The following is a 115,343-nucleotide window of genomic DNA, read 5'->3' on the forward strand; positions in this document are numbered from 1 at the left end:
GGCAGTACAGCGCTGGCGGTATCGTGGTGCTGATCTCTGCCCTGCTGGTGCTGGTGCTTGGTATCTGGCCGCAGCCGCTGATTAGCATCGTGCAGCTGGCGACGCCGCTGATGTAATCTGCGCTATAAATAAAAAAACCGCCGGGATGGCGGTTTTTTTATGCCCGGATTTTACGCCATCTTGTAGACCATAAAGTCTTCCGCCAATAGCGTATTGGCGAAAATCTCCCGGCATTCCGCCAGCATCTTCAGACAGCCTTCGGCATCGTAGCGCGAGCTAAAGTGGGTAGCGATTAGCGTGCCGACCCCCGCTTCTTTGGCAAGCGCCGCGGTCTGCTGGCTTGAGGAGTGGCCGCGGCTATTGGCTTTCTCCGCCATCGCCTGCTCAAGGGTGGTTTCGTGGACCATCACATCCGCCCCGCGAGCCATCTCCAGCGCCTGCGGGCAGGGGGCGGTATCGCCAAAGATGGCCAGCGTTTTACCCGGCGTCGCTGGCCCCAGATAGCGGCTGCCGTCGATGACCCGGCCATCTTCCAGCTCAACGCGCTGGCCGAGCTTGAGTTGATGAAACAGCGGCCCGGGAGGCACGCCATCGGCAATCAGCTGGGCGGCGTCGAGGGTGCCGGGCTTGTCATGCTGCTCAATGCGATACCCGTAGCACTCCACCGGATGGCTGAGCGGGTACGCGGTGACCCGATAGCCCTCTTCGTCGAACACCAGACCAGGGCCGACTTCGATGATGGTGAGCGGATAGTCGGTCCACGAACCGCTCAGACGCAGCGCGGTCTCAACAAACTCTTTGAGCCCTTTTGGCCCGTAGAGGGTGAGGGGCAGAGAGTTCCCCTGCATCGAGCGGCTGCACAGCAGGCCGGGCAGGCCGAACAGGTGGTCGCCGTGCAGGTGAGTGATGAAAATTTTATTCAGTTTGCCGGGGTGATAGGGCGTGCGAAGAAACTGATGCTGGGTCCCTTCACCGCAGTCAAACAACCACATTTCGGCGCGGGTCGGCTGTTGCAAATTGAGTATTATCGACGTCATATTACGCGTGCGGGTCGGCACCCCGGCGGATGTCCCCAAAAAAGTTAATTCCATCGTCCAGTGTCCTCAGGGCGAGTCGCAAAGTATCAGTATATCAATAAGGAGCTACAGATGATGACCTGGCAGGATCTCCACCATAGTGAACTCACCGTTCCCCAGCTATATGCGCTGCTGAAATTGCGCAGTGAAGTCTTTGTCGTGGAGCAGCAGTGCGTCTATCAGGATGTCGACGGCGATGATTTGGTCGGTGAAAATCGCCATCTGCTCGGCTGGCGCGATGGCGAACTGCTGGCCTACGCGCGGATCCTCAAAAGCGAAGAGACGTACGATCCGGTGGTGATTGGCCGGGTCATCGTTAGCCCCGCCGCCCGCGGTGAGAAGCTCGGCTATCAGCTGATGGAGCAGGCGCTGGCCAGTTGTCAGCAGTACTGGCCGCAAAAGGCAATTTACCTCGGGGCGCAGGCGCACCTGCAATCCTTTTACGCCCACTTCGGGTTTACGCCGGTGACCGAGGTCTATGATGAGGATGGCATCCCCCACATTGGCATGGCGCGAGAAAAGCGCGCTATCTGACCCCTCTGCACCCTCGTCCACACGCTGCTTTGGCCCGGCGAGCGGGTAAGATAAAACCCGCTCCCTCGTCATGGGTACTGCTATTCCGCCGTCGAACCCCTTATAATGTGGGGTTTTACTACCGTGGAGGTTTGCGTGCTGTCTGTTTCCACTGCGCTGGCCCGTTTGCAAGACGGCCTGGGTGAGTCTTTTCCAGACTCGCCCGGCACGCGAATTATCGATATTGCCTTTCCGCTGAATGATACGTTCGATCCGCTGCTATGGTGCGGCCAGCAGGCGCAATGGCCGCAGTTTTACTGGCAGCAGCGCAATGGCGATGAGGAACTGGCGACGCTGGGGGCGGTAAAAACCTTTTCCTCGCTCGACGCGGCGAACCGCTTTTTATGCCAGACCGGGCGGCAGGATCTGCGTATCTGCGGCCTGAACGCGTTTGAACCGCAGCAGGGCAGCCTGGTGCTGCCGCGTCTGGAGTGGCGCCGGTGCGGCGGCAGGGCCGTGCTGCGGCTGGTGCTGCATAGTGATATCTCCCTGCGTGAGGATGCCGCGACGGCCCGCGCGTTTCTCGCCAGTCTGACCACCACTCAGGCGACCCCTGGCGCTATCCCGCGGCTACTGAGCGAGCGCCACTCATCCGACTATCCTCAATGGCAGGCAATGATTGCGCGGGCGACTAAGGCGATTAGCGCCGGTGAAATGGATAAAGTGGTACTGGCGCGGGCAACCGACCTGCAGTTTGCCGCGCCGCTGGACGCCGTGAGCATCATGGCGGCCAGCCGCCGCAGCAATCTTAACTGTTTTCATTTCCTGATGGCGTTTAATGCCCGGCAGGCATTTTTCGGCTCCACGCCGGAACGGCTGTGGCGCCGGCGCGGCGCGCTGCTGCGCACCGAAGCGCTGGCAGGGACCGTCGCGAACCATCAGGAAGACGCGAAGGCGCAGCAACTGGCCGACTGGTTGATGAAAGATGACAAAAACCAGCGGGAAAACATGCTGGTGGTAGAGGATATCTGCCAGCGCCTGCAGAGTGAGGCCTCGACGCTGGACGTCCTGCCGCCGCAGGTGGTGAGACTGCGTAAGGTGCAGCATCTCAGGCGCTGCATCTGGACCGAGCTGGCGGCGCCTGACGACAGCCGCTGTCTGCTGCAGCTGCAGCCCACCGCCGCAGTGGCCGGCCTGCCGCGTCGGGCGGCGCTGGCATTCATTCAGCGCCATGAACCCTTTGCCCGCGAATGGTATGCCGGGTCCGCCGGCTATCTGTCGCTGGCGCAAAGCGAGTTTTGCGTGGCGCTGCGTTCGGCGAAAGTGGACCACGACACCCTGCGGTTGTATGCCGGAGCGGGGATCGTCAGCGGCTCCGATGCGCAGCAGGAGTGGCAGGAGATTGACAACAAAGCGGCCGGGCTGCGCTCGCTGCTGTGTCCATAAGGCGGGAATGACGATGCATATCAAAACGTCGTCACTTTGCCTTATCTATACTTAGCATCAATATTTGATACCGGACAATTTCATGTCAGTAAGCGCATTTAACCGACGCTGGGCGGCGGTGATCCTGGAAGCTTTAACGCGCCATGGCGTGCAGCATATCTGCATCGCGCCGGGCTCGCGCTCGACACCCTTAACCCTGGCGGCGGCGGAAAACCGCGCCTTTATCCATCATACCCATTTCGACGAACGCGGCCTCGGCCACCTGGCGCTCGGCCTGGCGAAGGCCAGCCGGCAGCCGGTGGCGGTGATAGTCACCTCCGGGACCGCCACCGCAAACCTCTATCCGGCGCTGATTGAGGCGGGCCTCACCGGCGAAAAGCTGATCCTGTTGACCGCCGACCGTCCACCGGAGCTGATCGACTGCGGCGCGAACCAGGCGATCCGCCAGCCCGGAATGTTTGCCTCCCATCCGTCGCAGACGATTTCTCTGCCGCGTCCCTCGCAGGATATTCCTGCCCGCTGGCTGGTCTCAACCATCGACCAGGCGCTGGGGGCGCTGCACGCCGGCGGGGTGCATATCAACTGTCCGTTCGCCGAACCGCTGTATGGCGATATGGATGAGACCGGCGTGGAGTGGCAGCAGCAGCTCGGCAACTGGTGGCAGAGCGATAAACCCTGGCTGCGTCAGGCGCTGCAGTTAGAGAGCGAGAAGCAGCGCGACTGGTTCTTCTGGCGGCAAAAACGCGGCGTCGTCGTGGCGGGGAGAATGAGCGCCGCGGAAGGGAAAAAAGTGGCTGAGTGGGCGCAAACTCTCGGCTGGCCGCTGATCGGCGATGTCCTGTCGCAGACCGGGCAGCCGTTGCCGTGCGCCGACCTGTGGCTGGGCAACGGTAAAGCGGTCAGCGAACTGGCGCAGGCGCAGATCGTGGTGCAGCTCGGCAGCAGCCTGACCGGCAAACGCGTCCTCCAGTGGCAGGCGACCTGCGAGCCGGATGAATACTGGCTGGTGGATAATCTGCCAGGCCGCCTCGACCCGGCGCAGCACCGCGGCCGCCGTCTGCTCGCCAGCGTTGAGCGCTGGCTTGAGCTGCATCCGGCGGAAAAACGTCAGCCGTGGGCGACGGTGATCCCACAGCTTGCCGGGCAGGCGTGGCAGGCGGCGGTTGCCAGCAATGAGCCTTTTGGCGAAGCGCAGCTGGCGCAGCGTATTCGGCGCTATCTGCCGGAGCAGGGGCAACTGTTTGTCGGTAACAGTCTGGTGGTGCGCCTGATCGACGCCCTGGCGCAGCTACCGGCCGGGTATCCGGTTTACAGCAACCGCGGCGCCAGCGGGATTGATGGTTTAATCGCCACCGCCGCCGGCGTGCAGCGCGCCAGTGCGCGGCCGACGCTGGCGATCGTCGGCGATCTGTCGGCCTTATACGATCTCAACTCGCTGGCCCTGCTGCGCCAGGCGTCGGCGCCGCTGGTGCTGATCGTGGTGAATAACAACGGCGGACAGATTTTCTCTATGCTGCCGACGCCGCAGGACGAGCGCCGCCAGTTCTATTTAATGCCGCAGGACGTGGATTTCAGCCACGCGGCGGCGATGTTCGGCCTGGCCTATCATCGTCCTGATGACTGGCAGTCGCTGGATGAGGCGCTGGCGGGCGCCTGGCGCAGGGCGGGGGCGACGGTGATTGAGCTGGCGGTCAACGAGACTGACGGCACGCAGACTCTCCAGCAGCTGCTGGCGCAGGTAAGCCGCCTGTGACCCTCAGCGCCGCGGTCGACAACGGCCAGTCAGGTTATCCCTGGCTGGTGTTTCTGCACGGGTTTTCCGGCGACCGCGACGAGTGGCGTGAAGTGGGCGACGCTTTTCCCGCCTGGCCGCGTCTGTATCTCGATCTGCCGGGCCACGGTGGCTCGGCGGATATCGCCGTCGATGGCTTTGCCGGGGTCAGCGAATTACTGCAGGCTACGCTAAATAGTTACAACATCCTTAACTACTGGCTGGTTGGCTACTCACTGGGCGGCCGGGTGGCGATGAACTTCGCCTGTCAGCCGCGTGCGGGCCTGCGCGGCCTGATCGTTGAAGGCGGCCATCCGGGCCTGCAGGATGCAGAAGCGCTGCAGGCGCGGCGCAGCAATGACCGCGCCTGGGCAGAACGTTTTCGCCGCGAGCCGTTGGCGCAGGTCTTTGCCGACTGGTATCAGCAGCCGGTCTTTGCTTCGCTGAATGCGGCGCAGCGCGAGTCATTGGTCGCCTTACGCAGCCGCAATAACGGCGCCACGTTGGCGGCGATGCTGCAGGCAACCTCCCTTGCCACGCAGGCCGATCTGCGCGCGTCTCTGCAGGCGCGCGATTTTCCTTTTCACTACCTGTGTGGCGAACGCGACGCGAAGTTTCGCGCCATCGCGCAAGCGCTCGCTGCCGATACCCATATCATTCACCATGCCGGACACAACGCGCACCGGGACAACCCCGCCGCGGTGATTGCTTGTCTGGCGCAGATTCTGGCAAGTTAACTGAAGGACATTCTATGATCTCTCTTGATGAAGCAATGCTCTATGCCCCTGTGGAATGGCACGATTGCTCAGAAGGCTATACCGATATTCGTTATCAAAAATCGACTGACGGGATTGCCAAAATCACCATCAACCGCCCACAGGTGCGCAACGCCTTCCGCCCGCTGACCGTCAAAGAGATGATTCAGGCGCTGGCGGATGCCCGCTATGACGACAATATCGGGGTGATTGTCCTGACCGGTGAAGGTGAGAAAGCCTTCTGCGCCGGCGGCGACCAGAAAGTTCGCGGCGACTACGGCGGCTATCAGGACGACTCCGGCGTTCACCACCTTAACGTGCTCGACTTCCAGCGCCAGATCCGCACCTGCCCGAAACCGGTGGTGGCGATGGTAGCCGGCTACTCTATCGGCGGCGGCCACGTGCTGCATATGATGTGCGATCTGACCATCGCGGCGGACAATGCCATCTTCGGCCAGACCGGGCCTAAAGTCGGTTCGTTTGACGGCGGCTGGGGCGCCTCCTATATGGCGCGTATCGTCGGGCAGAAAAAGGCGCGCGAAATCTGGTTCCTGTGCCGTCAGTATGATGCTCAGCAGGCGCTGGACATGGGGCTGGTAAACACTGTAGTCCCGCTGGCTGATCTGGAAAAAGAGACCGTGCGCTGGTGCCGTGAAATGCTGCAAAACAGCCCGATGGCGCTGCGTTGCCTGAAAGCGGCGCTGAACGCCGACTGCGATGGCCAGGCCGGTCTGCAGGAGCTGGCGGGTAACGCCACCATGCTGTTCTACATGACGGAAGAAGGGCAGGAAGGCCGCAACGCCTTCAACCAGAAACGTCAGCCGGACTTCAGCAAATTTAAACGGAATCCATAATGCGCGTTTCGCAGGTTTACCGCTGGCAGATCCCGATGGACGCGGGCGTGGTTCTGCGCGAACGGCGGTTAAAAACCCGCGACGGGCTGTTCATCCGCCTGCAGGAGGATGAACGCGAAGGCTGGGGGGAAATTTCTCCCCTGCCGGGATTCAGTGACGAGACGCTGGAAGAGGCGCAAACGGCGCTGCTGGCGTGGGCGCAGGCCTGGCGCGACGGCGCGGAACCGCCGCTTCCCACACTGCCTTCTGTCGCTTTTGGTATTAGCTGCGCGCAGGCGGAGCTTTACGGCGAACTACCGCAGGCCGCGGATTATCGCGCAGCGCCGCTCTGTTCCGGCGATCCGGATGAGCTGTTCGCCAAACTGGCGGCGATGCCCGGCGAGAAAGTCGCTAAGGTGAAAGTGGGTCTGTGGGAGGCGGTCCGCGACGGCATGGTGGTTAATCTGCTACTGGAAGCCATCCCCGATCTCCAGCTGCGGCTGGATGCCAACCGGGCGTGGACGCCGCTTAAAGCGCAGCAGTTCGCCAAATACGTCAATCCCGCATATCGCCAGCGCATTGCGTTTCTTGAGGAACCCTGCAAAACGCGGGAGGACTCGCGGGCCTTTAGCCGCGAGACGGGGATCGCTATCGCCTGGGATGAAAGCCTGCGCGAGGCGGATTTCCGCTTTGTCGCGGAGCCCGGCGTGCGCGCGGTGGTGATCAAACCGACGCTGACCGGCAGTGTGCAAAAGGTTCAGCAACAGGTCGCCGCGGCACACGCCCTGGGGCTTAGCGCGGTGATTAGCTCGTCAATCGAGTCCAGCCTCGGGTTAACCCAGCTGGCGCGGGTTGCCGCCTGGCTGACGCCGCAGACCATCCCCGGACTCGATACGCTGGCGCTGATGAGCGCCCAACTGGTACGGCCGTGGCCGGAAAGTACGCTGCCGATGATCAACATTGATGCGCTGGAGCCGCTGCTGTGATGTTTTCCGACTGGCCCTGGCGCCACTGGCGCCAGTTACGCGGTGAGGCGCAGGCGTTACGCCTGAACGATCGGCTGCTGACCTGGCGTGAGCTATGCGCTCGGGTTGACGCGCTGGCGGCCGGCTTTGCCGCGCAGGGCGTTATGGAAGGTCAGGGCGTGGCGCTCCGGGCCTACAACCAGCCGGAGACGCTACTCGCCTGGCTGGCATTGCTGCAGTGCGGGGCGCGGGTGCTGCCGCTGAATCCGCAACTGCCAGAGGTGTTGCTGCAGGAACTGCTGCCTGCGTTAACCGTCCAGCATCAACTGGTGCTGAATGGTGCTGCGCAGCCGGGGGATTTACCGGCGTTAACTCTGCAGGCGGCCGAAGGCGTCCATGCCGTTTGCTGGCATGGCGAACGGCTGGTGTCGATGACGTTAACCTCCGGCTCAACCGGCCTGCCGAAAGCGGCGGTACATAGCGCCAGCGCCCATCTGGCCAGCGCCGCTGGCGTGCTGGCGCTGATGCCGTTTGCCGCAGAAGACGACTGGCTGCTGTCGCTGCCGTTGTTTCATGTCTCCGGGCAGGGGATCGTCTGGCGCTGGCTGCTGGCCGGCGCGCGAATGACGGTGCGCGACAAGCAACCGCTGGCGCAGATGCTGCAGGGCTGTACCCATGCTTCGCTGGTGCCGACTCAGCTGTGGCGCCTGCTGAATGATAATGCTGCGCTTTCCCTCAAGGCGGTGCTGCTCGGCGGCGCAGCGATCCCGGTCGAATTGACTGAGCGTGCACTCGCGCAGGGAATACGCAGTTTCTGCGGCTACGGCCTCACCGAGTTCGCTTCCACGGTCTGTGCCAAAGCGGCCGACGGCGCGGCGGATGTGGGCGAACCGCTGCCGGGGCGGGAGGTGAAAATTGTCGCCGGCGAGATCTGGCTGCGGGCGTCGAGTATGGCGGCGGGTTACTGGCGCGACGGTCAGTTATTGCCATTAACCAATGATGAAGGCTGGTTTGCGACACGCGATCGCGGGGAGTTACACAATGGTCGGCTGACGGTTGTTGGACGACTGGATAATCTCTTTTTTAGCGGCGGCGAAGGCATTCAACCGGAGGAGGTTGAGCGCGTGATACTCGCCCATCCGCAGGTACAACAGGTATTTATTGTACCGCTGGATGATGTCGAATATGGTCAACGCCCGGTCGCGGTGGTGGAATGCGATGACGGCTGCGAGTTGAGCGCGCTGGCGACATGGAGCGCTGAGCGGTTAGCGCGCTTTCAGCAGCCAGTGCGTTGGCTACGGCTGCCGGACACGTTAAAGAACGGTGGGATTAAGATTTCCCGTCAGGCGCTGCGCGAATGGGCCAGACAGCAGACGTATGCGACCGTATCGTAGCCACCCGCCATATCCCGCGACATAACGCCGGGTGGGTTGAACGCGGTATGCTGGACTAAAGTAGCCCTTTCTGGCTGAGCGTCACGCGGGTGGCGGCATTGAGATCGTAGTTTTTGAGATCGTCGGCTTTGACCCAGGCGTAATCGTCAAACTCCTCGTTGATCGTCACGTCGCGATTGGCGCTGACGCAGTCGAAGATCAGGTAGATCATATAGATCGTTTCCTGCCGACCATCCGGGTAAGTTTTGACGCGGGTATCATCGCGAAAGCTCCACGGCGCGATATGGGTAAGAATGAGTTTTTCGCCAAGCTCTTCGCGTATCTCCCGCCGCAGCGCCTCTTCAATACGCTCCCCTGGCTCCACGCCGCCGCCGGATAAGGCCCATTGCCCGGGAAAAACCCCGCGGTCGGCGGCCATTTTGCAGAGCAGATAATGGCCTTCATTCTGGATAAGCGGGCAAACAATCGTCCTTTGACGCACGGTTTTTCTCCTTCAGAGGGATGGGGCGGTATGCCGATGAAATAGTTTGCGAGCCGCCTCGGTAAACCGCAAGCGAAATGCGGCCCTGGCCCTGTTGGGTGTTAAGTTAGGTGAAAATAATCGCATGGAGTTTCGCCATGGACAGGGCGCCCCATTCCCCGCATGACGCCGTATTTAAACACCTGTTGTCGCACCGGGCGACGGCAAAGGACTTCCTTGACATTCATCTCCCCGGACCGCTGCGCGCGTTATGCAACCTGAATACGCTGCAACTGGAATCCGGGAGCTTTATTGACGATGAGCTACGAGCGAGTCATTCCGATATCCTTTACTCGCTGCAAACGCAGGCGGGGGAGGGCTATATCTATCTGTTGATTGAGCACCAAAGCTCGGCGGACCGCCATATGGCCTTTCGCCTGATGCGCTATGCCATCGCCGCGATGCAACGTCATCTGGATAAGGGGCATACGCAGCTGCCGCTGGTTATCCCCCTGCTGTTTTATCATGGCCGCGTTTCGCCCTGGCCGTACCCGATGTGCTGGCTGGCAGGCTTTGCCGATCCGGACGTTGCGCGGCGGATCTATGGTGATGATTTTCCCTTAATCGATATCACCACCACCCCGGATGATGAAATCATGCGCCACCGGCGCGTGGCGATGCTGGAGCTGCTGCAGAAGCATATCCGCCAGCGCGACATGATGGACCTGCACGAGCAGCTGGTCAGCCTGTTAGCACTGGGATACACTAGCCGCAGGCAGCTAAAGACGCTGTTGCACTATTTATTACAGGCAGGAAACGCCGCCGATCCGGTCGCTTTTTTGCGCCATCTTGCGCAAAGCGTTCCCCGGCGGTCGCACAAGGAGACGCTCATGAATATTGCCCAGTTTCTGGAACAACGCGGCCATCAGCAAGGGTTAAAGCAAGGTCTGCAACAAGGTCTGCAACAAGGTCTGGAGCAAGGTGAGCAGCAGACCGCGGAGCGTATTGCCCGGGCGATGCTCGCTAGCGGACTCGACCTGTCGCTGGTGGCGAAACTGACCGGCCTCGCCCCGGAATGTCTGGCCCGGCTGCAGCATTAATTATTCCCTTATCCACCCGCGCCGCGCCGATCGTGCGGCGTCAGTTCTCTGTTTTCGTCAATGTGTCAGCGTTAATCATAATAAACATGAATATTCATGGCGCTGAACGGGCGGTTCGTTATTCCGACAACGCCCGATGCCATAAAAAAACGCAACTGGTTACACTCTTGTGAAAATTCATTTCGCCAGGTCATTGATTCCTGACGGGTGCGCAGTAGAATTTTCAGGTTTTTTCGGGACTTCTTTGATTTTAATTTTCTGGATAGAGTAAATAATGAAAAAAAGCATTTTTATGGCGCTGGCTGGCGTCATGCTGGTTTCTTCCGCGGCCCATGCGATCAGCGTTACCGGTGAAGCAGGCGAGCATTACACCAATCTTGGCGTCGGGTTTGGCACGGAGTCTACCGGCCTGGCCGTTTCCGGTAACTGGCTGCATAGCGATAACGACGGCGACGCCGCGGGTTTAGGCCTGGGGCTCAATATTCCGCTGGGGCCGTTCCTCGCGACTGTGGGCGGTAAAGGCGTATACACCAACCCGAAACAGGGCGATGAAGGTTATGCAGCAGCGGTCGGCGGCGGCCTGCAGTGGAAAATTGGCGACAGCTTCCGCCTGTACGGCGACTACTACTACTCGCCGGATTCCCTCTCCAGCGGCATTGACAGCTATCAGGAAGCTAATGTCGGCGCCAGCTGGACCATCATGCGTCCGCTCAGCATCCAGGCAGGCTATCGCTATCTGAACCTGGCGGGTAAAGATGGCAACCGCGATAACACCATCGCCGACGGTCCGTACATCGGCGCCAGCGCCAGCTTCTAATCTCCTCCGGCGCGGTATCTTCTTGCCGCGCCAGATTTTCCTCCTCGTCAGCATCCCGCTTTGCGTTATAGTATTTGCCACCTGGCAGGCAAGGAGTGAGCAATGTTGAATGTGGAAATGCTGTCCACTGGCGATGAAGTGTTGCATGGTCAAATCGTTGATACCAATGCGGCATGGCTGGCGGATTTCTTTTTTAATCAGGGGTTACCGTTAACGCGCCGCCATACCGTTGGCGACGATCTTGATGCGCTGGTGGCGATTCTGCGCGAACGCAGCGAACAGGCGGATGTGCTGATCGTTAACGGCGGCCTTGGGCCGACCAGCGACGATCTGAGCGCGCTGGCCGCCGCCACCGCGAAAGGCGAAGGGCTTATTTTGCATCCGGAGTGGCTGGAAACCATGACCCGTTTCTTTGCCGAGCGCGGCCGGCCGATGGCGGAAAGTAACCGCAAGCAGGCGGAAATCCCCGCCAGCGCCGAGATGATCAATAACCCGGTCGGCACGGCCTGTGGCTTTGCCGTTCAGCTCAACCGCTGCCTGATGTTTTTCACCCCCGGTGTACCTTCTGAATTTAAGGTGATGGTCGAGCAGGAGATTTTACCGCGTCTGCGTCAGCGCTTTACGCTGCCGGAACCGCCGGTATGCCTGCGTTTGACCACCTTTGGCCGCTCGGAGAGCGAGCTGGCGCAAAGCCTCAATCCGCTGACGTTACCGCCTGGCGTGGTGATGGGTTACCGTTCGTCGATGCCGATTATCGAACTCAAGCTAACCGGACCGGCTGACCAGCGCGACGCCATGCTGGCCCTGTGGCCGGAAGTCCGCAAGGTGGCTGGCGACAGTCTGATTTTCGAAGGCACGGAAGGGTTACCGGCGCAGATTGCGCGCTGCCTGCAGGAGCGGCAGCTGAGCCTGACGCTCAGCGAGCAGTTTACCGGCGGCCTGCTGGCGCTGCAGCTGTCCCGCGCCGGCGCGCCGCTGCTGGCCAGCGAAGTGGTTCCGGCGCAGGAGGAGACGCTGGCGCAGGCGGCTCGCTGGGCGGCCGAGCGGCGAATAAACCATTTTGCCGGCCTGGCCCTGGCGGTGAGCGGCCAGGAGAACGATCATCTTAACGTGGCCCTGGCCACCCCGGACGGCACCTTCGCGCTGCGCGTGAAGTTTAGCGTCACCCGCCACAGCCTGGCGGTACGCCAGGAAGTCTGCGCCATGATGGCATTAAATATGCTGCGTCGCTGGCTGAATGGTCAACCGCTGGCCAGCGAACATGGCTGGATTAACGTGGTGGATTCCCTCTCGCTGTAAGTCGTTTCCTCCGGCGCGCGGGCTTCTCCCGGGCGCCGGTTGTCCAGCCTGTTGTACTCTCCTGAAAAAATTCTGTGCGTTAAGTCGCAATAATCTGCAGCGGATGGTCCAGCATACGGGAAAACGATTGCCCCGCGATATCGCTCACACTTTACCGCCCGCACAATCGCAACACTGATTCCAGTATTCAGGATTGGAGTCCAGTATGTTGGAATCAACAAAAGTCCCGGCGCTGACCCGCGCGATTGAGATCCTCAATTTAATCAGCCGGATTGGTCCCTGCAGCGCAGCCACCATCATTGCCGAACTGGGGATCCCGAAAAGCACGGTTTATCTGCTGCTGGGCGAGCTAAAAAAGCAGCGCTTCATCAGTATGGATAATCAGGATAACTACTGCCTGTGGACCAAGCTGGTGGAGCTGGCCGGGCAGGCGCTGAGCAAAATGGATCTGCGCGAGCTGGCGCGTCCGCGCCTCACCCGACTGATGGATGAGTGCGGCCTGCTTTGTCATCTGGGCATCATCGATCAGGGTAACGCCTACTACATTCTTAAAATTGAGTCTCCCGCCACCATTAGCGTGCGTTCGCACGAAGGCAAGAGCCTGTCGCTTTATCGCTCCGGGATCGGCAAATGTTTGCTGGCCTGGCAGCCCGCCAGCGTTCAGGCGTCGATTATCGACGACCTGCAGTGGGAGCGGGCCACGCCAACGACCATCACCGATGCTCAACAGCTGCGGGAGGAGCTGGGGCGCATTCGCGCTCGGGGCTGGAGCTTTGATAATGGCGAGGACTATCCGGATGTGCGCTGCGTGGCCGCCCCGGTATTTAACGCCAATAACGACCTGACCGCCGCCATCTCGGTGGTGGGCACCCGTCTGCAAATCAATGAAGACAATCGCGATTATCTGGCCGGTAAGGCGATTGCCTGCGCGAAAGATATTTCCCGTCTGCTGGGGTGGAAAAGCCCCTTCGAACAACTCGCCTCATCATAAGGAGAACATCATGACCCTACCGAAAATTAAACACGTCCGCGCCTGGTTTACCGGCGGCGCCACAGCAGAGCAGGGCGCCGGCGGCGGTGATTACCACGACCAGGGGGCTAACCACTGGATTGACGATCATATCGCCACCCCGATGAGCAAATATAAAGAGTATGAGCAGTCCCGCCAGTCTTTTGGCATCAACGTGCTGGGCACGCTGATTGTGGAAGTGGAAGCCGACAACGGACAGACCGGCTTTGCGGTGTCGACGGCCGGGGAGATGGGCTGCTTTATCGTGGAAAAACATCTCAACCGCTTTATCGAAGGCAAATGCGTCAGCGATATCAAACTGATCCATGACCAGATGCTTAACGCCACCCTTTACTACGCGGGATCCGGCGGCCTGGTAATGAATACCCTCTCCTGTGTCGACCTGGCGCTGTGGGATCTGTTCGGGAAAGTGGTTGGCCTGCCGGTCTACAAACTGTTGGGCGGGGCGGTGCGCGACGAAATCCAGTTCTATGCCACCGGCGCGCGTCCGGACCTGGCGCAGGAGATGGGCTTTATCGGCGGCAAAATGCCCACCCACTGGGGGCCGCACGATGGCGACGCCGGGATCCGCAAAGACGTCGCCATGGTGGCGGATATGCGTGAAAAGTGCGGCCCGGATTTCTGGTTAATGTTGGACTGCTGGATGAGCCAGGACGTTAACTATGCCACCAAACTTGCCCATGCCTGCGCCCCTTATAACCTCAAGTGGATCGAAGAGTGCCTGCCGCCGCAGCAGTATGAAGGCTATCGCGAGCTGAAGCGCCAGGCGCCGGCCGGGATGATGGTGACCAGCGGCGAGCACCACGGCACACTGCAGTCCTTCCGCACCCTGTCGGAAACCGGCATCGATATTATGCAGCCCGACGTCGGCTGGTGCGGCGGCTTAACCACCCTGGTGGAGATCGCGGCCATTGCCAAAGCGCGCGGGCAGCTGGTGGTGCCCCACGGCTCGTCGGTTTACTCCCATCATGCGGTGATCACCTTCACCAACACGCCGTTCAGCGAGTTTCTGATGACCAGCCCGGACTGCGCCACGCTGCGTCCGCAGTTCGACCCGATCCTGCTCGGCGAGCCGGTGCCGGAGAGAGGGCGCATTCATAAATCGGTCCTGGATAAACCCGGCTTTGGCGTCGAGCTCAATCGCGACTGCAACCTGAAGCGTCCTTATCAACACTGATTGCGTCGGGCTGCCCGGCGGCCCGCGCCTGAGGATATTATGATGAGCAACACTCTGCTGGAGAGCGTGGTGAAGAAAAACCGCGCCCGCTTAATCCCCTTTATGCTGGCGCTGTACGTGCTGGCGTTTCTTGACCGTTCGAATATCGGTTTCGCCAAAGAGACCTACCAACTGGATACCGGGCTCAGCAATGAGGCCTACGCGCTGGGGGCGGGGATTTTCTTTGTGGTCTATGCCTTCCTCGGGGTGCCGGCCAATCTGCTGATGCGCAAATTTGGCGCCAGAAAATGGATCGGCTGCACCACGCTGCTGTGGGGCGTGCTGTCGGCGGCGATGGCGTGGGCGGATACGGAAGCGAAATTCCTGCTGGTACGTACCCTGCTGGGCGCGGCGGAGGCGGGATTCTTTCCCGGAATGATCTACCTCACTTCACAGTGGTTTCCTCAGCAAAACCGCGCCAGCATTATGGGGCTGTTTTATATGGGGGCGCCGCTGGCCCTGACGCTGGGATCGCCTTTATCCGGTGCGCTGCTGGAGATGCATGGGTTGATGGGCCATCCCGGCTGGTTCTGGATGTTTGTCATTGAAGGCCTGCTCGCCGTTGCCGCGGGAGCGTTCACCTTCTTCTGGCTGGACGATTCGCCGCAGCATGCCCGCTTCCTGAGCATAGAGGAGAAACAGGCGCTGATCGGCGAGCTGGCGCGCGAGGAGGAGAAAAAGATTGCCTCGCGCCTGTCCGATGCGCTGCGTAACGGGCGGGTCTGGCAGCTGGCGCTGATTTATCTGACCATTCAGGTGGCGGTCTATGGTCTGATTTTCTTCCTGCCCACCCAGGTTGCTGCGCTGCTGGGCACCAAAGTTGGCTTCGTTGCCTCGGTGGTGACGGCTATCCCGTGGGTGGCAGCGCTGTTTGGCACCTGGCTTATCCCTCGCTACTCCGATCGCACCGGCGAGCGGCGCAATATTGCCGCCCTGACGCTGCTGGCGGCGGCGGTCGGGATTGCGGTGTCCGGACTGGTGGCGCCGGTGCTGGCTATCATCGCGCTGTGCGTGGCGGCGGTTGGGGTGATTGCCGTGCAGCCGGTCTTCTGGACGATGCCGACGCAGCTGCTGTCCGGCACGGCCCTGGCCGCCGGGATTGGCTTTGTTAACCTGTTTGGCGCCATCGGCGGCTTTCTGGCGCCGATCGTGCGCGTGCAGGCCGAAACTTTGTTCGCCAGCAGCGCCGCCGGACTGTTAACCCTGGCCGGCGTCGCCATTGTCGGGGTGGTCATTATCTTTTCATTGAGCCTTACCCGCGCGGTACCCCAGCGCGGCAGCGTACAGCATTGAATAAAGGAATCGCTATGAACGCACTGTTATCTAACCCCTTCAAACGGGGATTATTACGCGGTGAGACGCAAATCGGCCTGTGGCTGAGCTCCACCTCCTCCTACATGGCCGAGATCGCCGCGACCTCGGGATACGACTGGCTGCTGATCGACGGAGAGCATGCGCCGAACACCATTCAGGACCTTTATCATCAGCTGCAGGCGATTGCCCCCTACGCCAGCCAGCCGGTCATTCGTCCGGTCGAGGGCAACCGCAGCCTGATAAAACAGGTGCTGGATATTGGCGCCAGAACGTTGCTGGTGCCGATGGTCGATACCGCCGAGCAGGCGCGGGAGGTGGTCTCAGCGACCCGTTATCCGCCCATCGGTAGCCGCGGTGTTGGCGCTGGCGTGGCGAGAGCGGCGCGCTGGGGAAGGATAGAGAATTATATGGCGGAGGCGAATGACGAACTCTGTCTGCTGATACAGGTCGAGAGCCGAACCGCGCTGGAGAATCTGGACGCGATTCTTGAGGTGGACGGCATTGACGGGGTGTTTATCGGTCCGGCGGATCTTTCCGCCTCACTGGGTCACCCGGACGATGCCGGCCATCCTGACGTGCTGCGGGTGATCGAGCAGAGCATCCGGCGCATTCGCGCGGCGGGGAAAGCGGCCGGATTTCTGGCGGTCGACCCGGCGATGGCAGAAAAATGTCTTGCCTGGGGGGCCAACTTCGTGGCGGTCGGGGTGGACACCATGCTGTATACCCAGGCGCTGGACCGCCGGCTGGCGATGTTCAAACCCACCTGCGCCCAGCCGCAGGAGAAAGCGAGCTATTAACTATTGATGGCGGAGGCTGGCGCTGGGCTCAGGCGAGCGCTTGCGCCAGTACCGTCAGCGGATGCTCGCAGCGTTTGCGGGTGGACATCTCAATCTGCCACTTGCAGGTCTCGCAGTCGGTCACGACGATGTCGGCGCCGCTCTCCTCAATCTGGCGGAACAGCGGGGCGCCGATAGCCTGGGATACCGCATAATTCTCAGTTTTAAACCCGTAGGTGCCCGCGATGCCGCAGCACTGTGAATCCAGCACCTCCAGCTGCAGGCCGGGGATCAGCCGCAGCAGCTCGAGGGTATACAGCGACCAGCCCATCTTTTCCATATGACACGGGGTGTGATAGACCACCTTCAGCGGCAGCCGGCGCAGCGGTAGCGTCTTGCCGGCATCCAGCTGTTTCCAGATCCAGCGGGTGGCCAGCTCGACCCGATCGCGAAGATCGCTGTTGTCGACATCGAGGAGATGAGGGTATTCATCACGTAGCGTAAAGGTGCAGGTCGAGGAGGTGGCAATGATCGGCAGCGTGTTTTCCCGCATCGCAGCGACGTTACTCTGCGCCTGTTTACGCGCCTTGTCGAAAAAGCCGTTGGCGATCAGCGGCACGCCGCAGCATTTTTCCTTCGATAACAACTGCACGCCGGTACCCAGCGCGTTGACGACGCGGATCAGATCCTTACCCAGCTGCGGATGGTTATAGTTGACGTAGCAGCCATGAAAGAAGACCACCTGCTCAGGATACTCCGCCTGTCTGGCCGCGAGCTGGCGGTAAGCGCGGCGGAAGGTGCCGAAGCCATATTTCGGCAGCGTACGCCGGTGGTCGATTTTAAGCGCCGCGTCGAGGAGGCGGCGCACCGGTTTTAAACCGGTCGTGGCGTTGACCAGGGGGGCAAAGGGAGTGGAAAGGGTGCCCATCAGGTCGGTATGGCTGAGGATGGCGTCGCGCAGGGTCGGCTTTTGCTGGCCGTACTGTGCCCGGGCGCGCTGAATGATATCGCCAATTTTCACATCCGACGGGCAGGCAACCTCGCAGCGCTTGCAGTTAATGCAGTACTTCAGCGCCTCGTCGTACAGCGCGCCATCCTTCAGACGCAGACGTTCGCCGTCCGGCCCCGCCTGTTTCGGGCCGGGATAGCGTGGATTGACCCGACTTACCGGGCAGGTGGTGGTACAGACCGTGCACTTAATGCAGCTTTCAAAACGGGTATCGTTCATGGCCGACCTCCGGCAAGGGCGTGGATCTGTCTGGCGGCGTGCAGCGCGGTGACGGCGCAGACGCCGCCGCCACAGCCGAGCTGAATGGCATCGAACCCGCCGAGCAATGAGCCGATGGCAAACAGATTATGGAACGGCTGCCCGCCCAGCACGGGGCGCAGCAGGGCATCGGTTTTCACGCCGAACCGCTGCCACGGTTGTGAGGCGAAGAAATCGCGCTGGTACCAGCTTTCCCGTGGCAGGGTCTGCTGCAGATCGAGGCCGAGGATCGGCTCGCGCACGCTATCGCGAGTGGCGACAAGACCGTTGCTGAAAAAGCTGCCGCTGGCCAGCACGGTGAAACGCGGACGCAGCGCGACATCGCCGTGATTTCGCGTCCTGACGGCCTCGACGGCGCCCTGCTGATGGCTGATTTTCACCACTTCATCGCCAGCAAGCCAGGTGCCGCCCTCACGAATGAACTGGCGTTGCAGCTGAGAATGTAAACGCATCCCCGGCACCGAAGGCGGCAGCGTCGGCAGCAGACGCAGCGGGCAGGGCAGGCGCGTCTGCAGCCAGCGGTACAGGCGATCGTCAGCGAGGCCAAAACAGGCGGGCATGATCAGCAGGTCATGCTGCTGCGCCAGCGGCAGCAGCGCCGCATGCAGGGCCGGCCATAGATTCTCATCATCCAGTACGCGGGCGATATTGGCGGCGCGAAACTCGGTGGGGTTGTCACGCAGCACATCCAGCAGCGGTAACTCGATTTCCACCGCCGCGGCGGTAACTCCGTGTTGACCGAGCGCGGCGGCGGCGAGATGTGGCTGAAAATCAGCAAAACCGCTAATCCCTACCAGGCATACGTGTTGCTGCGCGAAGGGTGCCAGCGGAACCTCTTCCGGCGACAGCCACGCCGGTCGCAACGTCCCCAGCGGCGTCACCCGCAGATGAGGTTGGCGCGCTTCGCCTTGCATGTTCGCGCCGCAGGCGGCCAGCAGGGCTTCGGTCTGTGTCGCGTATTCGAGTACCGCCCCGGCGCCGAGCCGGGAATAAGGGTGTTCAGGAAGCTGTTCAGCGAGTTGCTGCAGACCTTGTGCGACGTCAGTAACGTTATCGCCGTTGGGCAGCGCCGAGAGCAGGTCTAACGACGCGGAGGAAAAATGCAGCGCGCTCTGCCCGCGGCTGATAATGACGCTGCGCAGGCCGTACTGATTCAGCGCCAGCCCGCACAACAGGCCGGCGAGCCCGCCGCCGACAATTGCGCAATCAAACTTCATCCTGGTGCTCCTGTGGCAGTCCGCACAGGCCGAGGTAGACCCAGCGGGTAAATTCGCTTTCGCGCAGTGCATCGCCCCAGGCGATGGGCTGAACGCCCTTCCAGCGTTCATTGAGAAACGCCGAGAGCTGGGTTAATGACTGCGCGGGGGTGGTGACGTTAAAGCGCTGCAACAGTCCGGCAGCGCGGCAGGCGCAGAGTTCCCCCTGGCAGGTGCCCATGCCAATCCGGGTGCGGCGGCGCAGGTCGAGGAGGGTGTTGACCGCCAGATTTTCCACCGCGTATTTCACTTCGCCAGCGGTAACGGCTTCGCATTCGCAGACCAGGCTACGGTGCTGGCGGCTGTCGCCAAGCCAGGCCGGAGTGCGATCGCCGTGACGGTAGACGGCCGAGCCGCGCAGCGGGGTGGGGAGGGAGATAATTTTTTGCAGGGTACTTTCCGTTGGCTCCTGTGAACCGGGCAGCGGGGTCTCGGCCGTGCTACAGGGGGTGGTGTTTCCCAGCTTACGACAGACGGCGTCGGTGGCCCACTCGGCCATCAGGCGATAGGTCATCAGCTTGCCGCCGGTGATAGTAATGAAGCCTTCCATACCGTCACGCTGGGCATGGTCGAGCAGGACGATGCCGCGGCTGACGCTGCGCCCGCTGGGATCGTTATCGCTGGCCACCAGCGGGCGGACGCCGGAGTAGGCGCGGAGGATCCGGGTGCGGCCCATGATCGGCGCCAGCTTTTCGCCTTCGCGCAGCAGGGTATCGACTTCCGCCGTCGTTACCCGGTTGTCGTCAATGTCGTCATAAGGAATATGCATTGAGGTGGTGCCGATCAGCGAGATGGTATCCCCGGGCACCAGAATATCGGCGTCGGCCGGCTTACGGCAGCGGTTGATCACCAGGTTGTTAATCCGGTGGTCGAGGATCAACAGCGATCCCTTCGCCGGGAACATGGTGATGCGCAGGTCGGCATATTCCGCAATGCGCTGCCCCCAGATCCCGGCGGCGTTAACCACCACCCCGGCGTACAGCGTGCGGGCCTGGTGAAGTTGACGGTCATATACCTGGACGCCGCAGACGCGATCGCCCTGGCGCAGCAGGCCTGTTACTTCGCAGCCGGTAAGGATCTGCGCGCCGTGTTCGCGGGCGTCGAGCATATTGGCTGCGGTGAGGCGAAACGGGTCGATGGTGCCGTCCGGGACCTGCACTGCGCCCAGCAGCGTCGGGTTGACGGCGGGCTCCTGGCGCAGCGCGTCCTGCGGCGAGAGCGGCGTGGCCTCTATGCCAGCCTGCTGACAGGCGTCGATAAAGGTTTGCTGCCAGGCCATGTCATCTTCAGGCAGGGTGATAAACAGCCCATTGGTCGGTTCAATGCAGTGGCGGGCGATGCGGCGCAGGATGCGGTTCTCACTGATGCATTCGCGGGCGGATTCGTTGTCGGTCACCGCATAGCGGGCGCCGCTGTGCAGCAGTCCATGATTACGGCCGGTGGCCCCGGTGGCGATATCATGGCGCTCAATGAGCAGCGTGCGTAATCCGCGCCGGGCGCAGTCGCGGGCGATACCGGCGCCGGTTGCTCCGCCGCCGATGATAATGACCTCGCTATCAAGACGTCCCGTCATCTTCAGCTCCTCTGCTTTCGTTTAACGCCATTTAGCCACAATTCATAAGGTTATTGTTTGATTTCGAGCATATTCGCGCGTTATTTGAGCGTGTTATGTGATTTCGTGCTCACATTAGAACGTTTTGTCATATTTCTGTAACAAATTGTGCGATGTTTCACAGTATCAACTCTACGTATTGCCTACCATCGCGACCATATTTGAAGTTGGTGATTAATCTGGGATTTTGTCGTGACGTCAGTAGAAAACCGCAAGGGCCACGGAGGCTGATATGTTAAGTATTTTTAAACCCGCCGCGCATAAAGCGCGTTTGCCAGCAGCGGAGATCGACCCGCTGTATCGTCGATTACGCTGGCAGATTTTCATTGGCATCTTTTTTGGTTATGCCGCTTACTATCTGGTTCGTAAGAACTTTGCCCTGGCGATGCCTTATCTGATTGAGCAGGGCTTCTCCCGTGGCGACCTCGGTTTCGCCCTTTCCGGCATCTCCATCGCCTACGGATTTTCGAAATTCATCATGGGCTCGGTCTCTGACCGCTCGAATCCGCGCATTTTCCTGCCGGCCGGCTTGATCCTCGCCGCGCTGGTGATGCTGGTGATGGGCTTTGTACCGTGGGCGACTTCCAGCATCATGATCATGTTCGTATTGCTGTTTCTTTGCGGATGGTTCCAGGGGATGGGCTGGCCGCCGTGCGGCCGGACCATGGTGCACTGGTGGTCGCAGAAAGAGCGCGGTGGGATTGTCTCGGTGTGGAACTGCGCGCATAACGTCGGCGGCGGTATTCCGCCGCTGCTGTTCCTGCTGGGGATGGCGTGGTTTAACGACTGGCACGCGGCGCTGTATATGCCGGCTTTCGGCGCGATCCTGCTGGCGATTTTTGCCTTCGCGATGATGCGCGATACCCCGCAGTCCTGCGGTCTGCCGCCGATCGAAGAGTATAAAAACGACTATCCGGATGACTATAGTGAAAAGCACGAAGAAGAGCTGACGGCGAAGCAGATCTTTATGCAGTACATTCTGCCGAACAAGCTGCTGTGGTACATCGCTATCGCTAACGTCTTCGTTTATCTGCTGCGCTACGGCATTCTCGACTGGTCGCCGACCTACCTGAAAGAGGTCAAACACTTCGCGCTCGATAAATCCTCCTGGGCCTACTTCCTCTATGAGTACGCGGGGATCCCGGGCACGCTGCTGTGCGGCTGGATGTCGGACAAAGTGTTTAAAGGCAACCGCGGCGCGACCGGCGTGTTCTTTATGACCCTGGTGACCATCGCCACTGTCGTTTACTGGCTCAATCCGCCGGGCAATCCGGGCGTCGATATGGCCTGTATGATTATTATCGGCTTCCTGATCTACGGCCCGGTGATGCTGATCGGTCTGCATGCCCTCGAGCTGGCGCCGAAAAAAGCCGCCGGTACCGCCGCGGGCTTCACCGGCCTGTTTGGCTATCTTGGCGGTTCCGTGGCGGCGAGCGCCATCGTTGGCTACACCGTCGATTTCTTCGGCTGGGACGGCGGCTTCATGGTGATGATCGGCGGCAGCGTGCTGGCGGTTATCCTGCTGGTTATCGTGATGCTTGGCGAGCGTCGTCATCATCAACAACTGAAACAAGCCTAAGGAGCGACGATGAACATGAAACTCACCGCGCTAATGAGCGGCATGATTTTGGCCAGTTCGGCACTGTGCTTCAGCGCTGTCGCAGCGGAGAAAATGGTCATCGCCCACCGCGGCGCCAGCGGGTATCTGCCGGAACATACCCTGCCGGCGAAAGCGATGGCTTACGCTCAGGGGGCGGATTACCTTGAGCAAGATCTGGTGATGACCAAAGACGACCGGCTGGTGGTGTTACACGACCATTATCTCGATCGGGTGACTGACGTTGCGCAGCGTTTCCCGCAGCGGGCGCGTAAAGATGGCCGTTTCTACGCCATCGACTTTACCCTGGCCGAGATTAAGTCGTTGAAGTTTACCGAAGGTTTTGAGCCGAAAAATGGTAAGAACGTCCAAACCTATCCCGGGCGTTTCCCGATGGGCAAATCCGATTTTCGCATTCATACCTTTGAAGAAGAGATTGAGTTTGTCCAGGGGCTGAACCATTCGACGGGTAAAAATATCGGTATCTACCCGGAAATCAAAGCGCCGTGGTTCCACCATCAGGAAGGCAAAGATATTGCTGCCAGTACCCTGAAAGTGCTGAAGGAATATGGCTACACCAGCAAGCAGGATAAGGTTTATCTGCAGTGCTTTGACGCCAACGAGCTCAAACGTATCAAAAATGAGCTGGAACCGAAGATGGGCATGGATCTCAATCTGGTGCAGCTCATCGCCTATACCGACTGGAATGAAACCCAGCAGAAACAGGCAGATGGCAAATGGGTGAACTACAGCTACGACTGGATGTTCCAGCCGGGTGCGATGGCGCAGATTGCGCAGTACGCCGACGGTATTGGCCCGGATTACCATATGCTGGTGGCGGAAGGCTCGAAGCCGGGCGCGGTGAAGCTGACGGCGATGGTGAAAGAGGCGCATGCCAGCCATCTGCAGGTGCATCCGTACACCGTGCGTGCGGATCAGCTGCCGGAGTACGCCACTAACGTTAATCAGCTCTATGACCTGCTGTATCACCAGGCGGGCGTCGACGGCTTGTTTACCGATTTCCCGGATAAAGCGGTGCAGTTTCTGAACGCTAAACGCTAAAAAAGCCGGGTGGCGGCTACGCCTTACCCGGGCTACGGTCTGTGCGGCCTGCCTTTAATTTATTCACCATGCTGGCTGAAACTGCCGGTGTTGGTGGCCTCAAAATCGCTGAGACGTTCCCGGCAGGCCGGGGCAGCCCGCATGGATGCGGGCTGAGGGCCGTGATTTGCAGGGACGCTGCCTCGGCCCGACCCGAAGCCTGCAGGGATAAGTCGAAGGCACCACGAAGTGGCGATTTTGGCGGCCAGAGCCCGGGAGTACAGAGGGCGGCGGCGACTGGCCGCCCTCTGTGCGCTCCCTGCGCCACGGAAAACATATTGCATAAAAATTAACCGGGAGCGCAATATCCTCTGAAGCGACACGCGATAAACGTTTTTCTCAAGCGAAAAAGTTGCAAACCGATAACAGTATCTACGAACTGCGGTTTTGTAGGTCAGGTAAGCGTAGCGCCACCTGACAAGACTACATCTCGATCTCAATATCGCCTTTCGCCCGGCAGCAGCAGGGCAAAATTTCCCCCGGCTGGATAAAGGCCAGCGGCTCGGTCAGCCAGTCAACCTGGCCGGAAACCAGACGCGTGCGGCAGGAACCGCAATAGCCTTCGCGGCACTGATATTCCACATCGATATTATGCGACTCCAGCGCCGCCAGCAGGGAAGGGTGTTCATCCTGACACTCAAGGCGAGTGTCAGAGATTTTCAGGAAAATCCGCTTCATTACAGCTGGAAGTTGCTCAGGTCGTCGGCATCGACTTCAGAATCGATCTGGCCGACGAGATACGAGCTGACTTCCACTTCCTGCGGCGCCACCTGGACGTTATCGGAGACCAGCCAGGTGTTGATCCATGGGATTGGGTTGGAGCGGGTCTGGAATGGCAGATCAAGGCCCACTGCCTGCATGCGGATATTGGTGATGTACTCGACGTACTGGCAGAGAATATCTTTGTTCAGGCCGATCATCGAGCCGTCGCGGAACAGATAGTCCGCCCACTCTTTCTCCTGCTGCGCCGCCAGCACGAACAGGTCATAGCACTCCTGCTTGCACTCTTCGGCGATTTCCGCCATCTCCGGATCGTCGCTGCCGGAGCGCAGCAGGTTCAACATATGCTGGGTGCCGGTCAGGTGCAGCGCTTCATCGCGAGCGATCAGGCGGATAATTTTGGCGTTACCTTCCATCAGCTTGCGCTCGGCGAAAGCGAAGGAGCAGGCGAAGCTAACGTAGAAGCGGATCGCTTCCAGGGCGTTGACGCTCATCAGGCACAGATAGAGTTTCTTTTTCAGCTCGCGCAGATTCACGGTCACGGTTTTGCCGTTGACGGTGTGGGTGCCTTCGCCCAGCAGGTGCCAGTAGCTGGTCATTTCGATCAGCGAATCGTAATAGTGAGAGATGCCTTCCGCACGTTTCTGGATCTGCTCGTTGGTCACGATATCGTCGAACACGGTCGCCGGATCGTTGACGATGTTGCGGATGATATGGGTGTAGGAGCGCGAGTGGATGGTCTCGGAGAAGGCCCAGGTTTCCACCCAGGTTTCCAGCTCCGGGATGGAGATCAGCGGCAGCAGCGCGACGTTCGGGCTGCGGCCCTGGATGGAGTCGAGCAGCGTCTGGTACTTCAGGTTGCTGATGAAAATATGTTTTTCATGTTCCGGCAGCGCCTGGTAGTCGATGCGATCGCGGGAAACGTCAACCTCTTCCGGGCGCCAGAAGAAGGAGAGCTGCTTTTCAATCAGCTTTTCAAAGATGTCATATTTTTGCTGATCGTAGCGGGCCACGTTAACCGGCTGGCCAAAAAACATCGGTTCCAGCAGCTGATCGTTTTTCGTCTGTGAAAAAGTGGTGTATGCCATTGAAGTGAGTCCTGTTGAAATGTATTGCCCGGCGGTACTGCATTGGCCGGGCCTACACAATCGTAGGCCGGGTAAGCATCGCGCCACCCGGCAAAAATAACTTAGATCTTACAAGCGCCGCTTTCGCAGCCGTCGTCCTGGATGGACGGGGCCAGGTCATCCTGAGCGTCTTCTGCGCCATCACGGGTGTTGTGATAGTACAGCGTTTTGACACCGAATTTATAGGCGTTGAGCAGGTCTTTGAGCAACTGCTGCATCGGCACTTTTCCGGACGGGAAGCGCGTCGGATCGTAGTTGGTGTTGGCAGAGATCGACTGGTCGATAAACTTCTGCATGATACCCACCAGCTGCAGATAACCGTCGTTGTTCGGCATTTCCCACAGCAGCTCATAGGCGTTCTGCAGATTTTCGTAATCCGGCACCACCTGGCGCAGGATACCGTCCTTGGACGCTTTGATACTGACGTGGCCGCGCGGCGGCTCAATGCCGTTGGTGGCGTTGGAGATCTGCGACGAGGTCTCGGACGGCATCAGTGCGGAGAGCGTGGAGTTACGCAGACCGTGGGTTTTAATGGATTCGCGCAATGCTTCCCAGTCGAAGTGCAGAGATTCGCTGACGATGCCGTCCAGGTCTTTCTTATAGGTATCGATCGGCAGGATACCCTGCGCATAGGTGGTTTCATTGAACCACGGGCAGGCGCCCTGCTCGATAGCCAGCTCGTTGGAGGCCTTCAGCAGGTAGTACTGAATCGCTTCGAAGGTTTTGTGCGTCAGGTTGTTGGCGCTGCCGTCGGAGTAGCGTTTGCCATGCTTCGCCAGATAGTAAGCGAAGTTGATCACGCCGATGCCCAGCGTACGACGCCCCATCGCGCCGCGTTTGGCGGCCGGGATCGGGTAATCCTGATAGTCCAGCAGTGCATCCAGGGCACGCACCGCCAGCACCGCCAGCTCTTCCAGCTCGTCGAGGCTGTCAATCGCGCCAAGGTTGAAGGCCGACAGGGTGCACAGCGCGATTTCGCCGTTTTCGTCGTTGACGTCTTCCAGCGGTTTGGTCGGCAGGGCGATCTCCAGGCACAGGTTAGACTGACGCACCGGGGCGACTACCGGATCGAACGGGCTGTGGGTGTTGCAGTGGTCGACGTTCTGGATGTAGATGCGGCCGGTAGAGGCGCGTTCCTGCATCATCAGCGAGAACAGCTCAACGGCTTTAATACGCTGCTTGCGAATGCTGTCGTCCTGCTCGTACTGGGTGTACAGGCGCTCAAACTCGTCCTGATCGGCAAAGAAGGCGTCATACAGGCCCGGGACATCGGAAGGGCTGAACAGGGTAATGTCGCCGCCCTTCAGCAGACGGGTGTACATCAGCTTGTTGATCTGCACCCCGTAGTCCATATGACGAACGCGGTTGGCGTCGGTACCGCGGTTGTTTTTCAGCACCAGCAGGCTTTCCACTTCCAGATGCCACATTGGGTAGAAGAGGGTCGCCGCGCCGCCGCGAACGCCGCCCTGCGAGCAGGATTTCACCGCGGTCTGGAAATGTTTGTAGAACGGAATGCAACCGGTGTGGAAGGCTTCGCCGCCGCGGATCGGGCTGCCCAGCGCGCGAATGCGCCCGGCGTTGATGCCGATCCCGGCGCGCTGGGAAACGTATTTCACAATCGCGCTGGAGGTGGCGTTGATGGAATCCAGGCTGTCGCCGCACTCGATCAGCACGCAGGAGCTGAACTGACGGGTTGGGGTGCGCACGCCGGACATGATTGGCGTCGGCAGCGAGATTTTAAAGGTCGATACCGCGTCGTAGAAACGCTTAATGTAGTCCAGACGGGTTTCGCGCGGGTAGTTCGAGAACAGACACGCGGCGACCAGAATATAGAGGAACTGTGCGCTCTCATAAATTTCGCCGGTAACGCGGTTTTGTACCAGATACTTGCCTTCCAGCTGCTTAACGGCTGCGTAGGAGAAGTTCATGTCGCGCCAGTGGTCGAGGAAACCGTCCATCTGCTGGAACTCTTCTTCCGTGTAGTCTTCCAGCAGATGATGATCGTATTTACCCTTCTCGACCATCTTCACCACGTGATCGTAGAGCGCCGGCGGCTCAAACTGGCCGAAGGCTTTTTTACGCAAATGGAAAATCGCCAGACGCGCGGCGAGGTACTGGTAATCCGGCGCGTCGCGGGAGATCAAATCCGCGGCGGCTTTAATAATGGTTTCGTGGATGTCCGCGGTTTTGATGCCGTCATAGAACTGGATATGGGAGCGCAGCTCTACCTGGGAAATCGAAACGTTATTCAGTCCTTCTGCCGCCCAATCCAGTACGCGATGGATTTTGTCGAGATTGATGCGCTCGGTGGTCCCGTCGCGCTTTGTCACCAGCAGACTCTGATTCATGTGGATTTTACCTGTCCGTGAAAGAAAATATCCCCCGTTTATCCACAGAAGGCCGTTGTGACTAACTCTGTGGATAAATACTATATGTAGGGGGTTGTCGATAAAAGAAACGCTATATGGTGAGTATTTTAGTAAGGAATCTTTTGAGTACAAGGGTTGATTTTGACGTTAAATTGAGGTTGCGGAAGGGTAATAATCCGCAAGTCCACGTCGCATAAGGCCTGGAGAAGAAGTCAATAAAACAGAAAAAAAAATGAAAATTTGATCGAGTGCTGATTTCTTCATCGGAAGAAATAATCACGCGGCTTGATGCCGCGCAATCATCATAAGCGCAGGTGCTGACCTCAGTCCTGTTTGGCGGTCGTATGCAACATATAGTTAACATCAACCCCCGGCGCTAACTTGAAGGTGTTGGTCAGCGGATTGTAATGCAGACCGATGATATGCTGCTCTTTCAGAGTAGTCTGATCTACCCAGCTCAGCAGCTCGGCCGGTTTGATAAACTTCTTCACATCATGAGTGCCCTTAGGCACCATCTTCATGACATATTCCGCACCGACCACCGCCATCAGCCAGGCCTTGCCGTTGCGGTTGATGGTGGAGAAGAAGACCTGGCCGCCGGGCTTCACCAGCCGCGCGCAGGCATGTACCACCGACTGCGGGTCGGGCACGTGCTCCAGCATCTCCATGCAGGTCACGACGTCATACTGCTGCGGATGCTTCGCGGCATGTTCCTCAACCGTTTCCTGAACATAGTCCACCTGAATACCGCTCTCCAGGGCGTGCAGCTTCGCGACCTGCAGCGGTTCGGCACCCATGTCCAGTCCGGTGACCGTCGCACCTTCGCGCGCCATGCTCTCGGCGAGAATGCCGCCGCCGCAGCCGACATCGAGGACTTTTTTACCGAACAGGCCGCCGGAGCGTTCGGCGATATAACCCAGCCGCAGCGGGTTGATGCGGTGGAGCGGTTTGAACTCGCCCTCCAGATCCCACCAGCGCGAGGCGACGGCTTCGAATTTGGCGATTTCAGCATGATCGACGTTAGGGGCTACCGACGTTTTTTCGGCATTCATGGGCGCTTTTACTCCTTTTCTGTTCAGACCTGCGAGTATATCAGCAGCGCGCCATGAATAAACCGTATTGCTTTACCTCTATTAGCGCGGCTGTGTTATAATTTGCGACCTTTGAATCCGGGATACAGTAGAGGGATAGCGGTTAGATGAGCGACCTTGCGAGAGAAATTACACCGGTCAACATTGAGGAAGAGCTTAAGAACTCTTATCTGGATTATGCGATGTCGGTCATTGTTGGCCGTGCGCTGCCGGATGTCCGAGATGGCCTGAAGCCGGTACACCGTCGCGTACTTTACGCCATGAACGTATTGGGCAATGACTGGAACAAAGCCTATAAAAAATCAGCCCGTGTCGTTGGTGACGTAATCGGTAAATACCACCCGCACGGCGACTCCGCGGTATACGACACCATCGTTCGTATGGCGCAGCCGTTCTCGCTGCGTTACATGCTGGTGGACGGCCAGGGTAACTTCGGTTCCATCGACGGCGACTCCGCCGCGGCGATGCGTTATACCGAAATTCGTCTGGCGAAAATCGCTCATGAGCTGATGGCCGATCTTGAAAAAGAGACGGTCGATTTCGTCGACAACTATGACGGTACGGAGCGTATTCCGGACGTCATGCCGACCAAAATTCCTAACCTGCTGGTGAACGGCGCCTCCGGGATCGCGGTAGGGATGGCGACCAATATACCGCCGCATAACCTGACGGAAGTGATCAACGGCTGTCTGGCGTATGTTGACGATGAAGACATCAGCATTGAAGGGTTGATGGCGCATATTCCAGGCCCTGATTTCCCGACCGCCGCCATTATTAATGGCCGTCGTGGTATTGAAGAGGCTTACCGCACCGGTCGCGGTAAAGTGTACATCCGCGCGCGCGCGGAAGTGGAAGTGGACGCGAAATCCGGCCGCGAAACCATCATCGTGCACGAAATTCCGTATCAGGTGAACAAAGCGCGCCTGATTGAGAAAATCGCCGAGCTGGTCAAAGAAAAACGCGTGGAAGGCATCAGCGCGCTGCGTGACGAGTCTGATAAAGACGGGATGCGCATCGTGATTGAAGTGAAGCGCGATGCGGTAGGGGAAGTGGTGCTCAACAACCTCTATTCCCAGACTCAGCTGCAGGTCTCCTTCGGCATCAACATGGTTGCTCTGCACCATGGTCAGCCGAAGATCATGAACCTGAAGGACATCATCGCCGCGTTTGTACGCCACCGCCGCGAAGTGGTGACCCGTCGTACGATTTTCGAACTGCGCAAAGCGCGCGACCGGGCGCATATCCTCGAAGCGCTGGCCGTTGCGCTGGCCAACATCGACCCGATTATCGAACTGATCCGTCGCGCGCCGACCCCGGCAGAAGCGAAAACGGCGCTGGTTGCCCAGGCGTGGGATCTCGGTAACGTTGCGGCGATGCTGGAGCGCGCCGGTGATGACGCCGCGCGTCCGGAATGGCTGGAGCCAGAGTTCGGCGTGCGCGACGGTAAATACTATCTGACCGAGCAGCAGGCTCAGGCGATTCTGGATCTGCGTCTGCAGAAACTGACCGGCCTTGAGCATGAAAAACTGCTCGACGAATATAAAGAGTTGCTGGAGCAGATCGCGGAACTGCTGCACATTCTCGGCAGCGCCGATCGTCTGATGGAAGTGATTCGCGAAGAGCTGGAACTGATCCGTGACCAGTTCGGCGACGAACGTCGTACCGAAATCACTGCCAACAGCGCTGATATTAACATCGAAGATCTGATCAACCAGGAAGACGTGGTGGTCACCCTGTCGCATCAGGGCTATGTGAAGTATCAGCCGCTGACCGACTACGAAGCACAGCGTCGTGGCGGTAAAGGCAAGTCAGCAGCGCGCATTAAAGAAGAAGACTTTATCGACCGCCTGCTGGTGGCTAACACCCATGACACCATCCTCTGCTTCTCGAGCCGTGGCCGTCTGTACTGGATGAAGGTCTATCAGCTGCCGGAAGCCAGTCGCGGCGCGCGCGGTCGTCCGATCGTCAACCTGCTGCCGCTGGAAGCCGATGAGCGTATCACCGCCATCCTGCCGGTCCGCGAGTACGAAGAGGGTGTCAACGTCTTTATGGCGACCGCCAGCGGTACCGTGAAGAAAACCGCGCTGACCGAGTTCAGCCGTCCGCGTTCCGCCGGTATCATCGCGGTCAATCTGAACGAAGGCGATGAGCTGATCGGCGTCGATCTGACCTCTGGTCAGGACGAAGTGATGCTGTTCTCCGCGGCCGGTAAGGTTGTGCGCTTCAAAGAAGACGCCGTTCGCGCCATGGGCCGTACCGCCACCGGCGTACGCGGCATCAAGCTGGCGGAAAACGACAGCGTCGTCTCGCTGATTATTCCGCGCGGCGAAGGCGCGATCCTGACGGTAACGCAAAACGGTTACGGTAAACGTACCGCAGCGGCGGAGTATCCGACCAAATCGCGTGCCACTCAGGGCGTTATCTCGATCAAAGTCACCGAGCGTAACGGCTCCGTGGTGGGCGCCGTGCAGGTGGATGACTGCGATCAGATCATGATGATCACCGACGCCGGGACGCTGGTTCGTACCCGCGTTTCCGAAGTGAGCATCGTGGGCCGTAACACCCAGGGTGTGATCCTCATCCGCACCGCGGAAGATGAAAACGTGGTGGGTCTGCAGCGCGTGGCAGAGCCGGTGGACGACGAAGAACTGGATGCCATCGACGGTAGCGTAGCGGAAGGCGATGACGATATCGCCCCGGAAGCGGATACCGATGACGACATCGCCGAAGACGAAGAGTAATCGTCCCAGGTAAATGTTCTGAAAGGGCCGGGTATTCTCCCGGCCCTTTTTGCATTAAGATTGCGGCAAAGCCGGTTTACCGCTACTTTAACCCCATTCTGTTGAGTCCCTGACGGCCGAGCATCGCCACATTGAAATATCTTGCCTCGTTTCATACAACCCTGAAGGTTTCACGTTATCTGTTCAGAGCGCTGGCGGTATTACTGTGGCTGCTGATTGCGTTTGTCTCTGTGTTCTATATCGTCAATGCCCTGCACGAGCGGGAAGCCGAGATCCATCAGGAGCTCAATCTCAACGCCGACCAGGCCCAGCGCTATATTCAGCGTACGGCGGACGTGATTAAAGAGCTGAAGTACGTCGCCGGTAACCGCTTGTCGGCAGGGGACGCGGTAGCGCAAGGGCAAAACGGCGATATCGCGGTGCCCAACTTTGAACCCCTGTACCCAGATTCCGACTGCAGCGCGATGAGCAGCACCTGGCGTAATTCGCTGCAATCACTGGCGTGGTTTATGCGCTACTGGCGGGATAATTTTACCGCTGCCTACGACCTTAACCGCATCTTTCTCATTGGCAGCGATAACCTCTGCATGGCCAACTTTGGCCTACGGGACGTGCCGATTGAGCGCGATCAGGCGCTGAAAGTCCTGCATCAGCGCATTGAGCAATATCGCAACGCGCCGCAAAACGAGCGCGGCAACAACCTGTTCTGGATAAGCCAGGGCGTGCGCCCCGGCGTGGGCTACTTTTATGCCCTGACCCCGGTCTATATGGCCAACCGTCTGCAGGCGATGCTCGGCGTGGAGCAGACCATCCGTATGGAAAGCTTCTTCACGCCAGGCAGTTTGCCGATGAGCGTGACGATTTTTGACGATAACGGCCAGCCGCTGATCTCGTTGGCCGGCGCGGAAGGCAAAATCCAGAGCGAAGCGAAGTGGATGCAGGAGCGGATGTGGTTTGGCTACAGCGCAGGCTTTCGCGAGCTGGTGCTGAAAAAAAGCCTGGCGCCGTCCTCCTTAAGTATCGTCTATTCCGTTTCGGTGGACCAGGTGCTGGAGCGGATCCGCATGCTCATCATCAACGCCATCATTCTCAATATTCTGACCGGAGCAATGCTGTTTGCGCTGGCGCGAATGTATGAGCGGCGCATTTTTATCCCGGCGGAAAATGATGCGCAGCGACTGGAAGAGCATGAACAGTTCAACCGCAAAATCGTGGCCTCAGCCCCGGTGGGGATCTGTATTCTGCGCACCGTCGACGGGACCAATATTCTCAGTAACGAGCTGGCGCACAACTACCTGAATATGCTGACCCATGAGGATCGCCAGCGGCTGACGCAGATTATCTGCGGCCAGCAGGTCAACTTTGTCGATGTGCTGACCAGCAACCATACCAACCTGCAGATTAGCTTTGTCCATTCGCGTTATCGCAATGAAAACGTCGCCATTTGCGTGCTGGTGGACGTTTCCGCCCGCGTGAAAATGGAGGAGTCGCTGCAGGAGATGGCCCAGGCGGCTGAACAGGCCAGCCAGTCGAAATCGATGTTCCTTGCGACCGTCAGCCATGAGCTGCGTACCCCGCTATACGGCATCATCGGTAACCTCGATCTGCTGCAGACTAAGGCCCTGCCGAAGGGCGTTGATCGCCTGGTGACGGCGATGAACAACTCTTCCAGCCTGCTGCTGAAAATCATCAGCGATATTCTCGATTTCTCGAAAATCGAGTCTGAGCAGTTGAAGATCGAGCCGCGGGAGTTTTCCCCGCGCGAAGTGATGAACCATATCTCTGCTAACTATCTGCCGCTGGTGGTACGCAAGCAGCTGGGTCTGTACTGTTTTATCGAGCCGGATGTCCCGGAGCAGATGTCCGGCGACCCGATGCGCCTGCAGCAGGTGATCTCTAACCTGCTGAGCAATGCGATTAAGTTCACCGACACCGGCTGTATTATCCTGCACGTCCAGTGTGCGGGGGATTATCTGCAGATCAGCGTCCGCGATACCGGGGAGGGGATCCCGGCGAAAGAGGTGTTGCGCCTGTTCGACCCCTTCTTCCAGGTGGGGACCGGCGTGCAGCGAAACTTCCAGGGCACCGGCCTTGGCCTGGCGATCTGTGAAAAGCTGATCAGCATGATGGATGGCGATATCGCCGTGGAAACGGAGCCGGGGATGGGCAGCCGTTTTACCATCCGTATCCCGCTGTATGGCGTGCAGAACACACCGCAGGTGACGGCGGACGGTTTCGCAGGCAAGACCTGCTGGCTGGCAATTCATAATACCTCGCTGGCGATGTTCGTCACGTCGCTGCTCAGCTATCACGGCCTGACGGTACGCCGCCATGCCGGAGAAACGCCGGACGCCGACGATGTCTTGCTGACTGACGATGAAGCGCAGAGGGGCTGGCAGGGGAGTGCGATGGTCATCTTCTGCCGCCGCCATATCGGCATCCCGCAGGAGCGAGCGGCCGGAGAGTGGCTGCACAGCGTGACGACGCCGCATGAACTGCTGCCGCTGCTGGGGCGTATTTTCCACGTCGCCCTCGCCAGCGCGGAGAATAGCCGGGCGCTGATGGCGCCGGACGCGCAGATCGGTAATAACGACGACATGATGATCCTCGTGGTCGACGATCACCCGATTAACCGCCGTCTGCTGGCGGATCAGCTGGGATCGCTCGGCTACCAGTGCGTGACCGCTAACGACGGGGTCGACGCGCTCAACGTACTTAGCAAACAGCATATCGATATCGTGCTCAGCGACGTCAACATGCCCAATATGGATGGTTATCGTCTGACGCAGCGCATTCGTCAGCTTGGCCTGACGCTGCCGGTGATCGGCGTCACCGCCAATGCCCTGGCGGAAGAGAAGCAGCGCTGTCTTGAATCGGGGATGGACAGCTGCCTGTCCAAGCCGGTCACCCTCGACGTGCTGAAGCAAACGCTGACGGTGTATGCGGCGCGGGTACGTAACGGGCGGGAATAACGGGGAGCTCCGTCTCGCCGGGGCGAGACGGAGAAAACACAGGGATTACTCTTTATCCGTTGAACTCAGCGAGACGGAGGAGAGGTAGTTCAGCAGCGCAATGTCGTTTTCCACGCCCAGCTTCATCATTGCCGACTTCTTCTGGCTACTGATGGTTTTGATGCTGCGGTTGAGCTTTTTGGCGATCTCGGTCACCAGGAAGCCTTCAGCGAAGAGACGCAGCACTTCGCTCTCTTTCGGCGACAGGCGTTTATCGCCATAGCCGCTGGCGCTGATTTTTTCCAGCAGACGAGAGACGCTTTCCGGTGTGAATTTCTTCCCTTTCTGCAGCGCGGCCAGCGCTTTTGGCAGGTCGGTCGGCGCTCCTTGCTTGAGAACGATCCCTTCGATATCCAAATCCAGCACCGCGCTGAGGATCGCCGGGTTGTTGTTCATGGTCAGAACAATGATCGACAGATCCGGGAAGTGGCGCTTGATGTATTTAATCAGCGTGATCCCGTCGCCGTATTTATCACCGGGCATGGACAGATCGGTGATCAGCACATGGGCGTCCAGCTTCGGAAGATTGTTGATAAGGGCCGTGGAGTCTTCAAACTCGCCAACGACGTTCACCCACTCAATTTGCTCAAGTGACTTACGAATACCGAACAGTACGATCGGATGGTCATCGGCAATAATTACGTTCATAGTGTTCATGTATAAGGCTACCTTCTACAGCAAGCTCTTGACGTAAGCGTCAATGTCGCTGATATATTTTTCTATGCCTTGCGCATCCTTTTCGCGAATCAGATGCTCAAGCGTTTCACATAACTGCTTGCCGGGTATCAGATTAAGCATAGCAAATGCCCCTTTGAGGCGGTGGGCGGTTTGCGCCAGAGCAGCAAAATCGCCCGCTTCGATTTCAGTATACAATCTCTGAACATCATCCGGTACCGTATCGGCAAACAGTGCGTAATAGCCGCTGGCATGGAGTTCGGCGTTACTCTCGTTTCCTGAGGTGGCGGGCTGAACCGCCTCCTCCGCCAGCTGCTGCTCAATAAGCTGCAGGATAGCCTCCTGCATCGCCGTGCTAATATTAAAGTTGACCCGCAGTTGTCCCGGGCCGATCTTGCGTATCCCGACCTCATCATCGCTTAAAAGCAAGCCCGAAGCAGTAAGATTAGACGGATTATCCGTTAAATACAGATCGAACGCTTGACTTGTCGCCCGATCGTCCGGCGTGATGCAGGACGCCCCCCAGCTCTCCAGCTGGCGTGTGACAATCCGCCGCACTTCACTGGAAGTCACATCCAGCAGGACGATAACGTCATCCAGCAGATGTTCGCCCGCCTCTGGCGCCTCTTCGCTGGCCGGCATTTTCAGGTGCAGGGTATAGCGCGTTCCCAGCGACTCCCGCGCTTTGATGGTCAACTGCCCACCCAGTTTGCGCGTCATGCGGTCGCACAGCCAGAAGGTGAGGGCGTTTGCCTTGCCGTACAGATCGCTCTGGGTCTCGTTGAGATACGGGAAGTGCAAATTGTCGATCTCGTTTGCCGAGACGCCGTTGCCAGTATCCAGAATACGGAAGGTCAAACGATCGCTGGCCGACTCGTCCTGGCAAACGTCGAGGGTGATCTTGCCGATAGGCGTGGTGGTGATGGAATACTGGATTAACAGCACCAGTGTGCGTCGCAGGGCTTCACGGTCACCGTAGCGCTGCTCACCGGCAGGGAGCGCGTTATTGATCAGCAGCTGCAGACCCTTGCGCTTCATCGCCGGCAGAACTTCCGGTACAACGTCATCGATCAGTTCCTGAACCGAGAACAGCGCCTGGCTGGTTTTCCAGGTGTCGCTTTCCAGCAGATTGGCGAGCTGAATGTCATCGATCAGTTTGACCAGCTCATCGGCATGCTGCGCCAGCGTCCGGTTCTCTGTACTGCTGAGCGCCGCCGCCTCTGCCGCCAGGTTCAGCGCGGGCTGCTTCAGGGCGCTGCCAATATGCTGCATAAAGGCCGCCCGCCCCTGCTGGTTTTTCTCATACAAGCGCTGGGCCTGCTTGAGCTTTTTATTGACCAGCACTTCGCGGTCCTGGTCTCGGATAATCAGGATCTGCGTGCGCGGGGCTACCTGGCTGCGATACTGGCGGATTTCATACTGCTCATTATTGACGGTAGCCTGAATCACCCCCTGATGCTGGTCCGCCATATTGGTGATGTTCTGCAGATTCAGGTGCGGAAGCAGATGGTCGGCAATAGGGTTGCTGATAAGGGTTCGGTTGGCTTCCTGATCGTGAACCAGCAGCCCCAGCGGCAGCAAAGAAACAATTTCTTCATTTATAGCGCGTAGCAGACGCAGTTCGCTGTTGGCGGCGGAAGGGAGCCCGGCGCCAGACGGATTGCTGCGTCCTTTAAAGTGACGAAAGGTGGTAAAACCAAACAGCGCTAGCGCCAGCAGGCCAATGTTGAGCAGCAGCGGCAGAAGAATATTCTGCAGGGCGGCCAGCAGCATGCTGCTCAGCGGTACCGTCCAGAGCAACTGCATACCGGTAGTGCTGATATCGGTGGCGATGTCGATCTGCATGCCGTTAAAGGTGATCCCGATATGGTCGGTCGTCTCTTTGTCAGGATTGGTGGCAATGTTTTGCGACGGGTCTGGCTCGATACGGAAGCTGTCCAACGCCATGCCTGGCGGGATCAGATCGTTAATCGGCAGGTCGAAAGCGACCACCGTGGCCAGATGTCCAGGCTGGTTGAAGGTGGTGCGTAACGTAAAGTAGTGCGCGTTCTGCCAGGCGAGATGGCGCAGCGGCGAGAAGGTCTCGCGCTCATCAAGGGTATTGGCCTGCAGCAGCATCTCCGCGCGCCGGGATTCCACGACGCTACTGATCGTTGACTCTTTAAAGCTTGAGGAGAGGTCCTTCAACGGCAGGGTTGAGACCAGAATCAGGCTATTGTCCAGACCATTGAGATAGTACATCGACCATGGGATGGTTTCCGCACCCCACAAAATATCGAGATAATCGGACATTTTCTGCGTCATCTCGAGGGTCGAGCTATCGTGGGAGCCAAAAATCAGCGCTTCGGTTTTACGCCGGGGCTTCTCAAGGTAGTAGACGTCCTGTTTTAAACGCGTCTCCTGCAAGCCACCGCTCGCAGCGTTAGCCGAGGTCGCGGCGATATTGTCGTAGATCTGCCAGGTGGCATAGCGCCAGGTGTCAATGCGCTGGTGCAAGGCGTGGGAGACATCAACCACCTGATAGCTCTTCTCTTTCAGCCAGGCATTGACGGCACTTTGAATCATCACCCCCATCGTCGCCAGCAGGACAATAACCATCAAAATGAAGAAGCGGCTGATGTTGCCGGGGATCAGGGAGAATTTTTTCGGGGTCATCTTGTGGCTGAACGACTCATCATTGTTTGTAAACAGGATGTAGCGCCAGAGTAACTGGCAACAAAGCAGATGCTGCAGGCAGTATAAAGGCTAATGGCGTAAATCCATACTACAGAATGGTGCCAGCGGCGCGATACTCTCCAGGAATTATCTTAGAATCGAAGCGCCAATGAAACCGCGCCAACAACGCTGACCAGTCGCGATATTGACAAAGTACAGGCGGAAGAATCGCACGAAATAACAAGACATTGGCTGAATAAGGGCAATTGACAGGCTAATTGATTGATTAATAGTCGTTAGGGAATTTTTTGCCGTAGCACAGATAAATTAAAGTTGTGTAAAGAAGGGTAAAAAAAACCGGATGCGAGGCATCCGGTTGAAATAGGGGTAAACAGACATTCAGAACTGAATGACGGTAATAAATAAAGTTAATGATGATAGCGACTGTTATTTTAGTCACCAATGATAGTTTTGTTTTACCATTCAGTGCTATAGAGTTATTTGTGTGTATGCGATTGATTGTGAACCAATAAATATTTTTTTTGATTATTAGTGCGTATTTCCCAGACCATTTTGTGGTGCAAAAAGTTCCGCCATTTTTACAAATTGAAACATCTTGTGGGCATTTTGAAACATCTTAGAAGTTTTAGTATCATATTCTTGTTGGATTATTCTGCATTTTGCAGCACAATGAAATAGCCGACTGATTAGAAGGGTAATCAGTAAGCAGTGGCATAATAAAAGGCATATAACAAACAGAGGGTTAATAACATGAAAGTTAAAGTACTGTCCCTCCTGGTACCGGCTCTGCTGGTAGCAGGCGCAGCAAATGCGGCTGAAATTTATAACAAAGATGGCAACAAATTAGACCTGTACGGTAAAATCGATGGTCTGCACTACTTCTCTGACGACAAGAGCGTAGACGGCGACCAGACCTACATGCGTGTAGGCGTTAAAGGCGAAACTCAGATCAACGACCAGCTGACCGGTTACGGCCAGTGGGAATACAACGTTCAGGCGAACAACACTGAAAGCTCCAGCGATCAGGCATGGACTCGTCTGGCATTCGCCGGTCTGAAATTTGGTGACGCGGGTTCTTTCGACTACGGTCGTAACTACGGCGTGGTATACGACGTAACGTCCTGGACCGACGTTCTGCCGGAATTCGGCGGCGACACCTACGGTTCTGACAACTTCCTGCAGTCCCGTGCTAACGGCGTTGCAACCTACCGTAACTCTGACTTCTTCGGTCTGGTTGACGGCCTGAACTTTGCTCTGCAGTACCAGGGTAAAAACGGCAGCGTCAGCGGCGAAGGCGCGACCAACAACGGTCGTGGCGCGCAGAAACAGAACGGCGACGGCTACGGTACTTCTGTAACTTATGACATCTTTGATGGCATCAGCGCTGGTTTCGCGTACTCTCACTCTAAACGTACCGACGATCAGAACAACCTGGTTCTTGGTAACGGCGACAACGCTGAAACCTACACCGGTGGTCTGAAATACGACGCGAACAACATCTACCTGGCCACTCAGTACACCCAGACCTACAACGCGACCCGCGCCGGTTCCCTGGGCTTTGCTAACAAAGCACAGAACTTCGAAGTGGTTGCTCAGTACCAGTTCGACTTCGGTCTGCGTCCGTCCGTGGCTTACCTGCAGTCTAAAGGTAAGGATCTGGAAGGCTACGGCGACCAGGACCTCCTGAAATATGTTGATGTTGGCGCGACCTACTACTTCAACAAAAACATGTCCACCTATGTTGACTACAAAATCAACCTGCTGGACGACAACAGCTTCACCCGTAACGCCGGTGTTTCTACCGACGACGTGGTTGCACTGGGCCTGGTTTACCAGTTCTAAGTCGCAAGCTGCACAAGAAAAAGGCGCCTCTGGCGCCTTTTTTTATGTCTGGTTTAACCTCGCTGGTATACTCTTGTCGCCCTGGTAAGAGGAGCCTCGACTAATGGACATGACTTTCTTTCGCGCCGCACTGCTGGGCGCCTGCGTACTGCTCTCTGGCTGCGATTCAGCCATCACCCCTGCGACCCCTGCTTCGACGGCCACCGTGCTGGATGGCAAAACCATGGGCACCTTCTGGCGGGTCAGCGTTATTGGCGTGGATGAGGCAAAGGCTGAGGCGTTGCGCGCCAAGGTTCAGGCCCAGCTGGACGCCGACGATCGCCTGCTGTCGACCTGGAAAAACGACTCGGCGCTGATGCGTTTCAACCACGCGGCGGATACCCGGCCCTGGCCAGTGAGCGAAGCGATGGCGGACATCGTGACGCTGTCGTTGCGGATTGGCGCCAAAACGCACGGCGCGATGGATATTACCGTGGGGCCGCTGGTCAATCTGTGGGGCTTTGGTCCGGATAAACAGCCGGTCACCACCCCGGATGCCCAGGCGATAGCCGCGGCGAAGGCGCGCACCGGCCTGCAGCATCTGCAGGTTATCAATCAGAGCGGCAGGCAATTCCTGCAAAAAGATATCCCCGATCTGTTTGTCGATCTCTCCACGGTGGGGGAGGGCTATGCTGCCGATCACCTCGCGCGATTGATGGAGCAGGAGGGGATCTCCCGCTATCTGGTGTCGGTAGGCGGGGCGCTGGTGAGCCGCGGGATGAACGGCGAAGGCAAGCCCTGGCGGGTGGCGATCCAGAAACCGACTGACCGGGAAAACGCCGTCCAGGCGATTGTCGACATCAATGGTCACGGCATCAGCACCTCCGGCAGCTATCGCAACTACTATGAACTCGACGGCAAACGTATCTCGCACGTCATCGATCCGCAGACCGGGCAGCCGATAACCCATAAGCTGGTCTCCGTGACCGTCATTGCGCCAACGGCGCTGGAGGCGGATGGCTGGGATACCGGACTGATGGTGCTCGGGCCGGAAAAAGCGCAGCAGGTGGTGCGCGAGCAGGGGCTGGCAGTCTATATGATCGTCAAAGAGGGCGAGGGGTTTAAAACCTGGATGTCGCCACAGTTTCGCACCTTCCTCGTCGGCGAGAAAAATTAAAAAGCAAGATTGCGGGTTTTTTGCTGCGGGCGTCGCCGCAGACTGAGGATACACTTACAGCAGGAGCCTCGTCATGAAACCGATAGTTGCCGATACCGATGACCGCCGCTGGCAGGCGGTCTGCGAACGTGATACCCGGGCCGATGGTCAGTTTGTCTTTGCGGTACTGACCACCGGTATCTGCTGCCGCCCTTCCTGCCGCTCGCGTCGTGCGCGGCGGGAAAACGTGCGCTTTTTTGCCGACGTCGCCGCTGCCGTGGCGGCGGGGTTCCGCCCTTGCAAACGCTGCCAGCCGGATAAAGACGATCCGCAGCAGCAAAGGGTCGACAAAGTGGCGCAGGCCTGCCGGTTGCTGGAGCAGGACGCGCCCCTGACCCTTGAGGCGCTGGCTCGTGAGCTGGCGGTCAGCCCGTTTCATTTCCACCGTTTGTTTAAATCCGTCACCGGTATGACCCCCAAAGCGTGGCAACAGGCGTGGCGCGCCCGACGTCTGCGGGAAGCGCTGGAGCAGGGGAACACGGTGACCCGCGCCGCGCTGGCGGCCGGTTTTCCCGACAGCAGCAGCTATTATCGTCAGGCCGATGCGGCATTAGGTATGACCGCCCGTCAGTTTCGCCGTGGCGGCGCCGCCACCGTGGTGACCTGGACCACGGGCGACTGCGCGCTGGGCCGCTGTCTGGTGGCGCAGAGTGAGCGTGGCGTTTGCGCCGTTCTGCCGGGCGATAACGATACGGCATTGCTCGACGACCTGCGCCAGCGCTTTCCCAACGCCGAGTTGCGCCAGGGCACCCCTGAGTTCCGTCGCCAAATGGCCGAGGTTTTCGCCCACCTCGACGACAGCCGGCGGCCGGTATCGCTGCCGCTGGATCTGCAGGGCACCGCCTTTCAGTTGCAGGTCTGGCAGGCGCTGCGGCAGATCCCGGCGGGCGAGACCCGCAGCTACCGCCAGGTGGCAGAGCATATTGGTCTGCCACGAGCAGCAAGAGCGGTGGCTGGCGCCTGCGCGGCGAATTCGCTGGCGGTGATCGTTCCCTGCCATCGGGTGGTACGGGAGGGCGGCGCGCTGTCCGGTTATCGCTGGGGAACGGCGCGGAAAGCGCAGCTGCTGGCGCGCGAGGCCCAATACGAGGAGGAATAATGCTCGATCTGTTTAGCGATACGCCACCGTGGCAGGAGCCGCTGGCACCCGGTGCGGTGGTGCTCCGACGCTTCTCCCGCGAGCGCGCCCCGGCGCTGCTGCAGGCGATTGCCGATGTCGCCCGCCAGTCGCCATTTCGCCAGATGGTCACGCCGGGCGGATACACCATGTCGGTCGCCATGACCAACTGCGGCGCGCTGGGCTGGACCACCGATCGCCACGGCTACCTGTACGACCCGGTCGACCCGTTAACCGATCAAACCTGGCCGCCGATGCCTGCCGTATTCCGCGAACTGGCGCTGGCGGCAGCCGCGGCCGGCGGCTATCCGAACTTTTCCCCCGACGCCTGTCTGATTAACCGCTATCAGCCGGGCGCAAAACTGTCGTTGCATCAGGATAAAGATGAACAGGATCTGCGGGCGCCGATCGTCTCGGTCTCGCTGGGTCTGCCGGCCATCTTTCAGTTTGGCGGGTTGCAACGCAGCGACCCGCTACAGCGGCTGCTGCTGGAGCATGGCGATGTGGTGGTCTGGGGCGGCGAGTCGCGTCTGTTTTATCATGGTATTCAGCCGCTGAAAGCGGGTCATCACCCTGAAACGGGCGACTGTCGTTACAACCTCACTTTTCGGCAGGCGGGCAGTCGCCAGTATTAAAATAAGAATTATTCTTGATGTCATCGGCGAGCCGTTTAAACTGCTGGCTGTTTTGCTTTTCCGGATAGCCTGTTATGGAACTTCTCTCTCTCGTCTGGCGTCAGTATCGCTGGCCGTTTCTCGGCGTGATTGCCCTCAGTCTGCTCAGCGCCGCGCTGGGTATCGGCTTAATCGCCTTCATTAACCTGCGCCTGATTACCGCTGTCGATACCTCGCTGCGGGTCCTGCCGGAGTTTCTAGGCCTGCTGGGGCTGCTGATGGCGGTGACGCTGGGCTCCCAGCTGGCGCTGACCACCCTCGGCCACCATTTTGTTTATCGCCTGCGCGGCGAATTTGTTAAACGCATCCTCGATACTCAGATTGAACAGGTGGATAAGATCGGCAGCGCGTCGCTGCTTGCCGGGCTGACCAGCGATATCCGTAACATCACCATCGCCTTTGTGCGCCTGCCGGAGCTGGTGCAGGGGATCATTCTGACCTTCGGCTCTGCCGCCTATCTGGCCTGGCTGTCAGGCAAAATGATGCTGGTGACGGCGCTGTGGATGGCGCTCACCATCTGGGGCGGTTTTGTGCTGGTGTCGCGGGTGTACAAACATATGGCCAGCCTGCGCGAAACGGAAGATAAGCTGTATCACGACTACCAGACGGTGCTGGAGGGGCGCAAAGAGCTGACCCTCAATCGCGAACGCGCGGAGTATGTGTTTAATCAGCTCTACCTCCCGGACGCCCGGGAGTATCGGCACCATATCGTTCGCGCCGATACCTTCCATCTCAGCGCGGTTAACTGGTCGAATATTATGATGCTTGGCGCCATCGGGCTGGTGTTCTGGATGGCCAACAGCCTCGGCTGGGCCGATACCGCCGTGGCGGCGACCTATTCCCTGACGCTGCTGTTTCTGCGCACGCCGCTGCTCTCCGCCGTCGGCGCGCTGCCCACCTTGCTCAGCGCCCAGGTGGCGTTTAACAAGCTGCGCCAGTTCTCTCTCGCCCCATATCAAGCCGAATTTCCCCGGCCGCAGGCGCATCCTGACTGGCAGACGCTGGAGTTGCGCGATGTCACTTTCCATTATCCGGACCAGCGCTTTGCGGTAGGGCCGCTTAACCTGACGCTGAAACGCGGCGAGTTGGTGTTTCTGATCGGCGGCAACGGCAGCGGCAAGTCAACCCTGGCGATGCTCCTGACCGGCCTGTATCAGCCGGTTTCCGGTCAGATCCTCGTGGACGGCCAGCCGCTGGCGGCGGATAAACCGGAGGAGTATCGCAAACTGTTCTCCGCGGTGTTTACCGACGTCTGGCTGTTTGACCGCCTGCTCGGGCCGCAGGGAGAGGAGGCCGATCCGGCGCTGGTGGCAACGTGGCTGGAGCGCCTGCAAATGGCCCACAAGCTGCAGCTGGAGAACGGGAAAATCGCCGACCTCCGGCTGTCGAAAGGGCAGAAGAAGCGCGTGGCGCTCCTGCTGGCGCTGGCCGAGTCCCGGGACATCATTCTGCTGGATGAATGGGCGGCGGATCAGGATCCGCATTTCCGCCGCGAGTTCTATCAGGTGCTGCTGCCGCTGATGCAGCAGATGGGGAAAACCGTGTTCGCCATCAGCCATGACGATCACTATTTCCAGCACGCCGATCGCCTGCTGGAGATGCGTGCCGGCCAGCTGTCCGAGCTCACCGGGGAGGAGCGGGCGCAGGCTTCCCGCGATGCGGTGGCCCGTACGGCCTGATGCTCGCCGCGAGCCCGGGGGAAAAGCCGGGTGCCGCGCCGCTGAAATTTTCAGCGACTACATTGCTGGCGGTTATTATTTCCCCCTCCTCGCGCTATGCTTAAGGCTTCCGGCCCGCAGGCCGGCTCACTATTCTCAAAAGGATTGCCCGATCGATGTCCGTTTTGCATAAAAAAAGCGCCCGCTTACGTGACGAAGAGCGCGCCCGTCTGATTTGGCTCTTGAGCACCGATAAAGCAGTGACCTCCGCGCTGCTGGGCAAACTGACGCTGGCCGAACGCTATGATGAAGGCACGCTGGCCGATGACCTGGCGGAAGTCGAGATCCTGGTCTCGCATCTGCCGCCGCCGGATCTCGCCGATGCGCTGGAAGCGCTCCCCTATGACGCCCGCACCGCGCTGTGGTGCCTGGTGCCTGACGATAAACGTGGCGAAGTGCTGCTGGAAGCCTCAGAAAACGTCTGGGGCGACCTGATCGACAAGATGAGCGACCCCGAGCTGCTGCAGGCGATGCAGCCGCTGGATATCGATGAACAGGTTTACCTGCTGCAGCATCTGCCGCGCAACCTGACCGGACGGCTGCTGGCGACCCTGCCGGCCGAGAAGCGTGCCCGTATTCGCCAGATTATGCGCTACGCCGACAACAGCGTCGGGTCGATCATGGAGTTTGAGGTCATTACGGTGCGACCGGAGGCCACGCTGGCAGCGGTGCAGCGCTATCTGCGGCGTCTGGGTAAAATGCCGGAAAACACCGATAAGCTGTTCGTCACCACCCGTAACAAGCTGCTGCTCGGCGAGCTGGAGCTGCAGACCATTCTGCTCAACGATGCGCAGAAGCGGGTAGGGGAGGTGATGGAGGGCGATCCGGTCACCTTTCAGCCGCACGAAGAGGCGGAGAAGGTGGCGCGCACCTTCGAACGTGATGACTTACTCAGCGCCGCCGTCATTGATGCCGATGGTAAGCTGATCGGGCGACTGACCATCGATGAGATCGTTGATGTGGTTTATGAAGAGACCGATAACGATCTGCGCCGGATGGGGGGCCTGAGCGATGAAGAGGATGTCTTCGCCCCGGTCAGCAAGGCGGTGAAAACGCGCTGGGCGTGGCTGGCGGTCAACCTGTGTACGGCGTTTATCGCTTCCAGGGTCATCGACGGCTTCGAACACACCATTTCACAGCTCGTGGCGCTGGCCTCGCTGATGCCGATCGTCGCCGGGATCGGCGGCAATACCGGCAACCAGACGATCACCATGATCGTCCGGGCGATGGCGCTACAGCAGATCCAGCCCGGCAGCTTTACCTTCCTGATCCTGCGTGAAATGGGCGTCGCCCTGATTAACGGCCTGGTATGGGGCGGGATTATGGGGGCCATTACCTGGTGGCTGTATGACGATCCGCAGCTCGGTGGGGTGATGACGCTGGCCATGATGCTCAACCTGCTGATGGCGGCGATGATGGGCGTGATAATCCCGATGGTTATGGTGAAGCTGGGGCGCGACCCGGCGGTCGGCTCCAGCGTGATGATCACCGCTATCACCGACACCGGCGGCTTCTTTATTTTCCTTGGTCTGGCGACGCTGTTTCTGATGTAGCCTGCGCCTTCGTGCGCAGGCGGCGGGGGATGAGCGCCATGGCGACGATCCCCGCCAGCACGCCGATCGCCAGATTGCTGGTTCCCACCGTCGCGGCGACGGTCACCAGCATCACCAGCGTTTCCGGCCACGGATTACGCGCCAGTTCGCCCGGGCGAATACTGTGCCAGCTAAAGGTTTTCACCGCCACAATCACCATCACCCCTGCCAGCACCGCCATCGGGATCTGCGCCATCACCTGGCTGAGCGCTGTCACCAGCAGGAGCAGCACCAGACCGGCGATCACCGTTGAGAGTCGGCTGCGGGCTCTGCCCATCTCCACGTTAACGATGGTCTGGCCGATCATCGCGCAGCCGGCGATACCGCCATAACAGCCGGCAAGGATATTAGCGATACCCAGCCCGGCGCTTTCCCGCGATTTGTTCGACGGGGTATGGGTGAGATCGTCCACCAGCTTAGCCGTCAGCAGGGACTCCATCAGACCGACAAAGGCGATACTGAGGGCGCACGGCCAGATAATCTGCAGTGTCGCCAGGTTCAGGGGGACGGTCAGGGCAGTGAATCCCGGCAGGCCGCCGCTCATCGAGCCTTCATCGCCGACGGTGGGCAACTGCTGGCCAGTGGTGACGGTATAGAGAGTGAGCGCGACAATGGCGATCAGTGGCGCCGGGACGGCCTTAATGAAGCGCGGCGCCCAGAGGACGATAAGCAGCGTCAGGACGAACAGGCCGACGATCAGCGGCTGGCGACTCCAGAAGTGCGGTACCTGAGCAAAGAAAATCAGGATCCCGAGGGCATTGACGAACCCGGTCATCACTGCCGGGGGAATAAAACGCATCAGGCGCGCCATGCCGCACAGACCAAACAAAATTTGAATCATACCCGCCAGAATGACCGCCGGCAGAATGTAGCCCACGCCGTACTGATGCACCATTGGGCCAATGACCAGCGCCACCGACCCGGCAGCAGCCGTCACCATTGCCGGGCGCCCGCCGAGGACCGACATCGCCAGGCAAAGCACCACCGAGGCAACCAGGCTGACCTGCGGGTCAACACCGGCAATGACCGAAAACGAAATAACTTCAGGGATTAACGCCAGGGCGGTAAGCACGCCGGCCAGCACTTCGCGCGTCAGTAACGACGGGGAGCGGAGGATGGGGCGCAGATTGCCGGAAGCGGCGGGGTCAGAAACTGGGGGCATAAAAAAAGTTCGCAGCTTATAAAAAAGAGGGAGCGGTGGCAGGCCCTGCTTCCGTGCGGTCTGTCACAAAACCGAGGATGATAGCGCGGAATCCCCAAGGCTACCAGTACAAAAAGTGATTTGGTGTATACATTTATTAAACATTTTTATAACGGATCTCAAAACAGAACTTAAAATTTAAACAATATTTAAATTTTTGAGCTTCGGTGGTAACGTGAGTGGTGAGAATCGTATCACCTGCGCTAAATAAAAACAGCGAGTAAAGTAAGGCTCAAATCCGATGAATAAAAAGATGGCCGTACCACGCTCACAGGCGGTTGGTCCCAACAGCACTCGGACCAACACCCGCCATGAGCAAGAGACGGATGTATTGTTGATTGGCGGCGGCATTATGAGCGCCACACTGGGAACCTGGCTGCAGGAGCTTGAGCCAGACTGGTCTATTACCATGGTTGAGCAGATGTCCAGCGTGGCGGAAGAGAGCTCAAACGGGTGGAACAATGCGGGTACCGGCCACGCGGCGCTAATGGAGCTGAACTACACGCCGCAGACCGCCAACGGCATCAATATCGACAAAGCGGTCGACATCAACGAAGCCTTCCATATCTCGCGTCAGTTCTGGGCGCATCAGGTGACGCGCGGCGTCCTGAACAAACCAAAATCTTTCATTAACAGCGTGCCGCACATGAGCTTTGTGTGGGGCGAAGATAACGTCAACTTCCTGCGCGCGCGCTATGCGGCGCTGCAGCAGAGCGAACTGTTCCGCGGTATTCGCTATTCTGAAGACCATCAGCAGATCAAAGCCTGGGCGCCGCTGGTAATGGAAGGCCGCGATCCGCAGCAAAAGGTGGCCGCCACCCGTACTGAAGTGGGAACCGACGTCAACTATGGCGAAATTACCCGCCAGCTGATCGCCGGCCTGCAAAAGCATGATAATTTCTCCCTGCAGCTGGGTACCGTGGTACGTCGCTTCAAGCGCAACGCCGACAAGAGCTGGACGGTCACTCTCGCGGATGCCGACAACCGTCGTCAGAAGCGGGTCATTAAAGCGAAATTCATCTTTATCGGCGCCGGCGGCGCGGCGTTGACGCTGCTGCAGGAAACCGGCATTCCACAGGCCAAAGAGTATGCGGGCTTCCCGGTCGGCGGCCAGTTCCTGGTCTGCGAAAATCCGGAGGTGGTGAACCACCATCTGGCGAAGGTTTACGGCCAGGCCGAAGTGGGTGCGCCGCCGATGTCGGTGCCGCACATTGATACCCGTATTATCGACGGTAAACGCGTGGTGCTGTTCGGGCCGTTCGCCACCTTCTCGACCCGCTTCCTGAAGAACGGTTCATTGTGGGATCTGCTGGCCTCGACGAATACCTCGAATATTCTGCCGATGCTCAACGTCGGTCTGGACAACTTCGATCTGGTGAAATACCTGATTAGCCAGGTGATGCAGAAAGATAAAGATCGCCTGGCGGCGCTGTGCGAGTACTATCCGGAAGCGCGGAAAGAGGACTGGCGGTTGTGGCAGGCCGGTCAGCGCGTGCAGATTATCAAGCGCGATGCGAAGAAGGGCGGGGTACTGCGCCTCGGTACTGAAGTGGTGAGCGATGACGAAGGCACTGTCGCGGCGCTGCTCGGCGCATCGCCAGGCGCCTCCACCGCGGCGCCTATCATGCTGCAGCTAATGGAAAAAGTGTTTAAAGACAAAGTCAATTCGCCGGAATGGCAGGCCAGGCTGAAGGCCATCATCCCGACCTACGGTATTCGCCTTGACGGCAACCCGGTGGAGATTGAGAAAGCGCTGGCGTGGACCAGTGAAGTGCTGGAGCTGAAATATGAGCCGGCCGCGGTGGCGGATGAAGCCCCGCAGGCGGAGCTGAAGCCGCTGAGCGGTGGTAAGCCGATGGCGGATATCGCGCTCTGACAAACGCTCTGACAAAAACGGCAGCCTGCGGGCTGCCGTTTTTTTTGTCGGTTTGATGGGTCGACTTAGCGGACGACGGCGTTACCGATGGTTTCGTCGGCGCGCCAGATGCGATATTTCACATCGACATTGGTCGGCGCGTACACGACAATCGGCAGCTTGCTGTTGTAGCGCAGCATGGCATCATCGCCGAGACCGGCAGTGACAAATTTCTTCTCTTTCTTGCCATCCGGGCAGGCCATCATGGTAGAGACCGGGCCGCTCAGCTTATCAAAGACATAGTAGTCATAGCCCCAGCCTTCCAGGGTTTTGCTTTCCAGCTTCCCGCCTAAACGATGGTGGTTGCAGTCAACTTCCAGCGTCTGGCCGATTATCAGCTCAACCTTCAGCGCTGACTCATCCTGCTGCTGCGGCAGCTGAATAACCTGACGCTTCATGCCTTTTTCCGCTTTCGGGAACGGCGCGACTTTTTCCAGCGGCTGTTCTGCGGCCTGGGCGCCAGCGGACATGCAGGCGGCGGTCAGCAGAGAAACGGCTAGCGTAGTGATTTTTTTCACGGTTGATCATCCTTTATTTTCGTTCCTGACTGATACAGCCTATCATTGCTTTGCTGAATGTTAAGTTTTATTTACTAATTTTTTCAAAATGAATGGTGTTATGTACTGGTGTGATGCCGTGTCGCACCTTGCGCCACGGCGGCCCATGAAGCTTATTCGTTGCGGCTATTTTTCGCTTCCTCAATGAACTCTTCATCTATTTCATCGGTATTACCGGCATGCTCTCGTCCCGACAGCAGGTTCCAGCAAGCGATAAACAAGGCGGCAATCAGCGGCCCGATAACGAATCCGTTGATACCGTAGATCTCCATGCCGCCCAGCGTGGCGATAAGGATCAGGTAGTCCGGCATTTTGGTATCCTTGCCCACCAGCAGCGGACGCAGAATGTTATCCACCAGGCCAATCACAATCACAAAGAAGCCGACGATAAAGGCGCCCTGCCACAGCTGCCCGGTGGCGAAGAGGTAAATCGCCGCCGGCACCCAGATAATGGCCGAGCCTACCGCCGGGATAAGCGACAGGAACGCCATCAGCGCACCCCACAGAATGCTGCCGTCCAGACCGGCAACCCAGAAGGCAAAGCCGCCCAGCGCCCCCTGCGCCAGCGCCACGGCCACGGTGCCTTTTACCGTGGCGCGGGCGACCGCGGCGAATTTAGCGAACAGGTGCTGCTTCACATAGCTCGATAACGGCAGAGATTCGAGAGTCAACAGCACCAGGTAAGGCCCATCCTTCAGCAGGAAGAACAGCAGGTACAGCATAATGCCGAAGCTGACGGTAAAGCCAAAGGTGCCTTTACCAATCAGAAACGCGCTGCCGGCCAGATACTGGCCGCTTTTCAGCGCAACATCGGAGAGCTGCTGCTGGATCTGCTGCGCGCTATCGAGGTTGTGCTCGGCAAGGAAACCTCTGGCCCAGCCGGGGAGGTGAGCAAACAGACTGGCGACCACCGTCGGGAACTGAGTGTCGTTATGCTGAAGTTTGCTATACACCACGTTCAGCTCGTAGGCCAGCGACGAGAGGATGATCGCCAGCGGCGTAAAAACGATAAGGCAGATGATGACGATGGTCAGCAGCGCCGCGAGGCCATTGCGCTCGCCGAGGCGGGTACGAATCTTGTTTTTGACCGGATTAAAAATCACCGCAAGGATCGCGGCCCAGAGGATGGCGGAATAATAGGGTGAGAGAACATCAAAAAAGGCCAGGGTTACAATAAAGACGATAAGGATGAAAAATCCTTTGGTAAGTCCATTAACTCTCATGTCATCCGCTCCTGCTTATGAGTTATACAGTCGAATGATAGATGCTACGACGTAATTTACCATCAGGATAGTCGTACTCTTAACGATATGGTGCAGAAAGTGCACAACTCAGCTAGCAGAGGAGAGAAAAGCGACAAGCAGGCATAAAAAGCTGCCTCTAAGGCTGATTTCTGGGGAGATTTTGGGTTGCACGAGAGAGTCTGAATTATGATTTTAATGACTTGTTTTTATGTATAAATACAATATTCAATATTTTCTGTATGCCTAAAATTAAAAGTCATCTTTCATTGGCCGTAGTTGTGAATTTGTGTTCACGATAAGTTATCGGCTGGTCAGTGCAATCCTCGGTGACAAATAATATTGTTCTGAACGCACTCCTGATGGCTATGTGGCGGCGTAATCCCTAAAACGTGTACTGGTACATTTAGGCCAGGACTGTCAATACATATGCAATGAGCGACAGTTATTCCTGAAATCATTCGGTCTGGCAGGTGCATGCGCCGTCGTGGTAACTGTCACGATAATGCTGTTGCGGAATGCTATGGACAGATACTGAAAGGCGAGCGACTAAAGTAAAAGAACTACGGAGCGTGGGAAGAGGTCTGCAGTAATATTTTTGATTACATTGAAGTGCCCTCCATCCTGGTTCGGCGCCATCGTCACTGGATGGCGTCAGTTCGGAGGACTTTGCGCAGTCCTCGTTGTCAGGACAGTAGGCTTCTACGGTTCCGGGATCAGTCCAGCTTAGCTTTATTTTTCCCGCCAGCTTGGGTGCGGACGGAAACGAGCTTGAAGAAATCGAAGGAAGTTTGTCGTCCTGGCAGGTAATCCTTCGCGTTGGTGCGTGAGTGCGACAATATCGGCGTCTGGCAGCTCCCAGCCGGGTAGTAATCGCACGAGAGAGCCATTTGCCAGCGACTCCGCAACATCCCACTCTGAGCGCATGATAATACCGTAACCATCACATGCCCATTTTCGTATCGTACTGCCATCGTTACAACTTAACGCAGGGCGAATTCGGACATTAAGCGTATTCCCTGTACGGCTAAATGACCAACGTGTCACATCCTCGTTGTTTTCACGTAGCGCGATACACGGAAGTGAAATCAAATCCTCCGGATGTTCAGGTGACCCATAACGTTCAATAAAATCGGGTGAGGCGCAAACGTATCTTCGATTGGGCGCAATGATGTGAGCGACCATATTTGATGAGCGCAGTTGGCCAATATGAACGACGACATCAAACCGGTCATTGACCTCAACCATCGGCTGTTCCGACAGACTGAGAGCAATTTCGATCTCCGGATGTAATCGCTGAAATTCCGCGGCCGCTGGCGCTACATGATGTCGCCCAAATCCAAATGGGGCGTTGACTTTCAGCTTGCCAACGAAGCCACGTCGCCGTTCCTGCAGATCCTCCAGAAGCGCATCGAACTGCTCGACAAGACCTGCGCCACGAAGACATAGAAGCTCACCCTCGTCAGTGAAGCGAAGCTGACGAGACGAACGGTCGAGAAGTCGTATCGATAGCCGCCGCTCCATCTGTTGTAGCCGTTGAGTGACCGCAGAAGGCGTCAACCCTAGCTTACGCGAGGCAGCCAGCAAACTGTCGCTTTCACGGATCGTGAGCAGAAAGCGGAGGTCAATAACTTCATTCATTAAAATTCCCTGAATCCTAGAATTAAAATTATTAAATTCCAATCTATGTTGAGAACAATAGAATGGCAATAAGTTCGGAAGTCACATATGCAATTATTCGAACAAATTGAAACCGCTGCCCGACTGTTAGATCGAGATAGGGCCGATACTAATATCCGCAGGATGGGATAAAACTGAAATCTTCTCCACGTTACGTGAGGCTGGAGTGTCCCTGGATAGCGGATTTATCGACATCTTCGATGGGGTGGAATACCTCGTCCGGCTAGAACGATCACGACTTGTGGTCCCCTACATTACGATTCCTTGATAGCGATATCAGGGATAGCAGAACTTAATCAATCTGAATAAGGGCATGGTAAATGAAAACACTTGATATCATCCATAAGCAGCGGCCTGTCAAAATTGTCCTTTTTGACTTGCTTACTGCCCTTCTCGACTCCTGGACACTGTGGAATTCAGTAGCAGGTTCTGAAGAAAAAGGCAGAGTTTGGCGGGCGGCTTATCTAAAAGCAACCTACGGATGCGGTGCTTATCGTCCCTATGAGACATTGGTTGAGGAAGCTGCGGTGAGTGTTGGGCTTGAAGCTAAACTCGCTCATGAATTGGAAGCTCGCTGGCCCGAATTGCAAGCCTGGCCTGAAGTAAAGCGGGTCCTTCAGGCGCTCGAACCACATTACAAATTAGGCGTGGTAACCAACTGCTCGCAGCGCCTCGGCCGCATTGCTGCAGATCTTGTAGGCGTTCCTTTCGATGTCGTCGTGACTTCCGAACAGGCTGGTTTCTACAAACCACACCCTGAGCCATATCTTCTTGCGTTGCGTAATGCAGGTTTTGCGCCTGCCGAGGCTATATTTGTTGCTGGCTCTGCTTACGACATGTTTGGGACGCAAAAGGTGGGGTTACCCACGTACTGGCACAATAGGGTTGGGTTAACTGCACCTGAAGGTGCGCCGAGTCCTTTCGTTGAGCGTTCTACGCTTGATCCGCTGTTGCATGATATTGAGTCCCTGGCTCGGTCCTAGATGCCGACATTACTGATGTGCAAGACGGCCCGGCGCCGTCTCTGCTTTTATTCGCTTGCATGGAAAGCATCAGTTTCTAGGGCAACCGTATTGCTGCTTTTGTATCGATACTACACACAACCTGGTACCGTCATATCCTCTGAAATCGAACACAACTGGCCATTTTATCAACGTTAAATGTTAAGTTCCTCGTTACTGATAGGGACGTTTCTACTGCATATCATCTCGACCAAAAATGGCGGGATAAAAGTAAAAACCTCACTGTCTGGAATGGTGAATTCGAAAAACCCAAATCCTGAATGAGCCGGTTTAAGGTGGATTGATTTACTGCGTTGTGTCGCTTCTGGCATACAGATAGGCAGTAGCCCGCGATATCCCCAGATGCTGGGAAACTGTCTCCATTGCCCTCCTGACCTCGAGCAGGCCACTTGATTTTAATTCAGCAACCAGTTGCTTTCTGTCATGCACACTCAGTGAGCGCGGGGTCGTTGCGAGCCGCGCAGCGTACTGCTCTATCCGTTGCCTGATCATTTCCGTTCCGCCTGATTCCAGATTTTCGCTGACACTGTTACTGGTGAGGTTTGTGAACTGTGCGAGGGCATTTTGCATGCCTCTGAATAGCGTCATATCAACATTAAGGCATATCGCGGCAACATATTCACCTGCTTCATTTTTTATACCAATAGAGGTACTTTTTGCTGGCCTGCCATCGGGAAATTTATTGGCATAATTCGCAAGGATATTCGGAAATTCAGGAGAGCTGATACGGGCAAGGCCAAGCTCTGTTGCCGGATCGCCTGGTTGGCGGCCAGAGAGATTGTTACGGATTGAAATAACGGCATGTTCAGGCGTTTTCAGATCATGAACCACGACTTCGCAGAACGGGGCAAAAGTTTCGCTCAATCCTTCCGCAATCGATTCCAGTTGAGACAATAAGAAACTGTTTTCAGATGCCTTCATACCCTTCTCCCGCAAGTGACTGATTAAAAATAGTTATTAGTATCTCGCTTATTGTCCGACATTACCATCATTGTCAGCATCTCAGGTGCAATACAACCGCATCTGCAGTCTTCCAGATAACCAGCAAGATCCACATCTCACTACTGATCAAATTTTATGGCTACCCGCTGGCAGTTTCATATTAGCAAGATATAAGAAAGAGGGATTATACAAAAAATCTAATTTAATACATAATGTATTATGCGTTGGTCAGGGTACTACTTGTAACAAACTACATGGAGGTGGACGCAGCAGACGATCCGTTCTACAGCGGATCATTGATACCAGAACGCCCAGAACGCCCAGAACGCCCAGAACGCCCTGGGCGCCCATTTCGACGGAGAGTGTATGTCCTCATCCACCTTAGTAAATCCAACCAAAAAACCGTTCTATTATTCCCTTACTTTTCAGCTTGTTGCAGGTCTGGTCATGGGAGGAATAACCGGACTGCTGTGGCCAGACCTTGGCGTTCAGTTAAATCCGCTTGCAAAGGGTTTTGTCAGCTTGATCAAAATGGTGGCCGGACTCATCGTTTGTCTGACAGTTATCAGTGGTTTTGCGCAAATGAAAGAGGGGTCAGGCGTAGGCAGAACGGGTCTGATTGCAGTGGTGTATTTTGAAATTGTCAGCACGATAGCTCTCCTGACCGGACTAGTGCTTGGAAATATATTTGAACCAGGAAAAGGCCTTCACATACATGCCGATGCTTCAGCCGCAGTAAGTACACCTCATGCTCCGTCCGGAACAGCGGATTTCATCCTGAGCATCATTCCGAAAACGGTAGTGGATGCCCTTGCCAGCGGCATCATGCTGCAGGTGCTTCTGGTTTCCCTGTTGTTTGGATATGCACTCTTCGCCATGGGTGAAAAGGCGAAACCGGTGGTGGATTTTGTCAATGTGCTCAGTGACGCCACTTTCAAAGTTGTTGGTGTCATCCTCAAACTGGCTCCAATCGGTGTTTTCGGCGCAGCAGCATTCATGCTGGGTAAATATGGCCTCCATGCCTTAATGCCTCTTCTGAAACTTGTAGGGCTGGCCTATCTCGGGGGACTTTTCATGGTGCTCGTGATTTTCATGATCGTTGCACGTCTGACCCGATTCAACCTTTTCTGGTTCATTAAACACATTCGCGAAGAGCTGATTATTGGCTTTACCACGTGCTCCTCCGAGGCTGTCCTGCCGGGTCTGATGAAAAAACTTGAGCAGGCGGGCTGCCAGCGCACAACGGTTGGGTTTGTTGTACCGGCCGGTTATTCCCTTAACCTTGATGGCGCCTCTATTTATATGACTCTGGCTGCGCTGTTTATTGCCCAGGCGGGTGGGCTTGATCTCAACTTTGGTGAGCAGGCAAGCCTGCTGTTTGTCTTCCTTCTGACGTCAAAAGGCGTTGCTGGCATCACGGGCGGATCCTTTGTGACACTATCAGCAACTTTACTGATGTTTCCTGACATTCCGCTTGAAGGTCTGGCTTTCATCCTTGGCGTTGATCGCCTGATGGACACCATGCGTACGACCGTAAATGTTCTGGGCAACGGCGTAGCCACTATGGCTATATCGTGGTGGCGAAAGGAACGTGCAGATGCCGTATCTGCGCCATTAGCCCTGCGTGATTAACCCCTGGAAGGGTCACGAGGCAATCTGACAAATCATATTACGCATGAGAAAAAATCATGGGCAGAGAAATCGTACTGAATGGGGCTGAAAGCGCACCGCCAGCAGGTCATTACTCGCACAGCTGCTCGGCAGGGGGCTTCGTCTGGATCTCGGGGCAATTACCTGTCACCCCGTATGGCGAGATAATTGCCGGCGCACCGTTTGAAGAACAGGTTCGTCAGGTTCTCCGTAATCTGGATGCCTGCCTTGCCGGTGCTGGCATTACTCGTAGAGAACTGGTTTCTGTACGAGTCTTCGTGACGGATATCGGGCTGTGGCCAGAGTTCAATAAGATTTATGCAGAATGGATTGAGGATTACCGTCCCTCACGTGCAGTCGCCGGCGTTTCTGAGCTGCACTACGGTGCCGCCGTCGAAGTAGAAGCTGTCGCGCTGGGCCCGGCAGGCGTCTGATTGATTTTTATGCATCACCAGATATAGCAGGAGCAGTAAGTGAAGTTTATTTCGGAACATGAGAGCGCTGCCCTCATCAATCATGAAATGGCCTATGACGCGATCAGGGAATCCCTGATCGCTGCCAGCAAGTCGGACACCCTGAATTTTCCGGTAGTTCACGGTAAGGGATCAAATAATGTGAACTCTTTCAGCATCAAAGCATCGTCAACCTCGGAGCTTGCCGGACTGAAAGTCGGTTCATACTGGCCGGGGAACCGTGATATTGGGATACCGCGTCACAACTCTTTAATCCTGTTATTCGACCAGGAAACAGGCAAAATAGATGCTGCAATTGAGGCTGGAAAGGTAAATGCATTCCGGACGGCAGCTGCGAATGCCGTAGCTGCTGACGTGCTTGCCAGACCCGATTCAACCGTACTGGCCGTATTTGGTGCAGGACATCAGGCCCGCTATGAATGTGCCGCACTGCTCAAAATCCGCCCAATCCATACCGTTTTTATTGTGGGTCGCAGTCCTGAAGGTGCTCAGGAAATGGCGGATGAGCTCCGGGCGAAGGGCATTACCGTTCACTGCTGTGATGCTGAAAAAGCCTGCCGGGAAGCTGACATCATTGTCACCGCTACGCCTTCACGCAGCCCTCTTTTCCTGGCAGAGTGGGTTCGTCCGGGTACGCACGTAGTGAGTATGGGATCAGACGCTGCGGGTAAGCAAGAATTGCCAGTCGAATTGCTGACTACGTCGCGCCTGTTCTGCGATCTGCCGTCTCAGTCGCGACGCATTGGCGAGTTTCAACATGCCCCTGGAGATACAGCGGTTATTGCAATTGGTGATGTGCTGACCGGCAGAGCAGAGGGACGCACAGTGAATGATGATATCACCATCTTCGACAGTTCAGGCCTGTCGGTGCAGGATCTGTATATTGCAAAGGCGCTTCTTGAGCGATGGGACCTTCATACGGCTGACAGTTAAGTTTCACAATCCCAGGGACGGGAGGAAAGAAACTCTTTCAGGAAGCGAATAAACTGACGAGTACGTGGAGAACGGCCAGCCGCATCGCTGCCAGTCAGCGCGACGACTGGCGCATCAGGCAGATTAAATTCCTGCAACACACGAACCAGTTTGCCACGGTTAAGATGAGGCATTACATCCCACTCAGAACGTACAATTATCCCTCTTCCCGCCAGAGCCCAGTCGGTCACAACCCGGCCTTCGTTGCTGGCAAGCCTGGGATGTATTCGAATGGGATATTCTTCATTGTCACGGTTGAAACGCCATAACGTGACGTCCTCACTATTCTCTCTTAGCGCTATACAGTCATGCTGTCTCAGAACGGAGGGTGAATCGGGTATGCCTTTTTGTTCCAGATAAGCGGGAGAAGCGCACACATACCTCCGGTTGGTTGCCAGCGGGGTGCAGTGCATAGAGGAATCCCTCAGTTCGCCAATGTAGATCACGACATCCCACTGATGAAATGAAGACCAGCTCGGATCGTCGGAAAGCGTAAGTTCTACTTCCAGATGCGGGTACCGGGCTGAGTACTCACCCAGCAGAGGGGCTACGTAGTCAGTGCCAAATCCCAACGGGGCCAGGACGCTTAGTTTCCCGCTGACCTCATGACGGCGGTTTCTGATGATTTCCTGAAGCTCCGCCAGCTCTTCAATGATTCGTTCAGCTCTGGTTTTTACCAGGCAGCCTTCGTCCGTAAGCGTAATAAATCGGGAGGGGCGTTGTATTAATCTTACACCAAGACGCTGTTCAATTCCCTGAAGGCGCTGCGTCACTGAAGGAGGCGTAACGCCAAGATAACGTGCCGCAGCAGCCAGAGTGGGATGGGTGGCTATCGTATAGAAAAAACGCAAGTCATCACTGTTAAGCATTAATCCTGACCTTAATTATATATTTAGATAAGGTTAATTTTAAAATGAATCATCCAGTGAGAACATAGTTTTTCCGCTAACTGGAGTAAAAACATCATGTCTGACCACCATTGGCTGCAGCAAACCGAAACTCCCTTTCTTCTTATCGATGAAGCAAGATATCAACGCAATGTAGACCGTCTGTTCAAACGTGTGGAAGGGCTTGGCAGTAGCGTTCGCCCACACCTCAAAACACTCCGTTCTCCTGAAGCAGCACGTTATCTACTAAGAACAAATGATTCCCCGGCAACCGTATCCACCCTTGCAGAAGCAGAAGGTTTTGCCAAAGCAGGTTATACGAACCTTCTCTATGCGGTCGGTATTGCCCCGCATAAACTCGCACGCGTTGCCAGCCTGATTAACCAGGGCATAAACATACATATTCTGCTGGACAGCCCGGAACAGGCGCTCGCAGTATCCGAATTTGCCCACCGGCACAACGTCACGTTCTCAGTATTTATTGAGGTTGATTGCGATGGCCATCGTGGTGGCCTTCCGCCACGGAGTAATGCGCTCACTGAACTGGCTACGCTTGTTGAAGGCAACGGTGCCGTGCTGACGGGTCTGATGGCCCACGCCGGGGAGTCATACAGCTGCCGGACTGAAGAACAAATTCGTCAGGCAGCACGTAATGAATGTGAAGCAATCAGGACCGCTGCAGAGCGTGTACGAGCACTGGGCATTGCCTGTCCGATACTCAGCGTAGGTGCGACACCAACGGCACACTTTGCAGAAGAACTGGAAGGTATCGCTGAAGTGCGCGCGGGCGTATTTACATGCTTTGACCTGGTGATGAAAAACGTTGGCGTTTGCAGTACGGACGACATTGCCATTTCGGTCGTGGCCTCAGTCATTGGGCATAACCGTGAAAAAAACTGGGTGTTTATTGATGCTGGCTGGATGGCGCTTTCCCGCGACCGTGGTACAGCTGCAGGCCCGGTAGATTACGGTTACGGTCTGGTCTGTGATATCACCGGTAAACCATTCAACGTTTGTGTTACTACCACAAACCAGGAGCACGGTATCATCGCACTACCCGCTGACGGGGGACTTACTCCGGATGATTTCCCTGTAGGTATGCGCGTGAGGATTTTGCCTAATCATGCTTGTGCTGCAGCATCGATGCATCAGGAATATCAGGTGCTTCAAGCCGGGGAAGACGCCCCTGCGGTCTGGCACCGTATTACTGGATGGTAAAACTAACAGTCGCCAAAGCCGCCCCGCGCAAACTGCGCGGGTATTACTTTTTGCGCGATAAAACAGATAAAAGAGTGGAACTAGAGAAGCCTTCCGGATGCTATCTAACTGCATAAATGCAACGAATTACTCTCCCAAGTTGACTGATGTCATTTGTCTGATCTGACGTAAAGCAAATTTCAGGAAGTGTCGCATATTGTGTTCAAGGGCCTCCAGGCATCGGTGTGGTTCGTCCAGATCCGGGATTACCCAAACGCCCGGCAGGCATGCTTCACGGTGCCTCAGGCCCGAAGGCCTCGCCGCGACAGGTTCAGCTGATAGAAGCGTAGTATATCGATACGGCAAAAGTGGAGGTTATGGCGGATAATCCATGGTCAAACGGGCAGAAAGAAAGCGCGCAGCGGATATTTCCACGCGCGCCTTATGCAGTGTCTTACTGAAGATTGCCTGCGGTCAGGCTCTCTTTATCAAAGGCATGGCTGACATCAATATGATTCTGATGCATCGATGTATCGATATTTGAACCCGCCTCCGGATGCGTCTGGCTCTTCTCTGCGGCCATCACGCCGGACGAAAGTGTAGCGGCCAACAGCAGTGCGGTGACTACGCCGATATTTTTCATATTCTGTTCCTTATTTCATCGTGTTGTCGCTGTCGCCTGTTTCTTCCGGCGGCCCGGCAATGTGGCGATTTTATTTCGTCAGCTCAGCGGTCATATGTACGCGGTTATTGAATTGAGCGCTGGTGATTTTGTAAGACGCGCCTTGCTCTGCGGCCTGCGCGGCAATTTTGGCTTCTGCGCGGTCCAGGGTGGAAGCGCTGGCGCTGATGCTCTGAGCAAAAGTACCGAAAGAGATCATAGAGAGTGCGGCAACTGCAACGAAAGTTTTGATGGATTTCATGGTCGTATTCCTTAAGTGTTTTGTCAGTGTTGGAGCGTTGTTGCCCCGATGTGATAAATGATAGGCTGACGGCCGGATGATTAAAATCGAAACAATTTGCTTTCATTGTTCAGTAAATTTGAATAATCATTGTCAAGTATCGCCATCCAGTTTTGTTAAGAAAGCTAAATTACAATTCAGCCTCATTGTCATAACAAATATATAAAAAGTTATTTTTTAACTTTCGATAGATGATTTTCTTGTTTGCTATCATCTGAACTGCAGCAATATAGTTTTTAGGCAGCAATAAGCGCCGGCGTGCGGCAAATAAAAATTATCCACGAATATTTCATTATGATAACTATTAATAAGATCAGTAAAAGCTTCTCCGGTGAAAGAGTGCTAAAAGAGGTCTCGCTCAGTATTCATTCCGGCGAGATTATTTGCATTATTGGCCCCAGCGGCTCAGGGAAAACCACGCTATTACGTACGCTTAATTTCCTGGAGCCTGCCGATAGCGGGCAAATAAGAATAGATGATGTGGCGCTGGATTGCGCAAAAGCGGGCAAAAAGGAGATTGAAAAGCTACGGGCGAAAACCGCCATGGTTTTTCAATCGTGGAATCTCTTTCATAATCTGACCGCACTGCAGAATATTACCGAAGGCCTGATTTACGCTCAAAAGCGCCCGCGTCAGGAGGCGCAGGATATTGCTGAACGACTCTTAAAGCAGGTGGGGTTATTGCATAAAAAAGACAGCTATCCGCATAGTCTCTCCGGCGGCCAAAAGCAGCGTATCGGGATTGCGCGGGCGCTGGCAATTAACCCCGCCGTTCTGCTGCTGGATGAACCGACTTCCGCGCTGGATCCGGAAAAAGTTGGTGAAGTGCTGGAGCTTATTCAGACGATTGCCGCTGCGGGGCAGACGATGATTATCGTGACCCACGAAATGGCGTTCGCCCGCCAGGTCGCTTCCCGGGTGGTATTTATGGAAAACGGCGAAATCGTTGAGCAGGGCCCGGCGGAACAGATATTTGGCGCAGCACAGCAGGGGCGAACCCGGGCGTTTCTGGCGCAACTGCACTATCATGCCTGAGGCTAATGATGAACAATAACCCGCTCTTTAACTGGCAGGATATCGCCGGAATATTGCCGAAACTGCTGGAAAATTTACCCGTGACCCTCGGGATAACGCTGGCCTCACTGCTGCTTGGTTTGACGATCGCGCTGCTGATTGTGCTGCTGCAGTTTAGTCGCTTTAAGCCGCTTAGCGCGGTGGCAAACGGGTATACCGACATTCTGCGTGGCGCCCCCCTGGCGCTGCTGATCCTGCTGTTTTTCTTCGGCGGAAAATTAATTTTGACTGCGCTGGCGCTGCCGCCGCTATGGATTAGCGATACCACCTTTGCGGTGTTGTCTATTTCGGTCAGCATCAGTCCCTATTTTGCAGAAATGATGCGCTCCGCGTGGCGTGCGGTGGATACCGGCCAGAAAGAAGCCATCATCAGCCTCAATATTCCCTGGCATAAGGGAATGCTGCGGATTATTTTTCCCCAGGGGCTCATTATTGCCATTCCCGTTTTTGGTAATCTTTTAATTAACCTCGTGAAGATGACCTCACTGGTCAATATTATTGGTATTGTAGATATTTTTGGCCGTGCACAAAAGATTTCGCAAAATAGCTATGGGTCTAAACAGGTTGCGGCGTTTATTAGTGTTATTATCGTTTACTGGGTGCTGAATAGTATTATTCTCTATTTTACCACTCGTATTGAAAAGAAGTATCAGTTCCTGCTGGAGTGATAGATTAACATGTTTAGCCTGGCATTCATTCGGGACAATTTTACGTTTATTTTAAGCGCGCTGCCGGTCACCCTGGTGATAACGTTATTGTCCTTACTCTTTTCCACCCTGCTGGGCGCGGCGCTGGCGTGGGTGATTATTCGTCAGGTTCCCGGGGTTCAATGGGGGGCGAAGGTATTTCTCTCCTTTAGCCGTTCGGTCCCGGTACTGGTGATGCTGTATTTCTTTTTTTACGTCTGGCCATGGATAGCCGCTGGGCTGTTTGGCGGCCCGCAGGACAATATGTACCACTATAAACTCTCGCCACTGGTGGCGGCGGTCACCGCGCTATCGCTGATTTTCAGCGCGTATTTCGCCGAAACCTTTCGCGCAGGCTGGAACGCGGTTGATAAGGGGCAGCGCGAGGCCGCATGGTCAATTGGGCTAAGCGGGTTCACGCAGTTCCGACGCATTATTTTTCCGCAGGCGGCAGTATCCGCACTGCCGAACTTCACCAGCGTGCTGATCGATCTGATTAAAGACACCTCGCTGGTTTACACCATCACCGTTATTGATCTGATGGCGAAAGCCAATATCGCCGCCGCGCGCGGGTTTCATTTTGTCGAAGCCTATTGCGTCGTGCTGGTGATTTATATCGCGCTGTGCCTGGCAATTGCCAGAGCATTGCGCAGTGTAGAACGGTTTCTGCGCGCCCGCTGGCAAGGAAACGTACAAAAGAGTGTTCCACGGTTATCATTTTGGGGAAGGTATTTTGAAAAATAAAATTTTACTGGTGAGTGCGCTGACGTTGGCAATGGGAATTAACGCCGCACAGGCGGTTGAAAAAAGTCCGCACGCGAAGACGATTGAGGTTGTCGTTAACGCTAACGGTTTTCCCTTTAGCTTTGTGGACGATAACAACAATATTACCGGCTACGATGGCGATCTGTTAAAGGTGCTGGACCAGCGGTTAACCGACTATACGTTTCATTTTAATGCGGTCTCGCGCGACGCGATGATCGTCGGCCTGTCGACCGGCGCGTATACCCTTGCGGCGGATCACTTTTATCTCACCAAAGAGCGGGCGGAAAAATATGACCACTCCGGCGAGCCGACCGGGATCAGCGATTTACGCCTGATTGTACGTAACGATGAGAACGATATTCATCAACTCGGCGATCTCGCCAGCGGTAAGAAAAAGCTGGTGCCGATTCACACCTCCGACGCCCGTTATACGGTGATTGAAAACTACAACAAAAAACATCCAGGCCAACAAATTAACCTGCAGCCCAACGGCGAGCAGTCCGCCGCCGATATCTTTAAAGCGGTCGCTTCCGGGGAATACGATACGGCGATTTATCCCATTGGTGCGCTACTGGCGTTAAATAAGGCGCTAAATCTCAATCTGAAAGCTTCGGATTCCGTCGGCCTGTTTCCTAACGTCTATTTGTATAAAAAAAATACCGACCCGCAGTTGATCAAAGCGATTGATGCGCAGTTGGTTGCCCTGAAAAAAGACGGCACGCTCGCTGAGCTCTCACGGAAATGGTACGCCGAAGATGTGTATGCCCTGCCGGGCGCCAGCGACGTCAAAGTGAATACCGACTGGGAATAAACGCATGACGCAAATAAGCTCGGAGCCGGCGCATAACGCCGCCACCTTAAACGATGAGGTGACCCTGGCGCTGCGCGCCATTACTGAAAAACGCGCGGCTACCATCGGTTACCTGTTGGACGAAAGCCGACAACGTCATATCGCGGATGATTTTGCGCGTGAAGCCATACGTCACTATGGCCGCGATATCGGGCATAAGCTGCGTGCGCAAATGCGCGATCGCCAGGATTTGCAGGAGTTTGCCGGGCTGTTTACCCGCGGTCTGGAATCTCAGGTTTATGAGATGGAGCCCGTTAGCGCCAGCCGGGCTGAATTTATCGTCCTGTTTCACTACTGTCCTTACGTTAACTGCTGGCGGCAGCAGGGGCGGGGCGCCAGCGAAATTGAGACGCTATGCGATATCTGCATGGAAGGCGATCATGCGTTAACCGACGCGTTTCCGGGGCTGCGTTTAGAGGTGCAGACCGCGCTGGCTCGCGGTGATGCCGCCTGTCGGCTGCGTTTTTATCAGTCAGAGTCGCATGAGGCGGAATGGCAACCTTAAGTGGGGGCCACGCAACCAGTTTATTAATCAGCCAGAAGCGGCGATTCAGGCACTGAGCGGGCAAAAGCTCACCACGGTTGACGGCGACGTTGACGGACGGATTTATCCCACTGACGGAACGGGGATTCGCGTTGCCGACCCGGCGCGACAAGGCCGGCGCTTCGGTGTTGGTCACGACGAATAGCGTTTTGAATAAGGAGTAAAACTATGGCAAAGGTCCATTTTATTGGTGCCGGACAGATGACGGAGGCGATTATTCGCGCGTCATTAAGCAACGGTACGCTGCGGGCGGACGCGATCTCGCTGGAGGATATCGACAGCGCGCGAATCGAGGCTTTGCACTCCCGCTATCGGTTGTCGGGCGACGGTGGCTTAAGCGAGGCCTCTTTGCTGGTGCTGGGGATCCGTCCGCAGGACGATCTGGCGGCGGTGGCGAGCCGCGTGCGCGCCCAGCTAAACGGCTCGACGACGGTGGTTTCTCTGATCGCGGGAGTGACCCTGGAAAAGCTGGCCTCCCTGTTTGGTGAGACAACGCCGATTGCCAGGACGATCCCCAATACCCTGACCGATACCGGATTTGGCTATAGCGGCGTAACCTTAAACGCCCACGCCAGCGCGGCTGAGATCGAGCCGTTTCTGCGCGGTTTTGGCAAAGTGCTGTATTTGCCAGAGCGGTTGATCGATGTCTTTACCGGTTTTGGCGTCGCGGGGCCTAACTATATTTACTACTTTATTGAGTCGCTTACCGATGCCGGCGTACTGGCGGGGCTGTCGCGGCCTCAGGCGACGGAGGTGGTGCTGGAGAACCTCCTCGGCGCGGTCGAGATGCTGCGCCAAAGCCAGAAGCATCCGCGTCAGCTTCTGGATATCAATAATTCACCGGCGGGAGTCGGGATCCACGCTCTGTATGAGCTGAACAACAGTGACTTTGCCGCAGGCCTTCAGCGCAGCGTACTGGCGGCGGTCAGGCGTACCCGTGAACTGGGACAGCGCTAAACCCCTTCTTCCCGCCACTGGCCGTGCAGCACCCGGCGCTTTTCCGGCGATGCGCTTAAAGGCACGGCTTAAGGCTGCATGAGAACGGTCGCCCAGCCGGATCGCTAACGTCGTCTATTAATCCACGGGGAGCAGGACAAGTTCAGGCATTGGTCATTCGACATGCCAGGGGGAATATGCCTGAAGATCCCGTTTAAATTCGACGGAAAACAGGCAACAAAAAACCCGCAAACTCGGAGAGAGTGCGGGTTTCTGTAGGGTTACCGGTCGTTAACAAAACTTACCGGTGAATGATTTGGTCGGCACGAGAGGATTTGAACCTCCGACCCCCGACACCCCATGACGGTGCGCTACCAGGCTGCGCTACGTGCCGACGCGTGGGGAACAATATTACCCGTTCCCCGAGCGAATGCAAGCGGGTCGCGCGCGATTGATTCATAATTAATCAATCAGTTAGCGATAAAGCGTTTTTCGTCAGTCAGGACCTGCAGCAACAGGCTGAGCTGCGGTTTCTGATCTTTAATTTTCTCGCCGTCGCGGCTCCAGGTGGTATAGGTGCCGTTATGGTTGAGGACCACGGTGATGGTCGGGGTGGTAATGGCCAGCGTATCGCCGTTGGCCGCGGTGACCCAGTTCCGACGTCGTGCGGCGCTGAACAGATCTTCACCCTGCGAGTACTCATTGGCTGGCGTCGAAACGTGGAGCAGGCGCTGCATCAGCGTGGTCATTACATCTTTGTTATCGGTCAGCGTGGCAATTTCCTGCGCCGGCGTGCCCGGCCAGTGAATAACCAGCGGCACCTGCAACTGCTCGCGCGACCAGTCGAACGAGTCGTGTTTGACGTTAAGCGGCTTGCCGTGGCCGCCAGTGATAATCACCACCGTGTTGTCGAGCTTGCCGGCTGCGCGTAGCGCGGTCAGCACCCGATCAATTTGGGCGTCAACATCACCTGCCGCCTTGCTGTAACGGCGGACAAAGCCCTGTTGCTGCGTGTCGTCGAGGGTGGTGCCGTTGAGCGAGATCCACGAGAACCAGCGATTCTCATCCTGCGCGTAACGGTCCAGCCAGCCGATCCACTGATTGGCCGTCTGTTCGTCGCTCTGAGTCTTCGCGCTCGGTAGCGAGAAGTCGGAGAGCAGCGCCTGGCGATAGAGCGGGCTGCTAAACCCATCGGAGGAGAACAGGCCCAGCTGGTAGCCCTGCTGGTTGAGGGCGGTGATCAACGCGGCGGGAATACGCGCCGAGAGGACACCGTCCATATAGCCTGGTGAAATACCGTAGAACAGGCCAAACAGGCCGCTGTCGGCGGTATTACCCGAACTCATATGCTGGGTAAAATTGACGTTCTCTTTGGCGAACGCCGCCAGCGCCGGCATGGTCTTTTCAAACCGCGAATAGTTCAGGTTGTCGACGGTGATCAGCAGCACGTTGTAGCCCGCGCCGAGATCACGGTAGCGCAGGTTGCTGAGCGGATACTGGACCGATACCGCCTCCGGCGCCCCTTGCTCCACCAGACGACGCTGATAATCCTGGGCGTCGAGCAGGCCATGTTTCTCGAGGAAACGGCGGGCGGTCATCGGATAAGAGAGCGGCAGATTCGCCCGCTGCATCGTGATCGGGCGATAGAAGTTGGCATCCGCCCAGATATAGACCAGGTGGCTGCTGATAAACGACAGAAAGAAGAACCAGGCGACCGGGCGGGCGTAATGACGGCGGCGCGTCAGGCTGCGCAGTTTCTGCCAGCTCCAGGTGGCGAAGAGCATTTCAATCAAAAAGATGACCGGGACGCTGATAAACATCAGCTGCCAGTCGCGCGCCATCTCATTCTGGTCAGGGTTGATGACCAGCTCCCAGACGACCGGGTTTAAGTGAAGATGGAAGCGGGTGAAGACCTCGCTATCTATCAGCAGCAGCGTCATCCCGGCGGTGGCAAGGATCACCGACAGGAAGCGCATCAGGCGCTGCGAGACCACGATAAAGGTCAACGGGAAGAGGATCAGCACATAGCTGGTAAACACCAGGAAGCTGAAGTGTCCGACGAGACTGACGTACGAAAAAAGCCGTCCGGCAAGCGTCGTCGGCCAGTCGGCGACAAAAAGATAGCGGCTGCCGAGCACCATGGCCAACAACATGTTGAACAGGGCGAACCAGTGCCCCCAGCTGACCATCTGGGAGACTTTTTCTCGGTAGGGCTGACGTAGAGTCACCATATACTGTTGCTGTTATCCTTAATGCGCCGGATCGTCGTTAATGGAAGACTGCAAAGCCTGCGCGAAAGAACGGGCGATGGCCTGACGCTGCGCCGGCGCGACGCTACTGTTGATCAGGTTGGTCACCATATTGCCTAACACCATCAGTGAAAGGTCAACCGGGGCTTTGTGTGATTCCAGGACGTTCGTTAGCTCGCTGAGCAACTGTTCGACCTGTTGATCGCTATAGCGGGAAATTTGCGGCATAAACTCAAAATCTGTTTGTTCGTGAAAGGGCAACATATTACCGTAGCAGCAGCTTTTTTTCCGCATTTTTTCGCCGCGACGCAAAAGCGCACCGATCGTCGGTAACAACGTCGAAATGTGTGGCGCCAGTTGCGTCGGCAACCCGGCGGTGGTTGAATACCGCCCGGTCTAAAAGGAGAGTTTAACATGAGTCTGGATATCGACCAGATTGCCCTGCATCAGTTAATCAAACGTGATGAACAAAATCTGGAGCTGGTGCTGCGCGAGTCACTGCTGGAGCCGAATGCGACGGTCGTCGAGATGATGGCTGAACTGCACCGGGTCTATAGCGCCAAAAGCAAAGCCTATGGCCTGTTCAATGAAGAGAGTGAACTGGCGCAGGCGCTGCGTCTGCAGCGTCAGGGGGAAGAAGAGTTTCTGGCGTTCAGCCGCGCGGCGACTGGTCGTCTGCGCGATGAACTGGCGAAATACCCGTTCGCCGAAGGGGGCATTGTCCTCTTCTGCCAGTATCGTTACCTGGCGGTCGAGTATCTGCTGGTGGCGGTGCTCAATAACCTGAGCAGTATGCGCGTCAACGAGGAGCTGGATATCCGCTCGACCCATTACCTGGATATTAACCATGCTGATATCGTCGCGCGCATCGATTTAACCGAGTGGGAAACCAACCCGGAGTCGACCCGCTATCTGACCTTCCTGAAAGGGCGGGTAGGGCGCAAAGTGGCCGATTTCTTTATGGATTTCCTCGGCGCCAGCGAAGGGCTTAACGCCAAAGCGCAGAACCGCGGCCTGCTGCAGGCGGTGGATGACTTCGCCGCCGATGCTCAGCTTGATAAATCCGAGCGACAGAATGTGCGTCAGCAGGTCTACGCGTACTGTAACGAACAGCTGCAGGCCGGGGAAGAGATTGAGCTGGAGTCACTGTCCAAAGAGCTCGCCGGCGTCAGCGAAAAGAGCTTCCAGGAATTCACTGCCGCGCAGGGCTATGAGCTGGAAGAGAGCTTCCCGGCGGATCGCAGCACCTTACGCCAGCTGACCAAGTTTGCCGGCAGCGGCGGCGGATTGACCATTAACTTCGACGCCATGCTGTTAGGTGAACGCGTATTCTGGGATCCCGCCACCGATACCCTGACCATTAAGGGCACCCCGCCGAACCTGCGCGACCAGCTGCAGCGCCGGACGTCCGGCGGCAATTAAGCCCCATGCCCTGTCGGCGCTATCGCTGAACGGGGATGATCTCCACGCCGCACTGCACCAGCTGCTGGCGCAGCGCGGCGTCGGGTTCACCGTCGACGATAAGCGTACTGGCGAGGCTCAGTTCGCCGATGGCAAAGGCTGACGCGGCGTTGAGCTTCTCCCGGGACGCCATCACCACGGTTTCCGCCGCTCTGGCCGCCAGTGCGCGTTTGATGCCCGCTTCTTCATAATCACCGGTAGTGAAACCTGCCCGCGGGTGGATGCCGGTCACCCCCATAAAGAACAGATCGGCATTGATCCGCGCCATACCCGCCAGCGTCTCGGCGCCCACAGCGACGACCGAATGTTTAAACACTTTGCCCCCGAGCAGGATCACCTCGATTCGCGGGTGGTCCACCAGCGCCACGGCGATGCCGGGGCTGTGGGTGACCACCGTACAGTTCAGTTCCGCAGGTAAAAAGCCGATCATTGCTGCAGTGGTGGTGCCGCCATCGACAATCACCACCTGTCCAGGCTGGATCAGCGCAGCGGCGGCGCGGGCGACCGCCTGCTTGGAGGCGATCTGCACGCTTTTGCGCGTTTCAATAGGCGCAATAGCGGCAGAAACCGGCAGTGCGCCGCCGTGGACCCGCTGCAGTTTTCCTTCCGCCGCCAGCTCGCGCAGATCGCGGCGAATGGAGTCCTCGGATACGTTGAACCGCTGGCTTAGCTCCCCGGACATCACCTGTTTTTCCTCGGTGAGGATCTGGAGGATCTGCTGTTTTCTCTGACTGGCGAGCATGATTTTTCCTTCACGAATGATCTTGTTTGTGCCTGATTATGCATGTTATGGTGCCGGCTGTCATCTCAAAGGGGATATAACATGCAAACTCACGCACCGCACGTCCGCCACGTTCGCGAGACGCTGCTCTCTGACAATTGGTACACCCTGAAAAAATATACTTTTGAACTGCTGCGCCGGGACGGCCGCTGGCAGGAGCAGAGCCGGGAAGCCTATGACCGCGGCAACGGCGCGGTCATTTTACTCTATAACCGTGAGAAGCGGACGGTGGTCCTGACGCGCCAGTTCCGATTTCCGGTATTTACCCACGGTCACGATGGGTATCTGATTGAGGCTGCCGCCGGGCTGCTGGATAACGCCTCGCCGGAGGCGCGGATCGTTGCCGAAGCGGAAGAGGAGACCGGCTTTCGCGTGACGCGGGTCGAACCCGTCTTCACTGTCTTTATGAGTCCAGGCTCCGTGACCGAGAAGCTCTACTTTTTTATCGCGGAATATCAGGCCGATGACCGTCGGGGCGACGGCGGCGGGTTGGCGGCAGAAGGTGAGGATATTGAAGTGCTGGAGTGGCCGCTGGCGCGGGCGCTGCAGGCTATTCGCGATGGCGAGATCATGGATGCGAAAACGATAATGCTGTTGCAGCATCTGGCGCTGAATGCCGATACGCTCCTCGCCAGCTAAGCGGCAAGGAGCAGGGGAGATTAGCGCAATTCGCGGGCAATGGCGCTGTACATCAGCGCCGCTTCCAGCGGCTGGGCGTTGAAGGACGGTTCCGCCTGCGGCCAGGTCGACCACTGGACGATCACCAGATGTTCCGCGCGGTTCACCATGATCACCTGGCCATAGATCCCCAGCGCCCACAGCGAGCCCTGCAGTCCTTCCTGCGGCGTCGGCTGTACGTGTTGCGCATTGGCCGGAATGGCGTTGTTCCACCACTGATAGCCGTAGATACCTTGCGGATGCGCTGCTGAAACCGAGTTCAGCGCTTTTGTCCAGCTTGCGGCCTGGTCGAACCAGCCAGCGGGCACCAGCTGTTTGCCGTTGCTTAACCGACCATCGCGGGCGACAAACTCGCCAAAGCGGCCCCAGTCTTCGAGGGTGGCGTTAAAGCCGTGGGCGCCAACATCATGCTTCCCTTGCTGATAAGCATGCCATACGCCATCGTGGGCCATACCCGCAGGCTGCCACAGCGACTGCTCAAGCCAGGCGGCCAGCGACATACCGGTCGCGCGTTCCAGCACATCGCCCAGCAACCAGGCGCCGCCGGAAGAGTAGGACCACTGCTCGCCTGCCGGGTGTTTACGCGACAGCGTCGACACAATTTTACGTACGCAGTCATAGGCGCCGGGCTGTGCTTCACATTGGGTCAGGCGGGCAAAGTGCGACTGCGGGTTGGTGTAATCTTCATTCCAGTCCACGCCGCTGGTATGTTGAATGAGTTGCTTGAGTGTCACGCCGTCCCAGGCGGTGCCTTTCAGTTCGGGTTCGTAAACGGTGATCAGGTCATCGAGGGAGTGGATTTTCCCCTGCTGAATGGCGATGCCCACCAGCGTCGAAACCACCGATTTCCCCACCGAGCGAGAGGTCCACAGCGTGGTATCGGTGTTGCCGTTGCCAAGGTATTTCCAGGCGACTTTGCCATCTTTTAGCACCAGCATGCCGCTGACGTTCTCGCGCTTCAGGTAATCCTGTAGCGTCCAGGTGTGGCCGTTGAGGGTATAGCTGGCGTGGGTCAGTGGCTTTTCAGCACGCTCCAGCGGGACCGCTGCGCCGTGGCGGAAGACGTCTCCGGCATAATTGCGATAGTCGTTACGAAAGCCAACGACGCGTGACGCCTGATCCCAGGTGAGCATGTCTTTGGCCGCGGGTAGCGTTTGGTCGTAAGGGGTGGGGCAGACATCCAGCGTCAGGTCGCCGCAGTTTTGCGCCATCGCCGCCGCCGGCAGTGCCGCCAAAATTAACGCCAGAGCCAGTGGTTTTTTTATCATTTTTATTTCCTCGTTTGCCATAGATTCGCTGCGCAGTATATAAATCGGCTCGCGAAGGCTAAAATCAGCATAGGGGGGATTTTCCCCCGCAAGGGAGAGAGGGATGAAAACCCTGCAGTATTCTTTCGCACAGATTGAGGCCTTCGCCACCATCGCCGAAACTGGCAGCCTGTCGCAGGCGGCCATTCGTTTAGCTAAAGACCGGACCACGCTTCGCGATCTGCTGGACTATCTGGAAGATGCGCTGGGCTACCGGCTGTTCAGCCGTGAAGGGCGTAGCCTGACGCTAACCGCCGAAGGCGAGCAGCTTTTTCGCCAGGCACACCTGCTGTTGCGTCAGGCGCAGGCTTTCGAGTCTTTTGCGCAAACGCTGCCGCAAACGGCCTGGCAGGCGTTACGTCTGGTGTACGATCCCTTCGTGCCGCGTGAATTTCTCTGTTTGCTGGCTGATACGCTTGCCCGGCGGCAGATCCGTTTAAGCTGCTGGAGCGCCTCGCGGCGCGAAGCCGAGCAGGCGCTGAGCGAGGGCATCGCGGATATGGCCATTTGCCAGGCTAATAATCGTACGCTGGGCAGCGAAATGGAGTGGCGGGCGCTGGGCACCGTTGATTTACGTTTTTACGCCGCGCAAGGATTGTTTACTGACGCCGCACGGCCGCTGACATTGCTGAATTTATCACTAACGCCACAGCTGGTGATGCACCGGCGCAGTGACGATCAGATCGCCCGCCGGCTACAGATATCCGGCCATACGCTGTATATGAATGAAATCGCGCTGCTGCGCCATGCGATGGAGCAGGGGATGGGCTGGGGGTTTTTACCGGAACATTTACGGCCAGGCGAGTGGCAGGGGGTTGCTGAAATAGCTACCGAGGTCGGCAGTCAGGGACTGAACGTGACCATGGTGATGCTCTGGCTGCCCGGCATGAATAAGCACCGGATGCTGAGCGACCTCGTGGACGAGGCGCCGGAACTTTGGCGGCGCCGATAACAAAACGCCCCGGGTCAGAAGACACCAGGGCGTTTGCCATACAACTTGCTATCGGCGATTACGCGCGAACGAAGTCGATGTGGGTCAGTTTCGGCTTGAACGCGTGACGCTGAACAGCCTGAACTTTAACTTTCTCTTCTTTGCCATCGATAACGAGGGTCACAACTTCGCCGTAAAATTCAGCTTTATCCTGCATGTTCCACAGTTTGTCGTGATCCAGTTCGATAGCAACCGGAGCAGCTTCGCCACCGTAGATGATTGCCGGGAACTTGTTAGCTGCGCGCAGGCGGCGGCTCGCACCCTTACCCTGCTCTTTACGTACTTCTGCGTTGATAGTAAACATTGATGTCTCTCTATATATAAAGCCTGCAACAGGCGACCCAGCTGCAGGCAGATTATCTGCTTTGCGAATGCAAAAGCGGGCGGCATTATAGCCGCCAATCGGCACAGCGGCAATCAAAACCTCAGTTTTTGGCGGATTAACGCAGCTCATTGGCGCGACGGAAACGGCCCTGATAATCGAAAACTTTTTCCCGCACCTGCCAGTATTGCCCCTTCATTCGGGCGACGACAAAGTCAGGATGGCGCAGCAGCGCCTGCTGGGCAATGATATCCGCCGGGGTTATCCAGCGTAACGGCACGCCCGGCGTACGGGTATGCGGGCGGATAAACAACTGCTCAAAGGCGGTACGCTGGGCGGGCGTTTGCAGACGGAAGCGCTCACTCACGTCGGCGCCGTCCTCATCATAGTAGGTGATTTTCAGCCACGGGCCTTTCTCGTCGCTACCGTGCTGCATAGCCATGCCGCTGCAGCGCAGCACCAGCGCGTCCTTTAGCTTCAGCGCCGCCTTCAGCATATCGTCCGGGTCGACCAAAATCGTGTCGCACTCGCGGCAGCGGCGGGCGGCGATATCGTTTTCCGCGTTGCACTGCGGGCAGTTTTTGAAGCGAAAGCGGAAGTCGCACTGTTCGCGGTGGCCGTCATCATCTTCAAACCAGCCCTGGCAGCGGCGGCCAAAATGCTCAATCAAGGTGCCGTCGGCGGTGGTTTTGCCCCAGAAGGTGTTGGCGAAACCACAGGCCGGGCAGAAGACCTGCACCGGCACGTTGTCGCTTTTCCCCTTCGGCGTCCCCACTTCCGGGGCGTACAGGTCATGCGGGTTGCCGGCGTAGTCGAGGATCAGGCAGTCGGTTTTGCCCGGCGCCAGGCGCAGGCCGCGGCCAACGATCTGTTGGTAAAGACTCACCGACTCGGTGGGGCGGAGGATGGCGATCAGGTCAACGTGCGGGGCGTCGAAGCCGGTAGTCAACACCGCGACGTTCACCAGATAGCGATACTCCTGCGCTTTAAACGCCTCGATAATGCGATCCCGCTCTGGTCCAGGCGTTTCCCCGGTGATCAGCGCGGCTTGCGCCGCCGGCAGCAGACCGGTTACTTCCCGGGCGTGTTCCACGGTGGCGGCGAAGATCATCACCCCTTTACGGCTTTCGGCGAACTCCACGATCTGGCTGACGATATGCGGTGTTATGCGCTGCTGTTTTTTCAGTTCGTGGTTAAGATCGGCTTCGCTGAACAGGCCGTTGCTTTGCGCCTGCAGACGGCTGAAATCGTACTGCACCACCGGCATATCAAGGCGTTCCGGCGGCGTCAGGTAGCCGTGCTTAATCATATAGCGCAGCGGCAGCTCATAGATGCAGTCGCGAAACAGTGCTTTCTCATCGCCACGTACCATGCCGTGGTAGTGAAACTGATAGATCCAACCCTTGCCGAGGCGGAACGGGGTAGCCGTCAGGCCGAGCAGCCGGAGCTGAGGATTCACCTGCCGCAGGTGGCTTATGATCTGTTGATACTGGCTGTCGTCGTCATCGCTGATACGGTGGCATTCATCGACGATGAGCAGCGAAAATTCACTGTGAAACTGATCGAGGTTGCGCGCCACCGACTGCACGCTGCCGAACACCACTTTGCCGTGGCTTTCTTTACGCTGCAGACCAGCGGCAAAGATATCCGCCTCGAGGCCAAGGGCGCAGTATTTCGCATGGTTCTGCGCCACCAGCTCTTTGACGTGGGCCAGCACCAGCACGCGGCCGCGGGCCAGCCGGGCAAGCTCGGCAATCACCAGGCTTTTGCCCGCGCCGGTGGGCAGGACAATGGTCGCCGGCTCGGTATGGCGACGAAACCAGGCGAGGGTGGCATCGACGGCTTCTTGTTGGTAGGGGCGTAATGTAAAAGTCATGAATTCACGGGGCTAATTAACTCGCGAATAGTATGCCATGAATCTTTTCCCTTGAGTGGTGTTAAGAGCCCGTTATACTAGCCAGTGAAATTCTTCTTTTTCGGGCGAGTTGCCCGCTCCAGCACTATTACAGGCTAAAAAAATTCATGCGACTTGATAAGTTTATCGCTCAGCAGCTTGGCGTCAGCCGGGCTATTGCCGGGCGTGAAATCCGCGGCAGCCGTGTTACCGTGGACGGCGACATTGTGAAAGATGCCTCTTTTAAGCTCCAGCCAGAGCACGAGGTGGAATATGATGGCAATACGCTGACCCAGCAGAACGGCCCCCGTTATTTTATGCTGAACAAGCCGCAGGGTTACGTCTGTTCCACCGACGATCCCGATCATCCGACTATCCTTTATTTCCTCGATGAGCCGGTGGCGCACAAGCTGCACGCCGCCGGGCGCCTGGATATCGACACCACCGGGCTGGTGCTGATGACCGATGACGGCCAGTGGTCGCACCGCATTACCTCGCCGCGCCACCATTGTGAAAAAACCTATCTGGTGGAGCTGGAAAGCCCGCTGGCGGAAGGGACCGCAGAGCTGTTTGCCAAAGGCGTCCAGTTGCACAATGAAAAAGATCTCACTAAGCCGGCAGTGCTGGAAGTGATCACCCCGACCGAAGTGCGCCTGACCATCAGCGAAGGGCGCTACCATCAGGTGAAACGCATGTTCGCCGCCGTGGGCAACCATGTGGTTGGCCTGCACCGGGAGCGCATCGGCGATATCCTGCTGGATGACGCGCTGGCGCCGGGTGAATATCGTCCGCTGACGGAAACGGAAATCGCCAGCGTAGGCGCCCCGCAGGCACGGAGTAAAACGTGACAGTGAAGCAGAATTCTTCTCTGGGAATTGTGTTTATCCTCGGCCTGCTGGCCATGCTGATGCCGCTGTCGATCGATATGTATCTTCCGGCGCTGCCGGTGATCGCCGCCCAGTACAACGTCCCGGACGGCAGCGCGCAGATGACGCTCAGCACCTATATCCTGGGCTTTGCGCTGGGTCAGCTGCTGTACGGGCCGATGGCAGACAGCCTTGGTCGCAAGCCGGTGATCCTCGGCGGGACGCTGGTGTTCGCCGCGGCGGCGGTGGCCTGCGCCCTTTCGCAGACCATCGATATGCTCATTGTCATGCGTTTCTTCCACGGTCTGGCGGCCGCGGCCGCCAGCGTGGTGATCAACGCCCTTATGCGCGATATCTATCCGAAAGATGAGTTTTCACGGATGATGTCGTTTGTCATGCTGGTGACGACCATTGCGCCGCTGGTGGCGCCGATGGTCGGCGGGGCGGTGCTGGTCTGGTTTAGCTGGCATGCCATCTTCTGGATCCTCGCGCTGGTGGCCCTGCTCGCCTCGCTGATGATCGGCCTGTTTATCCGCGAAACGCTGCCAGCTGACAGGCGTCAGCCGTTCCATCTGCGCACCACGCTGGGTAATTTTGCCATCCTGTTCCGTCACAAGCGGGTGCTGAGCTATATGCTGGCGAGCGGCTTTAGCTTCGCCGGCATGTTCTCTTTCCTCAGTGCCGGGCCTTTCGTCTATATCAATATTAACCACGTTGCGCCTCAGCACTTTGGTTACTATTTTGCGCTGAACATTGTTTTCCTGTTCCTGATGACCATGTTCAACAGCCGGTTTGTGCGGCGGGTGGGGGCGTTGCGCATGTTCCGGGCCGGGCTGTGGATCCAGTTTGCCATGGCGGTATGGATGGTGGTTTGCGCGCTGCTGGACGTCGGCTTCTGGTCGCTGGTGATCGGCGTGGCGGCCTTTGTCGGCTGCGTATCGATGGTGTCGTCTAACGCCATGGCGGTGATCCTCGATGAGTTTCCGCATATGGCCGGCACCGCTTCGTCACTGGCCGGAACGTTTCGTTTTGGTATCGGGGCGATCATTGGCGCGCTGCTGTCGATGGCGACGTTTACCACCGCCTGGCCAATGCTGATCTCTATTGCCTTCTGCGCAACCTGTTCTATTTTCTTCTCGCTTTACGCTTCCCGTCGGCGAAAAATCGCACACTAGGTCACATTTTCAGGGGCGAAATCGCCCCTTTCTTGATACATGTCAACCAGAATGAGCTTCAGGGTTCTGCGATTTGTTTCCTTTATGTAAAATCAATTAGTGTAAAAAGTCGCATTGTTGCGATAAAAAAGTTGTTTTGGATCACAGAAACGGGTACATATAGCGCCAATCGGCTCGCCGGGTATAAAAATAACGCGCTGGATTATAAGTGCTTAGCCCTGGCCCGCCGCGGCTGTAAACGTTTTCTGCGTCAAGGCAGGACTATTTGTCAACAGTGTGTTAATATTGATGTAAATTTATTGTGAAGCCTTTTGCTTCCGGGGAAACCACGTGAATACACAACAACTCTCTATCGTACACCGTCTGCCGCAGAGCTATCGCTGGCTGGCCGGTTTTGCGGGTTCCAGAGTTGAACCGATTCCGCAAAACGGCGCGCAGAACGAGAACAGTCTCGTTGCCCTGAAGTTGCTGAGTCCGGACGGTGAGAAAGCCTGGCCGGTTATGCATAAGCTCAGCCAGGCGTTAAGCGACATCGAAGTCGACTGTTCAGTCCTTGAGTGCGAAGGCGAACCGTGCCTGTTCGTTAACCTGCAGGATGAATTCGCCGCCACCTGTCGTCTGAAAAATTTTGGCGTGGCCATCGCCGAGCCCTTCTCCGGCAACAACCCCTTCTGACCGTCAGCTCAGCGCCAGCAGCTGGCGGGTATACTCGTGCCGGGGTGCGCTGAAGACGGACTGGCACTCGCCCTGTTCAACCACCTCTCCCTGACGCAGCACCATCACCTGATGACACAGCGCCCGCACCACGCGTAAATCATGACTGATAAAAATATAGGCCAGCTGATGCTTTTGCTGTAATGCTTTCAGCAGATTCAGGATCTGCGCCTGAACGGTTTTGTCCAGCGATGAGGTCGGCTCGTCGAGGACGATCAGCTGCGGCTTGACGATCAACGCTCTGGCGATGGCGATACGCTGCCGCTGGCCACCGGAGAACGCCGCCGGGTAGCGCTGGCGGCTGGCCGGGTCGAGCCCAACCTCCTGCATGGCAAGGATCACTGCCTGTTCGCGTTCGGCTGCCGTCAGCGTCGGCTGGTGGACGCGCAAGCCTTCCTCAATGATCTGCTGCGCCGTCAGGCGCGGATTGAGCGACGAGTTCGGATCCTGAAAAACTACCTGCATTTGTCGGCGCAGCGGCAGCAGCTGTCGACGGTTACGCCCCTGAATCGGCTGGCCGGCAAAGGTTATCCTGCCCTCGGATGAGATCAGGCGCAGCAGCGCCAGACCGGTGGTGCTTTTTCCCGATCCCGATTCGCCCACCAGGCCCAGCGTCTCGCCGGCGCGTAGCTGAAAACTGAGGCTGTTGACCACCCGATGGTGATCGACCACCCGGCGCAGGATCCCTTTGCGAACAGGAAATGCCACGTTTAAATCATCCGCCTGCAGCAGCACCGGGGCATCGACGGCCAGCGGCACCGGCTCACCGTCTGGTTCGCTATCCAGCAGGCGTTGGGTGTAGGGATGCGCCGGCGCGCTGAACAGCGCCCGACAGTCATTTTGTTCCACACAGCGGCCGTTCTGCATCACCGCTACTCGGTCAGCCAGCTGACGGACAATGCTCAGGTTATGGGTGATAAACAGCAACCCCATGTTCAGCTCCCGCTTTAGCTCGCGCAGCAGCTGCAGGATCTGCGCCTGCACTGACACGTCCAGGGCGGTGGTCGGTTCGTCGGCGATCAGCAACTCCGGGCGCGTCAGCAGCGCCATGGCGATCATCACCCGCTGGCGCTCGCCGCCGGAGAGCTGATGCGGATAGTCCGCCAGACGCCGCGGCGCCTGACGGATCCCGACGCGCTCCAGGCAGTCGAGGATCTCCCCGCGCGCCGCCTCTTTGCGCATTCCCCGGTGTAACGACAGCACCTCATAGAGCTGTTTTTCCAGGGTATGCAGGGGGTTGAGCGACACCATTGGCTCCTGAAAGATCATCGCGATCCGGTTGCCGCGCACGCCGCGCAGGGTCGACTCCTCAGCATGCAGCAGCGACTGGCCATGAAAGCGGATATCGCCGCTGGGGTAGCTGGCCGGCGGGGTGGGGAGCAGTCGCAGCACCGACAGCGCGGAGATGCTTTTTCCTGAGCCGGATTCGCCCACCAGCGCCAGCGTCTCACCAACTGCCACCTCGAGCGACAGATTGTGCACCACGGTCTGCGTCTCGCCCTGCTGGCGAAAGGCAATAGAGAGATTGTCGATAGCTAACAGCGGGTGGGTCATATTACACCGCCTTACTCGGGTCAAAGGCGTCGCGAACCGCTTCACCAATAAAAATCAGTAGCGTCAGCAGTACGGCGACGGAGAGAAACGCGGCAATGCCCAGCCAGGGCGCCTGCAGGTTGTTTTTTCCCTGCAGCAGCAGCTCGCCGAGAGAGGGGGAGCCAAGCGGCAGACCGAAGCCGAGAAAATCCAGCGACGTCAGGGTGGTAATGGAGCTGCACAAGATAAAAGGCAGGAAGGTGAGGGTCGCCACCATTGCGTTAGGCAACATATGCCGCAGGATGATCTGCCGGTCGCTGACCCCGAGCGCCTGCGCCGCCCGGATGTAGTCGTAGTTGCGGGTGCGAAGAAATTCAGCGCGCACCACGCCCACCAGCGTCATCCAGCCAAAAAGGACGGTGATCGCCAGCAACCACCAGAAGCCCGGCTGCACGACGCTGGAGAGCAGGATGATCAGAAACAGGGTCGGCATCCCGGACCAGACTTCGATAAAGCGCTGGCCCCAGAGGTCGATTTTGCCGCCATAGTAACCCTGTATCGCCCCGGCCAGCACTCCCAGCACGCTGGAGAACAGCGTCAGCAGCAGACCGAAGAGCACCGAGATGCGCGTACCATAGAGGATCCGCGCCAGCACATCGCCGCCGTTGGCGTCGGTGCCAAGCCAGTTGCTGGCCGAGGGCGGTGATGGAAAGGGGACGGTGCTGGCAAAATTAATCGTCGTGGCGCCGAAGCGCACCGGCGGCCATAGCGCCCAGCCGTGGGTGGACAGCTGGTGCTGCAGCCAGGGATCCTGATAGTCGGCGGCGGTAGCGAACGCGCCGCCAAAGGTTTGCTCGGTGTAGTTTTTTAACACCGGAACATACAGCTGGCCCCGGTACTGCACCAGCAGCGGACGATCGTTGGCCAGCAGCTCGGCGCCGAGGCTGCAGAAGAAGAGAATTAAAAACAGCCACAGCGACCAGTAGCCGCGACGGTTGTGACGAAAGCGCGCCCAGCGGGCCTGATTAACGGGACTGAAGAAAGACATTAGCGGCCCTCAAAATCAATGCGCGGGTCGACCAGCGTATAGCTGATATCGCTGACGATATTCAGCAGCAGGCCAATCAGAGTGAAAATATAGAGCGTGCCGAACATCACCGGATAGTCGCGGGAGACCGTCGCTTCATAGCCCAGCAGACCCAGGCCGTTCAGCGAGAACATCACTTCGATCAGCAGCGAACCGGTAAAGAACATACTAATAAAGGTGGCCGGGAAGCCGGCGATCACCAGCAGCATGGCGTTGCGGAACACATGTCCCCAGAGGATCTGTTTCTCACCGACGCCTTTGGCGCGGGCGGTGACCACATACTGTTTGCGGATCTCATCGAGGAAGCTGTTTTTGGTCAGCATGGTCAGGGCGGCAAAGCCGCCGATCACCGTCGCCAGCACCGGCAGGGTGATGTGCCACAGGTAATCGAGGATCTTCTGATACCAGGGAAGGGTGTCGAAGTTCGGTGAGACCAGACCGCGCAGCGGGAAGAGGTCGAAATAGCTGCCGCCGGCAAAAATCACGATCAGCAGGATGGCGAACAGAAAGGCGGGGATCGCATAGCCAATAATAATCAGCGTGCTGCTCCAGATGTCAAAGCGGCTGCCGTTGCTGACCGCTTTGCGAATACCCAGCGGAATGGAAACCAGGTAGATAATCAGCGTACTCCACAGTCCGAGGCTCACCGAGACCGGCAGGCTGTCTTTAATCAGCTGCAGTACTGAGGCGCTGCGAAACAGGCTGTCGCCAAAATCAAAGCGCAGATAATCGCCCAGCATCTTCAGGTAACGCTCGTGCAGCGGCTTGTCAAAGCCGTAGCGGTGGGTGATCTCGGCGATGACTTCCGGATCAAGGCCCCGCCCACCGCGATAGTGCCCCTCGCTGATGTTCCCTGCGCCGGTTCGGGCATGGCTGGCGCCCATCCCGCCGTCGCCGGCACCCGGCATCCCGCCGTGCTGACCAAATTCGATGGCGGCGATGGCCTGATCGACCGGGCCGCCGGGTGCGATTTGCACAATAAAAAAGTTAATGGTGATGATGGCCCACAGGGTGGGGATCACTAACAGCAAACGGCGGATCAGGTAGCTGCCCATGGGATGTCCTTAACGTCTGTCCGCGGGGAGGGTGGCCGCTTTGTTCACGTCGTACCACCAGGTATCGAGCCCGGAGGAATAAATGGGGCGGGTCTCGGGGAAAGAGAACTTATTCCACCACGCGGTGCGGTCCTGCGCCATATACCACATCGGCAGCATGTAGTTATTCCAGGTGAGCACGCGGTCCAGCGCCCGACCGAGGGGGATCAGTTTCTGCTTATTGCCCTGCCACTGCAGGATCTGCGCAATCAGCTTATCCACTACCGGGCTTTGCACCCCCGGTGCGTTATAGCTGGAGTGAATATAGTCTGAGGCCCAGGAGATTTGCAGGTCGGTGCCGGGCCAGGGCATGGCACGCCACAGGCTCGGCATCATGTCGTAATCACGGCTGCGGCGACGGTTGCTGTACTGCGAGTTATCAACCTGACGAATATCCATGACGATCCCCAGGCGCTGCAGGTTGTGCTGAAACGGCAGCACCCAGCGGTCATTGCCACCGGCTGGCATCAGCAGTTCAAAGCGCAGCGGCTTGCCGGTGGCGGCGTTGACCCGGCGCTGGTTTTTTACCGTCCAACCCGCCGCATTGAGCAGGGCGTCGGCTTTGAGTAAGTTGTCGCGGTCGAAGCCATCGCCACGGGAGACCGGCGGCTGGTAAACCTGGCTGAAGACCTCCGGGGGCAGTTCGTTTTTCATCGGCGTCAGCAGGGCCAGCTCGGCGGCGTCGGGCAGGCTGCGGGCGGCATATTCGGTGTTCTGGAAATAGCTGTTGGCGCGCTGATAGGCGCTGTAAAACAGCGCCTTGTTCATCCATTCAAAATCGAACGCCAGGGTAATGGCCTCCCGCACCCGGCGATCGGCAAAAACCGGGCGCTGAATATTGAACGCCAGCCACTGGGTATCCTGCGCCGAGGTATTTGTATGCTCATCTTTAATAATGTAGCCGCGGCTGAAGTTGCGACCGACGTAGCGGGTAGCCCAGTTTTTGGCGACGGTCTCTTCCCGGCGATCGACGGCTCCCGCTTTAAAGGCTTCGAAAGCGACATTGTCGTCGAGATAATAGTCATAGCGCAGCGTATCGAAATTCCAGCGACCCCGGTTGACCGGCTGGTCGGCCGCCCAGTAGTCGGCGACGCGTGAATAAGTAATGTATTGCCCCATTCGCCAGGCGCTGATGCGGTATGGCCCGCTGGCCAGCGGCGGCTTCGACAGCGGGTCGCTGAGTTTGTGCTGGCGCCAGAACGACTCAGGCATCACCGGCAGGCTCAGCAGACTCAGCATGTTCTCTTTGCCGGGCTGGCCGAGGTCGATTCGTACGGTCAACGGGGCGATGGCCTTAACGGTGGTGCCTTTATAAAACAAACGGAACTGTGGCACCCCTTCGGTCATAAACTTGTTGAAGGTAAATGCAACGTCCCGGGCGGTGATTGGCGTGCCGTCATGGAAGCGGGCGTGCGGGTTGAGAACGATCTCCATCCAGGAATAGTCCTCGGCATAGCGCGCCCGCTCGGCAATCAGCGGGTAGTAGCTGCCGGGCTCATCATCCGAGGTGGTGAACAGGGTATCGTAGAGCGCCTCAGTGCGCACGGCGGGATTGCCGCGCAGTGCGTAGCGGTTGAAGTTATCAAAGGTGCCGATCGCCGCCAGGGTGAGGGTGCCGCCTTTCGGCGCCTCAGGATTGACATAATCAAAATGGCTGAAGCTGGCGGCGTATTTGGGTTCACCGATAATCGCAAAGGCGACGCTTTCTTTTATTGTTTGCGCCTTAGCGCTAAGGCTAAACAGAGCAAGCAGAATTAAAAAGAGGCGCGCATACATAGGCGGCAGAATACCTTGTCACGGTCGGCCCCCATAGCCGACCTCTGTTCCCGCATCATATGTGAGACTTAGCGCGTTGTGAAATAATTCGCAGGTTCATCATGCGCGGCGACCAGCGCCTCCAGCGATAGCGGACGGCTTATCCAGTACCCTTGCAGGAAATTGACGCCCTGGGCACGAAGCCACTCCGCCTGTTCCTGGGTCTCCACTCCTTCAGCGACGGTCATTAATTTCAGCCGGCGGCTGAGGGTCAGTACCGCATCCAGCACCGGCGAGGTCACGGTTTCGGTGCCAATCGCCTGCACAAAGCCGCGATCGATCTTCAGATAATCGAAGTTATAGCGTTCGAGATAAATCAGCGCGCTATGCCCGGTACCAAAATCATCTATTGCGATTTCAAAACCCTGCTGGTGGAGCCAGGCGAAGTTAGCGATCGATTTTTCTTTATCAATCATGGCCCGCTCGGTCACCTCCAGCACCACGTGAAAATGGTCGGCGGGCAGCGCGGCGGCAAAGCGCAGCATATCGTCGCGGAAGCTGTCAGCCTGCAGATGGGCAGGGGAAATATTCAGCCCCAGCTTGACGCCGCGCGGCAGGATCCGTTTAAGCACTTGACCATCGCTGGCGATCAGCGCCAGCAGGTGATGGGTCAGCGGCACGATCATCTGCTGGGTTTCCGCCAGATTAATAAAGACGTCGGGCGGGATTTCACCCACCACCGGATGGCGCCAGCGCATGAGCACCTCCACGCCGCTGATACGCAGGGTCTGGGCATTCACGACCGGCTGATAGACGACGTAGAACTGGTTATTTTTGATCCCCAGCAGTATCGATTTTCGCGGATCGGATTTGATCGTCAGCACGTAATAACAGAGCAACCCCGCCAGCAGGCCGCACACTACCCCGAGCAACAGGGCAAACTGTGTATTTTCCGCCAGCCAGCTGTTGGCATACAGGTAGACCTTCAGCGGTAAACCGTCGATCTGTACCTGGCGGATCGGTTCGTTATGCAGGGTTTGCGGATCCACCAGCCGATTACTGAAGGTGGAGATGGCGGTGTGACCGATGGCCAGCGCAATACCGCTGAAATCATTTTGTCGTGCGGAATAGAGGATATACGGCGTGAGATTGGCGTTGATCGATACGAAAATGCCGCTGTTTGCATCATCGGGTTTGCTGACCCATAACGCCAGCGCTGCGCTTTTCGGCATCATCGGCGTACCCGGCAAAATCGCCATATCAACGGGTTTGCGAATATCGATCGCCGGGATAAGCTGAGTAAGGGGCGTATTCATGGCCCCTGTCGCCGAGGAGCAAAAGACGACGCCATTTTTAACCAGCAGAAACGCGCGAACGTTGGGGCTGAAAGCGGCATGGGAGGTGAGTCCGGAGTCGATATTCTCGCAGGGCTGATCCACCAGCGGCTGCAGGCCATCAATGGTCTCACGGAGATCGTGAAAATAGCTTTTCAGGTAAGTGTCAACGTTGTTGATAATGGCGTCGAAACGCTCTGCCCGGTTATGGTAAATCACCATAAACTGAATGCAGCCGGCCAGCAGCGCGACGATAATCCCCACGCACAGGCTGGTTAACCAGATTTTACGCTGGGGTGAAAAGTAGCGAGTAAGCATAGCTATAGTCTTTCCGTGTTATTGAATCCCATCAACGGTTTGTCGGTCGTCGTTTTTCTCATTCCCACTTAAAAGACATAGCTTATTTTGCGGCGTTCAGAATCAGGTGGCAAAAAAAAACACTGCCGGGGCAGTGTTTTTTTATCCCGCCTCCAGCCAAGGGATAACCGGCGGCGGTAGAGGACAGTTTACGAGCGGCTCAGAACTCGACGCGCTTCGTTGTAGCGCTTTTTCCAGTACGGTTCATCCATGCTGGAGATGGTCACCCCGCTGCTGGTGGAGGCGTGAACGAACTGGTTGTTGCCGAGATAGATCCCGACGTGGCGGCCGGTAGAGCCGGCGCGGAACAGAACCAGATCGCCAGTACGCAGCTGGGTACGGGAAATCGATTTTCCGGTTTCCTGCTGTTCAGAGGTTGAACGCGGCAGTTCCAGACCAAATTGTTCGCGGAAGGTGCGCTGCACAAACGCTGAGCAGTCGATACCTTTACGGGTGCTGCCGCCGAGGCGGTAACGCACGCCTTTCCAGCTGGCATACTGATCCATTAAACGGGACTTCACGTCCAGATTACGGACCATCGTTTCAAATTCATCCTGAGAGGCTTGCAGTGATGATAAATCGCCACTACCCACAGCATGCGTCTCAGAATGCATATTCCTGGCGGTACTTGTTGAACTACACGCGGAAAGCAGAACCGCTACTGCAATCGCGGGGGCTACCCGCAAGATGTATCTCAAAATCGGCTGAGATTTGACCATGCTGTTTATTTTCCCTTGTTGTCCTTAACGACAATGTCGTTATAAAAAATGCCAAACGTGTTAGAGCCTAAATACCCATCCGCAATGAGACAATTCCTTAAGCTTAAATTTGTGCAGTCACGCACAAATTTATTCATGCTCTGAATTAATGTTGCGGAAAAGGCAAAACGAGAACGAGATTACCCTATCAAACGCCGCATGGCGAGCGGTTTTGCGCGATTTCTTATAAGTATTTTGGTGACAAAAAGTGAATCATTGGGAAAGGGCAAAATAGCGCCAGTATCGGGTAAAAAACAGACAATTCCTTCATTTGTCACGGGATTAATGTGACAAGAAGATGAACATCATGTTGAAAAAAAGCGCAATTGAAAAAGGGGACCCAAAAGGTCCCCTTATAGATAATGACGCCAGACGGCGACCACGACATTATTTGGCCGATATTCCGCCGGGCAGAGAGCGATCGAAAAGGGCGATCAATTTATCGCTCAGCGGTGTCATCAATACCCACGGCGCGCCAATCAGCACGGCGGTCAGGGAGCCGACGGCAATATCGCTGAACCAGTGAGCGCCAATCATGACGCGCGGGAAAGCAAAGACCACAAATATCACCAGCGCCACGGTTAGCGCGCGGCGGCCGAAATAGCGCCACATAAAGCTCGCGAAGATCAGCAGCATCATCCCATGATCGCCAGGGAAGCTGTCCTTGGAGGCGTCTTTGGTGGGGAAATTGACGACATCGCTGACGCGGGTGACATCGTGGAAAAACAGCGACGGGCTGGCGCGCTGTACCGGCATCAGGTGCTGCGCCAGCTGGTTAATGATCACCGCGGCCAGCAGCATCACCAGGCCCATGATGGCAATCTGGCGACGGCCTGCTGGCGGCGCTTTAAGCCAGTAGCGGAGCATCAGGCAGCCCATCGCCAGCAGCGAACAGGCGTCGAAGGCGCGATTGTTGATGATCGCCAGCAGCCAGGCATAGGCGTGGCTGACGCTGACGCCATGGTTAAAGAAATGGAAGATCGCGGAGTCGACCGGCGACCAGGCGCCGTGGTTGACCGGCAGATACCAGGAGCAAAATAGCGCCACACCCGCGATGTTAAGCAGCAGAATTAAAGGAATTCGGTTTTTCATCATAGCCATTGCGATTTTGTGACAGTCGGCGGCAACCTTAGCCGCCTCAACTTAAACGAAGCCTCAACAGTGAGGTCTGGAGCGCGTTCCAGTCGGCTTCGTTCGCCGAGATAAGCTCGATTCGGCTATCGGGTGGGGGGACGCTCAGAGTCTCGATATGCCAATCCTCGCCCTGGCGGTTGATCCTCACGGCCCCTTCGGCAATGCGCATCACGCCTTTGACGCGCGCCACGGGCGCCAGCCGTGCCCATTCGAGCAGGCCGATGGTCTCAAAGACCGTTTCCGCGTCGAAAATCCAGCCGCAGGCCTGATAGCCCTGGCCGCTGTTGAGGTGGCGGCGCCAGCGCTGGTGCTCGGGCAGGCTGAGTGCGGCGAGACCGCTGGTCGGGCGAGAGTGGTGAACATGCTCCGCGCTCGCCGGCAACGGGGCGGTGTTGCGGCGCGGCTCATCGAGCAGGGCGAGGTCGATATTACCCTGGGTTGTCGACACCTTGCGACGATCGCTGCCCCAGCGCTGCCACCAGTCGGCCAAGGCGTGGGCGCTTTCGGGCGTTTCCCGATCGTTTTTATTGGCCACAATGATGTCCGCCGCGGCCAGCTGATCGCGGAAATTGTCGTTATTGACGACTTTTTCATCCAGCAGCTGACGGGGATCGAGGATGCACACCGTAGCGCGCAGATCGATCCAGGGTTCATACACCGCTGCAGTGAGGATATCGAGGATCTGCTTCGGGTGGCCAAGGCCGGTGGGTTCGATCAGCAGGCGATCGGGTTTACCCTGGCGCAGTAGGGTATTCAGTCCAACCTGCATCGGCAGGCCGTTAACGCAGCACATGCAGCCGCCGGGGATCTCTTTGAGCAGGGCGCCGCTGTCGGCCAGCAGCGCGCCGTCTATCCCGACTTCGCCAAACTCATTCACCAGTACGGCCCATTTTTCATCCGCAGGCTTCTGCGCCAGCAGATGAAGAATTGAGGTCGTCTTACCGCTGCCGAGAAAGCCGGTGATCAAATTGGTTCTGGTCACTCTTTTCTCCAGGATAAATGTAATGTTGTAACAGTTACGTCTATCCTGACGAAAAAAGGGGAAAAAGAGAAGTCCTGAGGCGGACAGAAGAAGATTCTGTCCGCATAAGCGCAAATATTGTTAAGAATTTAGCGCGCGGGCCACGGCCTCGCGGGCACCGTGCGTCGCCAGTTGCTGCCAGGCGGCGCGGATCCCGGCGACAAACTGCGCGTTGTGCGGCAGGTCGCGGCCAAATATTTCCTCCAGACCCAGTAGCGCATCGACGCGCTGCTGCTCATCGCTCTGCGCCACCCGCTGCTGGATCTTGTCGACCAGCGGATCGCGCACGTCGATCGTCTGACCCGCGTCGTCCGTACCACTGACGTAGCGCATCCAGCCGGCAACGCCGAGGGCCAGCAGCGGCCAGCGGCTGCCGCGCTCAAGATGTACGCGGATGCCGTCGAGCATGCGCTGGGGCAGTTTCTGGCTGCCGTCCATGGCGATTTGCCAGGTGCGGTGTTTGAGCGCCGGATTACTGAAGCGGTCGATGAGGCTGTCGGCATAGGCCTCGAGATCGACGCCGGTAATGGTCAGCGTCGGAGCCTGTTCGTCAAGCATCAGCTGGCGAGCGGCGCGGCGGAAAACGTTATCCTGCATGCAGTCGCTGACGTGCGCATGACCTGCCAGATAGCCAAGCCAGGCGAGAAAAGAGTGGCTGCCGTTGAGCATCCGCAGCTTCATTTGCTCCCAGGGCAGCACGTCGTCGGTCATCTGCACGCCGGCCGTCTCCCAGGCCGGTCGTCCGGCGACGAAGTGGTCTTCGACCACCCACTGAATGAAGGGTTCGCAGCTGATGGCGCAGGGATCGTCGACCCCCAGCACGGCGGCGATTTCCGCCAGCGACTCGGCGGTGGCCGCAGGAACAATGCGATCCACCATGGTGCCCGGGAAGCTGACATTATCGGCGATCCAGTTCGCCAGCGCCGGGCTGCGTTTTTCCGCCATACCGAGGACGGCATTTTTCACCACGTGGCCGTTGTCGGGAATGTTATCGCAGGAGAGCACGGTAAAGGGCGGCAGGCCCCGGTCCCGGCGGCGGGCCAGCGCTTCCACTAAAATACCGGGAGCCGACTGCGGTAGCGTCGGATTTTCCAGATCGTGAACGATACGCGGATGCGTCGGATCCAGCTTGCCGGTCGCCGGATCGATGCAATAGCCTTTTTCGGTGATGGTCAGCGAGACAATCGCCACCTGCGGCTCGCAAAATTTTTCGATAATTGCCGCCAGCGAATCGAGCCTGGCGTTCAGGCATTCGTGCACCGCGCCGATCACGATGGGCTGGTTACCGTCGGCGCCTTTTTCCAGCACGGTAAACAGATGGTCCTGTTCGCGAAGCTGGCTCATCAGCGTATCGCCGCTGAACAGACTGATTTCGCAGATCCCCCAGTCGCCGCCGACGTTATTCAGCACGCGATCGGTCAGCAGCGCCTGGTGCGCGCGATGAAACGCGCCAAAGCCGAAATGGACAATACGCGAGCGGAGCTGGCTGCGATCGTACTGAGGACGTTGCACGTTTTCCGGTAGCGTAGCGGTTGCAATTGTTGTCATTATTTACACACCTGTTTAACTGCTTATTAACAATGCCAGTCTAAAGTTATATGACAGGAAATTAAATTGGTAAGCCGAAATTATCCGCTGACTGTGAGCTGGATCAATCAATGCGCCGGCACTGTTTGCAGCCTGAGAAGAAACATGTATGGTAGTCGTCATGAGTGTCGCCATTATTGGTATAACAACTTTTGTGAGGGCATAGCGATGGAACAAACCTGGCGGTGGTATGGGCCGAACGATCCGGTATCGCTTGATGATGTACGGCAGGCAGGGGCGACCGGCGTCGTGACTGCGCTGCACCATATTGCAAACGGTCAGGTCTGGCCGGTAGAGGAGATTAAAGCGCGTCAGGCGCTGTTAGCGGCAAAAGGGCTGACCTGGTCGGTCGTCGAAAGCATTCCGGTGCATGAGGATATTAAAACCCACAGCGGGGAGTATGCGACCTGGATTGCCAACTATCAGCAGAGCATCCGCAACCTCGCGGCCTGCGGCATCGATACCGTATGCTACAACTTTATGCCGATCCTCGACTGGACGCGCACCGATCTGGAATATGAGCTGCCGGACGGTTCCCGGGCGCTGCGTTTCGATCAGATCGCCTTCGCCGCCTTTGAACTGCATATCCTCAAACGCCCGGGCGCGGAAGGAGATTACAGCGAAGAAGAGCAGCGTCAGGCTGAGGTTTATTTCAAGGCGATGAGCGAAGCGGACATCGAGAAACTGACCCGCAATATCATCGCCGGCCTGCCGGGGGCGGAAGAGGGTTACACCCTTGACCAGTTCCGCGCGCGCCTGGCGGAATATGACCACATTGATAAAGCGCAGCTGCGCGAGAATATGGCCTACTTCCTGCGGGCTATCGTGCCGGTGTGCGAAGAGGTAGGCATCCGCCTGGCGGTGCATCCGGACGATCCGCCGCGGCCGATCCTTGGCCTGCCGCGTATCGTGTCGACCATCGAAGATATGCAGTGGCTGAAAGAGACAGTGGACAGCATCAATAATGGCTTCACCATGTGTACGGGATCGTATGGCGTCCGCGCCGATAACGATCTGGTGAAGATGGTGGAGACCTTTGGCGATCGCATCCATTTCACCCATCTGCGATCTACCTGTCGTGAAGCGAACCCGAAAACCTTCCACGAGGCGGCGCACCTTAGCGGCGACGTCAATATGGTGGCGGTGGTGGATGCGATTCTGCGTGAAGAGCAGCGGCGTAAGCAGGCTGGCGATCTGCGCCCGATCCCGTTCCGTCCGGATCATGGTCATCAGATGCTTGACGATCTGCGCAAGAAAACCAACCCAGGCTATTCGGCGATTGGCCGTCTCAAGGGGATGGCGGAAGTGCGTGGCGTCGAGCTGGCGCTGAAAATGACCAAATACCCTGAACTGTTGTAATCGCGGTAACAGGGATAATAAAAGGGACAGCCAGCGGCTGTCCCTTTTTACTGTCGGGGCGTCAGCCTGGTCGGGTAAGTGAAGCGCCACCCGACAAAATAACGGCGCAATGGGGTAGATACGGTGATCGGTTTGCAACAGTGTCGACCCTGGAAAAACCTGTGTTCTCTGTTATTTCCGGGCAGATTGCGCTCCCGATATTTCTTCTGCGTTATGTCACTCATGGTGCAGGGAGCGCACAGGGGGCGGCCAGTCGCCGCCGCCCCCTGTACCCCCTGGCTCCGGCCAGCAAAATCGCCACTTCGTGGTGCCTTCGACTTATCCCTGCAGGCTTCGGGTCGGGCCGAGGCAGCGTCCGTGCAAAACACGGCCCTCAGCCCGCATCCATGCGGGCTGCCCCGGCCTTCCGGGAACGTCTCAGCGATTTTGAGGCCGCCAGCACCGGCAGTTTCAGCAAGAATAGTGAATAACTTAACGACAGGGTGCCCGGATCGTAGGCCGGATAAGGCGTCAGCCGCCATCCGGCACAAATACGGGAACCGTGTTGAATGAATATTACCCGGCACCGGGACATACCGTCGCCAAATAAAAGGGACAGCCAGCGGCTGTCCCTTTTTACTGTCGGGGCGTCAGCCTGGTCGGGTAAGTGAAGCGCCACCCGACAAAATAACGGCGCAATGGGGTAGATACTATGATCGGTTTGCAACAGTGTCGACCCTGGAAAAACCTGTGTTCTCTGTTATTTCCGGGCAGATTGCGCTCCCGATATTTCTTCTGCGTTATGTTACTCATGGTGCAGGGAGCGCACAGGGGACGGCCAGTCGCCGCCGCCCCCTGTACCCCCGGGCTCCGGCCAGCAAAATCGCCACTTCGTGGTACCTTCGACTTATCCCTGCAGGCTTCGGGTCGGGCCGAGGCAGCGTCCCTGCAAAACACGGCCCTCAGCCCGCATCCATGCGGGCTGCCCCGGCCTTCCGGGAACGTCTCAGCGATGTTGAGGCCGCCAGCACCGGCAGTTTCAGCAAGAATAGTGAATAAATTAACGACAGGTCGTACGTAGGCCGGATAAGGCGTCAGCCGCCATCCGGCACAAATACGGGAACCGTGTTTAATGAATATTACCCGGCACCGGGGCATATCGTCGCCAAATAAAAAGGACAGCCAGCGGCTGTCCTTTTTTACTGTCGGGGCGTCACAGAGGATTAATCCGCGCGGCCCATATAGCGGCACTCTTCGATATGAATGCGGATTTTCTCACCGGTGGTCAGGTATTCCGGCACCTGAATTACCAGGCCGGTGCTCATGGTGGCTGGCTTGGTGCGGGAGCTGGCGGATGCCCCTTTAATACCCGGCGCGGTTTCGATAATTTCCAGGTCAACGGTCTGCGGCAGCTCCAGGGCCAGCAGCTGGCCGTCCCAGGTCAGCACCTGCATATCCGGCATCCCGCCTTCCGGAATAAACTGCAGCTCTTCTTCGATCTGCTCTTTGGTAAAGGTGTAAGGGGTATAGTCTTCTTTATCCATGAACACGTATTCGTTGCCATCGACATAGGAGAAGTCAACGAAACGGCGGGTCAGGGTCACGGTATCGACGATATCGTCACCTTTGAAGCGCTCTTCCACTTTCAGGCCGGTACGCACATCGGAGAAGCGCATTTTATACAGTGTCGCAGCACCACGGGCGCTGGGTGACTGAATATCGATATTTTTCACAATCAGCAGCTTGCCGTTGTAATTCAGCACCATACCTTTTTTAATTTCATTCGCTCTTGGCATTGCAGTAATCCTGTCACTTAACGAGTCAAAAATATCGCGTAAAACTACTCGCGCCCGCGCCTTCAGGCAAGCGGAATTCGCGAGTTTTGCTATCTTCTGGCAAAACGTTTAGGCTGTGGCACAAAATGAGCGTTTGGGAGCTGGGTTGTGGAATGTCGTACCGATTGTGGCGCATGTTGCATCGCTCCCTCTATATCATCGCCAATACCCGGCATGCCGCAGGGCAAGCCCGCCAATACCCGCTGTATTCAGCTTTCCGAGCACAACTTGTGCCTGATTTTCGGCTCCCCTCTGCGCCCGAAGGTGTGCGCCAGCCTGCAGCCCTCGCCCGAGATGTGCTTCACCCACCGCGATGACGCCATCACCTGGCTGCTGGATCTTGAGCTGGCCACCGCGCCCTGAGCTTAAAGCAGCAGATGAGACAGGTTTTTGATATGGGCGCTGAGGCCGTCGAGTAGCGCCTGTACGCGCAGGGGGAGAATGTCCCGCCGCTGGAAGATAAGCCAGGCCTGCAGGTCGATACAGCGCTCCTTTTTCAGACAGGGAACCAGCTGTCCCGCCGCCAGCTCGGTGGCGAGTGAATAGTAGGGCGCATAGACGATCCCCATCCCCAGCTTCGCCAGCTCCACCGCCGGTAGTGTGTTATCGCAAACGAATCCCCCCTTTACCGTGAGATTAAGCGGTTCGCCGTTTTTGCTTTTGAATGTCCAGACATTGTCGCTGCCGCCCAACATGCGCAGGGTAATGCACTCATGATCCACCAGCGCCTCCGGCTCGGCGATAGGATGTTGCGCCAGATAGTCCGGAGAGGCGAAGACGCCGGTGCGAAAGCGGGTAAAGGGGCGGGCGATGAGATTTTCATTCTGCGGCTTAAAGGGGCTTATCAGCAGATCGCAGTCGCTATTGAAGATGGCGCCGTATTTCTGTTCCCGCTCGCTGGCGTTGCGGGTGACCAGATTGATCTGCAGCTCCGGCAGGGTTTTCCTCAGCGCCGGCAGAATATAGCGCCCGAGAAACTGATGGATACCGATGGGCGCCCCAAGGGTGACCACGCCCTGCAGCGTGTTCTTATAACGGTCGGCAAGGTTGATAAGCTGCTCATGTTGTTCGAGAACCGCGCGACTGGCATGGATAAACTGCTCGCCGAACTCGGTGCGCACCAGCTCTCTGGCGGTGCGCAGGAATATGGCCAAACCGACTTTCCGCTCCACGCTGGTCAGCGTCCGCGAAACGTTAGACTGGGGCATATTCAGGCGCTGGGCCGCCCGGCTCACGCTGGCGGTTTCGGCGATAGCGCAGATGATCCTCAGCTCATCCATTTTAAAGTCTTTCAACATCTTATCGCTGCCTGATATCTGTGGTATATCAAAAATGATATACCAGTTTGACGGAATTGCCATGTGATTTATTGATCAGCTAAACGTATGATGGCCTTTGCGTTGAACAGTCCGTTATTTAAGGAAAATTGTGCGTTTTATCGCTTCTTTTGTGGTCCTCGACGTCATTAAAAATAACGATCTTCCCGCTGGCTTACTGAGTGTATATGCACCATGCTGCTTAATTATTTTGCTTTGTTTGTATTAATACTGGTTTTTCTCATATTATTTTATGGAGTGATTATTATCCACGATATTCCCTATCATATCGCGCAAAAACGGCAGCACCCCCATCAGGACGCGATTCATGTGGCGGGCTGGATAAGCCTGTTTACCCTGCATGCTATCTGGCCTTTTCTGTGGATCTGGGCCACCTTGTACCGCCCTGACCGCGGGTGGGGGATGGCTTCGCAGACCGAGGATAGTCTGCAACGCAAGGAACTGGAGCAACGTATCGCATTACTCGAAGCGGCGTTAAAAAACAGCCAGCAGGCGTCAGCGGGGAATAAAGATAAATAATATGGATCTGTTAATTATCCTTTGCTATGTCGCCATCGCCTGGGGCGTTTTTAAGATATTTCGCATTCCAGTAAATAAATGGACAATACCCACTGCCATATTAGGCGGAATAGTGGTCGTAGGCGCGTTAATATTAACGATGAACTATAACCATCCCTATACGCTGCGGGCGCAAAAAATTGTTGTTTCTATTCCGATGGTGCCTCAGGTCTCAGGCGAGGTGGTTGAGGTCACTAGTAAAACCAATGTGTTAATGAAGAAGGGCGAACTGCTGTTCCGCATCGATGACACCCGCTACCGCGCGCGGCTGAACAAGCTGAAAGCCGATCTGGCGGCCGGGGAGGCGACGCTGCGGGCGAAGCAGGCGACTATCGACGATGCCAGCGCCAGAGCGCAGCAGGCGCAGGCTGAGTACGATCGTGTTACCCGTGACTACCAGCGTTATGCCCAGGGAGCGGCCATGCCGGTCAATCCTTTCTCGGAACAGGATGTGACTCACGCCAGGCAGCAGGTGCAGATCCAGACGGCGGTATTGCAGGCGGCGAAAGCGCAATTACAAAACGCCAGAGAGCAGGTGTCTGGCCGCTATAACGGGCTTGATGCCAACATTGCCAGTCTGAAATCGCAGATCCTCGAGGCGGAGTATAATCTGGCGCAAACTGTGGTTCGTGCGCCGAGCGATGGCTACGTTACCCAGCTATTGGCGCGGCCGGGGATGACCGCGGTACGTCTGCCCTTCAAGCCGGTGCTGGTGTTTATTCCCCAGCAAAAGCGCCAGGTGGTGGCGGTATTCCGCCAGAACTCGGTTCTGCGTCTGACGGCCGGGGATAGCGCGGAGGTGGTGTTTAATGGTCTGCCGGGCAGCGTCTACAGCGGTAAGGTATCGCGGGTGCTGCCGGCGATCCCGGATGGCAGCTATCAGGCCAGCGGTGCGCTGCAGGGGCTGAGCGCCGGGGCAGGAAAAGAGGGCATCTATGTGCTGATCGACCTCGATCCCCACCCGGAAGTGGAACATTTACCGGACGGGGTCAGTGCGCAGGCGGCGGTTTATACCGATTATTTTGCCCATGTGTCGATTATGCGCAAAGTCCTGCTGCGGATGACCAGCTGGCTGCATTACCTCTATCTGGATCATTAATCAGGATGGCCCGGTCGAGGCCGGGCCGTTTTGCCTACACGTCCCTGATCCGCCACAGGCAGACCTGAGCGGTGATACCCATGACCAGCGCTATCCAGAACACCGCGTGATAGCTCCAAATTTCCGCCACGACCCCCGCCAGTGAACCGGCGATAATCCAGCCAACGCGGGTGGTATTGGTGTAGAGGGTAGTGGCCGCGCCCGCTTGCCCCGGCATCAGATCCTGGAAATAGAGCATGCCGATCCCGGCGAGGATCCCGATATAGACGGCGTTCAGCACCTGCATCGCCAGCAGCAGCGCCGGCGTATGCACCGTCAACATGCCCACGTAAAACAACACACCGGCCACTGCCGAAAGGCGCATCAGAAAGCGTTTACCAAAGCGCCGGGCATAATAACCGGCAATCAGCATGGTAGGAATTTCCAGTCCGGCCGCGGTGCCCATCATCAGCCCGGCCAGCTTCTCCGGCAGATGCAGCTCATTAATGATAAACAGCGGCATATTAATGATGTACAGGCTGTTGGTGCCCCACATCAGCGTGCAGATGCTAAACAGCAGCAGCGCATCGCGGCGGTGCGTGCGCGGGGCTTCCAGCCGGCCCGTCGCCACCGCCGCCGCTTTATGCATGCTGGGTAAGAACAGCCAGACCATGATCCCGCAGACGATAAACGCCGCCGCAGCGCTGAGATACATTGCGGTAAAACCAAACCCCATCGCCAGGGCGTAGGCCAGCGGGGGACCAATCACCCATGCCAGGGAGACCTGGGCGCGCAAAATGGAGCTGAACATCACCGCTTCGCGACCGGTCTTGTCGGCGTGCTCGCGCGCGAGGGCGAACATCTGCGGGTTGGCGGTCGAGCCAAAGCTACTGAGGAAGACGCCGATAAACAGCAAAATGAAGTAGTTCCGGTTCCAGGCAAACAGCAGGCAGGCCAGCACCCCCAGCAGGCAGCAGACGACAATCAGCTGTTTGCGATCGCCCCGCCGGTCGGAGCGGCCGGCGAGAAACTGGCTGACCAGAATGCCAATGACGGCGCTACCGGTAAAAAAGAAGCCGACCATCGCCGGGCGGACGTGCACTTCGTTGGTCAAAAAGAGGCTCAGGGTTGGGGTTTGCAACGCCCCGGCAATGCCTGTCAGAAAGGCGACGATCAAGAATGCGGAAGAGGTTACATCGAACCCGCGTCGGGGAAGAGCGGCGCTACGGTTTTGCATGTTCGGTTTTCTGTAGTTTCAGGAGACGGCGCGGAGTTTACGCCTGCTGGCTGAAAATAAACAGTAGTATGGCACGAATAATTAAAAAGGCGTTTCAAAATATAAGGTTCAGCAAAAAGCTGACATTTGCGGTGGTCGATAGCAAAGGCTTCAGCAAAAGTGTGCAGTACCTCTAAGTTCTGCAATCAAGTCGCTGACGTACCTTGCGCGTTGAGCAAGAAAGGTACAAAATTCTTGAAACGTTTCAGCGTCATTCGACAATCCGTTCCCCGTCAGATGGCGCCTTTTTTCTCAAGTTAGCTGAAACGATTCAATTCAGCAGGAGAGGAGAACCATGTTCCAGTTATCTGTGCAGGATATTCATCCCGGCCAGCAGGCCGGTAATAAAGAAGAGGCCATCCGGCAGGTCGCCGCCGCGCTGGTCAGCGCCGGCAACGTGGCTGATGGCTACGTGAACGGTATGCTGGCTCGCGAGCAGCAGACCTCGACCTTCCTCGGCAACGGGATTGCGATCCCGCACGGCACGACGGACACCCGTGACCAGGTGCTGAAGACCGGCGTCCAGGTATTTCAGTTCCCGCAGGGCGTCACCTGGGGCGAAGGGCAGACCGCCTATGTGGCGATCGGGATTGCCGCCAGCTCAGATGAACACCTTGGCCTCCTGCGTCAGCTGACCCATGTGCTAAGCGATGACGCAGTAGCCGCGCAGCTGCAGTCCGCCACCACCGCGGAAGAGCTGCGTGCGCTGCTGATGGGGGAAAAACAGAGCGAAGCGCTGAAGCTGGACAACGAGACCCTCAGCCTCGACGTGGCGGCCAGCGATCTGCTGACCCTGCAGGCGCTGAACGCGGCGCGACTGAAAGAAGTGGGTGCCGCTGACACGGCATTCGTAAGCCACGCTATCAACGATACGCCGCTGAACCTCGGTCAGGGCGTCTGGCTGAACGACAGTGCGGAAGGCAATCTGCGCAGCGCCGTGGCAGTCAGCCGCGCGGCTAATGCCTTTACCCGCGACGACCAGCCGGTTTCTCTGCTGGTCACGGTGGCGATGGCCGATGAGCAGCCGACTGCGGTGCTGAACCGCCTGAGCAAGCTGTTGCTGGACAAGAAAGCTGACCGTTTGCTGAAAGCCGACGCCGCCACCGTGCTGGCGCTGCTGACCAGCGACGATGCCATTGCGGAAGATGTGCTGAGCGCCGAATTCGTGGTGCGCAATGAGCACGGCCTGCATGCCCGACCGGGCACCATGCTGGTCAATACGATTAAACAATTCTCCAGCGACATCACCGTCACCAATCTCGACGGTTCCGGCAAGCCGGCCAACGGTCGCAGCCTGATGAAGGTCGTGGCGCTGGGTGTGAAAAAAGGTCACCGTCTGCGTTTCACCGCGCAGGGTGAGGATGCGCAACAAGCGCTGGATGCGATTGGCGAAGCGATCGCCGCAGGCCTTGGGGAGGGCGCATAAATGAGCAGACGTGTAGCAACGATTACGTTAAACCCGGCGTACGATCTGGTGGGGTTCACCCCGGAGATTGAACGCGGTGAAGTGAACCTGGTGCGCACCACCGGCCTGCATGCCGCCGGGAAAGGCATCAACGTGGCGAAAGTGCTGAAAGATCTCGGCATTGATGTCACCGTCGGCGGCTTCCTGGGCAAAGACAACCAGGATGGCTTTCAGCAACTGTTCAGCGAGCTGGGGATCGCCAACCGTTTCCAGGTGGTGCAGGGTCGGACCCGTATCAACGTTAAGCTGACGGAAAAAGATGGCGAAGTGACGGATTTCAACTTCTCCGGCTTTGAAGTCACCCCGGGCGACTGGGAACGCTTCGTCAACGACTCCCTGAGCTGGCTCGGGCAGTTCGATATGGTCTGCGTCAGCGGCAGCCTGCCGTCCGGCGTCAGCCCGGAGGCCTTCACCGACTGGATGACCCGTCTGCGCAGCCAGTGCCCATGCATTATTTTCGACAGCAGCCGCGAAGCGCTGGTTGCCGGACTGAAAGCGGCGCCATGGCTGGTGAAACCGAACCGTCGCGAGCTGGAGATCTGGGCCGGGCGTAAGCTGCCGGAGATGAAAGATGTTATCGAAGCCGCCCATGCGCTGCGCGAGCAGGGTATCGCCCACGTGGTGATTTCCCTGGGTGAAGAGGGCGCGCTGTGGGTGAACGCCTCCGGTGAGTGGATTGCCAAACCGCCTTCAGTGGAAGTGGTCAGCACCGTCGGCGCCGGCGATTCGATGGTTGGCGGCCTGATTTACGGCCTGCTGATGCGTGAATCCAGCGAGCATACCCTGCGCCTGGCGACTGCCGTCGCTGCCCTGGCCGTCAGCCAGAGCAACGTGGGTATTACCGACCGTACCCAGTTGGCCGCGATGATGGCGCGCGTCGACTTACAACCCTTTAATTGACAGCAGGAGAGGCATAATGAAAACGCTGCTGATTATTGATGCCGGACTCGGACAGGCGCGCGCCTATATGGCGAAAACCCTGCTGGGAGCGGCAGCGCCTAAAGCGCACCTTGAACTGATTGATAACCCGAACGACGCCGAACTGGTGATTGTGCTGGGCGCGGCGCTGCCCACCGACAGCGCGCTGAACGGCAAACAGGTCTACCTTGGCGATATTAATCGCGCCGTGGCGCACCCGGAGCTGTTCCTCAGCGAAGCCAAAGGTCACGCAACGCCGTACGCGGCCCCTGCCGCTGCGGCAGCCCCGGCGGCTACCGGCGGACCGAAACGTATTGTCGCGGTCACGGCCTGCCCGACCGGCGTTGCTCATACCTTTATGGCGGCAGAAGCCATCGAAACCGAAGCCAAAAAACGCGGCTGGTGGGTGAAGGTGGAAACCCGCGGCTCCGTTGGGGCTGGCAATGCCATCACCCCGGAAGAGGTGGCCGAGGCGGATCTGGTGATCGTCGCTGCCGATATCGAGGTGGACCTGGCGAAATTCGCCGGTAAGCCAATGTATCGCACCACCACCGGTCTGGCGCTGAAGAAAACCGCCCAGGAGCTGGATAAAGCGGTGGCCGAAGCCAAACCGTACCAGCCGTCCGGTAAACCTCAGGCTGCTGGCGAAGGGAAAAAAGAGTCGGCGGGCGCCTACCGCCACCTGTTGACCGGCGTCTCCTACATGCTGCCGATGGTGGTGGCCGGGGGCCTGTGTATTGCGCTCTCCTTTGCCTTCGGGATCAAAGCGTTTGAAGTGAAAGACACCCTGGCGGCGGCGCTGATGCAGATCGGCGGCGGCTCGGCCTTCGCGCTGATGGTACCGGTGCTGGCAGGCTTTATCGCCTTCTCCATTGCCGACCGTCCGGGCCTGACCCCGGGTCTTATCGGCGGTATGCTGGCGGTCAGCGGCGGCTCCGGCTTTATTGGCGGGATCATTGCTGGTTTCCTTGCCGGTTACGTGGCGAAAGCCATCAGCACGAAGCTGAAACTGCCGCAGAGTATGGAAGCGTTGAAGCCAATCCTGATCATTCCGCTGGTCTCCAGCCTGATCGTGGGTCTGGCGATGATCTACCTGATCGGTAAACCGGTAGCCGGTATTCTCGCCTGGCTGACCCACTGGCTGCAAACCATGGGCACCGCGAACGCGGTTCTGCTGGGCGCAATCCTCGGCGCGATGATGTGTACCGACATGGGCGGGCCAGTGAATAAAGCGGCTTATGCCTTTGGCGTGGGCCTGCTGAGTACCCAGACCTACGCGCCGATGGCGGCGATCATGGCGGCCGGTATGGTGCCTCCGCTGGCGATGGGTATCGCGACGCTGGTTGCCCGCAATAAGTTCGACAAAGGGCAGCGTGAAGGGGGGAAAGCCGCGCTGGTTCTCGGCCTGTGCTTTATCTCTGAAGGGGCGATTCCTTTTGCCGCCCGTGACCCGATGCGCGTGCTGCCTTGCTGCATCGTCGGCGGCGCGGTAACCGGCGCTATCTCGATGGCGATTGGCGCGAAACTGATGGCGCCGCACGGCGGTCTGTTTGTCCTGCTGATCCCGGGAGCGATTACGCCGGTGCTGGGCTACCTGCTGGCGATTGTTGCCGGGACGCTGGTGGCGGGCCTCTCCTACGCGGTGCTGAAACGCCCGGAAGCGCAGGTAGTGGACGTCGAAAAAGCGGCATAATCTTACCGTAATAAAAAAGGGCCGATTGTTCGGCCCTTTTTTTGTCTCTGTTTTACGCCACTTCGGCGATCTGCTGTGCCCGCAGCCAGGCAATCTCTTCCGCCCAGATATCCGGGTTGATGGTTTCCAGAATCAGTGGAATGCCGTCGAAGCGGCTGTCCTGCATGATCCAGCGGAAGCAGTCGTGGCCAATGTTGCCTTCGCCAAGGCTATGGTGACGGTCAACGCGGCTGCCAAACGTACTCTTGGCATCATTCAGGTGCATGCCGCGCAGATACTGGAAGCCGACGATACGCTCGAAGTCGGCAAAGGTCTTCTCGCAGGCTTCGGCGCTGCGCAGGTCATAGCCGGCAGCGAACGCGTGGCAGGTATCGATGCAGACGCCGACGCGGGATTTATCTTCCACGCCGTCGATAATCGCCGCGAGGTGCTCGAACTTAAAGCCGAGGTTGCTGCCCTGGCCGGCGGTGTTTTCGATCACCGCGGTGACGCCTTCGGTCTTCGCCAGCGCGATATTGATCGATTCGGCGATGCGCGCCAGGCACGCCTCCTCCGGGATCTGCTGCAGATGACTGCCGGGGTGGAAGTTGAGCAGCGTCAGCCCCAGCTGCTGGCAGCGGGTCATCTCATCAATGAAGGCATCACGGGATTTTTCCAGCGCCTCTTCCACCGGATGGCCGAGGTTAATCAGGTAGCTGTCGTGCGGCAGGATCTGCCCGGGGCCAAAGTGATACTTTTCGCAGGCGGCTTTGAATTCGGCGATGGTTTCGTCGTTGAGCGGCGCGGCGCGCCACTGGCGCTGGTTTTTGGTGAAGAGGGCGAAGGCGGTTGCTTCGATTTCGGCGGCGCGAATGGCGGCATTGGCCAGTCCACCTGAGGCGCTCACGTGCGCTCCTACGTATTTCATAAAAAAACTCCAGTTAAAGCCGCTGGGGGGTGGGTAATGATAGCGGCTTAACTGGAGAAAGATGTAGTGCTTTATGCCATCAGGCTGTGGATAGCGACGTTAATGACCCCGCCGCCGACAATCAACCAGACGAACAGCATCAGCGCCATCAGCAGCGGTTTCGCCCCGGCTTTTTTCAGCGCGCTGACGTGAGTGGTGACCCCGAGGGCGGCCATTGCCATCGCCAGCAGAACGGTATCCAGCGTCACCAGCATATCCACCACGGCTTTCGGCAGCAGATGGAAGGAGTTAAACACCGCCACCAGGATGAACATAATCGCGAACCACGGAATGGTGATTTTGCTTTTCTCGCCGTTGCCTGCCGGGGTCAGCTGTTTAACACGCGCCGCCAGGAACAGCAGGAACGGAGCCAGCATCATGACGCGCAGCATTTTGGCGATAACCGCCGCGTTCTCGGCGTCCGGGCTGACTGCATGGCCGGCGGCAACCACCTGCGCCACTTCATGCATGGTGGAACCCATATAGATCCCGTAGGTCTCCGGAGTAAACCAGTGCGCCAGCAGCGGGTACATCGCCGGGTAGAGGAAGATGGCGATGGTACCGAAGATAACCACCGTGGCGACGGCGACCGTCACTTTACTGGCTTCGGCTTTGACCACCGGTTCGGTGGCGAGCACAGCCGCCGCGCCGCAGATGCTGCTGCCGGCGCCGATCAGCCAGCTGGTGTGTTTGTCGAGACCAAACACTTTCTGGCCAAGGAAGCAGGCGATGAAAAAGGTACTGGAGAGCGTCAGAACGTCAATCAAAATACCGCTCACGCCGACGTCGGCAATCTGGGCGAACGTCAGGCGGAAGCCGTAGAGGATGATCCCCAGGCGCAGCAGGTGCTGCTTGGCGAAGATCACCCCGCCGTCGCAGGGCTGCCAGATTTTCGGGTAGACCGTGTTGCCGACGACCATCCCGAACAGGATAGCGAGGGTCAGGGCGCTAAAGCCTGCGCCGGCGATGGCCGGGAAACTCCCGGCCCACAGGGCGGCGCCGGTCAGCGCGGCGGTCAGCGCCAGGCCTGGGACAAAATGCCACAGGGAACGATGTTTGGTGGGTAAAGTGAGTGCTGTCATAACCTTCTCCTTTGTCTGCCTAAAGGTTACGCCGCGCGCGGTTAAATATAAAATTGATTATATGTTTATAATCAATCGTAATAAGTGGTTAAGGACCGCATCGTCGCTGACAAGGGGGCAGGGGAGCGATGCGGCGAAAGCGGGGCGGTTTCCCGGCAAGACGATGATTTTGTGACATAAGCGGATTTTCCTTCCTTCAGCCGCCTCGATTTGTGTCACCATAGTAAGGAAGGTTATTCAGGTTGGATTACTAAACGGGTGGGTTATGCATATTACGCTGCGGCAGTTGGAAGTGTTCGCCGAAGTCCATAAGAGTGGGTCAACCACTCAGGCGTCACAGATGCTGGCGCTTTCGCAATCTGCGGTCAGCGCCGCGCTGACCGATCTGGAAGGGCAGCTCGGCGTGCAGCTGTTTGACCGCGTCGGTAAACGACTGGTGGTGAATGAGCACGGACGGCTGCTGTACCCGCGTGCGCTGGCGCTACTGGAGCGGGCGCTGGAGATCGAACAGCTGTTTCGCGGCGATAACGGGGCGATCCGGGTCTACGCCAGCAGCACCATCGGCAACTATATTATGCCGGAGATCATCGCCCGTTATCGCCATGACTTCCCGGAACTGCCGGTGGAATTGAGCGTCGGCAACAGCCTGGATGTGATCAACGCCGTCGCCGACCTGCGGGTGGATTTCGGTCTGATTGAGGGGCCGTGCCATGCCGCCGACATCATTGCCGAGCCGTGGCTGGAAGATGAGCTGGTGGTGTTTGCTGCGCCTGATTCGCCGCTGCTGGCGGGGGAGGTGACCCTGCAGCAACTGGCTGAGGCGCCGTGGATCCTGCGCGAGCATGGGTCCGGTACCCGGGAGATTGTCGATTATGTACTGCTGTCGCATCTGCCGGCGTTTCATATGGGCATGGAGCTGGGCAATTCGGAGGCGATCAAGCACGCCGTCCGGCATGGCCTGGGCATCAGCTGTTTATCGCGCCGGGTGATTGCCGAACAGCTGGCCTCGGGCACGCTGGCGGAGCTGAAAGTGCCATTGCCCCGGCTGACGCGCACGCTGTGGCGGATCCATCATCGGCAGAAGCATATTTCCAAAGCATTACAACGTTTTCTGCAATATTGCCAGGTGTAGCACCCGGTTTTTACGCCTCATAACGGGGGGAATTCGCTGGCAATTCCGCAGGTTAGTGCTTTACTAATAATTTGCGGGCGATCATGAAGCTCTCTTATAACTTTGCATTTGTACCGGATGGAACCCCGATCGTCTGCTACAATCGCGCCTCATTTTTTGGATGGATAGCATTATCACATGGTTTCGGAAACTAAAACCACAGAAGCGCCCACGCTACGTCGTGAACTGAAGGCGCGCCACTTGACCATGATCGCCATTGGCGGTTCCATCGGTACGGGTCTTTTTGTTGCCTCTGGCGCAACCATTTCGCAAGCAGGTCCCGGCGGGGCGCTGCTGTCTTATATTCTGATCGGTTTGATGGTCTATTTCCTGATGACCAGCCTGGGCGAGCTGGCGGCGTTTATGCCGGTGTCCGGTTCCTTCGCCACCTACGGCCAGAATTATGTTGAAGAAGGCTTCGGCTTCGCGCTGGGCTGGAACTACTGGTACAACTGGGCGGTGACGATCGCCGTTGACCTCGTGGCTTCGCAACTGGTGATGAGCTACTGGTTCCCTGATACCCCGGGCTGGATCTGGAGCGCCTTGTTCCTTGGCATTATGTTCCTGCTGAACTGGATCTCGGTGCGCGGCTTTGGCGAGGCGGAATACTGGTTCTCGCTGATCAAAGTCGCCACCGTCATTATCTTTATTATTGTCGGCGTGATGATGATTGTCGGCATCTTCAAAGGGTCGCAGCCCACTGGCTGGAGCAACTGGGGGATCGCGGATGCGCCATTCGCCGGTGGTTTCTCGGCGATGATCGGCGTGGCGATGATTGTCGGCTTCTCCTTCCAGGGCACTGAGCTTATCGGCATCGCGGCCGGTGAGTCTGAGGATCCGGAGAAGAACATCCCGCGCGCGGTGCGCCAGGTCTTCTGGCGTATCCTGCTGTTCTACGTTTTCGCCATTCTGATTATCAGCCTGATCATTCCGTACACCGACCCGAGCCTGCTGCGCAACGACGTGAAGGATATCTCCGTCAGCCCGTTCACGCTGGTCTTCCAGCATGCTGGTCTGCTGTCGGCGGCGGCGATCATGAACGCGGTTATCCTGACTGCCGTTCTGTCGGCCGGTAACTCCGGGATGTACGCTTCCACGCGTATGCTGTACACCCTGGCCTGCGACGGCAAAGCGCCGCGTATTTTCTCGAAGCTGTCGCGTGGCGGCGTGCCGCGCAACGCGCTGTACGCGACCACTGTTATCGCGGCGCTGTGCTTCCTGACGTCCATGTTCGGCAACCAGACGGTGTACCTGTGGCTGCTGAACACCTCCGGGATGACCGGCTTTATCGCCTGGCTGGGTATTGCGATCAGCCACTATCGTTTCCGTCGCGGCTACGTCATGCAGGGTAACGATATTAATAATCTGCCGTATCGTTCCGGGTTCTTCCCGCTGGGGCCGATCTTCGCCTTCGTGCTGTGCCTTATCATCACCCTCGGACAGAACTACGAAGCGTTCCTCAAGGACACCATTGACTGGGGCGGCGTGGCGGCGACCTACATCGGTATTCCGCTGTTCCTCGTCATCTGGTTTGGTTACAAGCTGGCGAAAGGCACCCGCTTTGTTCGCTACAGCGAAATGACCTTCCCGGACCGCTTTAAGCGTTAATCTTCGCAATTGTGCGATAAAAGCCCTCTGAAAAGAGGGCTTTTTTTATGTCCGCACGGTTACAGCTTGACACAATTCTTCATAATTATATTGATAATCGTAATCATTATCTTTATCATTTTCGCCCATTACGGATGAAGCCACTCCCCGTCTCTGCCATTGGGTCAGACTGACATCGGGCGACCAGCCACATCGACGAGAAAACAGCGCGAGCATGTCGCCGACAGAGCGACAGGCCGCCAGCGCGTGTGAGCAGCACCTTTTTGTTTGTTTGGTTGTACACCTCATGGAGATTTGGAATGTTCAGGTTAAACCCTTTTATCCGGGCGGGATTGTCTGCGTCCGTCGTATCATTGGCGTTTCCGGCTCTCGCCGATGTAAATGAAGAAACGCTGGTGGTGACCGCCTCGGCCACTGAACAGAGCGTCAAAGACGCGCCGGCGAGCATCAGCGTCATCACCCAGCAGGATTTACAACGTAAGCCCGTCCAGAACCTGAAAGACGTACTGCGCGATGTCCCTGGGGTCCAGCTCACTAACGAAGGAGATAACCGCAAGGGCGTCAGCATTCGCGGTCTGAGCAGCAGCTATACCCTGATCCTCGTCGACGGGAAACGCGTCAACTCCCGCAACGCCGTCTTCCGCCACAATGACTTCGACCTGAACTGGATCCCGGTGGATGCCATCGAACGTATCGAGGTGGTGCGCGGCCCGATGTCCTCCCTTTACGGTTCCGATGCGCTCGGCGGCGTGGTCAACATTATTACCAAAAAAATCGGCCAGAAATGGACCGGGACGCTGAGCGCCGATACCACCATTCAGGAACACCGCGATCGCGGCGATACCTGGAACGGTCAGTTCTTCACCAGCGGTCCGCTGATCGACGGCGTGCTCGGGATGAAGGCCTACGGCAGCCTGGCAAAACGCGCCAAGGACGATCCGCAATCTTCCAGCAGCGCCACCGGCGAGACGCCGCGCATCGAGGGCTTCACCAGCCGCGATGGCAATGTTGAATTCGCCTGGACGCCGGGCGAAAACCATGATTTTACGGCGGGCTATGGCTTTGACCGTCAGGATCGTGATTCCGATTCCCTTGACCGCAACCGCCTTGAGCGTGAGAACTACTCCCTGAGCCATAATGGCCGCTGGGATATGGGTAACAGCGAGCTCAAGTTCTACGGCGAAAAGGTGGATAACAAAAATCCGGGGCAGAACGGGACCATCACCTCGGAAAGCAATGCCATCGACGGCAAGTATGTCCTGCCGCTGGACATGATTAACCAGCTGGTGACCTTCGGCGGCGAATGGCGCCACGATAAACTCAAAGATCCGGTCAACCTGAGCAGTGGCGGCCAGTCGACCTCCGCCAGTCAGTACGCCCTGTTTATCGAAGACGAATGGCGCATCATCGAGCCGCTGGCGCTGACCACCGGCATTCGTATGGACGACCATCAGACCTATGGCGATCACTGGAGCCCACGCGCCTATCTGGTGTATAACGCCACCGATACCGTCACCGTCAAAGGCGGCTGGGCGACGGCGTTTAAAGCCCCGTCGCTGCTGCAGCTTAACCCCGACTGGACCACCAACTCCTGCCGCGGGTCGTGCAGCATCATCGGTAACCCGGACCTGAAACCGGAAACCAGTGAAAGCTTCGAGCTCGGTCTCTACTACCGTGGGGAAGAGGGCTGGCTGCAGGATGTTGAAGGCAGCATCACCACCTTCCAGAATAATGTCGACGATATGATCGATGTTCTGCGCACCTCCAGCGCCAGCGAAGCGCCGGGCTACCCGAACTTTGTCGGCTGGAAAACCGTCAACGGCAAGCGCGTGCCGATCTTCCGCTATTTCAACGTCAACAAAGCCCGCATCAAAGGGGTGGAGACGGAGGTGAAGATCCCGTTTGGCGATGAGTGGAAGCTGACGATGAACTACACCTACAACGATGGCCGCGATCTGAGCAATGGCGGCGACAAACCGCTGCAGACGCTGCCGTTCCATACCGCCAACGGCACGCTTGACTGGAAACCGCTGGACGACTGGTCCTTCTACGTGACGGCCAACTATACCGGCCAGCAACGCGCGGTAAGCGCCACCGGCAAAACGCCGGGCGGCTACACCCTGTTTGACGTTGGCGCGGCATGGCAGGTGACCAAAAACGTGAAACTGCGCTCCGGGGTGCAGAACGTGGGTGATAAAGATCTGAGCCGGGACGACTACAGCTATACCGAAGAGGGCCGTCGCTACTTTATGGCGGTGGATTATCGCTTCTGATCGTCGGCACTAAAACGTGGCCTGCGGGCCTGAGCATGCGCCGCGAAGCTGCTTCGCGGCGCAGTGGCGTTTAGGCAAAGAGATGCTGCGCATGGAAGCGCAGATGGTCTTCAATAAACGAGGCAATGAAGTAATAGCTGTGGTCGTAGCCAGGCTGGATACGCAGCGTTAACGGCCAGGCCTTCTGGCGGGCGGTTTCCGCCAGTACGGCTGGCTGTAATTGCCCGGCGAGGAACGGATCGTTATCGCCCTGGTCGATCAGCGTCGGCACGGCGTCAGCCGGCTGGCTGGCCTGCATCAGCGCGCAGCTGTCCCACGACTGCCATGTCGATTCATCCGCGCCCAGATAGGCGGTAAACGCTTTCTTGCCCCACGGCACCTGGCCGGGATTGACGATCGGCGCGAAGGCGGAGACGCTGGCGTAGCGGCCCGGATTTTTGAGCGCCATTACCAGCGCGCCGTGACCGCCCATCGAATGGCCGCTGATGGCGCAGCGTTCGCCGACGCTAAACTCGCTACGGATCAGCGCGGGCAGTTCATCGCGCAGATAATCATACATCCGATAGTGCGCCGCCCACGGCGCCTCGGTGGCATTCAGGTAGAAGCCGGCGCCTTGCCCCAGATCGTATCCATCATCGTTGGCGACCTCATCACCGCGCGGGCTGGTATCCGGCATCACCAGCGCGATGCCCAGCTCAGCGGCAATGCGCTGGGCGCCCGCCTTGGTGGTAAAGTTTTCGTCGTTACAGGTTAGCCCGGACAGCCAGTACAGTACCGGCGGCGGCGTTTCGCGCTCAGGCGGTAAAAAAATGCTGAACGTCATGGCGCAGTTCAGGACAGGGGAGTGATGACGCCAGCGTTGTTGCCGACCGTCAAAACAGCGATGCTCTTCAAGCAGTTCCATGCAAGGCTCCTCGAAAGGGGTGTGCGCGTAAACGTTCATAATACAGATATTTCATTAGCCGGTGAGTAACTTTCACTTTCTCCTTTTGAGAACTTACTGCATCATTAATGCAACTTATAGCCAACATGCCGGTGTAGCGATGGCGCTTATGGATGCGTACAGCGGTTAGATCATTCCGGATTCGGCGATAAGGATTTGGCGCCGCGCCTGAGGCGCGGCTTCAGGCCCTAATAAAAGGCAGCGCCAATTTCAATAATTATCGTTACGGCTACTGGATTCTGTGCGCCACCTCACGCACAATGAATACAAACTTTGCCCCCAGAAAAAGCAAAGAGCGCCACACCTGCAGGAGAAACCCAAATGTCATCACTGAGTAAAGAAGCCGTCCTCGTTCATGAAGCGCTGGTCGCTCGTGGGCTGGAGACGCCGATGCGTGCGCCAGTACAAGAAATTGATAACGAAACACGCAAGCGTTTGATTACCGGTCATATGACCGAGATTATGCAACTGCTGAATCTGGATCTGAGTGATGACAGTCTGATGGAGACCCCGCATCGCATCGCCAAAATGTATGTCGATGAGATCTTCTCCGGGCTGGATTACTCCCGCTTCCCGAAAATCACCGTCATTGAAAACAAAATGAAGGTTGATGAAATGGTGACCGTGCGCGATATCACCCTGACCAGCACCTGCGAACACCATTTCGTCACCATCGATGGTAAAGCGACAGTAGCCTATATCCCGAAAGATGCGGTGATCGGCCTGTCGAAAATCAACCGCATCGTGCAGTTTTTCGCCCAGCGTCCGCAGGTCCAGGAGCGTCTGACCCAGCAGATCCTGATCGCGCTGCAGACGCTGCTCGGCACCAGCAACGTGGCGGTATCCATTGACGCGGTGCATTACTGCGTGAAGGCGCGCGGCATTCGCGATGCGACCAGCGCCACCACCACCACCTCTCTCGGCGGCCTGTTTAAATCCAGCCAGAATACCCGCCAGGAATTCCTGCGCGCAGTACGTCACCACAACTAAAACGGAGCAGGGTACATGGAGAGAAATGTCACGCTGGACTTTGTCCGCGGCGTCGCCATCCTCGGTATCCTGCTTCTCAATATCAGCGCCTTCGGCTTGCCGAAGGCCGCTTACCTCAATCCCGCCTGGTCAGGAAACGCGACCCTCAGCGATGCCTGGACGTGGGCACTCCTCGACCTGCTGGCGCAGGTGAAGTTTCTCACCCTGTTCGCGTTGCTGTTTGGCGCCGGTCTGCAGCTATTGCTCCCGCGAGGGAAGCGCTGGATCCAGTCGCGGCTGACGCTGCTGGCGCTGCTCGGTTTCATTCACGGTCTTTTTTTCTGGGATGGCGACATTCTGCTGGCCTACGCCCTGGTGGGGCTGGTGAGCTGGCGCATGGTGCGTGAGGCGCACCATGTCAAATCGCTGTTCAATACCGGGGTGGTGCTCTACCTCATCGGCATTGCGGTGCTGGTCCTGCTGGGAGTCATCTCCGGGACGGCGGCGAATCGCTCCTGGGTGCCGGATGCGGCGAACCTGCAGTATGAGCAGTACTGGAAGCTGCACGGCGGCATGGAGGCGGTCAGCAACCGGGCGGATATGCTATCGGACAATCTGCTGGCGCTGGGCGCCCAGTATGGCTGGCAGCTGGCGGGGATGATGCTGATGGGCGCGGCGCTAATGCGCAGCGGCTGGCTCAAAGGGCAGTTCAGCCTGCGTCACTACCGGCGCACGGGTGCCCTGCTGGTGGTGGCCGGCATGGCGGTAAATCTGCCGGCAATATTCGCCCAGTGGTATCTGGCCTGGGACTATCGCTGGTGCGCGTTTTTGCTGCAGGCGCCGCGCGAACTGAGCGCCCCCTTACAGGCGATCGGCTATGCCTCGCTGGCCTGGGGCTACTGGCCGCAGCTGTGCCGTTTCCGCCTGGTGGGCGCTATCGCCTGCGTCGGACGCATGGCGCTGACCAACTACCTGCTGCAGACCCTGATCTGCACCACCCTGTTTTATCATCTCGGGCTGTTTATGCGCTTCGATCGTCTGCAGCTGCTGGCCTTTGTTCCCCCCATCTGGGCTGTTAACCTCCTTGTCTCATCGCTGTGGCTGCGCCGCTTCCGCCAGGGGCCGGTGGAATGGCTGTGGCGTCAGTTAACCCTGCGTGCGTCAGGCACATCATTGAAAGACACATCCAGATAACGATCTCGATCACAATCATTAACAAAACGGATGTAAACGTTTCCAGCCGTGTGACCTCACTCACGTAGCGGACCGCGGGTCGCTGCCAGAATAGCCTCCTTGCTGAGCACAGGAGGTGAATGTGACGTGCTGTAATTCTCTTAAGGTCGCTGAGTATGATCACCATTCGTGATGTCGCCCGCCAGGCGGGTGTATCCGTGGCCACCGTGTCGCGGGTGCTGAACAACAGCGCGCTGGTGAGTCCGGATACGCGCGACGCCGTGATGAAAGCGGTGACCCAACTGGGCTACCGACCCAACGCCAACGCTCAGGCGCTGGCCACCCAGGTGAGCGATACCATCGGCGTGGTGGTGATGGACGTCTCCGACGCCTTCTTCGGCGCGCTGGTGAAAGCGGTGGATACCGTCGCCCAGCAGCATCAGAAGTATGTGCTGATCGGCAACAGCTATCACGAGGCGGAAAAAGAGCGCCACGCCATCGAGGTGCTGATCCGCCAGCGCTGCTCGGCGCTGATTGTCCATTCGAAAGCGCTCAGCGATGATGAACTGAGCGACTTTATGCAACATATCCCGGGAATGGTGCTGATCAACCGCATTGTGCCAGGCTTTGCCCATCGCTGCGTCGGGCTCGACAACGTCAGCGGCGCGCTGATGGCCACCCGCATGCTGCTCAATCAGGGTCACCAGCGCATCGGCTATCTCTCCTCAAACCACGGCATTGAAGATGACGATATGCGTCGGGAAGGGTGGAGCAAAGCGCTGCAGGAGCAGGGCATCATCGCCCCGGACAGCTGGGTCGGTTCTGGCTCCCCGGATATGCAGGGCGGCGAGGCGGCGATGGTCGAACTGCTGGGGCGCAATCTCGGTCTCACCGCGGTGTTTGCCTATAACGACAGCATGGCGGCCGGCGCGCTGACGACCCTGAAGGACAACGGCATTGTCGTGCCGCAGCATCTGTCGCTGATTGGCTTTGATGATATTCCTATTTCCCGTTACACCGATCCTCAACTCACTACCGTGCGCTATCCGGTAATGTCGATGGCAAAGCTGGCCACCGAGCTGGCGCTGCTGGGGGCGGCCGGCAAGCTGGATCGCGAGGCAACGCACTGCTTTATGCCGACGCTGGTGCGCCGTCATTCCGTTGCCCAGCGGCAAACTGTGGGGCCGATCACTAACTGAAGCGGTGATGGGATGTAACCGCTTTCAATTTGTGAGTAAATTCACAGTATATTAACATTCGCCTGATTATGATGGCAGCGTTTACCAGTCTGAACCACGAGGTGATGGGTTATCCTCACTTTTTTAAGTAGGAACAAGGCGTTAAACGAGTTTTAGAGTCGTATTTTTCTGGAGCGTTACCCGACACGGAAGACCGAATTTTCGTCGTGAAATGCGTTGTGCGGTAACACTAATGCAACAAACCCCGCCCGCACTTTTTCACAATAATGACCCTGCATAATAAAACCGGAGATTCCATGAATAAGAAGGTGTTTACCCTGTCTGCTGTAATGGCTGGTCTTTTATTTGGCGCCGCCGCACACGCAGCAGATACCCGTATCGGCGTGACGATTTATAAATATGACGACAACTTTATGTCGGTGGTGCGTAAGGCAATTGAAAAAGATGGCAAATCCGCGCCTGACGTCCAGCTGCTGATGAATGACTCGCAGAACGACCAGTCGAAACAAAACGATCAAATTGACGTGCTGTTGGCGAAAGGCGTGAAGGCGCTGGCGATTAACCTGGTTGACCCGGCGGCAGCGGGAACGGTGATTGAAAAAGCGCGCGGGCAGAATATTCCTGTGGTGTTCTTCAACAAAGAGCCTTCCCGCAAAGCGCTGGATAGTTATGACAAGGCTTATTACGTCGGTACCGATTCGAAAGAGTCGGGGATTATTCAGGGCGATCTGATCGCCAAGCACTGGAAAGCCAACCCGAACTGGGATCTGAATAAAGACGGCCAGATCCAGTTCGTCCTGCTGAAAGGCGAGCCGGGCCATCCGGATGCGGAAGCGCGTACCACCTACGTTATCAAAGAGCTGAATGATAAAGGTCTGAAGACCCAGCAGCTGCAACTGGATACCGCCATGTGGGATACCGCGCAGGCGAAAGACAAAATGGACGCCTGGCTCTCCGGCCCGAATGCGAACAAGATTGAAGTAGTGATCGCGAACAACGATGCCATGGCGATGGGCGCGGTTGAAGCGCTGAAAGCGCACAACAAGAGCAGCATTCCGGTGTTTGGCGTCGATGCCCTGCCAGAAGCGCTGGCGCTGGTGAAATCCGGTGCGATGGCCGGTACCGTGCTGAACGATGCCAACAACCAGGCGAAAGCGACCTTCGATCTGGCGAAAAACCTCGCGGAAGGTAAAGAAGCCGCGGCGGGCACCAACTGGAAAATTGACAACAAGATTGTTCGCGTACCGTACGTGGGCGTCGATAAAGACAACCTGAGCCAGTTTACCGGCAAGTAATCGTGATGTGAGTTGCGGGCGTGGTTTAACCACGCCCGATTATTCCTGATACAGAACCAGACTCCTGCTGGCGTTATTGCGCCGGACGGGGCGTGCATGAACGCAGCCAGGTATAACTATGGTCAGCAATAATAGCGAACGGTCAGGCGAATATTTGTTGGAAATGACCAACATCAACAAATCGTTTCCTGGCGTCAAGGCTCTTGATAATGTCAACCTGAAGGTTCGTCCGCACTCCATTCATGCGTTAATGGGTGAGAACGGCGCCGGCAAATCGACATTATTAAAATGCCTTTTTGGGATCTATCAAAAAGATTCCGGTAGCATTCTTTTTCAGGGAAAAGAGATCGATTTCCATTCGGCGAAAGAAGCCCTGGAAAACGGTATATCGATGGTGCATCAGGAATTAAACCTGGTTTTACAGCGTTCAGTCATGGATAACATGTGGCTCGGACGCTATCCCACCAAAGGCATGTTTGTCGATCAGGACAAAATGTACCGGGATACCAAGGCCATTTTTGATGAGCTGGATATTGATATCGACCCGCGCGCCCGCGTCGGTACCTTATCGGTATCCCAGATGCAGATGATTGAGATCGCTAAGGCGTTTTCCTATGACGCCAAAATCGTCATCATGGACGAGCCGACGTCATCGCTGACGGAAAAAGAGGTCAACCATCTGTTTAAGATCATCCGCAAGCTGAAAGATCGCGGCTGCGGTATCGTCTATATCTCGCATAAAATGGAAGAAATTTTCCAGCTGTGCGATGAAATAACCATCCTGCGCGACGGCCAGTGGATCGCCACCCAGCCGCTGGAAGGGCTGGATATGGACAAGATTATCGCCATGATGGTCGGGCGCTCGCTCAACCAGCGTTTTCCGGATCGCGAAAATACCCCGGGAGAAGTGATCCTCCAGGTGCGCAATCTCACCTCGCTGCGTCAACCCTCCATTCGCGATGTCTCCTTTGATCTGCATAAGGGCGAAATTCTCGGTATCGCCGGCCTGGTAGGCGCTAAACGCACCGACATCGTGGAGACCCTGTTCGGGATCCGTGAGAAGGCCAGCGGCACCATCACCCTGCACGGTAAGAAGATCAACAACCACAGCGCCAACGAGGCGATTAACCACGGTTTTGCACTGGTGACCGAGGAGCGGCGCTCCACCGGGATTTATGCCTATCTGGATATCGGTTTTAACTCGCTGATCTCCAATATTAAGAAATATAAAAACAGCATCGGCTTGCTGGATAACTCGCGAATGAAGAGCGACACCCAGTGGGTTATTGACTCGATGCGCGTTAAAACCCCCGGCCAGCATACGCAGATCGGTTCGCTTTCCGGTGGTAACCAGCAAAAGGTCATTATAGGCCGCTGGCTGCTGACCC

Annotated in this window: 98 protein-coding genes, 1 tRNA gene and 2 pseudogenes (2 of these 101 cut by a window edge); 59 read left to right on the top strand and 42 right to left on the bottom strand. The window is 57.4% G+C overall.

Annotation, left to right across the window (positions count from 1 at the left end; genetic code table 11):
- On the top strand, positions 1 to 116 hold the final stretch of the coding sequence (gene nuoN / locus SP68_RS07340; protein WP_008803951.1) for an NADH-quinone oxidoreductase subunit NuoN. The gene continues 1,342 nt to the left of window position 1, outside the view; 116 of the gene's 1,458 nt are visible here — the last part of the coding sequence; its start codon lies beyond the left edge, outside the window; the stop codon is at positions 114 to 116.
- Between the two features lie 54 nt (positions 117 to 170).
- On the opposite strand, the gene rnz is transcribed toward nuoN, so the two are convergent.
- Positions 171 to 1,091: a ribonuclease Z gene (gene rnz, locus SP68_RS07345; protein ID WP_022066035.1), complete on the bottom strand. Its 921-nt coding sequence runs from the start codon at positions 1,089 to 1,091 to the stop codon at positions 171 to 173.
- 57 nt (positions 1,092 to 1,148) lie between these two features.
- On the opposite strand from rnz, the gene SP68_RS07350 reads away from it, so the two are divergent.
- From SP68_RS07350 to menE, 7 genes are all read left to right on the top strand, one after another.
- Complete coding sequence (locus tag SP68_RS07350; protein ID WP_032737129.1) at positions 1,149 to 1,610, top strand: GNAT family N-acetyltransferase; 462 nt, start codon at positions 1,149 to 1,151, stop codon at positions 1,608 to 1,610.
- A 135-nt stretch (positions 1,611 to 1,745) separates the two neighbouring features.
- Positions 1,746 to 3,035 carry an isochorismate synthase MenF gene (gene menF / locus SP68_RS07355; RefSeq protein ID WP_040968760.1) on the top strand — a complete coding sequence of 430 codons (1,290 nt, stop codon included), beginning with the start codon at positions 1,746 to 1,748 and terminating at the stop codon, positions 3,033 to 3,035.
- A gap of 82 nt (positions 3,036 to 3,117) precedes the next feature.
- Complete coding sequence (menD, locus tag SP68_RS07360; protein ID WP_012967516.1) at positions 3,118 to 4,788, top strand: 2-succinyl-5-enolpyruvyl-6-hydroxy-3-cyclohexene-1-carboxylic-acid synthase; 1,671 nt, start codon at positions 3,118 to 3,120, stop codon at positions 4,786 to 4,788.
- Positions 4,785 to 5,543 (top strand): 2-succinyl-6-hydroxy-2,4-cyclohexadiene-1-carboxylate synthase, encoded by a 759-nt coding sequence (gene menH, locus SP68_RS07365; RefSeq protein WP_040968759.1) that lies wholly within the window; start codon positions 4,785 to 4,787, stop codon positions 5,541 to 5,543. The genes menD and menH overlap by 4 nt, the downstream gene beginning before the upstream one ends.
- A 14-nt stretch (positions 5,544 to 5,557) precedes the next feature.
- A complete protein-coding gene (menB, locus tag SP68_RS07370) occupies positions 5,558 to 6,415 on the top strand; it encodes a 1,4-dihydroxy-2-naphthoyl-CoA synthase (RefSeq protein ID WP_022066040.1) in 858 nt (285 codons plus the stop codon).
- Positions 6,415 to 7,380: an o-succinylbenzoate synthase gene (gene menC / locus SP68_RS07375; RefSeq protein ID WP_022066041.1), complete on the top strand. Its 966-nt coding sequence runs from the start codon at positions 6,415 to 6,417 to the stop codon at positions 7,378 to 7,380. Before menB ends, menC begins: the two co-directional genes overlap by 1 nt.
- Positions 7,377 to 8,753, top strand: a complete 1,377-nt coding sequence (gene menE / locus SP68_RS07380; protein ID WP_040968758.1) for an o-succinylbenzoate--CoA ligase — start codon at positions 7,377 to 7,379, stop codon at positions 8,751 to 8,753. The genes menC and menE overlap by 4 nt, the downstream gene beginning before the upstream one ends.
- Before the next feature lie 55 nt (positions 8,754 to 8,808).
- On the opposite strand, the gene nudI is transcribed toward menE, so the two are convergent.
- Positions 8,809 to 9,234 (bottom strand): nucleoside triphosphatase NudI, encoded by a 426-nt coding sequence (nudI, locus tag SP68_RS07385; protein WP_022066043.1) that lies wholly within the window; start codon positions 9,232 to 9,234, stop codon positions 8,809 to 8,811.
- Between the two features lie 137 nt (positions 9,235 to 9,371).
- Here nudI and SP68_RS07390 point away from each other — a divergent pair, with 137 nt between their 5' ends.
- From SP68_RS07390 to yfaU, 7 genes are all read left to right on the top strand, one after another.
- On the top strand, positions 9,372 to 10,313 hold the full coding sequence (locus SP68_RS07390; RefSeq protein ID WP_040968757.1) for an Rpn family recombination-promoting nuclease/putative transposase: 942 nt from the start codon (positions 9,372 to 9,374) through the stop codon (positions 10,311 to 10,313).
- Positions 10,314 to 10,587: 274 nt separating this feature from the next.
- Positions 10,588 to 11,130: a YfaZ family outer membrane protein gene (locus tag SP68_RS07395; RefSeq protein WP_004201712.1), complete on the top strand. Its 543-nt coding sequence runs from the start codon at positions 10,588 to 10,590 to the stop codon at positions 11,128 to 11,130.
- A gap of 102 nt (positions 11,131 to 11,232) precedes the next feature.
- On the top strand, positions 11,233 to 12,429 hold the full coding sequence (locus SP68_RS07400; RefSeq protein WP_008803962.1) for a nicotinamide mononucleotide deamidase-related protein YfaY: 1,197 nt from the start codon (positions 11,233 to 11,235) through the stop codon (positions 12,427 to 12,429).
- Between the two features lie 205 nt (positions 12,430 to 12,634).
- On the top strand, positions 12,635 to 13,420 hold the full coding sequence (locus SP68_RS07405; protein WP_008803963.1) for an IclR family transcriptional regulator: 786 nt from the start codon (positions 12,635 to 12,637) through the stop codon (positions 13,418 to 13,420).
- A gap of 10 nt (positions 13,421 to 13,430) precedes the next feature.
- On the top strand, positions 13,431 to 14,636 hold the full coding sequence (rhmD, locus tag SP68_RS07410) for an L-rhamnonate dehydratase (RefSeq protein WP_008803964.1): 1,206 nt from the start codon (positions 13,431 to 13,433) through the stop codon (positions 14,634 to 14,636).
- A 42-nt stretch (positions 14,637 to 14,678) separates the two neighbouring features.
- Positions 14,679 to 15,968, top strand: a complete 1,290-nt coding sequence (locus tag SP68_RS07415) for an MFS transporter (RefSeq protein WP_040968756.1) — start codon at positions 14,679 to 14,681, stop codon at positions 15,966 to 15,968.
- Positions 15,969 to 15,982: 14 nt separating this feature from the next.
- The gene (gene yfaU, locus SP68_RS07420) at positions 15,983 to 16,786 is read left to right on the top strand and encodes a 2-keto-3-deoxy-L-rhamnonate aldolase (protein ID WP_022064820.1); all 804 of its coding nucleotides are present in this window, start codon (positions 15,983 to 15,985) and stop codon (positions 16,784 to 16,786) included.
- A 28-nt stretch (positions 16,787 to 16,814) separates the two neighbouring features.
- Here the strand turns inward: yfaU and glpC are convergent, their stop codons facing one another.
- Genes glpC through glpA form a run of 3 tightly spaced genes read right to left on the bottom strand, consistent with a single transcriptional unit; the run spans position 16,815 to position 20,861 of the window.
- Positions 16,815 to 17,993 (bottom strand): anaerobic glycerol-3-phosphate dehydrogenase subunit GlpC, encoded by a 1,179-nt coding sequence (gene glpC / locus SP68_RS07425; RefSeq protein WP_022064821.1) that lies wholly within the window; start codon positions 17,991 to 17,993, stop codon positions 16,815 to 16,817.
- Complete coding sequence (glpB, locus tag SP68_RS07430) at positions 17,990 to 19,249, bottom strand: glycerol-3-phosphate dehydrogenase subunit GlpB (RefSeq protein ID WP_040968755.1); 1,260 nt, start codon at positions 19,247 to 19,249, stop codon at positions 17,990 to 17,992. The genes glpC and glpB overlap by 4 nt, the downstream gene beginning before the upstream one ends.
- Positions 19,239 to 20,861, bottom strand: a complete 1,623-nt coding sequence (gene glpA / locus SP68_RS07435) for an anaerobic glycerol-3-phosphate dehydrogenase subunit A (protein ID WP_022064823.1) — start codon at positions 20,859 to 20,861, stop codon at positions 19,239 to 19,241. The genes glpB and glpA overlap by 11 nt, the downstream gene beginning before the upstream one ends.
- Before the next feature lie 271 nt (positions 20,862 to 21,132).
- On the opposite strand from glpA, the gene glpT reads away from it, so the two are divergent.
- The gene (gene glpT, locus SP68_RS07440; RefSeq protein ID WP_002913019.1) at positions 21,133 to 22,479 is read left to right on the top strand and encodes a glycerol-3-phosphate transporter; all 1,347 of its coding nucleotides are present in this window, start codon (positions 21,133 to 21,135) and stop codon (positions 22,477 to 22,479) included.
- A 9-nt stretch (positions 22,480 to 22,488) separates the two neighbouring features.
- Positions 22,489 to 23,559 carry a glycerophosphodiester phosphodiesterase gene (glpQ, locus tag SP68_RS07445; protein WP_022064825.1) on the top strand — a complete coding sequence of 357 codons (1,071 nt, stop codon included), beginning with the start codon at positions 22,489 to 22,491 and terminating at the stop codon, positions 23,557 to 23,559.
- A 462-nt stretch (positions 23,560 to 24,021) separates the two neighbouring features.
- On the opposite strand, the gene yfaE is transcribed toward glpQ, so the two are convergent.
- The 4 genes from yfaE to ubiG all read right to left on the bottom strand — a co-directional run bounded on the left by yfaE (position 24,022) and on the right by ubiG (position 28,866).
- A complete protein-coding gene (yfaE, locus tag SP68_RS07450; protein ID WP_002913017.1) occupies positions 24,022 to 24,276 on the bottom strand; it encodes a class I ribonucleotide reductase maintenance protein YfaE in 255 nt (84 codons plus the stop codon).
- The gene (nrdB, locus tag SP68_RS07455; protein WP_004140835.1) at positions 24,276 to 25,406 is read right to left on the bottom strand and encodes a class Ia ribonucleoside-diphosphate reductase subunit beta; all 1,131 of its coding nucleotides are present in this window, start codon (positions 25,404 to 25,406) and stop codon (positions 24,276 to 24,278) included. The genes yfaE and nrdB overlap by 1 nt, the downstream gene beginning before the upstream one ends.
- A 101-nt stretch (positions 25,407 to 25,507) precedes the next feature.
- A complete protein-coding gene (nrdA, locus tag SP68_RS07460) occupies positions 25,508 to 27,793 on the bottom strand; it encodes a class 1a ribonucleoside-diphosphate reductase subunit alpha (RefSeq protein ID WP_008803972.1) in 2,286 nt (761 codons plus the stop codon).
- A gap of 344 nt (positions 27,794 to 28,137) precedes the next feature.
- On the bottom strand, positions 28,138 to 28,866 hold the full coding sequence (gene ubiG, locus SP68_RS07465) for a bifunctional 2-polyprenyl-6-hydroxyphenol methylase/3-demethylubiquinol 3-O-methyltransferase UbiG (protein WP_008803973.1): 729 nt from the start codon (positions 28,864 to 28,866) through the stop codon (positions 28,138 to 28,140).
- A gap of 146 nt (positions 28,867 to 29,012) precedes the next feature.
- Here ubiG and gyrA point away from each other — a divergent pair, with 146 nt between their 5' ends.
- Both gyrA and rcsC read left to right on the top strand, forming a co-directional pair.
- A complete protein-coding gene (gyrA, locus tag SP68_RS07470; protein ID WP_008803974.1) occupies positions 29,013 to 31,646 on the top strand; it encodes a DNA topoisomerase (ATP-hydrolyzing) subunit A in 2,634 nt (877 codons plus the stop codon).
- Between the two features lie 131 nt (positions 31,647 to 31,777).
- Positions 31,778 to 34,618, top strand: coding sequence for a two-component system sensor histidine kinase RcsC (gene rcsC, locus SP68_RS07475; protein ID WP_012967528.1), 2,841 nt, complete (start codon positions 31,778 to 31,780; stop codon positions 34,616 to 34,618).
- A 45-nt stretch (positions 34,619 to 34,663) separates the two neighbouring features.
- Here rcsC and rcsB read toward each other — a convergent pair whose 3' ends face one another.
- Both rcsB and rcsD read right to left on the bottom strand, forming a co-directional pair.
- On the bottom strand, positions 34,664 to 35,314 hold the full coding sequence (gene rcsB / locus SP68_RS07480) for a response regulator transcription factor RcsB (RefSeq protein WP_004201684.1): 651 nt from the start codon (positions 35,312 to 35,314) through the stop codon (positions 34,664 to 34,666).
- Positions 35,315 to 35,329: 15 nt separating this feature from the next.
- Positions 35,330 to 37,987: a phosphotransferase RcsD gene (gene rcsD, locus SP68_RS07485; RefSeq protein ID WP_022064826.1), complete on the bottom strand. Its 2,658-nt coding sequence runs from the start codon at positions 37,985 to 37,987 to the stop codon at positions 35,330 to 35,332.
- A 771-nt stretch (positions 37,988 to 38,758) separates the two neighbouring features.
- Here rcsD and SP68_RS07490 point away from each other — a divergent pair.
- From SP68_RS07490 to mgtE, 6 genes are all read left to right on the top strand, one after another.
- The gene (locus tag SP68_RS07490; RefSeq protein WP_008803977.1) at positions 38,759 to 39,850 is read left to right on the top strand and encodes a porin OmpC; all 1,092 of its coding nucleotides are present in this window, start codon (positions 38,759 to 38,761) and stop codon (positions 39,848 to 39,850) included.
- Positions 39,851 to 39,953: 103 nt separating this feature from the next.
- Positions 39,954 to 41,006, top strand: a complete 1,053-nt coding sequence (gene apbE, locus SP68_RS07495; protein WP_022064827.1) for an FAD:protein FMN transferase ApbE — start codon at positions 39,954 to 39,956, stop codon at positions 41,004 to 41,006.
- A 73-nt stretch (positions 41,007 to 41,079) separates the two neighbouring features.
- On the top strand, positions 41,080 to 42,144 hold the full coding sequence (ada, locus tag SP68_RS07500) for a bifunctional DNA-binding transcriptional regulator/O6-methylguanine-DNA methyltransferase Ada (protein WP_008803979.1): 1,065 nt from the start codon (positions 41,080 to 41,082) through the stop codon (positions 42,142 to 42,144).
- On the top strand, positions 42,144 to 42,797 hold the full coding sequence (alkB, locus tag SP68_RS07505; protein ID WP_032730834.1) for a DNA oxidative demethylase AlkB: 654 nt from the start codon (positions 42,144 to 42,146) through the stop codon (positions 42,795 to 42,797). The genes ada and alkB overlap by 1 nt, the downstream gene beginning before the upstream one ends.
- 74 nt (positions 42,798 to 42,871) lie before the next feature.
- The gene (locus SP68_RS07510; RefSeq protein ID WP_022064828.1) at positions 42,872 to 44,515 is read left to right on the top strand and encodes a multidrug ABC transporter permease/ATP-binding protein; all 1,644 of its coding nucleotides are present in this window, start codon (positions 42,872 to 42,874) and stop codon (positions 44,513 to 44,515) included.
- A gap of 155 nt (positions 44,516 to 44,670) precedes the next feature.
- Positions 44,671 to 46,107: a magnesium transporter gene (gene mgtE / locus SP68_RS07515; RefSeq protein ID WP_012541001.1), complete on the top strand. Its 1,437-nt coding sequence runs from the start codon at positions 44,671 to 44,673 to the stop codon at positions 46,105 to 46,107.
- Here the strand turns inward: mgtE and SP68_RS07520 are convergent.
- The gene (locus SP68_RS07520) at positions 46,070 to 47,230 is read right to left on the bottom strand and encodes a SulP family inorganic anion transporter (RefSeq protein WP_074188486.1); all 1,161 of its coding nucleotides are present in this window, start codon (positions 47,228 to 47,230) and stop codon (positions 46,070 to 46,072) included. The two genes, mgtE and SP68_RS07520, sit on opposite strands and share 38 nt — an antisense overlap.
- A 358-nt stretch (positions 47,231 to 47,588) precedes the next feature.
- On the opposite strand from SP68_RS07520, the gene mqo reads away from it, so the two are divergent.
- Positions 47,589 to 49,223, top strand: coding sequence for a malate dehydrogenase (quinone) (gene mqo / locus SP68_RS07525; RefSeq protein ID WP_040968754.1), 1,635 nt, complete (start codon positions 47,589 to 47,591; stop codon positions 49,221 to 49,223).
- Positions 49,224 to 49,288: 65 nt separating this feature from the next.
- Here the strand turns inward: mqo and eco are convergent, their stop codons facing one another.
- The gene (gene eco / locus SP68_RS07530; RefSeq protein WP_032730832.1) at positions 49,289 to 49,780 is read right to left on the bottom strand and encodes a serine protease inhibitor ecotin; all 492 of its coding nucleotides are present in this window, start codon (positions 49,778 to 49,780) and stop codon (positions 49,289 to 49,291) included.
- Between the two features lie 152 nt (positions 49,781 to 49,932).
- Positions 49,933 to 51,042 (bottom strand): AI-2E family transporter, encoded by a 1,110-nt coding sequence (locus SP68_RS07535; protein ID WP_012967534.1) that lies wholly within the window; start codon positions 51,040 to 51,042, stop codon positions 49,933 to 49,935.
- Between the two features lie 269 nt (positions 51,043 to 51,311).
- On the opposite strand from SP68_RS07535, the pseudogene SP68_RS28810 reads away from it, so the two are divergent.
- Positions 51,312 to 51,699, top strand: a pseudogene (locus SP68_RS28810) (DDE-type integrase/transposase/recombinase); the annotation flags it as partial.
- Between the two features lie 93 nt (positions 51,700 to 51,792).
- Here SP68_RS28810 and SP68_RS07540 read toward each other — a convergent pair.
- Complete coding sequence (locus tag SP68_RS07540; RefSeq protein WP_022064831.1) at positions 51,793 to 52,701, bottom strand: LysR family transcriptional regulator; 909 nt, start codon at positions 52,699 to 52,701, stop codon at positions 51,793 to 51,795.
- A 359-nt stretch (positions 52,702 to 53,060) separates the two neighbouring features.
- Between SP68_RS07540 and SP68_RS07545 the strand changes: the two genes are divergently transcribed.
- Positions 53,061 to 53,723, top strand: a complete 663-nt coding sequence (locus SP68_RS07545) for an HAD-IA family hydrolase (protein WP_022064832.1) — start codon at positions 53,061 to 53,063, stop codon at positions 53,721 to 53,723.
- Between the two features lie 324 nt (positions 53,724 to 54,047).
- On the opposite strand, the gene SP68_RS07550 is transcribed toward SP68_RS07545, so the two are convergent.
- Entirely contained in the window at positions 54,048 to 54,683 is a 636-nt protein-coding gene (locus tag SP68_RS07550) for a helix-turn-helix transcriptional regulator (RefSeq protein WP_022064833.1), read from the bottom strand.
- A gap of 387 nt (positions 54,684 to 55,070) precedes the next feature.
- Here SP68_RS07550 and SP68_RS07555 point away from each other — a divergent pair, with 387 nt between their 5' ends.
- From SP68_RS07555 to SP68_RS07565, 3 genes are read left to right on the top strand one after another with little or no spacing between them, the layout of a single operon-like run.
- On the top strand, positions 55,071 to 56,336 hold the full coding sequence (locus tag SP68_RS07555; protein WP_022065440.1) for a cation:dicarboxylate symporter family transporter: 1,266 nt from the start codon (positions 55,071 to 55,073) through the stop codon (positions 56,334 to 56,336).
- A gap of 56 nt (positions 56,337 to 56,392) precedes the next feature.
- A complete protein-coding gene (locus SP68_RS07560; RefSeq protein WP_022065441.1) occupies positions 56,393 to 56,788 on the top strand; it encodes a RidA family protein in 396 nt (131 codons plus the stop codon).
- A gap of 39 nt (positions 56,789 to 56,827) precedes the next feature.
- Positions 56,828 to 57,760, top strand: coding sequence for an ornithine cyclodeaminase family protein (locus tag SP68_RS07565; RefSeq protein ID WP_022065442.1), 933 nt, complete (start codon positions 56,828 to 56,830; stop codon positions 57,758 to 57,760).
- Here the strand turns inward: SP68_RS07565 and SP68_RS07570 are convergent.
- The gene (locus SP68_RS07570) at positions 57,757 to 58,668 is read right to left on the bottom strand and encodes a LysR family transcriptional regulator (protein ID WP_022065443.1); all 912 of its coding nucleotides are present in this window, start codon (positions 58,666 to 58,668) and stop codon (positions 57,757 to 57,759) included. The genes SP68_RS07565 and SP68_RS07570 overlap by 4 nt on opposite strands.
- Positions 58,669 to 58,764: 96 nt before the next feature.
- Here SP68_RS07570 and SP68_RS07575 point away from each other — a divergent pair, with 96 nt between their 5' ends.
- Entirely contained in the window at positions 58,765 to 59,904 is a 1,140-nt protein-coding gene (locus SP68_RS07575) for a DSD1 family PLP-dependent enzyme (RefSeq protein WP_022065444.1), read from the top strand.
- Positions 59,905 to 60,337: 433 nt separating this feature from the next.
- Here the strand turns inward: SP68_RS07575 and SP68_RS07580 are convergent, their stop codons facing one another.
- Together SP68_RS07580 and SP68_RS07585 are read right to left on the bottom strand one after the other, a co-directional pair.
- Positions 60,338 to 60,526, bottom strand: a complete 189-nt coding sequence (locus SP68_RS07580) for a hypothetical protein (protein ID WP_008803987.1) — start codon at positions 60,524 to 60,526, stop codon at positions 60,338 to 60,340.
- A 70-nt stretch (positions 60,527 to 60,596) separates the two neighbouring features.
- Positions 60,597 to 60,806: a YdgH/BhsA/McbA-like domain containing protein gene (locus SP68_RS07585; RefSeq protein WP_004102265.1), complete on the bottom strand. Its 210-nt coding sequence runs from the start codon at positions 60,804 to 60,806 to the stop codon at positions 60,597 to 60,599.
- A 333-nt stretch (positions 60,807 to 61,139) separates the two neighbouring features.
- On the opposite strand from SP68_RS07585, the gene SP68_RS07590 reads away from it, so the two are divergent.
- The 6 genes from SP68_RS07590 (at position 61,140) to SP68_RS07615 (ending at position 65,721) form a co-directional block, all read left to right on the top strand.
- On the top strand, positions 61,140 to 61,880 hold the full coding sequence (locus tag SP68_RS07590; RefSeq protein WP_016161568.1) for an amino acid ABC transporter ATP-binding protein: 741 nt from the start codon (positions 61,140 to 61,142) through the stop codon (positions 61,878 to 61,880).
- An 8-nt stretch (positions 61,881 to 61,888) separates the two neighbouring features.
- The gene (locus SP68_RS07595) at positions 61,889 to 62,587 is read left to right on the top strand and encodes an amino acid ABC transporter permease (protein ID WP_012967536.1); all 699 of its coding nucleotides are present in this window, start codon (positions 61,889 to 61,891) and stop codon (positions 62,585 to 62,587) included.
- A 9-nt stretch (positions 62,588 to 62,596) separates the two neighbouring features.
- Positions 62,597 to 63,349: an amino acid ABC transporter permease gene (locus SP68_RS07600; protein ID WP_012967537.1), complete on the top strand. Its 753-nt coding sequence runs from the start codon at positions 62,597 to 62,599 to the stop codon at positions 63,347 to 63,349.
- A complete protein-coding gene (locus SP68_RS07605) occupies positions 63,339 to 64,181 on the top strand; it encodes a transporter substrate-binding domain-containing protein (RefSeq protein WP_040968753.1) in 843 nt (280 codons plus the stop codon). Before SP68_RS07600 ends, SP68_RS07605 begins: the two co-directional genes overlap by 11 nt.
- Before the next feature lie 4 nt (positions 64,182 to 64,185).
- Positions 64,186 to 64,725 (top strand): L-2-amino-thiazoline-4-carboxylic acid hydrolase, encoded by a 540-nt coding sequence (locus SP68_RS07610; protein ID WP_008803992.1) that lies wholly within the window; start codon positions 64,186 to 64,188, stop codon positions 64,723 to 64,725.
- A gap of 207 nt (positions 64,726 to 64,932) precedes the next feature.
- Positions 64,933 to 65,721, top strand: a complete 789-nt coding sequence (locus SP68_RS07615; RefSeq protein ID WP_008803993.1) for a pyrroline-5-carboxylate reductase family protein — start codon at positions 64,933 to 64,935, stop codon at positions 65,719 to 65,721.
- 12 nt (positions 65,722 to 65,733) lie between these two features.
- Here the strand turns inward: SP68_RS07615 and SP68_RS29050 are convergent.
- The 4 genes and pseudogenes from SP68_RS29050 to SP68_RS07630 form a co-directional block, all read right to left on the bottom strand.
- Positions 65,734 to 65,829, bottom strand: a pseudogene (locus tag SP68_RS29050) (AraC family transcriptional regulator); the annotation flags it as partial.
- A gap of 188 nt (positions 65,830 to 66,017) precedes the next feature.
- A tRNA-Pro gene (locus tag SP68_RS07620) sits at positions 66,018 to 66,094 on the bottom strand.
- Between the two features lie 76 nt (positions 66,095 to 66,170).
- A complete protein-coding gene (yejM, locus tag SP68_RS07625; protein WP_008803994.1) occupies positions 66,171 to 67,931 on the bottom strand; it encodes an LPS biosynthesis-modulating metalloenzyme YejM in 1,761 nt (586 codons plus the stop codon).
- Between the two features lie 18 nt (positions 67,932 to 67,949).
- Positions 67,950 to 68,177 (bottom strand): YejL family protein, encoded by a 228-nt coding sequence (locus SP68_RS07630; RefSeq protein ID WP_004195346.1) that lies wholly within the window; start codon positions 68,175 to 68,177, stop codon positions 67,950 to 67,952.
- 186 nt (positions 68,178 to 68,363) lie between these two features.
- Here SP68_RS07630 and yejK point away from each other — a divergent pair, with 186 nt between their 5' ends.
- Entirely contained in the window at positions 68,364 to 69,371 is a 1,008-nt protein-coding gene (gene yejK / locus SP68_RS07635; protein ID WP_008803995.1) for a nucleoid-associated protein YejK, read from the top strand.
- 19 nt (positions 69,372 to 69,390) lie between these two features.
- Here yejK and SP68_RS07640 read toward each other — a convergent pair whose 3' ends face one another.
- Positions 69,391 to 70,152 carry a DeoR/GlpR family DNA-binding transcription regulator gene (locus SP68_RS07640; RefSeq protein ID WP_008803996.1) on the bottom strand — a complete coding sequence of 254 codons (762 nt, stop codon included), beginning with the start codon at positions 70,150 to 70,152 and terminating at the stop codon, positions 69,391 to 69,393.
- A gap of 81 nt (positions 70,153 to 70,233) precedes the next feature.
- On the opposite strand from SP68_RS07640, the gene SP68_RS07645 reads away from it, so the two are divergent.
- On the top strand, positions 70,234 to 70,830 hold the full coding sequence (locus SP68_RS07645; RefSeq protein ID WP_040968752.1) for an NUDIX domain-containing protein: 597 nt from the start codon (positions 70,234 to 70,236) through the stop codon (positions 70,828 to 70,830).
- A 20-nt stretch (positions 70,831 to 70,850) separates the two neighbouring features.
- Here SP68_RS07645 and SP68_RS07650 read toward each other — a convergent pair whose 3' ends face one another.
- Positions 70,851 to 72,137: a serine hydrolase domain-containing protein gene (locus SP68_RS07650; RefSeq protein ID WP_023298008.1), complete on the bottom strand. Its 1,287-nt coding sequence runs from the start codon at positions 72,135 to 72,137 to the stop codon at positions 70,851 to 70,853.
- Positions 72,138 to 72,240: 103 nt separating this feature from the next.
- Here SP68_RS07650 and SP68_RS07655 point away from each other — a divergent pair, with 103 nt between their 5' ends.
- Complete coding sequence (locus SP68_RS07655; protein ID WP_008803999.1) at positions 72,241 to 73,128, top strand: LysR family transcriptional regulator; 888 nt, start codon at positions 72,241 to 72,243, stop codon at positions 73,126 to 73,128.
- Between the two features lie 58 nt (positions 73,129 to 73,186).
- On the opposite strand, the gene rplY is transcribed toward SP68_RS07655, so the two are convergent.
- Together rplY and SP68_RS07665 are read right to left on the bottom strand one after the other, a co-directional pair.
- Complete coding sequence (gene rplY, locus SP68_RS07660) at positions 73,187 to 73,471, bottom strand: 50S ribosomal protein L25 (RefSeq protein ID WP_008804000.1); 285 nt, start codon at positions 73,469 to 73,471, stop codon at positions 73,187 to 73,189.
- 136 nt (positions 73,472 to 73,607) lie between these two features.
- On the bottom strand, positions 73,608 to 75,365 hold the full coding sequence (locus SP68_RS07665) for a DNA repair helicase RadD (RefSeq protein ID WP_012541014.1): 1,758 nt from the start codon (positions 75,363 to 75,365) through the stop codon (positions 73,608 to 73,610).
- Between the two features lie 146 nt (positions 75,366 to 75,511).
- On the opposite strand from SP68_RS07665, the gene rsuA reads away from it, so the two are divergent.
- The 3 genes from rsuA to SP68_RS07680 all read left to right on the top strand — a co-directional run bounded on the left by rsuA (position 75,512) and on the right by SP68_RS07680 (position 78,099).
- The gene (rsuA, locus tag SP68_RS07670) at positions 75,512 to 76,231 is read left to right on the top strand and encodes a 16S rRNA pseudouridine(516) synthase RsuA (protein ID WP_008804002.1); all 720 of its coding nucleotides are present in this window, start codon (positions 75,512 to 75,514) and stop codon (positions 76,229 to 76,231) included.
- Positions 76,228 to 77,424 carry a Bcr/CflA family multidrug efflux MFS transporter gene (locus tag SP68_RS07675; protein WP_040968751.1) on the top strand — a complete coding sequence of 399 codons (1,197 nt, stop codon included), beginning with the start codon at positions 76,228 to 76,230 and terminating at the stop codon, positions 77,422 to 77,424. Before rsuA ends, SP68_RS07675 begins: the two co-directional genes overlap by 4 nt.
- Before the next feature lie 330 nt (positions 77,425 to 77,754).
- On the top strand, positions 77,755 to 78,099 hold the full coding sequence (locus SP68_RS07680; protein WP_002912974.1) for a YejG family protein: 345 nt from the start codon (positions 77,755 to 77,757) through the stop codon (positions 78,097 to 78,099).
- A 3-nt stretch (positions 78,100 to 78,102) separates the two neighbouring features.
- Here the strand turns inward: SP68_RS07680 and yejF are convergent, their stop codons facing one another.
- The 9 genes from yejF to SP68_RS07725 all read right to left on the bottom strand — a co-directional run bounded on the left by yejF (position 78,103) and on the right by SP68_RS07725 (position 89,759).
- Entirely contained in the window at positions 78,103 to 79,692 is a 1,590-nt protein-coding gene (gene yejF / locus SP68_RS07685; RefSeq protein ID WP_040968750.1) for a microcin C ABC transporter ATP-binding protein YejF, read from the bottom strand.
- 1 nt (position 79,693) lies between these two features.
- Positions 79,694 to 80,719 carry a microcin C ABC transporter permease gene (locus SP68_RS07690; RefSeq protein WP_012967542.1) on the bottom strand — a complete coding sequence of 342 codons (1,026 nt, stop codon included), beginning with the start codon at positions 80,717 to 80,719 and terminating at the stop codon, positions 79,694 to 79,696.
- Positions 80,719 to 81,813 (bottom strand): microcin C ABC transporter permease YejB, encoded by a 1,095-nt coding sequence (locus SP68_RS07695; RefSeq protein WP_008804006.1) that lies wholly within the window; start codon positions 81,811 to 81,813, stop codon positions 80,719 to 80,721. The genes SP68_RS07690 and SP68_RS07695 overlap by 1 nt, the downstream gene beginning before the upstream one ends.
- Before the next feature lie 9 nt (positions 81,814 to 81,822).
- Positions 81,823 to 83,628 carry an extracellular solute-binding protein gene (locus tag SP68_RS07700; RefSeq protein ID WP_040968749.1) on the bottom strand — a complete coding sequence of 602 codons (1,806 nt, stop codon included), beginning with the start codon at positions 83,626 to 83,628 and terminating at the stop codon, positions 81,823 to 81,825.
- A 68-nt stretch (positions 83,629 to 83,696) separates the two neighbouring features.
- Positions 83,697 to 85,259, bottom strand: coding sequence for a cyclic di-GMP phosphodiesterase (locus tag SP68_RS07705; RefSeq protein WP_008804008.1), 1,563 nt, complete (start codon positions 85,257 to 85,259; stop codon positions 83,697 to 83,699).
- 188 nt (positions 85,260 to 85,447) lie between these two features.
- Positions 85,448 to 86,017, bottom strand: a complete 570-nt coding sequence (gene mepS / locus SP68_RS07710) for a bifunctional murein DD-endopeptidase/murein LD-carboxypeptidase (protein WP_004201653.1) — start codon at positions 86,015 to 86,017, stop codon at positions 85,448 to 85,450.
- 426 nt (positions 86,018 to 86,443) lie between these two features.
- Positions 86,444 to 87,157 carry a phosphatase PAP2 family protein gene (locus tag SP68_RS07715; RefSeq protein ID WP_008804009.1) on the bottom strand — a complete coding sequence of 238 codons (714 nt, stop codon included), beginning with the start codon at positions 87,155 to 87,157 and terminating at the stop codon, positions 86,444 to 86,446.
- A gap of 37 nt (positions 87,158 to 87,194) precedes the next feature.
- Complete coding sequence (locus tag SP68_RS07720) at positions 87,195 to 88,172, bottom strand: CobW family GTP-binding protein (protein ID WP_040968748.1); 978 nt, start codon at positions 88,170 to 88,172, stop codon at positions 87,195 to 87,197.
- 120 nt (positions 88,173 to 88,292) lie between these two features.
- Complete coding sequence (locus SP68_RS07725; protein ID WP_040968747.1) at positions 88,293 to 89,759, bottom strand: mannitol dehydrogenase family protein; 1,467 nt, start codon at positions 89,757 to 89,759, stop codon at positions 88,293 to 88,295.
- Positions 89,760 to 89,966: 207 nt separating this feature from the next.
- Between SP68_RS07725 and uxuA the strand changes: the two genes are divergently transcribed.
- Positions 89,967 to 91,157, top strand: coding sequence for a mannonate dehydratase (gene uxuA / locus SP68_RS07730; protein WP_008804012.1), 1,191 nt, complete (start codon positions 89,967 to 89,969; stop codon positions 91,155 to 91,157).
- 1,202 nt (positions 91,158 to 92,359) lie between these two features.
- Here the strand turns inward: uxuA and yeiP are convergent.
- Complete coding sequence (gene yeiP, locus SP68_RS07735) at positions 92,360 to 92,932, bottom strand: elongation factor P-like protein YeiP (protein WP_002912951.1); 573 nt, start codon at positions 92,930 to 92,932, stop codon at positions 92,360 to 92,362.
- A gap of 147 nt (positions 92,933 to 93,079) precedes the next feature.
- Here yeiP and SP68_RS07740 point away from each other — a divergent pair, with 147 nt between their 5' ends.
- Positions 93,080 to 93,334, top strand: coding sequence for a YkgJ family cysteine cluster protein (locus SP68_RS07740; RefSeq protein WP_008804013.1), 255 nt, complete (start codon positions 93,080 to 93,082; stop codon positions 93,332 to 93,334).
- A 2-nt stretch (positions 93,335 to 93,336) separates the two neighbouring features.
- Here the strand turns inward: SP68_RS07740 and SP68_RS07745 are convergent, their stop codons facing one another.
- A complete protein-coding gene (locus SP68_RS07745; protein WP_012541024.1) occupies positions 93,337 to 94,269 on the bottom strand; it encodes a LysR family transcriptional regulator in 933 nt (310 codons plus the stop codon).
- Positions 94,270 to 94,482: 213 nt separating this feature from the next.
- On the opposite strand from SP68_RS07745, the gene SP68_RS07750 reads away from it, so the two are divergent.
- Positions 94,483 to 94,827, top strand: coding sequence for a DUF3302 domain-containing protein (locus tag SP68_RS07750; protein WP_008804015.1), 345 nt, complete (start codon positions 94,483 to 94,485; stop codon positions 94,825 to 94,827).
- Position 94,828: 1 nt separating this feature from the next.
- A complete protein-coding gene (locus SP68_RS07755) occupies positions 94,829 to 95,965 on the top strand; it encodes an HlyD family secretion protein (RefSeq protein ID WP_040968746.1) in 1,137 nt (378 codons plus the stop codon).
- A gap of 34 nt (positions 95,966 to 95,999) precedes the next feature.
- On the opposite strand, the gene setB is transcribed toward SP68_RS07755, so the two are convergent.
- Positions 96,000 to 97,181: a sugar efflux transporter SetB gene (gene setB, locus SP68_RS07760; RefSeq protein WP_008804017.1), complete on the bottom strand. Its 1,182-nt coding sequence runs from the start codon at positions 97,179 to 97,181 to the stop codon at positions 96,000 to 96,002.
- A gap of 334 nt (positions 97,182 to 97,515) precedes the next feature.
- On the opposite strand from setB, the gene fruB reads away from it, so the two are divergent.
- Genes fruB through fruA form a run of 3 tightly spaced genes read left to right on the top strand, consistent with a single transcriptional unit; the run spans position 97,516 to position 101,296 of the window.
- Positions 97,516 to 98,646 carry a fused PTS fructose transporter subunit IIA/HPr protein gene (fruB, locus tag SP68_RS07765; protein WP_008804018.1) on the top strand — a complete coding sequence of 377 codons (1,131 nt, stop codon included), beginning with the start codon at positions 97,516 to 97,518 and terminating at the stop codon, positions 98,644 to 98,646.
- On the top strand, positions 98,647 to 99,585 hold the full coding sequence (fruK, locus tag SP68_RS07770; RefSeq protein WP_004103928.1) for a 1-phosphofructokinase: 939 nt from the start codon (positions 98,647 to 98,649) through the stop codon (positions 99,583 to 99,585). It begins immediately after the preceding gene.
- A 16-nt stretch (positions 99,586 to 99,601) separates the two neighbouring features.
- Positions 99,602 to 101,296: a PTS fructose transporter subunit IIBC gene (fruA, locus tag SP68_RS07775; protein WP_008804019.1), complete on the top strand. Its 1,695-nt coding sequence runs from the start codon at positions 99,602 to 99,604 to the stop codon at positions 101,294 to 101,296.
- Between the two features lie 52 nt (positions 101,297 to 101,348).
- Here the strand turns inward: fruA and nfo are convergent, their stop codons facing one another.
- Together nfo and SP68_RS07785 are read right to left on the bottom strand one after the other, a co-directional pair.
- Complete coding sequence (nfo, locus tag SP68_RS07780) at positions 101,349 to 102,203, bottom strand: deoxyribonuclease IV (RefSeq protein ID WP_032755020.1); 855 nt, start codon at positions 102,201 to 102,203, stop codon at positions 101,349 to 101,351.
- A 71-nt stretch (positions 102,204 to 102,274) separates the two neighbouring features.
- A complete protein-coding gene (locus tag SP68_RS07785; protein WP_002912935.1) occupies positions 102,275 to 103,324 on the bottom strand; it encodes a YeiH family protein in 1,050 nt (349 codons plus the stop codon).
- Positions 103,325 to 103,589: 265 nt separating this feature from the next.
- Between SP68_RS07785 and yieE the strand changes: the two genes are divergently transcribed.
- From yieE to cirA, 3 genes are all read left to right on the top strand, one after another.
- Entirely contained in the window at positions 103,590 to 104,456 is an 867-nt protein-coding gene (yieE, locus tag SP68_RS07790; RefSeq protein ID WP_008804021.1) for a DNA-binding transcriptional regulator YeiE, read from the top strand.
- Between the two features lie 177 nt (positions 104,457 to 104,633).
- On the top strand, positions 104,634 to 106,103 hold the full coding sequence (locus tag SP68_RS07795; protein WP_008804022.1) for an amino acid permease: 1,470 nt from the start codon (positions 104,634 to 104,636) through the stop codon (positions 106,101 to 106,103).
- Between the two features lie 299 nt (positions 106,104 to 106,402).
- The gene (gene cirA / locus SP68_RS07800; protein WP_016161549.1) at positions 106,403 to 108,376 is read left to right on the top strand and encodes a catecholate siderophore receptor CirA; all 1,974 of its coding nucleotides are present in this window, start codon (positions 106,403 to 106,405) and stop codon (positions 108,374 to 108,376) included.
- A gap of 70 nt (positions 108,377 to 108,446) precedes the next feature.
- On the opposite strand, the gene fghA is transcribed toward cirA, so the two are convergent.
- Positions 108,447 to 109,280, bottom strand: a complete 834-nt coding sequence (fghA, locus tag SP68_RS07805) for an S-formylglutathione hydrolase (RefSeq protein ID WP_008804024.1) — start codon at positions 109,278 to 109,280, stop codon at positions 108,447 to 108,449.
- 360 nt (positions 109,281 to 109,640) lie between these two features.
- Here fghA and folE point away from each other — a divergent pair, with 360 nt between their 5' ends.
- The 5 genes from folE to mglA form a co-directional block, all read left to right on the top strand.
- Positions 109,641 to 110,309 carry a GTP cyclohydrolase I FolE gene (gene folE, locus SP68_RS07810; RefSeq protein ID WP_008804025.1) on the top strand — a complete coding sequence of 223 codons (669 nt, stop codon included), beginning with the start codon at positions 109,641 to 109,643 and terminating at the stop codon, positions 110,307 to 110,309.
- Between the two features lie 15 nt (positions 110,310 to 110,324).
- Complete coding sequence (yeiB, locus tag SP68_RS07815; RefSeq protein ID WP_040968745.1) at positions 110,325 to 111,482, top strand: DUF418 domain-containing protein YeiB; 1,158 nt, start codon at positions 110,325 to 110,327, stop codon at positions 111,480 to 111,482.
- A 155-nt stretch (positions 111,483 to 111,637) separates the two neighbouring features.
- Complete coding sequence (galS, locus tag SP68_RS07820) at positions 111,638 to 112,660, top strand: HTH-type transcriptional regulator GalS (RefSeq protein WP_012541032.1); 1,023 nt, start codon at positions 111,638 to 111,640, stop codon at positions 112,658 to 112,660.
- A 296-nt stretch (positions 112,661 to 112,956) separates the two neighbouring features.
- On the top strand, positions 112,957 to 113,955 hold the full coding sequence (mglB, locus tag SP68_RS07825; RefSeq protein WP_008804028.1) for a galactose/glucose ABC transporter substrate-binding protein MglB: 999 nt from the start codon (positions 112,957 to 112,959) through the stop codon (positions 113,953 to 113,955).
- Between the two features lie 118 nt (positions 113,956 to 114,073).
- Positions 114,074 to 115,343 carry the 5' portion of a galactose/methyl galactoside ABC transporter ATP-binding protein MglA gene (gene mglA, locus SP68_RS07830; RefSeq protein WP_008804029.1) on the top strand. It continues 251 nt past the right edge of the window, so the window shows 1,270 of its 1,521 coding nt (coding positions 1-1,270); the start codon lies at positions 114,074 to 114,076; the stop codon falls past the right edge of the window.

The sequence above is a fragment of the Klebsiella variicola genome, from assembly GCF_000828055.2.
GTDB classification, from domain to species: domain Bacteria; phylum Pseudomonadota; class Gammaproteobacteria; order Enterobacterales; family Enterobacteriaceae; genus Klebsiella; species Klebsiella variicola.

Excerpts from the sequence above, each read along its gene's own strand:
- SP68_RS07580 (WP_008803987.1), bottom strand. The coding sequence starts at position 60,526 with ATGAAAAATATCGGCGTAGTCACCGCACTGCTGTTGGCCGCTACACTT.
- SP68_RS07560 (WP_022065441.1), top strand. The coding sequence starts at position 56,393 with ATGGGCAGAGAAATCGTACTGAATGGGGCTGAAAGCGCACCGCCAGCA.
- rcsB (WP_004201684.1), bottom strand. The coding sequence starts at position 35,314 with ATGAACACTATGAACGTAATTATTGCCGATGACCATCCGATCGTACTG.
- mqo (WP_040968754.1), top strand. The coding sequence starts at position 47,589 with ATGAATAAAAAGATGGCCGTACCACGCTCACAGGCGGTTGGTCCCAAC.
- mepS (WP_004201653.1), bottom strand. The coding sequence starts at position 86,017 with ATGGTCAAATCTCAGCCGATTTTGAGATACATCTTGCGGGTAGCCCCC.
- SP68_RS07490 (WP_008803977.1), top strand. The coding sequence starts at position 38,759 with ATGAAAGTTAAAGTACTGTCCCTCCTGGTACCGGCTCTGCTGGTAGCA.
- SP68_RS07595 (WP_012967536.1), top strand. The coding sequence starts at position 61,889 with ATGAACAATAACCCGCTCTTTAACTGGCAGGATATCGCCGGAATATTG.
- SP68_RS07745 (WP_012541024.1), bottom strand. The coding sequence starts at position 94,269 with ATGTTGAAAGACTTTAAAATGGATGAGCTGAGGATCATCTGCGCTATC.
- yeiP (WP_002912951.1), bottom strand. The coding sequence starts at position 92,932 with ATGCCAAGAGCGAATGAAATTAAAAAAGGTATGGTGCTGAATTACAAC.
- glpQ (WP_022064825.1), top strand. The coding sequence starts at position 22,489 with ATGAACATGAAACTCACCGCGCTAATGAGCGGCATGATTTTGGCCAGT.
- SP68_RS07550 (WP_022064833.1), bottom strand. The coding sequence starts at position 54,683 with ATGAAGGCATCTGAAAACAGTTTCTTATTGTCTCAACTGGAATCGATT.
- SP68_RS07510 (WP_022064828.1), top strand. The coding sequence starts at position 42,872 with ATGGAACTTCTCTCTCTCGTCTGGCGTCAGTATCGCTGGCCGTTTCTC.
- SP68_RS07590 (WP_016161568.1), top strand. The coding sequence starts at position 61,140 with ATGATAACTATTAATAAGATCAGTAAAAGCTTCTCCGGTGAAAGAGTG.
- SP68_RS07610 (WP_008803992.1), top strand. The coding sequence starts at position 64,186 with ATGACGCAAATAAGCTCGGAGCCGGCGCATAACGCCGCCACCTTAAAC.
- SP68_RS07405 (WP_008803963.1), top strand. The coding sequence starts at position 12,635 with ATGTTGGAATCAACAAAAGTCCCGGCGCTGACCCGCGCGATTGAGATC.
- SP68_RS07700 (WP_040968749.1), bottom strand. The coding sequence starts at position 83,628 with ATGTATGCGCGCCTCTTTTTAATTCTGCTTGCTCTGTTTAGCCTTAGC.
- rhmD (WP_008803964.1), top strand. The coding sequence starts at position 13,431 with ATGACCCTACCGAAAATTAAACACGTCCGCGCCTGGTTTACCGGCGGC.
- SP68_RS07755 (WP_040968746.1), top strand. The coding sequence starts at position 94,829 with ATGGATCTGTTAATTATCCTTTGCTATGTCGCCATCGCCTGGGGCGTT.
- yejF (WP_040968750.1), bottom strand. The coding sequence starts at position 79,692 with ATGACCCACCCGCTGTTAGCTATCGACAATCTCTCTATTGCCTTTCGC.
- SP68_RS07785 (WP_002912935.1), bottom strand. The coding sequence starts at position 103,324 with ATGACAGCACTCACTTTACCCACCAAACATCGTTCCCTGTGGCATTTT.
- SP68_RS07545 (WP_022064832.1), top strand. The coding sequence starts at position 53,061 with ATGAAAACACTTGATATCATCCATAAGCAGCGGCCTGTCAAAATTGTC.
- glpT (WP_002913019.1), top strand. The coding sequence starts at position 21,133 with ATGTTAAGTATTTTTAAACCCGCCGCGCATAAAGCGCGTTTGCCAGCA.
- yfaU (WP_022064820.1), top strand. The coding sequence starts at position 15,983 with ATGAACGCACTGTTATCTAACCCCTTCAAACGGGGATTATTACGCGGT.
- SP68_RS07390 (WP_040968757.1), top strand. The coding sequence starts at position 9,372 with ATGGACAGGGCGCCCCATTCCCCGCATGACGCCGTATTTAAACACCTG.
- SP68_RS07750 (WP_008804015.1), top strand. The coding sequence starts at position 94,483 with ATGCTGCTTAATTATTTTGCTTTGTTTGTATTAATACTGGTTTTTCTC.
- SP68_RS07665 (WP_012541014.1), bottom strand. The coding sequence starts at position 75,365 with ATGACTTTTACATTACGCCCCTACCAACAAGAAGCCGTCGATGCCACC.
- cirA (WP_016161549.1), top strand. The coding sequence starts at position 106,403 with ATGTTCAGGTTAAACCCTTTTATCCGGGCGGGATTGTCTGCGTCCGTC.
- galS (WP_012541032.1), top strand. The coding sequence starts at position 111,638 with ATGATCACCATTCGTGATGTCGCCCGCCAGGCGGGTGTATCCGTGGCC.
- SP68_RS07690 (WP_012967542.1), bottom strand. The coding sequence starts at position 80,719 with ATGTCTTTCTTCAGTCCCGTTAATCAGGCCCGCTGGGCGCGCTTTCGT.
- menD (WP_012967516.1), top strand. The coding sequence starts at position 3,118 with ATGTCAGTAAGCGCATTTAACCGACGCTGGGCGGCGGTGATCCTGGAA.
- SP68_RS07350 (WP_032737129.1), top strand. The coding sequence starts at position 1,149 with ATGATGACCTGGCAGGATCTCCACCATAGTGAACTCACCGTTCCCCAG.
- SP68_RS07630 (WP_004195346.1), bottom strand. The coding sequence starts at position 68,177 with ATGCCGCAAATTTCCCGCTATAGCGATCAACAGGTCGAACAGTTGCTC.
- SP68_RS07655 (WP_008803999.1), top strand. The coding sequence starts at position 72,241 with ATGAAAACCCTGCAGTATTCTTTCGCACAGATTGAGGCCTTCGCCACC.
- rsuA (WP_008804002.1), top strand. The coding sequence starts at position 75,512 with ATGCGACTTGATAAGTTTATCGCTCAGCAGCTTGGCGTCAGCCGGGCT.
- SP68_RS07540 (WP_022064831.1), bottom strand. The coding sequence starts at position 52,701 with ATGAATGAAGTTATTGACCTCCGCTTTCTGCTCACGATCCGTGAAAGC.
- yfaE (WP_002913017.1), bottom strand. The coding sequence starts at position 24,276 with ATGAAGCGGATTTTCCTGAAAATCTCTGACACTCGCCTTGAGTGTCAG.
- SP68_RS07400 (WP_008803962.1), top strand. The coding sequence starts at position 11,233 with ATGTTGAATGTGGAAATGCTGTCCACTGGCGATGAAGTGTTGCATGGT.
- alkB (WP_032730834.1), top strand. The coding sequence starts at position 42,144 with ATGCTCGATCTGTTTAGCGATACGCCACCGTGGCAGGAGCCGCTGGCA.
- SP68_RS07650 (WP_023298008.1), bottom strand. The coding sequence starts at position 72,137 with ATGATAAAAAAACCACTGGCTCTGGCGTTAATTTTGGCGGCACTGCCG.
- SP68_RS07725 (WP_040968747.1), bottom strand. The coding sequence starts at position 89,759 with ATGACAACAATTGCAACCGCTACGCTACCGGAAAACGTGCAACGTCCT.
- SP68_RS07535 (WP_012967534.1), bottom strand. The coding sequence starts at position 51,042 with ATGAGAGTTAATGGACTTACCAAAGGATTTTTCATCCTTATCGTCTTT.
- SP68_RS07615 (WP_008803993.1), top strand. The coding sequence starts at position 64,933 with ATGGCAAAGGTCCATTTTATTGGTGCCGGACAGATGACGGAGGCGATT.
- SP68_RS07585 (WP_004102265.1), bottom strand. The coding sequence starts at position 60,806 with ATGAAATCCATCAAAACTTTCGTTGCAGTTGCCGCACTCTCTATGATC.
- SP68_RS07795 (WP_008804022.1), top strand. The coding sequence starts at position 104,634 with ATGGTTTCGGAAACTAAAACCACAGAAGCGCCCACGCTACGTCGTGAA.
- glpA (WP_022064823.1), bottom strand. The coding sequence starts at position 20,861 with ATGACGGGACGTCTTGATAGCGAGGTCATTATCATCGGCGGCGGAGCA.
- nrdA (WP_008803972.1), bottom strand. The coding sequence starts at position 27,793 with ATGAATCAGAGTCTGCTGGTGACAAAGCGCGACGGGACCACCGAGCGC.
- menC (WP_022066041.1), top strand. The coding sequence starts at position 6,415 with ATGCGCGTTTCGCAGGTTTACCGCTGGCAGATCCCGATGGACGCGGGC.
- yejM (WP_008803994.1), bottom strand. The coding sequence starts at position 67,931 with ATGGTGACTCTACGTCAGCCCTACCGAGAAAAAGTCTCCCAGATGGTC.
- yeiB (WP_040968745.1), top strand. The coding sequence starts at position 110,325 with ATGGAGAGAAATGTCACGCTGGACTTTGTCCGCGGCGTCGCCATCCTC.
- ada (WP_008803979.1), top strand. The coding sequence starts at position 41,080 with ATGAAACCGATAGTTGCCGATACCGATGACCGCCGCTGGCAGGCGGTC.
- rcsD (WP_022064826.1), bottom strand. The coding sequence starts at position 37,987 with ATGACCCCGAAAAAATTCTCCCTGATCCCCGGCAACATCAGCCGCTTC.
- SP68_RS07640 (WP_008803996.1), bottom strand. The coding sequence starts at position 70,152 with ATGCTCGCCAGTCAGAGAAAACAGCAGATCCTCCAGATCCTCACCGAG.
- glpC (WP_022064821.1), bottom strand. The coding sequence starts at position 17,993 with ATGAACGATACCCGTTTTGAAAGCTGCATTAAGTGCACGGTCTGTACC.
- mglB (WP_008804028.1), top strand. The coding sequence starts at position 112,957 with ATGAATAAGAAGGTGTTTACCCTGTCTGCTGTAATGGCTGGTCTTTTA.
- rplY (WP_008804000.1), bottom strand. The coding sequence starts at position 73,471 with ATGTTTACTATCAACGCAGAAGTACGTAAAGAGCAGGGTAAGGGTGCG.
- apbE (WP_022064827.1), top strand. The coding sequence starts at position 39,954 with ATGGACATGACTTTCTTTCGCGCCGCACTGCTGGGCGCCTGCGTACTG.
- nrdB (WP_004140835.1), bottom strand. The coding sequence starts at position 25,406 with ATGGCATACACCACTTTTTCACAGACGAAAAACGATCAGCTGCTGGAA.
- folE (WP_008804025.1), top strand. The coding sequence starts at position 109,641 with ATGTCATCACTGAGTAAAGAAGCCGTCCTCGTTCATGAAGCGCTGGTC.
- fruA (WP_008804019.1), top strand. The coding sequence starts at position 99,602 with ATGAAAACGCTGCTGATTATTGATGCCGGACTCGGACAGGCGCGCGCC.
- nfo (WP_032755020.1), bottom strand. The coding sequence starts at position 102,203 with ATGAAATACGTAGGAGCGCACGTGAGCGCCTCAGGTGGACTGGCCAAT.
- gyrA (WP_008803974.1), top strand. The coding sequence starts at position 29,013 with ATGAGCGACCTTGCGAGAGAAATTACACCGGTCAACATTGAGGAAGAG.
- fruK (WP_004103928.1), top strand. The coding sequence starts at position 98,647 with ATGAGCAGACGTGTAGCAACGATTACGTTAAACCCGGCGTACGATCTG.
- SP68_RS07570 (WP_022065443.1), bottom strand. The coding sequence starts at position 58,668 with ATGCTTAACAGTGATGACTTGCGTTTTTTCTATACGATAGCCACCCAT.
- glpB (WP_040968755.1), bottom strand. The coding sequence starts at position 19,249 with ATGAAGTTTGATTGCGCAATTGTCGGCGGCGGGCTCGCCGGCCTGTTG.
- rnz (WP_022066035.1), bottom strand. The coding sequence starts at position 1,091 with ATGGAATTAACTTTTTTGGGGACATCCGCCGGGGTGCCGACCCGCACG.
- mgtE (WP_012541001.1), top strand. The coding sequence starts at position 44,671 with ATGTCCGTTTTGCATAAAAAAAGCGCCCGCTTACGTGACGAAGAGCGC.
- SP68_RS07600 (WP_012967537.1), top strand. The coding sequence starts at position 62,597 with ATGTTTAGCCTGGCATTCATTCGGGACAATTTTACGTTTATTTTAAGC.
- SP68_RS07395 (WP_004201712.1), top strand. The coding sequence starts at position 10,588 with ATGAAAAAAAGCATTTTTATGGCGCTGGCTGGCGTCATGCTGGTTTCT.
- SP68_RS07695 (WP_008804006.1), bottom strand. The coding sequence starts at position 81,813 with ATGGGCAGCTACCTGATCCGCCGTTTGCTGTTAGTGATCCCCACCCTG.
- fruB (WP_008804018.1), top strand. The coding sequence starts at position 97,516 with ATGTTCCAGTTATCTGTGCAGGATATTCATCCCGGCCAGCAGGCCGGT.
- SP68_RS07715 (WP_008804009.1), bottom strand. The coding sequence starts at position 87,157 with ATGGCTATGATGAAAAACCGAATTCCTTTAATTCTGCTGCTTAACATC.
- fghA (WP_008804024.1), bottom strand. The coding sequence starts at position 109,280 with ATGGAACTGCTTGAAGAGCATCGCTGTTTTGACGGTCGGCAACAACGC.
- yejK (WP_008803995.1), top strand. The coding sequence starts at position 68,364 with ATGAGTCTGGATATCGACCAGATTGCCCTGCATCAGTTAATCAAACGT.
- SP68_RS07575 (WP_022065444.1), top strand. The coding sequence starts at position 58,765 with ATGTCTGACCACCATTGGCTGCAGCAAACCGAAACTCCCTTTCTTCTT.
- SP68_RS07705 (WP_008804008.1), bottom strand. The coding sequence starts at position 85,259 with ATGCTTACTCGCTACTTTTCACCCCAGCGTAAAATCTGGTTAACCAGC.
- menB (WP_022066040.1), top strand. The coding sequence starts at position 5,558 with ATGATCTCTCTTGATGAAGCAATGCTCTATGCCCCTGTGGAATGGCAC.
- uxuA (WP_008804012.1), top strand. The coding sequence starts at position 89,967 with ATGGAACAAACCTGGCGGTGGTATGGGCCGAACGATCCGGTATCGCTT.
- setB (WP_008804017.1), bottom strand. The coding sequence starts at position 97,181 with ATGCAAAACCGTAGCGCCGCTCTTCCCCGACGCGGGTTCGATGTAACC.
- ubiG (WP_008803973.1), bottom strand. The coding sequence starts at position 28,866 with ATGAATGCCGAAAAAACGTCGGTAGCCCCTAACGTCGATCATGCTGAA.
- SP68_RS07645 (WP_040968752.1), top strand. The coding sequence starts at position 70,234 with ATGCAAACTCACGCACCGCACGTCCGCCACGTTCGCGAGACGCTGCTC.
- SP68_RS07415 (WP_040968756.1), top strand. The coding sequence starts at position 14,679 with ATGAGCAACACTCTGCTGGAGAGCGTGGTGAAGAAAAACCGCGCCCGC.
- SP68_RS07555 (WP_022065440.1), top strand. The coding sequence starts at position 55,071 with ATGTCCTCATCCACCTTAGTAAATCCAACCAAAAAACCGTTCTATTAT.
- yieE (WP_008804021.1), top strand. The coding sequence starts at position 103,590 with ATGCATATTACGCTGCGGCAGTTGGAAGTGTTCGCCGAAGTCCATAAG.